94 protein-coding genes, 1 tRNA gene and 3 rRNA genes (2 of these 98 only partly in view) are annotated in these 115,343 nt (G+C 54.8%); 74 read left to right on the forward strand and 24 right to left on the reverse strand.

From position 1 onward, the window contains the following. Together dnaE and GP473_RS03565 are read left to right on the forward strand one after the other, a co-directional pair. Window positions 1-1,707 carry the 3' portion of a DNA polymerase III subunit alpha gene (dnaE, locus tag GP473_RS03560; protein WP_186277150.1) on the forward strand. It extends 1,860 nt beyond the left edge of the window, so only the last 1,707 of its 3,567 coding nucleotides appear in the window; the start codon falls outside the window, past its left edge; the stop codon is at window positions 1,705-1,707. A gap of 3 nt (window positions 1,708-1,710) precedes the next feature. Next, window positions 1,711-2,793, forward strand: a complete 1,083-nt coding sequence (locus tag GP473_RS03565; protein ID WP_246394895.1) for a TIGR00730 family Rossman fold protein — start codon at window positions 1,711-1,713, stop codon at window positions 2,791-2,793. Between the two features lie 127 nt (window positions 2,794-2,920). Here the strand turns inward: GP473_RS03565 and GP473_RS03570 are convergent, their stop codons facing one another. Together GP473_RS03570 and treZ are read right to left on the reverse strand one after the other, a co-directional pair. Then, window positions 2,921-3,574, reverse strand: coding sequence for an LppP/LprE family lipoprotein (locus GP473_RS03570; protein ID WP_185769082.1), 654 nt, complete (start codon window positions 3,572-3,574; stop codon window positions 2,921-2,923). A gap of 155 nt (window positions 3,575-3,729) precedes the next feature. After that, window positions 3,730-5,433 (reverse strand): malto-oligosyltrehalose trehalohydrolase, encoded by a 1,704-nt coding sequence (treZ, locus tag GP473_RS03575; protein ID WP_185769081.1) that lies wholly within the window; start codon window positions 5,431-5,433, stop codon window positions 3,730-3,732. Window positions 5,434-5,463: 30 nt separating this feature from the next. On the opposite strand from treZ, the gene GP473_RS03580 reads away from it, so the two are divergent. Together GP473_RS03580 and GP473_RS03585 are read left to right on the forward strand one after the other, a co-directional pair. Continuing rightward, window positions 5,464-6,123, forward strand: coding sequence for an IMPACT family protein (locus GP473_RS03580; protein ID WP_186277151.1), 660 nt, complete (start codon window positions 5,464-5,466; stop codon window positions 6,121-6,123). 190 nt (window positions 6,124-6,313) lie between these two features. Continuing rightward, window positions 6,314-6,700 (forward strand): RNA-binding S4 domain-containing protein, encoded by a 387-nt coding sequence (locus GP473_RS03585; RefSeq protein WP_185769079.1) that lies wholly within the window; start codon window positions 6,314-6,316, stop codon window positions 6,698-6,700. Here GP473_RS03585 and GP473_RS03590 read toward each other — a convergent pair. The 6 genes from GP473_RS03590 to GP473_RS03615 form a co-directional block, all read right to left on the reverse strand. Beyond that, on the reverse strand, window positions 6,697-7,665 hold the full coding sequence (locus tag GP473_RS03590) for a GTP pyrophosphokinase (protein WP_185769078.1): 969 nt from the start codon (window positions 7,663-7,665) through the stop codon (window positions 6,697-6,699). The two genes, GP473_RS03585 and GP473_RS03590, sit on opposite strands and share 4 nt — an antisense overlap. Before the next feature lie 153 nt (window positions 7,666-7,818). Beyond that, window positions 7,819-10,158, reverse strand: a complete 2,340-nt coding sequence (gene treY / locus GP473_RS03595; protein ID WP_186277152.1) for a malto-oligosyltrehalose synthase — start codon at window positions 10,156-10,158, stop codon at window positions 7,819-7,821. 5 nt (window positions 10,159-10,163) lie between these two features. Next, window positions 10,164-10,604 carry a hypothetical protein gene (locus GP473_RS03600; RefSeq protein WP_186277153.1) on the reverse strand — a complete coding sequence of 147 codons (441 nt, stop codon included), beginning with the start codon at window positions 10,602-10,604 and terminating at the stop codon, window positions 10,164-10,166. 51 nt (window positions 10,605-10,655) lie between these two features. Beyond that, complete coding sequence (locus GP473_RS03605; RefSeq protein WP_186277154.1) at window positions 10,656-11,399, reverse strand: BRCT domain-containing protein; 744 nt, start codon at window positions 11,397-11,399, stop codon at window positions 10,656-10,658. Then, entirely contained in the window at window positions 11,396-13,597 is a 2,202-nt protein-coding gene (glgX, locus tag GP473_RS03610; protein WP_185769075.1) for a glycogen debranching protein GlgX, read from the reverse strand. The genes GP473_RS03605 and glgX overlap by 4 nt, the downstream gene beginning before the upstream one ends. 11 nt (window positions 13,598-13,608) lie before the next feature. Continuing rightward, window positions 13,609-14,115: a TetR/AcrR family transcriptional regulator gene (locus tag GP473_RS03615; protein ID WP_186277155.1), complete on the reverse strand. Its 507-nt coding sequence runs from the start codon at window positions 14,113-14,115 to the stop codon at window positions 13,609-13,611. A gap of 24 nt (window positions 14,116-14,139) precedes the next feature. On the opposite strand from GP473_RS03615, the gene GP473_RS03620 reads away from it, so the two are divergent. The 4 genes from GP473_RS03620 to nadC are packed head-to-tail and all read left to right on the forward strand — an operon-like array spanning window position 14,140 to window position 17,226. Continuing rightward, window positions 14,140-14,736: a hypothetical protein gene (locus GP473_RS03620; protein ID WP_186277156.1), complete on the forward strand. Its 597-nt coding sequence runs from the start codon at window positions 14,140-14,142 to the stop codon at window positions 14,734-14,736. Further along, the gene (locus GP473_RS03625; RefSeq protein WP_185769072.1) at window positions 14,737-15,258 is read left to right on the forward strand and encodes a hypothetical protein; all 522 of its coding nucleotides are present in this window, start codon (window positions 14,737-14,739) and stop codon (window positions 15,256-15,258) included. A 29-nt stretch (window positions 15,259-15,287) separates the two neighbouring features. Next, a complete protein-coding gene (gene nadA, locus GP473_RS03630; protein ID WP_186277157.1) occupies window positions 15,288-16,313 on the forward strand; it encodes a quinolinate synthase NadA in 1,026 nt (341 codons plus the stop codon). Between the two features lie 13 nt (window positions 16,314-16,326). Beyond that, window positions 16,327-17,226 (forward strand): carboxylating nicotinate-nucleotide diphosphorylase, encoded by a 900-nt coding sequence (gene nadC / locus GP473_RS03635; RefSeq protein WP_186277158.1) that lies wholly within the window; start codon window positions 16,327-16,329, stop codon window positions 17,224-17,226. Window positions 17,227-17,276: 50 nt separating this feature from the next. Here nadC and GP473_RS03640 read toward each other — a convergent pair whose 3' ends face one another. Beyond that, window positions 17,277-19,136 (reverse strand): hypothetical protein, encoded by a 1,860-nt coding sequence (locus GP473_RS03640; protein WP_186277159.1) that lies wholly within the window; start codon window positions 19,134-19,136, stop codon window positions 17,277-17,279. A gap of 98 nt (window positions 19,137-19,234) precedes the next feature. Here GP473_RS03640 and hisD point away from each other — a divergent pair, with 98 nt between their 5' ends. The 16 genes from hisD to pyk all read left to right on the forward strand — a co-directional run bounded on the left by hisD (window position 19,235) and on the right by pyk (window position 35,747). Beyond that, a complete protein-coding gene (gene hisD, locus GP473_RS03645; RefSeq protein ID WP_186277160.1) occupies window positions 19,235-20,551 on the forward strand; it encodes a histidinol dehydrogenase in 1,317 nt (438 codons plus the stop codon). Between the two features lie 15 nt (window positions 20,552-20,566). Beyond that, the gene (locus GP473_RS03650) at window positions 20,567-21,664 is read left to right on the forward strand and encodes a histidinol-phosphate transaminase (protein ID WP_185769067.1); all 1,098 of its coding nucleotides are present in this window, start codon (window positions 20,567-20,569) and stop codon (window positions 21,662-21,664) included. A 5-nt stretch (window positions 21,665-21,669) separates the two neighbouring features. Next, window positions 21,670-22,293: an imidazoleglycerol-phosphate dehydratase HisB gene (gene hisB, locus GP473_RS03655; RefSeq protein ID WP_185769066.1), complete on the forward strand. Its 624-nt coding sequence runs from the start codon at window positions 21,670-21,672 to the stop codon at window positions 22,291-22,293. A 295-nt stretch (window positions 22,294-22,588) separates the two neighbouring features. After that, window positions 22,589-24,010 carry an MFS transporter gene (locus GP473_RS03660; protein WP_185769065.1) on the forward strand — a complete coding sequence of 474 codons (1,422 nt, stop codon included), beginning with the start codon at window positions 22,589-22,591 and terminating at the stop codon, window positions 24,008-24,010. A 51-nt stretch (window positions 24,011-24,061) separates the two neighbouring features. After that, window positions 24,062-24,754 (forward strand): imidazole glycerol phosphate synthase subunit HisH, encoded by a 693-nt coding sequence (gene hisH, locus GP473_RS03665; RefSeq protein ID WP_185769064.1) that lies wholly within the window; start codon window positions 24,062-24,064, stop codon window positions 24,752-24,754. Window positions 24,755-24,870: 116 nt separating this feature from the next. Then, on the forward strand, window positions 24,871-25,620 hold the full coding sequence (priA, locus tag GP473_RS03670; RefSeq protein WP_186277161.1) for a bifunctional 1-(5-phosphoribosyl)-5-((5-phosphoribosylamino)methylideneamino)imidazole-4-carboxamide isomerase/phosphoribosylanthranilate isomerase PriA: 750 nt from the start codon (window positions 24,871-24,873) through the stop codon (window positions 25,618-25,620). Then, a complete protein-coding gene (locus GP473_RS03675; protein ID WP_185769062.1) occupies window positions 25,617-26,567 on the forward strand; it encodes an inositol monophosphatase family protein in 951 nt (316 codons plus the stop codon). Before priA ends, GP473_RS03675 begins: the two co-directional genes overlap by 4 nt. Then, entirely contained in the window at window positions 26,564-27,331 is a 768-nt protein-coding gene (gene hisF / locus GP473_RS03680; protein WP_186277162.1) for an imidazole glycerol phosphate synthase subunit HisF, read from the forward strand. The genes GP473_RS03675 and hisF overlap by 4 nt, the downstream gene beginning before the upstream one ends. Beyond that, the gene (gene hisI / locus GP473_RS03685; RefSeq protein WP_246394898.1) at window positions 27,328-27,687 is read left to right on the forward strand and encodes a phosphoribosyl-AMP cyclohydrolase; all 360 of its coding nucleotides are present in this window, start codon (window positions 27,328-27,330) and stop codon (window positions 27,685-27,687) included. The genes hisF and hisI overlap by 4 nt, the downstream gene beginning before the upstream one ends. A 96-nt stretch (window positions 27,688-27,783) precedes the next feature. Beyond that, window positions 27,784-29,310, forward strand: coding sequence for an anthranilate synthase component I (locus GP473_RS03690; protein ID WP_186277163.1), 1,527 nt, complete (start codon window positions 27,784-27,786; stop codon window positions 29,308-29,310). Between the two features lie 6 nt (window positions 29,311-29,316). Beyond that, window positions 29,317-30,117: a TIGR02234 family membrane protein gene (locus tag GP473_RS03695; protein ID WP_186277164.1), complete on the forward strand. Its 801-nt coding sequence runs from the start codon at window positions 29,317-29,319 to the stop codon at window positions 30,115-30,117. 243 nt (window positions 30,118-30,360) lie between these two features. After that, entirely contained in the window at window positions 30,361-31,182 is an 822-nt protein-coding gene (gene trpC, locus GP473_RS03700; RefSeq protein ID WP_185769058.1) for an indole-3-glycerol phosphate synthase TrpC, read from the forward strand. A gap of 74 nt (window positions 31,183-31,256) precedes the next feature. Continuing rightward, window positions 31,257-32,531, forward strand: coding sequence for a tryptophan synthase subunit beta (gene trpB, locus GP473_RS03705; RefSeq protein WP_186277260.1), 1,275 nt, complete (start codon window positions 31,257-31,259; stop codon window positions 32,529-32,531). Then, complete coding sequence (gene trpA / locus GP473_RS03710) at window positions 32,531-33,313, forward strand: tryptophan synthase subunit alpha (RefSeq protein ID WP_185769057.1); 783 nt, start codon at window positions 32,531-32,533, stop codon at window positions 33,311-33,313. Before trpB ends, trpA begins: the two co-directional genes overlap by 1 nt. A gap of 78 nt (window positions 33,314-33,391) precedes the next feature. Continuing rightward, window positions 33,392-34,264 (forward strand): prolipoprotein diacylglyceryl transferase, encoded by an 873-nt coding sequence (gene lgt / locus GP473_RS03715; protein ID WP_186277261.1) that lies wholly within the window; start codon window positions 33,392-33,394, stop codon window positions 34,262-34,264. A gap of 64 nt (window positions 34,265-34,328) precedes the next feature. Next, window positions 34,329-35,747, forward strand: coding sequence for a pyruvate kinase (pyk, locus tag GP473_RS03720; RefSeq protein ID WP_186277165.1), 1,419 nt, complete (start codon window positions 34,329-34,331; stop codon window positions 35,745-35,747). Window positions 35,748-35,831: 84 nt separating this feature from the next. On the opposite strand, the gene GP473_RS03725 is transcribed toward pyk, so the two are convergent. The 3 genes from GP473_RS03725 to GP473_RS03735 all read right to left on the reverse strand — a co-directional run bounded on the left by GP473_RS03725 (window position 35,832) and on the right by GP473_RS03735 (window position 38,918). Next, window positions 35,832-36,128: a hypothetical protein gene (locus tag GP473_RS03725; protein ID WP_185769055.1), complete on the reverse strand. Its 297-nt coding sequence runs from the start codon at window positions 36,126-36,128 to the stop codon at window positions 35,832-35,834. A gap of 14 nt (window positions 36,129-36,142) precedes the next feature. Further along, window positions 36,143-37,441: an amidohydrolase gene (locus tag GP473_RS03730; RefSeq protein WP_186277166.1), complete on the reverse strand. Its 1,299-nt coding sequence runs from the start codon at window positions 37,439-37,441 to the stop codon at window positions 36,143-36,145. 115 nt (window positions 37,442-37,556) lie between these two features. Then, entirely contained in the window at window positions 37,557-38,918 is a 1,362-nt protein-coding gene (locus GP473_RS03735; RefSeq protein WP_186277167.1) for a DUF4921 family protein, read from the reverse strand. A 124-nt stretch (window positions 38,919-39,042) separates the two neighbouring features. Here GP473_RS03735 and GP473_RS03740 point away from each other — a divergent pair, with 124 nt between their 5' ends. Then, window positions 39,043-39,444 (forward strand): hypothetical protein, encoded by a 402-nt coding sequence (locus GP473_RS03740; RefSeq protein WP_186277168.1) that lies wholly within the window; start codon window positions 39,043-39,045, stop codon window positions 39,442-39,444. A 205-nt stretch (window positions 39,445-39,649) separates the two neighbouring features. Here the strand turns inward: GP473_RS03740 and GP473_RS03745 are convergent, their stop codons facing one another. The 3 genes from GP473_RS03745 to GP473_RS03755 form a co-directional block, all read right to left on the reverse strand. Next, window positions 39,650-40,420, reverse strand: coding sequence for an amino acid ABC transporter ATP-binding protein (locus GP473_RS03745; protein WP_281381153.1), 771 nt, complete (start codon window positions 40,418-40,420; stop codon window positions 39,650-39,652). 65 nt (window positions 40,421-40,485) lie between these two features. Beyond that, a complete protein-coding gene (locus tag GP473_RS03750; protein ID WP_185769051.1) occupies window positions 40,486-41,433 on the reverse strand; it encodes an amino acid ABC transporter permease in 948 nt (315 codons plus the stop codon). Window positions 41,434-41,435: 2 nt separating this feature from the next. Then, complete coding sequence (locus tag GP473_RS03755; protein ID WP_390625286.1) at window positions 41,436-42,386, reverse strand: ABC transporter substrate-binding protein; 951 nt, start codon at window positions 42,384-42,386, stop codon at window positions 41,436-41,438. 29 nt (window positions 42,387-42,415) lie between these two features. On the opposite strand from GP473_RS03755, the gene GP473_RS03760 reads away from it, so the two are divergent. Beyond that, window positions 42,416-42,907, forward strand: a complete 492-nt coding sequence (locus GP473_RS03760; RefSeq protein WP_185769049.1) for a methylated-DNA--[protein]-cysteine S-methyltransferase — start codon at window positions 42,416-42,418, stop codon at window positions 42,905-42,907. 28 nt (window positions 42,908-42,935) lie between these two features. Here GP473_RS03760 and GP473_RS03765 read toward each other — a convergent pair whose 3' ends face one another. Continuing rightward, on the reverse strand, window positions 42,936-44,423 hold the full coding sequence (locus GP473_RS03765; RefSeq protein ID WP_186277169.1) for a PepSY-associated TM helix domain-containing protein: 1,488 nt from the start codon (window positions 44,421-44,423) through the stop codon (window positions 42,936-42,938). A 151-nt stretch (window positions 44,424-44,574) separates the two neighbouring features. Between GP473_RS03765 and GP473_RS03770 the strand changes: the two genes are divergently transcribed. After that, window positions 44,575-44,648 (forward strand) — tRNA-Leu (locus tag GP473_RS03770). Window positions 44,649-44,702: 54 nt separating this feature from the next. Here the strand turns inward: GP473_RS03770 and GP473_RS03775 are convergent. Further along, a complete protein-coding gene (locus GP473_RS03775) occupies window positions 44,703-46,313 on the reverse strand; it encodes an inorganic phosphate transporter (protein WP_260619905.1) in 1,611 nt (536 codons plus the stop codon). Between the two features lie 297 nt (window positions 46,314-46,610). On the opposite strand from GP473_RS03775, the gene polA reads away from it, so the two are divergent. Continuing rightward, window positions 46,611-49,232: a DNA polymerase I gene (gene polA / locus GP473_RS03780; RefSeq protein ID WP_186277170.1), complete on the forward strand. Its 2,622-nt coding sequence runs from the start codon at window positions 46,611-46,613 to the stop codon at window positions 49,230-49,232. An 11-nt stretch (window positions 49,233-49,243) separates the two neighbouring features. Here the strand turns inward: polA and GP473_RS03785 are convergent, their stop codons facing one another. Further along, entirely contained in the window at window positions 49,244-50,158 is a 915-nt protein-coding gene (locus GP473_RS03785) for a DUF368 domain-containing protein (RefSeq protein WP_186277171.1), read from the reverse strand. A gap of 244 nt (window positions 50,159-50,402) precedes the next feature. Here GP473_RS03785 and rpsA point away from each other — a divergent pair, with 244 nt between their 5' ends. From rpsA to GP473_RS03800, 3 genes are all read left to right on the forward strand, one after another. Continuing rightward, window positions 50,403-51,869, forward strand: a complete 1,467-nt coding sequence (rpsA, locus tag GP473_RS03790) for a 30S ribosomal protein S1 (protein WP_185769045.1) — start codon at window positions 50,403-50,405, stop codon at window positions 51,867-51,869. 102 nt (window positions 51,870-51,971) lie between these two features. Next, window positions 51,972-53,744 (forward strand): amidohydrolase, encoded by a 1,773-nt coding sequence (locus GP473_RS03795; RefSeq protein WP_222104970.1) that lies wholly within the window; start codon window positions 51,972-51,974, stop codon window positions 53,742-53,744. Beyond that, on the forward strand, window positions 53,741-55,513 hold the full coding sequence (locus GP473_RS03800) for an ABC transporter ATP-binding protein (RefSeq protein ID WP_186277172.1): 1,773 nt from the start codon (window positions 53,741-53,743) through the stop codon (window positions 55,511-55,513). The genes GP473_RS03795 and GP473_RS03800 overlap by 4 nt, the downstream gene beginning before the upstream one ends. A gap of 127 nt (window positions 55,514-55,640) precedes the next feature. Here GP473_RS03800 and GP473_RS03805 read toward each other — a convergent pair whose 3' ends face one another. Further along, window positions 55,641-56,549 carry a MaoC family dehydratase gene (locus GP473_RS03805; protein ID WP_186277173.1) on the reverse strand — a complete coding sequence of 303 codons (909 nt, stop codon included), beginning with the start codon at window positions 56,547-56,549 and terminating at the stop codon, window positions 55,641-55,643. A gap of 117 nt (window positions 56,550-56,666) precedes the next feature. After that, window positions 56,667-58,019 carry a 3-oxoacyl-ACP reductase gene (locus tag GP473_RS03810; protein WP_246394901.1) on the reverse strand — a complete coding sequence of 451 codons (1,353 nt, stop codon included), beginning with the start codon at window positions 58,017-58,019 and terminating at the stop codon, window positions 56,667-56,669. Window positions 58,020-58,310: 291 nt separating this feature from the next. Between GP473_RS03810 and GP473_RS03815 the strand changes: the two genes are divergently transcribed. The 4 genes from GP473_RS03815 to GP473_RS03830 all read left to right on the forward strand — a co-directional run bounded on the left by GP473_RS03815 (window position 58,311) and on the right by GP473_RS03830 (window position 63,176). Next, complete coding sequence (locus GP473_RS03815; RefSeq protein ID WP_185769042.1) at window positions 58,311-59,627, forward strand: acetyl-CoA C-acetyltransferase; 1,317 nt, start codon at window positions 58,311-58,313, stop codon at window positions 59,625-59,627. Window positions 59,628-59,924: 297 nt separating this feature from the next. Further along, window positions 59,925-60,512, forward strand: coding sequence for a dephospho-CoA kinase (gene coaE, locus GP473_RS03820; protein ID WP_185769041.1), 588 nt, complete (start codon window positions 59,925-59,927; stop codon window positions 60,510-60,512). A gap of 43 nt (window positions 60,513-60,555) precedes the next feature. After that, window positions 60,556-62,700, forward strand: coding sequence for an excinuclease ABC subunit UvrB (uvrB, locus tag GP473_RS03825; RefSeq protein ID WP_186277174.1), 2,145 nt, complete (start codon window positions 60,556-60,558; stop codon window positions 62,698-62,700). A gap of 41 nt (window positions 62,701-62,741) precedes the next feature. Continuing rightward, the gene (locus tag GP473_RS03830) at window positions 62,742-63,176 is read left to right on the forward strand and encodes a universal stress protein (RefSeq protein ID WP_185769039.1); all 435 of its coding nucleotides are present in this window, start codon (window positions 62,742-62,744) and stop codon (window positions 63,174-63,176) included. 13 nt (window positions 63,177-63,189) lie between these two features. On the opposite strand, the gene GP473_RS03835 is transcribed toward GP473_RS03830, so the two are convergent. After that, the gene (locus GP473_RS03835) at window positions 63,190-65,646 is read right to left on the reverse strand and encodes a HelD family protein (RefSeq protein ID WP_186277175.1); all 2,457 of its coding nucleotides are present in this window, start codon (window positions 65,644-65,646) and stop codon (window positions 63,190-63,192) included. An 84-nt stretch (window positions 65,647-65,730) separates the two neighbouring features. Next, the gene (locus GP473_RS03840) at window positions 65,731-66,792 is read right to left on the reverse strand and encodes a TDT family transporter (RefSeq protein ID WP_185769037.1); all 1,062 of its coding nucleotides are present in this window, start codon (window positions 66,790-66,792) and stop codon (window positions 65,731-65,733) included. A gap of 66 nt (window positions 66,793-66,858) precedes the next feature. Between GP473_RS03840 and GP473_RS03845 the strand changes: the two genes are divergently transcribed. Further along, a complete protein-coding gene (locus GP473_RS03845) occupies window positions 66,859-67,749 on the forward strand; it encodes a LysR family transcriptional regulator (protein WP_246394903.1) in 891 nt (296 codons plus the stop codon). 188 nt (window positions 67,750-67,937) lie between these two features. Here GP473_RS03845 and GP473_RS03850 read toward each other — a convergent pair whose 3' ends face one another. Next, complete coding sequence (locus GP473_RS03850) at window positions 67,938-68,750, reverse strand: DoxX family protein (RefSeq protein WP_185769035.1); 813 nt, start codon at window positions 68,748-68,750, stop codon at window positions 67,938-67,940. Between the two features lie 143 nt (window positions 68,751-68,893). Further along, on the reverse strand, window positions 68,894-69,604 hold the full coding sequence (locus GP473_RS03855) for an MBL fold metallo-hydrolase (RefSeq protein ID WP_186277177.1): 711 nt from the start codon (window positions 69,602-69,604) through the stop codon (window positions 68,894-68,896). Window positions 69,605-69,814: 210 nt separating this feature from the next. Here GP473_RS03855 and uvrA point away from each other — a divergent pair, with 210 nt between their 5' ends. From uvrA to der, 38 genes are all read left to right on the forward strand, one after another. Next, window positions 69,815-72,670: an excinuclease ABC subunit UvrA gene (gene uvrA / locus GP473_RS03860; RefSeq protein WP_186277178.1), complete on the forward strand. Its 2,856-nt coding sequence runs from the start codon at window positions 69,815-69,817 to the stop codon at window positions 72,668-72,670. A 378-nt stretch (window positions 72,671-73,048) separates the two neighbouring features. Next, window positions 73,049-73,570 carry a translation initiation factor IF-3 gene (gene infC / locus GP473_RS03865; protein WP_185769140.1) on the forward strand — a complete coding sequence of 174 codons (522 nt, stop codon included), beginning with the start codon at window positions 73,049-73,051 and terminating at the stop codon, window positions 73,568-73,570. A gap of 40 nt (window positions 73,571-73,610) precedes the next feature. Continuing rightward, window positions 73,611-73,805, forward strand: a complete 195-nt coding sequence (rpmI, locus tag GP473_RS03870; protein ID WP_185769032.1) for a 50S ribosomal protein L35 — start codon at window positions 73,611-73,613, stop codon at window positions 73,803-73,805. Between the two features lie 72 nt (window positions 73,806-73,877). Continuing rightward, complete coding sequence (gene rplT / locus GP473_RS03875; protein WP_186277179.1) at window positions 73,878-74,261, forward strand: 50S ribosomal protein L20; 384 nt, start codon at window positions 73,878-73,880, stop codon at window positions 74,259-74,261. A 327-nt stretch (window positions 74,262-74,588) separates the two neighbouring features. After that, a complete protein-coding gene (locus tag GP473_RS03880; protein WP_185769030.1) occupies window positions 74,589-75,404 on the forward strand; it encodes a TrmH family RNA methyltransferase in 816 nt (271 codons plus the stop codon). Between the two features lie 70 nt (window positions 75,405-75,474). After that, entirely contained in the window at window positions 75,475-76,524 is a 1,050-nt protein-coding gene (pheS, locus tag GP473_RS03885) for a phenylalanine--tRNA ligase subunit alpha (protein ID WP_185769029.1), read from the forward strand. A gap of 140 nt (window positions 76,525-76,664) precedes the next feature. After that, a complete protein-coding gene (gene pheT / locus GP473_RS03890; protein WP_186277180.1) occupies window positions 76,665-79,223 on the forward strand; it encodes a phenylalanine--tRNA ligase subunit beta in 2,559 nt (852 codons plus the stop codon). 56 nt (window positions 79,224-79,279) lie between these two features. Further along, a complete protein-coding gene (argC, locus tag GP473_RS03895) occupies window positions 79,280-80,296 on the forward strand; it encodes an N-acetyl-gamma-glutamyl-phosphate reductase (RefSeq protein WP_185769027.1) in 1,017 nt (338 codons plus the stop codon). A 7-nt stretch (window positions 80,297-80,303) separates the two neighbouring features. After that, entirely contained in the window at window positions 80,304-81,518 is a 1,215-nt protein-coding gene (gene argJ, locus GP473_RS03900; protein ID WP_186277181.1) for a bifunctional glutamate N-acetyltransferase/amino-acid acetyltransferase ArgJ, read from the forward strand. 100 nt (window positions 81,519-81,618) lie between these two features. Further along, window positions 81,619-82,554, forward strand: a complete 936-nt coding sequence (gene argB / locus GP473_RS03905; protein ID WP_186277263.1) for an acetylglutamate kinase — start codon at window positions 81,619-81,621, stop codon at window positions 82,552-82,554. After that, on the forward strand, window positions 82,535-83,722 hold the full coding sequence (locus GP473_RS03910; RefSeq protein ID WP_185769138.1) for an acetylornithine transaminase: 1,188 nt from the start codon (window positions 82,535-82,537) through the stop codon (window positions 83,720-83,722). Before argB ends, GP473_RS03910 begins: the two co-directional genes overlap by 20 nt. 23 nt (window positions 83,723-83,745) lie before the next feature. Continuing rightward, window positions 83,746-84,660, forward strand: coding sequence for an ornithine carbamoyltransferase (gene argF / locus GP473_RS03915; protein WP_185769025.1), 915 nt, complete (start codon window positions 83,746-83,748; stop codon window positions 84,658-84,660). Beyond that, window positions 84,645-85,109 carry an arginine repressor gene (argR, locus tag GP473_RS03920; protein WP_246394905.1) on the forward strand — a complete coding sequence of 155 codons (465 nt, stop codon included), beginning with the start codon at window positions 84,645-84,647 and terminating at the stop codon, window positions 85,107-85,109. The genes argF and argR overlap by 16 nt, the downstream gene beginning before the upstream one ends. Window positions 85,110-85,215: 106 nt before the next feature. Further along, window positions 85,216-86,409: an argininosuccinate synthase gene (locus GP473_RS03925; RefSeq protein ID WP_185769024.1), complete on the forward strand. Its 1,194-nt coding sequence runs from the start codon at window positions 85,216-85,218 to the stop codon at window positions 86,407-86,409. A 61-nt stretch (window positions 86,410-86,470) separates the two neighbouring features. Beyond that, window positions 86,471-87,931 (forward strand): argininosuccinate lyase, encoded by a 1,461-nt coding sequence (gene argH / locus GP473_RS03930; RefSeq protein ID WP_185769023.1) that lies wholly within the window; start codon window positions 86,471-86,473, stop codon window positions 87,929-87,931. Between the two features lie 185 nt (window positions 87,932-88,116). Further along, on the forward strand, window positions 88,117-88,284 hold the full coding sequence (locus GP473_RS03935) for a Trm112 family protein (RefSeq protein WP_185769022.1): 168 nt from the start codon (window positions 88,117-88,119) through the stop codon (window positions 88,282-88,284). 158 nt (window positions 88,285-88,442) lie between these two features. Next, window positions 88,443-89,714: a tyrosine--tRNA ligase gene (tyrS, locus tag GP473_RS03940; RefSeq protein WP_185769021.1), complete on the forward strand. Its 1,272-nt coding sequence runs from the start codon at window positions 88,443-88,445 to the stop codon at window positions 89,712-89,714. Window positions 89,715-90,319: 605 nt separating this feature from the next. Next, window positions 90,320-91,846: ribosomal RNA gene (locus GP473_RS03945) — 16S ribosomal RNA — on the forward strand. Between the two features lie 301 nt (window positions 91,847-92,147). After that, window positions 92,148-95,227, forward strand: a 23S ribosomal RNA gene (locus tag GP473_RS03950). A gap of 135 nt (window positions 95,228-95,362) precedes the next feature. Beyond that, window positions 95,363-95,480, forward strand: a 5S ribosomal RNA gene (rrf, locus tag GP473_RS03955). The 16S, 23S and 5S rRNA genes sit together here, the layout of an rRNA operon. 228 nt (window positions 95,481-95,708) lie before the next feature. Then, window positions 95,709-96,926: a tetratricopeptide repeat protein gene (locus GP473_RS03960; protein WP_185769692.1), complete on the forward strand. Its 1,218-nt coding sequence runs from the start codon at window positions 95,709-95,711 to the stop codon at window positions 96,924-96,926. An 8-nt stretch (window positions 96,927-96,934) separates the two neighbouring features. Continuing rightward, on the forward strand, window positions 96,935-97,930 hold the full coding sequence (locus tag GP473_RS03965; protein ID WP_185769693.1) for an HAD-IIA family hydrolase: 996 nt from the start codon (window positions 96,935-96,937) through the stop codon (window positions 97,928-97,930). Then, complete coding sequence (locus GP473_RS03970; protein WP_185770825.1) at window positions 97,930-98,130, forward strand: hypothetical protein; 201 nt, start codon at window positions 97,930-97,932, stop codon at window positions 98,128-98,130. The genes GP473_RS03965 and GP473_RS03970 overlap by 1 nt, the downstream gene beginning before the upstream one ends. Before the next feature lie 17 nt (window positions 98,131-98,147). Next, on the forward strand, window positions 98,148-98,981 hold the full coding sequence (locus GP473_RS03975; RefSeq protein WP_185769694.1) for a TlyA family RNA methyltransferase: 834 nt from the start codon (window positions 98,148-98,150) through the stop codon (window positions 98,979-98,981). After that, window positions 98,978-99,889: an NAD kinase gene (locus GP473_RS03980; protein WP_185769695.1), complete on the forward strand. Its 912-nt coding sequence runs from the start codon at window positions 98,978-98,980 to the stop codon at window positions 99,887-99,889. The genes GP473_RS03975 and GP473_RS03980 overlap by 4 nt, the downstream gene beginning before the upstream one ends. A 1-nt stretch (window position 99,890) precedes the next feature. Then, window positions 99,891-101,564, forward strand: a complete 1,674-nt coding sequence (gene recN, locus GP473_RS03985) for a DNA repair protein RecN (protein ID WP_186277182.1) — start codon at window positions 99,891-99,893, stop codon at window positions 101,562-101,564. 140 nt (window positions 101,565-101,704) lie between these two features. Further along, entirely contained in the window at window positions 101,705-102,460 is a 756-nt protein-coding gene (locus tag GP473_RS03990) for a hypothetical protein (protein WP_185769697.1), read from the forward strand. Next, window positions 102,457-104,214, forward strand: coding sequence for a hypothetical protein (locus GP473_RS03995; protein ID WP_186277183.1), 1,758 nt, complete (start codon window positions 102,457-102,459; stop codon window positions 104,212-104,214). Before GP473_RS03990 ends, GP473_RS03995 begins: the two co-directional genes overlap by 4 nt. A gap of 65 nt (window positions 104,215-104,279) precedes the next feature. Continuing rightward, window positions 104,280-105,464, forward strand: a complete 1,185-nt coding sequence (steA, locus tag GP473_RS04000) for a putative cytokinetic ring protein SteA (protein WP_185769699.1) — start codon at window positions 104,280-104,282, stop codon at window positions 105,462-105,464. A gap of 12 nt (window positions 105,465-105,476) precedes the next feature. Beyond that, window positions 105,477-106,385: a copper transporter gene (locus GP473_RS04005; RefSeq protein WP_185769700.1), complete on the forward strand. Its 909-nt coding sequence runs from the start codon at window positions 105,477-105,479 to the stop codon at window positions 106,383-106,385. A gap of 124 nt (window positions 106,386-106,509) precedes the next feature. After that, on the forward strand, window positions 106,510-108,180 hold the full coding sequence (gene pyrG / locus GP473_RS04010; protein WP_185769701.1) for a CTP synthase: 1,671 nt from the start codon (window positions 106,510-106,512) through the stop codon (window positions 108,178-108,180). A 130-nt stretch (window positions 108,181-108,310) separates the two neighbouring features. Continuing rightward, window positions 108,311-108,967: an NUDIX domain-containing protein gene (locus tag GP473_RS04015; RefSeq protein ID WP_185769702.1), complete on the forward strand. Its 657-nt coding sequence runs from the start codon at window positions 108,311-108,313 to the stop codon at window positions 108,965-108,967. 4 nt (window positions 108,968-108,971) lie between these two features. Further along, window positions 108,972-109,931, forward strand: coding sequence for a site-specific tyrosine recombinase XerD (locus GP473_RS04020; protein WP_185769703.1), 960 nt, complete (start codon window positions 108,972-108,974; stop codon window positions 109,929-109,931). Between the two features lie 149 nt (window positions 109,932-110,080). Beyond that, on the forward strand, window positions 110,081-110,968 hold the full coding sequence (locus GP473_RS04025) for a ParA family protein (protein ID WP_281381145.1): 888 nt from the start codon (window positions 110,081-110,083) through the stop codon (window positions 110,966-110,968). Continuing rightward, complete coding sequence (locus tag GP473_RS04030; protein WP_185769704.1) at window positions 110,965-111,807, forward strand: segregation and condensation protein A; 843 nt, start codon at window positions 110,965-110,967, stop codon at window positions 111,805-111,807. The genes GP473_RS04025 and GP473_RS04030 overlap by 4 nt, the downstream gene beginning before the upstream one ends. 93 nt (window positions 111,808-111,900) lie before the next feature. Continuing rightward, entirely contained in the window at window positions 111,901-112,461 is a 561-nt protein-coding gene (scpB, locus tag GP473_RS04035) for an SMC-Scp complex subunit ScpB (RefSeq protein WP_185769705.1), read from the forward strand. A 224-nt stretch (window positions 112,462-112,685) separates the two neighbouring features. After that, window positions 112,686-113,555 carry a pseudouridine synthase gene (locus tag GP473_RS04040; RefSeq protein WP_185769706.1) on the forward strand — a complete coding sequence of 290 codons (870 nt, stop codon included), beginning with the start codon at window positions 112,686-112,688 and terminating at the stop codon, window positions 113,553-113,555. 56 nt (window positions 113,556-113,611) lie between these two features. Beyond that, a protein-coding gene (der, locus tag GP473_RS04045) for a bifunctional cytidylate kinase/GTPase Der (RefSeq protein WP_246394907.1) crosses the window boundary here: on the forward strand, window positions 113,612-115,343 show its 5' portion. Its footprint extends 671 nt past the window's final position; the window shows 1,732 of its 2,403 coding nt (coding positions 1-1,732); its start codon is at window positions 113,612-113,614; its stop codon lies beyond the right edge, outside the window.

The following is a 115,343-nucleotide window of genomic DNA, read 5'->3' on the forward strand; positions in this document are numbered from 1 at the left end:
GGCCTGTCTACCGAAGATGTGCCCACCTATGAACTCCTAGCACGCGGTGAAACCCTCGGCGTGTTCCAGCTGGATTCCGGAGGCATGCAGGAATTGCTTAAACGCATGCAGCCGACCGGGTTTAACGACATCGTGGCCGCTTTGGCTCTCTACCGTCCGGGTCCTATGGGTGTCGGCGCCCACTGGGAGTACGCAGACCGTAAGAATGGACGTAAACCCATCGTCCCGATTCACCCGGAACTGGAGGAGCCGCTCAAAGAGATCCTCGAAGAAACATATGGCCTCATCGTGTATCAAGAGCAGATCATGAAGATCTCTCAAAAAGTTGCCAATTACACCGCTGGCCAAGCGGATGGCTTCCGCAAAGCAATGGGTAAGAAGAAGCCAGAAGTTCTTGAGAAAGAATTCGTGACCTTTGAAAGCGGCATGAAGGCCAACGGTTATTCTGACGCCGCCATTAAACAACTATGGGACACGATTCTTCCGTTCGCTGGTTATGCATTTAACAAGTCGCATGCAGCGGGATATGGTCTTGTGTCCTTCTGGACGGCATACTTGAAAGCCAATTATGCGCCGGAATACATGGCGGCATTGCTGACCAGCGTGTCGGATAAAAAAGATAAGTCTGCGATTTACCTTGCTGACTGCCGTCACCTTGGTATTAAAGTGTTGTCGCCCGATGTTAACGAGTCGCGTTACACTTTCCAGCCAGTGGGTCAAGATATTCGCTTCGGACTTGGAGCCGTGCGCAATGTGGGCGAAGAAGTAGTGGAGTCCATCATCGTTTCCCGCGAGGAAAAGGGGTTGTTTAAGGATTTCTCTGATTATCTTGACAAGATTGATGCCGTTGCGTGTTCGAAACGCGTGACCGAGTCGTTGATTAAAGCAGGGGCCTTTGACTCTCTTGGACACCCGCGTAAGGGTCTGGTACTCGTCCATGAAGATGCCGTCGATTCCGTCATAGCCACCAAGAAAGCAGCTGCTAAGGGGCAATTTGATCTGTTTGCGGGGCTCGACGCTGAAGATACTGGTGATGCTTTCCACATCGCTGTGCCAGACCAGTCATGGGAGAGGAAACATGAATTGGCGCTGGAACGCGACATGCTTGGCCTCTACGTCTCTGGCCATCCGTTAGATGGTTTTGAGGACGCCTTGAATTCTCAAGTAGACACTCCATTGCCTCAGGTGCTTGCCGGGGAATTGCCGGATAATAAAGAAATTAAAATCGGAGGAATTATCTCTTCTGTAGAGCGCCGCGTGGACCGCAACGGCAGTCCTTGGGTGATTGCCACCATGGAAGACCACAACGGAGCTCAGGTGGAATTACTGGTCTTCGCTAAGACCTATCAGATGGTGGCTCCACAGATCGTGGAAGACAACATTGTGTTGGCTAAGGCTCGCATTCGCTATAAAGACGATCGCATGAGTCTCTTTTGCGAAGACCTCAAATCTGCAGAACTGTCCGTGGGGACAGGCACTGGCGTCCCCTTGCGCTTGCATATGCGTGTTGATCAGGCTACACCGGAAAACATGGAGAGGTTGCGTCGAGTATTGACACAGAATAAGGGTGATTCCGACGTATACCTGACGGTCGTCGACGGGGAAGAAGAAGTCCAGTACATGCTGGCGCCGGAAATGCGGGTGAACAAATCGCCGTCGTTGATGGGAGATTTGAAGGCCGCGACATGGGAAGGGATTTTTTCTTAACACATGGATAAAGAGGATGTCACCAAGCAATCGGCCGACGTGGTGGGAACCCGTTCGGGCGGTGCAACAGAAATTACGTTAGGCAATACGATGGGAATGAACTCGGCTGCGGGAACCCCTAATGCGATCGTCGTGAGCGCTGTTGCAATGCGAGATGACCAGGGGCGCCTACTCACCGTACGTAAACGGGGCACAGACAATTTCATTCAGCCAGGAGGAAAGCCGGAGGCTGGAGAAACCGACCATCAGGCCGCCGTGCGTGAAGTCAAAGAGGAGATCGGTCTAGACCTCAATCCAGATAAACTACGGCTGGTGGGGATTTACACACAAGATGCTGCCAACGAGGCCGGTTGCGTCATCGAGGCTCACCTCTTCGAATACACCCAGCCAGTGAACTCTTACGTACAGATCGCGGCTGAAATTGAGGAGATGAGGTGGCTGGACTTCTCTGAAGGACGCACACTCCCGGACGATCTCGCTCCCCTCATCCGCAATGTTGTGTTGCCTATGTACGGTCGTCGCGTGGTGAAAACTATCGCGGTCTACACGGGAGCTCGACTCGGCACCCGACCTGAGTTCATCTCACTGGCGGTATCTCTCGGCAAAGCATTGGCAGACGCAGGCGTCACACTCGTGTATGGCGGTGGCAAAGCAGGCCTCATGGGTGCCGTTGCCGATGCTTGCCTTGACGCCGGTGGCTCAGCCATTGGGGTGATTCCTAGGGACTTAGTCGACCGAGAATTGGCGCACGAGAGCCTGACTCACCTCGAGGTGGTGCACACCATGCACGAGCGAAAGGCGCGCATGGTGGAACTGGCTGATGGTTTCATCGCATTACCTGGCGGTGCGGGAACACTGGACGAGTTGATGGAAGCGTGGACGTGGCAGCAGTTGGGTATCCACTCTAAGCCGATCGCGCTCGTCGACGGCGAATACTGGGCACCGCTGATGGACATGCTCCACCACATGGTCGAGGCTGGTCTGGTGCGTGAGGCAGATCGCGATGCTCTTCTTGTTATCGACGATCCCGTCGAGGTCGTGTCGCGATTTAACTATTGGACTCCGCCGAGACCCAAGTGGCGCTAGAGTTGCCAGACGCTTCTTGCGAGTGTAGAGCGACAGTGGCTGATTGTGCATTATGGCGTGGCCTGGTTGCAATTTTCGACGTGCTCACGGCATCTTGGCGTGAGTGTCGACGGGGCTCATGCAACTCCTAGAGGTAGAGCTGGCTGTTTATCTGTGCCTTCGGATTTAAGGCCGACTTGTCGACTTTTAAGCCATTTCCTATCCAGCTGGCGGTGACGCTCCCCCCATCTTCCCAAGGTGACATGAGAGCTGGGCCAGGAGCTTTCAGTTTGATGGTAAAGGAATCGTTTCCACGGGGTGTGATCTCTGTAACTCGGGCATAGACGTCTGGTGAAGGGTCGTAGATAACCTTCCCTTGGTGGAAAAAGACCACCGTCGACATTGGGCTTTCCCATGCCGCGGTGTCAGATGGGGCGGCGAATACCCCTTCGAGAAGAACAAAGCTCAAATCCGCGCAGGGATCGAATTTATTTTCCTTGATTTTGTAGGTGTATGGAGTTTCGTGTTCCGAAGGGATGGAGCCCGATGGCAAGCCAGAGGTCGCAAGCGTTTCCGTTGTGCACTCAGGCTTCGTGGATGGAGATTGTGTGGTTTTCTCTGTGAGGCTTTCGGCAGGCTCTGCGGAGTGCTTAGAAGTTTGTGAGGCAAGGGAATCCGCTGTCGGTGAGACGCTATGTGCGGAGTCTTCGTGGTTTTCTCCCGTGCAGCCAGTGGTGGAAAACGCAGCCAGGACGAGGGATAGGGAGGAGGCAATAATTCTTCTCTGTAACTTGTGACTCATGCGAGGTTCCTTTTCACGAAACTAAGTGGATTGCTTGTTGCATAAAAATACTTCATAGCATGGCAAGTGACTAGCGGAAGTACTGCGGTGTGTGAGGGGAGATCAGCCCCCCTCACGCCGGCATATGGTTCGCAGCCCCGATCTCTGTATCCGGTTCAGCGTCCTGAGTGGTTTCTTGTTTCGTCGTCACACTCAAAGTCTCGCTCGATATCCACTCGGTAGCCCCATCCTGCTAGACCGCGTGCTGGCTGATCGCTGAGGTTCACTACCACACTCACTACGGATTCTGGTGCTTGATAGGTGAGTTCGATCCACCTGCCGGACACCTCGTAATCGACGTCACCGGCCTCGGTGCGCGGGACTGTAAAAGGTTGCCCGGATAGCTCTTCATCGGAGTGCCAGGCTACGTCGATCAGTTCAGCATCATAGAGCTTATGCTTTTTCCGCAACGCCAGTAATTCTTTATATGCAGTGAGTACGCGCGCATGGCTTCCAGATGTGCGTTCACTCCAATCGAGCTTGGAATCGAGGAAGGTTTTCTCATCTGCCGGGTTCGGTACAATCTGCGGATCCCATCCGGCACGTGCGAACTCACGCATGCGCCCTTCAGCAGTCAGGCGGTTGAGCTCTGAATCCTCGTGATCAACGAAAAACGCGAAGGGGGTAGAGGCGCCCCATTCTTCTCCCTGGAACAACATGACAGTAAAAGGGCTAGTGAGCACCAGCGCGGCCTTCGCAAGTTGTTGTTCTACGGTGAGATTCATGTTCGGACGGTCTCCAGCTGCCCGGTTACCTGTTTGGTCGTGAGTGGTGGTGTATACGACGAACTGGGAATAGTCGGGATCTTCTAATGCTCGACCGTGGGTTCGTCCCCGGAAGGTGGAGAAACGACCATCATGCCAGAACACACGTTGGAATGTGGTGGCGAGAACTTCCACGGTGCCGAAGTCGGAGTAGTAGGCGTGTTTTTCTCCGGAAACCACAGCGTGTATCGCGTGGTGCACGTCATCATTCCACTGAGCCACGCCAAAGCGCTCCGTGAACTTGGGATCGTTCTGGTCGGTCTCTGCGATGAGGTAGCTGGGGGCAGCGACGTCACGCATCTGCTCGATGATGCTCACCGCGCCCACGTCGTCGAGGGCATGGACTGCGTCGAGCCTAAGCCCATCGATGCCGAACTCTTTCGTCCAGATTTTCACCGCGTCTAAGATGTAGGATCGTACTTCGTCGGAAAGCTGACCCTGAATATTGACTACCTCACCCCAGCCCGTGGAGCCGCCGGAGGTATAAGGACCAAAAACTCCTGTGTAGTTTCCATCGGGTCCGAAATGGTTGTAAACCACATCAAGGATTACCGCTAGCCCCGTGTTGTGGGCTGCCTCGACGAAACGCAGGAGGGCATCGGGGCCGCCATATAGTTCAGAGACCGCGTGCCAGCTCACTCCGTCATAGCCCCAATTTCGCTGTCCGCCGAAGGGTTGGATAGGCATCAGCTCAATAGCGGTGACCCCCACGTCCTTGAGATCATTGAAGCGTTCAATGGCGGAATCCAACGTTCCTTCTGGGGTGAAAGTTCCCACATGCATTTCGTAGATGACTTCGCCTTTGAGCGGCCTGCCGAGCGGTTCCGGGGTGCGTTTTGGCTCCCATACCTGGGATAAGCCATGAATACCATCGGGTTGGCGCCGAGAACGGGGGTCGGGGAACACCGGCGAACCGTCCACGCTAAAACCATAGCGAGCCCCTACCGAGCGTTCGCAATCGGCGACAAACCAATCTCCTTCCCGAGTCATTGCACGACGGGTGCCATTGAGGTCCAGCTCTACAGATTCGGCTTTGGGAGCCCACACACTAAACATGCCTCCCACCCTAACTGCGATAATGGGACAATGCCCGCACAGTCAGCAACCAATGTGAGTTATCTGCGTCCCCGCGACAGCGAATGGGTTGATGAATTGGAGGTCAAACGTTCTCAATTCATCGCCATCGCTCGCCGTACAGCCACCGAACTGGAGGCTCGTACTTTTATCGACGATGTGCGCTCACGTTACCCGGATGCGAGGCATCATTGCACAGCGTTCATAGTTCATATGGACAAGGCTCAGCCCATTGAGCGTTCCAGCGACGATGGAGAACCAGCGGGAACTGCCGGACAACCGATGCTCGAGGCGCTGCGCGGATCAGGTCTCCTGGACATTACCGTGGTCGTGGTGCGCTACTTCGGTGGTGTGAAATTAGGCACTGGTGGTCTGGTTCGCGCGTATCACGATGCGACGAAAGGAGTGTTGTCCAAGATCGACGTGGTTTCTCGCCAGCAGTTGGAACTGTTCTCCGTGTCCGTTCCACACGCCGACGCTGGTCGTGTCGAAGCCGAGATTCGAGACGCTGGTGTGGATGTCGTGGATGTGGAATACACGGTGGAAGCAGTGATGACTCTGGCTGTAAAGCCTGGTGTGGATATGGGCGGTGTAATAGCCAAAATCACTTCCGGGCAAGTGACACCCAAAAATGCGGGAACCACGTGGGTTGATATCCCCGTTTGCACGTAGTTCCACAGATAACGCGTATCGCGGATGCTCACCGGCCAGCGTACTAGCACCGCAGTACAGTGGGTCTATGACATTGAGCAATCACATTGGTCATCACATAGCGTATAAACCAGTGTTCCAGTGCACGCGTGAGGCGGAGTGCCATATACAAACCGTAGGCGTGGGCGCATACGCAGGGCGGTGATTGGTCGTGACGAGGGATAGCGGTAGCCGGGCAGTGCGCATTGATGCGTGGGTGTGGGCTGTCCGCCTCTATAAAACCCGTACTGCCGCAGCGGAGGCTGTGCGCGCTGGTCATGTCAAAGTCAACGGAATTGCCGTGAAACCTGCTCAACACGTTGTTGTGGGGGACACGGTGCGAGCCTGGGTGAATCACCGCGAGCACATTGTTGAGGTGGCTAGGCTTCATTCCAAACGCGTGGGGCCGGCTGTTGCCCGCGAGGCTTACATTGACAAATCCCCACCGCCCCCGCCACGGGAGATTGTGGCGTCGATGCCGCGCCGTGAACGCGGGGCAGGCCGGCCGACCAAGAGAGAAAGGCGCCAGATGGATCGACTTATGGGGCGTTCGCCCTAGAACATCTCCAGGGTTTTCTGGCCGATTTTTTGCCAGCGGTTGCCCAGACGACCCGGGCGTGACGAGGCATCGTCTCCTATGTGTACGGTCTTTTTGATGTGCTCGCGGCCGAACGTGAGCAGCAGCATGTCATCCACTACGCGCACTTGTCCCGGTGGATATGGGTAGGCAAAGGCAGCGTGCAGCTTAGCTAAATTTTCCTTGGAGAGCAGCGCGAGGAGTTGATTGTTGGTAGTGATGCCATGAGCCGCCAGCATGTCGACAGCGTAACCGTAGTATGCGACCTTCGACGCCGGGTAGTTCTCACCTAAAATATCCGCGAGAAGCCGGGGGAGAGTTACTTCATCGATAGGGCCAGGGCCGAGTAGGGAGGCATCTGTGGGCTGATCGATGCGGTTGGCTATTAAGTCGAACTGTTGGTCGGCCAGCTCGATAAGTCCGGCTGCGAGAGTGAAGGCACGTTGCACCTCCGGGTTCGTGGACCCTGAGAGATTCTTATAGCGGATATCATGCTCGAACTCTGCCCATGCGTGTTGTAGCACGGTGCGTAGCTGGATTTCCATGAGCATATTATCTAGTTGGGGCACACGGACAATGACATGCTGTGAGGCATAACCGAAGCCACCGCGCCGAGCTGTTTCTGCTGCTTTATCGACTACCGTTTCGACGCTGAAGATGTTTTCTATCACTGTGAGTAGCTGTGGAATATTACTGGAGTGATAGGTAATGACGCGTGCGCCAAGCATATCGTAGGCGGATGCGATGTCAGTGTAGTTCGGATAATCCGGGTTTGTGAGTTTGGCGAGGAAACTCACACGTTCTTTGGTACGGACGACGACCTGGTCGTAGGTGATGCCAGCATCATCGAGAGCATCCTCAATAAGCGCACGGACATCGGCGCATGCGGTCGGGTACCTATCGCGCCATTGATCGTATTGAGCAAGCGCATCCGTGGTGTTAAGCACCTAAGCATCCTTTTCATCGGTGATGAGGTTGTAGTCACGACCATTCGACGTCGGTTGTCGCCTGTGCGGCGTGGGAAAAGGGCATGGCCACGCAGGGTCAGGTTTATGCAGCGTGGGTTGCCCGTGGGTGCCCACGTCAGGGATTAGCTTGTGCTAAGCCAATTTCGTCAGCAGCACCTGCCCTCGTTCGGAAAACAAGTCCGTAGCTTTTACTTCACCCTGCCACATGGAACCACTGGTGAGCTGGTCTTCCCACAGTCCGTCAGGGAGGGTGATGGTCGTATCGCCCCAACCCCCTGCTCGTTCGACGGTGAGCGGGCGACGGGTAACGAGGGTGATCACGCTGTTGCCGCGCATCATACCCAATACTGCTCGGCATAACTCGCCTTGGGCCATGACAGGAAGGTAGGAGGCCTCATCTAGATTGTGGTTGGTGCGCACGCGCAAGGCCTTGGCGATCAGATTGATTCGTTCGTCGTCCTTGTTACGGATGTCACCGCGAGAAACGCGTTCAATGGCATCCATGCGCTGCTCGTAGTCAACTGGGCGACGGTTATCCGGATCCACTAGGGAGTCGGTAAAAAACTCGGTGCCTTGGTAAATGTCCGGGATACCAGGGGACATAAGCTGGATGAGTTTCTTAGAGTTGGCGATGACGGTGCCTCCGGCATCGATAATCTTTACGAGGTCAGTGACGTCGTCGCCGTAGTCATCGATGACGGAGTCCACCCAGCGATGAATAGAGCGTTCGAACTCCTCGTTGTTATCGAACCAGGTTGTGTGCACACCAGCTTCCCTCATGGCTTTTTCAGCGTAATCATGAAGCCGTTCGCGGAGGTTAGCGCTGACCACTCCATCGGTTGGCCACACGCCGATGATGTTTTGCAGGAGGAAGTGGCACGTCATGCCGTCTTCATAAGGGATTTTTTCGCAGAGTTCGGCGAATTCATCAAAAGCCTCGGTCAATTCGCTAATACGGGATCGAACGTCTTCTCCGCGTTTAGTGTCGTGGGTGGTGAGGGTGGTCATAGTGCGTGGCCATAGACGGGCTCGTTCCGCCTGGAGCATGTGGTATTCAGCGGGAGAGACTCCAAAGCGTCCAGGAGCCCCTCCTACTTCCTGCAGGCTCACGAGCCGAGAGCCTCGATAAAATGCTGTATCTTCCACGCCTTTGGCCATAACTGCACCGCAGACCTGGGCGAAACGAGTATTTGCTTCACCGAAGGACAGTAAAGCTGTGGAGATGAGGTCGAGGGCATCGGCGCGTTCTGGGTATTCGATCACCATTGATGCGATGACTGTGCTCGTTACGCGGGACAGCGATTGGTAATCGGCGCGATAAACTGGCATTGCGGCAATGAGACCCACGAGAGTTTCTTCCAACATGTCATCGGAGACATTCTCTCCGGAGGTAGACCAGTTGTCGTTGCGCACGGCGCGAGCCAATCGGTGAACCTCGGCAGCCAGTTCGCTACGGGCTACATCTGCCTTGAGTTCAATCTCGGCGGCTTCGAATGCGGCATTGTCCCATTGTGACCCCGTCCATTTTTCTGCCAGCGCATCGAATTTCTTGACCACAGGACGGTTGACGAAAACACCGTCGAACTCGCGGAGGGCGTCATAGCCTGTGGTACCGTCGACGCGAAGACGCGGGTCGAGGGGCTCGGTTACTCCAAGGATTTTTTCTACAAGCAGCCAACGTTCTTCGCCAATCAGGTTGCGCAGATGCTCTAAGTAACCGAACGGATCGGCTAGACCGTCGGGGTGATCCACGCGCACACCGTCGATAACGTTTGCGGCGATGAGCTGGTTGAGAATACGGTGAGTGTGCTCGAAGACGATGGGGTCTTCCTGCCGAAGTCCGGCCAAGCCATTGATCGAAAAGAAACGGCGGTAGTTAATAGTGCCGTCACGCCAGTACATCAAGCGATAGTGCTGTCTATCGTGAACGTGCTGAGGGGTTCCCTCCTCAGTGCCCGGTGCCAACGGGAACTCGTGTTCATAGTAGCGCAGCACGCCGGCGTCCCTATCGACCTCTAGCGCAGCGGTATCTTCTTCACTTCCCAAGATGGGCAGTCCGAGGCGGCCTCCTGCACCGTTTTCTTCGGACCAGTCGATATCGAAATATTCCGCGAATTCGGAGTCTTGACCGTTCTTCAAGACATCCCACCACCAGCTGTTGAGCCGTGGGGTGTCCACTCCTACGTGGTTCGGAACGATATCCAGGAGCAGCTTAATGCCGACTCTGTGAGCCGCGTCTGCTAGCGAACGCAGCCCTTCGATACCACCAAGTTCTGGGTTGACAGTGGTGGGGTCGATGACGTCGTAGTTGTGAGTGGAATCCGCGGGTGCGGTGAGTACAGGAGACAGGTAGAGATGACTGATTCCCAGCTTTGCAAAGTACTCAATGTGCTTTTCCGCATCAGCAAAAGTGAAAGCTTGGGCGGGGTCAGAACCGGGTCCTCGCAACTGAAGTCGATAAGTGGCAGACATGCCTTCTACTTTAGGGGAAGTGCCATGCAGTAGCCCGCAGACAAGTCCAAAGGCCCGATCCATCCCTCAACGTGTGGTGCGTCCTCAGCGACCCTGGCTCTAATTTTTCCCTCCCTGTAGTACACCGCCGGAAAAGCACCAAAGTGGATCTCCAAGGCTTCGACAAGTAGTTCGCTGAGCCGCGGATGCGTGAGCAGACTGCACGCAGGCAGTTCCTCGTCGACGACCCGTACTTCCAGCCAGGAGCCGTCGCGCCTGCATTCCAGAGCTGCTCCCGTGCGGTCATAAAGCTCTTTGAGCCGATGCCGCATGATTTCTGCGCGTTCATGCCACCGAACGCTGGGGCGACCGGGGCCATCGGGGATAGTGACAGAGAGCCCACTACCCACGGAAACCCGAACGGGATTGCTTAGGATGTTTGCTGGTGCCGTCGTGAGAGTCAACATATTTCATGAGACTCTCTAGATGGCGTATAGGTTCGCGCAAGAGCCAGCTTTTTATAATTTATTTTCGCCGACCATCGCCAAGAATTCATCGAAGGTGATGATTGTCAGATCCTGACCCTTGTCTTTGAGCTCGCGTGCGCGCTTTTCTTTACTGGTCATTGTGGCCCACTGCCCCACGATGAGCATTGTTGTTTTCTTGGTGACGTTCTTGGCTACTGTGCCACCGGCCTGCGCAATCATGTTCCACACGGCGCTCTTATCGTACGGCTCCACATCGCCGGTGACCGTGACATTATGCCCGTAGATTGGGTTGGTGATGTCTGCGTCCTTATTTGCTTCCGGAATCTCATCGGGGGTGGCCACTTTGGACCAGGGGGCGCGGGGCCGTGCAGTCTTTGTGGCTTTCCTTTCCGACGGCATCTCTGCCCTCGTCGAGTCCTCTGCGGAGTTGCCGGAGTGCGGAGCAGTGGCGGAATCGGTGGCTCGTCCTACTGCGGTGCCGCTCGCATTGTCGAGAGGGTACCCTGCTTGGAGGTTGGTCAAGCGGGTATTAATCGCCGCAAATTGTGAGAGCTGCGTCGGGGAGAAATTCAGACGTGTGCGCGTGTGCTCAGTGAGCAGCTCGATATATCCCGGAGACAGCCCATCGGGCTGCTGGAAATACCAGCCGACCAGTTCAGAGGCAGCGATGTTGGCGTCGGGAAGCAGAGAAGAGGCCAGCAAGGATCGGGTGATCTGTACACCTTCTTCGGTGATAGTCACTTCGGCGCCACGAGCTGGGAGAGCAACGGTCACGGGTGCACCACCGTATTCACAGGGCGTTGGAGGATAACCACGCTACGTCCTTCTACCTTCAATGTGTCCTTCGGCGCATAGGTCTGTGCATTCTCCGGTACGCCGGTATCGAGATGGGTGTCTAAGACGACAGTCCAATGACCTTCTTCGCCAGGTTCCACATGCATGACGGATTCTCGAACGGGCATGGTGAATTCGATCGGTTCGTGGTGCGCGTTGAAACACAGCAGGAAAGAATCATCGGTGATGGGTCTACCTTGACGGTCCGGCTCGGCGATCGCATTGCCATTAAGGTGCACCATCAGAGACTTTCCGAAGTGCTGAGACCAATCGGCTTCGGTCATCAGGCGGGCGGAAGGGGTCAGCCACGCAATATCGCGATCAGCCACGTCTTCACCAAGCGGACCACCGGCTAGGAAACGCCGACGGCAGAACACCGGGTGTGCTTTACGCATTGCCAGCAAGTACCGGGTGAACGAGTACAAGTCCTCATCGATGTTGTCCCAGTCCATCCAAGCAATCTCGTTGTCTTGGCAGTAGACATTATTATTTCCCTCTTGGGTGCGGCCAATCTCATCACCGTGGGAGAGCATGGGCGTGCCTTGAGAGAGGATCAGTGTGGTGAGGAAATTACGTCGCTGCTGGCGACGGAGGGAAATAATGGCCTCGTCTTGCGTCGGGCCTTCCACCCCACAGTTCCACGATCGGTTGTGAGACTCGCCATCGCGGTTATCTTCCCCATTTGCCGCATTGTGTTTCTCGTTGTAGCTGACCAGGTCATTGAGGGTAAAACCGTCATGGGCTGTGACGAAGTTAATGGAAGCAGTGGGGCGACGCCCATTGGCAGCGTAGAGATCAGACGAGCCAGTGAGACGCGAGGCGAATTCACCCAAAGTGGAGGGCTCGCCGCGCCAGAAGTCACGGACGGTATCGCGGTATTTCCCATTCCACTCTTTCCACAAAGTAGGGAAGTTGCCTACCTGGTATCCGCCCTCGCCAACATCCCACGGTTCTGCAATGAGTTTGACTTGGCTGACAATCGGATCTTGCTGAACGAGGTCAAAGAATGCGGAGAGGCGATCCACATCATGAAATTCGCGAGCCAAGGTGGATGCGAGATCGAAACGGAACCCGTCGATGTGCATTTCAGTGACCCAGTAGCGCAAGGAGTCCATGATCAGCTGCAACGTCTGGGGGTGGCGCACGTTGAGAGAGTTTCCCGTCCCCGTGTAGTCCATGTAGTGGGAGCGGTCTCCATCGACGAGACGATAGTAGGCTGCGTTATCGATGCCCCGGAAGTTATAGGTCGGGCCCATGTGGTTGCCTTCGGACGTATGGTTATAAACCACGTCGAGAATGACTTCGAGACCAGCGTCGTGGAAATTGTGGACCATCTGCTTGAATTCGGCCACCGTGCCTTCGGCTGAGTTCGACGCAGCATAGTCCCGATGAGGAGCCATGAACCCGAGAGTGTTGTAGCCCCAGTAGTTGCGTAAACCCAGCTCACGTAGACGGTCGTCGTGGACGAATTGGTGGACGGGCATTAGTTCCACGGATGTTACGCCGAGGTCCTTGAGATAATCGATGACGGCGTGGTGACCGAGTCCTGCGTAGGTACCGCGCAAGTGTTCGGGGACGCCAGGGAGGGTGGCGGTCATTCCCTTGACATGCGTTTCATAGATAACCGTTTTGTGGTTCTCAATGTTGGGACGGCGGTCATTGGACCAGTCAAAATATGGGTTGATGACCACTGATCGCATCGTGTGGGGAGCGGAGTCCTCCTCGTTGCGCTGGGAAGGGTTGTTGAGGTCGTAATTAAACAGCGAGGGGTGGCCGTCGAATTCACCGTCGAAGGACTTGCCATAAGGGTCCATGAGTAATTTTGACGGGTCGCATCGGTGACCATTGTCTGGGTCCCAGGGGCCATGTATGCGGTAACCATAACGCTGACCTGGCACGATACCCGGCAGGTAGCAGTGCCAAATATGCATATCCACTTCTTCGAGGGATATGCGGGTTTCCATTCCACGTTGGTCGAAAAGGCATAGTTCTACCTTGTCGGCCACTTCCGAGAAGATGGCAAAGTTGGTGCCGTTGCCATCAAATGTTGCGCCGAGGGGGTACGCCTCTCCGGGCCAGACGAGCAAAGGAGCTCCAGGCGCGCGCAAACCACTCTTATCAGCCAAGCCAAAAGACATAGTTATAAAGTCTACCGATTATCTTCTTGCAGCAACATTGCGACACCGTGGCGAATATCCACACTCACTAGCTCATTTTCATCCTGTTTGCCCAGTGCTAGTGCCACATTTTCCTTAGCTTGGAAATCTAGAGCGGCCCCGAATACGTAGTGGTAGAGAATTTGCCCCTTATGAGGGGCAAGGCAATCCAATTCGGCCACAATATCGCGCTCCACAGTGTGTGAAGCTATCGCGGTCAGAGTGATGTCAGCTCCGTCACGCAGCGTGGTGAGTGCCTCGTAGAGTGCTACGCAGTATTCTTGCGCCTGTACATCGGCACTGTCCGGGGTAGGAACGGCGTTCAACAGCTGCAGGGCAATAGCACCCAATAGATCTTGTTTGCTGGGGTAATGCCAGTACAAGGCGCCTGGAGCGACGTCGAGTGTGCGGGCAAGTCTGCGCATGGTGAGGTCGCCGAGGCCGTAATCGGAAAGGATTTCGGTGGCCTTGTCCAAGATGATCTGGGTGTTGAGCTGCACGCCTTACAGGGTAGTCTGCAAAACATGAAGTATCGCAAGATTCTCATGGCAGCCATGATCATGGCTCCACTCGCATTGAGCGCCTGCGGGTCCGACGAAAAAAGTGCGGACAGTTCTGCTGACAAGAATTCAGCTTCAGCTGTTTCGGCAAGCAACTCTGCGACGGCCACAACTGAGCAACCGCAGTCTTCGACCGAAGCCCAGAAAGGGAATTCTGCGTCGGAGGGGAGCAGCAGCCCCCTGCCGCCTGAAGCCACCGCAGCGCCAGTGCCTAGTCACGAGGGCAGTGATCAGCAGCAGATCGAGTCCCTCGTCAACGGCATGAATGTCGGCGATAACATGTCTGCGCGTTTCCACTATGTGGCCGACAATTACTGCGAGGCTTACCTTGAGCCGCGCGGCGGCGCTGCAGGTTTCCGTGCCCAGGCGGATTCCTTCGTGATCAACGGAAAACCGGTAACTGTCAGTGAGACCGGACAGGAGATCCCTACCGTTAAGGGCGTGACGAATGTCAAGGTCGACGGGGATAAAGCGACGGGCGATATTCAAAGCTCACAGGGGTCGTACCCAATGCAATTCACCCGTGAGGGTGGAGCGTGGAAGATCTGCCCGAGTTCGTAAATGAAAACTCGGGTACGTAGCCGCCTGCAATCCCTTCCACAAGGGGTGGCAGATGCGGCGTTGTTCTTTGTGGTCACCGTGGTCGTATTCACCGTAGCTGGCGCGTTGTGGGGTGCGTTGTATCCCACCACCCAGGTGCGGATTTCTGCTGATGCGGGAGCGGAAATCGTTCCGGAGACTGTGGACGCTGGATTTCAAGCCTATGCCTGGTACATCGTGGGTTCGGTGGTTCTGGGCTTTGCTCTTGCGAGGTGGGCGTACACTACGCTGCGTAGGGGAGTAACCCAGCTGCTGTGGCTGTTTTGTTGGGTTCTTTTTGGCGCGTGGTGGGCGATCCTCATAGGGGCGCGTGTTGTTGAGGCCGTGCATCCTATGGACCGATCGGTTACTCAGCCTGGCGATGTTTTCTACGTGGTTGATTTCATCTCTGCATGGCCGGTGGTATTGGTTGCGCCGACCATCGCTGTACTCTCGTACTGGATCGGTGCAGTCGTAGATGATCCGGATTCCTTTGAAAACTAAAAGCTACTGCTGGGCTATTATTGCCGAGCATGACCGATAGCTCTCTTCTTGAACAGATCCACAAGACTGATGGTGTATGGACGGGTATTACCGCCGACAATCTCTGGGCGGACGAGGTGCGCCGTTTAGCCAGACGACGCAATGCAGTGATCCTCGCCCATAATTACGAGCTACCGGAGATCCAAGATATTGCCGATCATGTGGGCGACTCGTTGGCGCTCTCTCGCATCGCCTCAGAGACTGACGCTGACACCATCGTCTTCTGCGGTGTGCACTTTATGGCAGAAACCGCCAAGATCCTCAGTCCTGAAAAGACAGTGCTCATTCCAGACGCCAATGCAGGCTGTTCCTTGGCGGATTCCCTCACCGCCGAAGAGCTCACAGAATGGAAAGCTGAACATCCGGATGCACTGGTGGTGAGCTATGTCAACACCACCGCAGCTGTAAAAGCTCTCACGGATGTGTGCTGCACTAGTTCCAATGCAGTAGATGTGGTCAATGCCCTGCCTAAGGATAAAGAGATACTTTTTGGGCCGGACCAGTTCCTCGGGGCACATGTGCGTCGCGAAACGGGACGGGACAACATCCATGTCTGGTCCGGCGAGTGTCACGTTCATGCGGGCATCTCTGGGCCGTCGCTCACTGAGCAAGTCCACTCCCACCCAGGGGCGGACCTATTCATTCACCCCGAATGCGGTTGTGCAAACTCCGCGATTTATCTCGCTGGGGAGGGGACAGTTCCCGAGGAACGCGTGCATATGCTTTCCACAGGAGAGATGATTAGCCACGCCAAAACCACCCGGCAATCTACCGTTTTGGTTGCGACGGAAGTGGGGATGCTCCATCAGTTGCGTCGAGCCAACCCAGGCGTGGACTTCAAGGCCGTCAATGATCGCGCTGCGTGCCCATACATGAAAATGATTACTCCAGCGGCACTTCTCAGGTGCTTGGCCCTGGGACAGGACGAGGTGACTGTCGACGAACACACCGCTATTGCCGCCCGGCAGGCCGTAGAGCGAATGATTGCTATTGGCAACCCAGGTAGCGGCGAGTGATTGAGAGCCACCGATGGTAACCTCTTATCCTTTTCCCATTCCCGAAGCTCTGACAAATCCGCGCTTGATTCGCCAACATTTCGCACGTATGGCGCGAGCCGGTCTCGAAGAAGACCTAGGATACGGCCCTGATCTCACGACCCTCTCGACCATCTCGCAAGGAGAAATAGGACGGCGTGTCGTGCGTTCCCGGGATGCGGGTGTGCTTTCTGGGCTCGACGCCGTTACTGTCCTCCTAGAGGTCGCCTCCGAGCCAGAGTGGAATCTCGAGGGCAGGGTGGAGTTTCGCCCCTGTCTCAACAACGGCGATCGTGTAGATCCAGGTACGGCAGTGGCCGTTCTGGAAGGGGACCTACGGGTGATGCTGCAGGTGGAACGGACCATCCTCAATATTTTGTCGCATGCGTGCGGTATTGCCACTCACACCGCGCAATGGGTAGCTCAGATGCCTGAAGGGGTGGCTGTGCGTGATTCCCGCAAGACCCTGCCAGGTTTACGGATGCTGCAAAAACGTGCGGTAATTCACGGTGGCGGGACTCCGCACCGCTGGGCATTGGGTGACCAAGTGATGGTGAAAGACAACCATGTGGGCTCCAGCGAGGGTGGTGTACTGGCGGCGTACGAACTGGTCAAAGACGTACCACACTGGGTCGAAATAGAGGTCGATACCCTTGAGCAGCTTAGGCAACTGTTACAGCAGAAACCCACGCAAATTTTGCTGGATAACTTCACTGTGAAAGACACCTGTACGGCTGTCGACATGCGTGACGAGTTGAGTCCAGAGACCTTGTTGGAATCTTCCGGGGGGATCACGTATGACTCGGCTGCCATGTACGGCGCAACGGGTGTTGATTCGATAGCCGTGGGAGCACTCACCCATAGCGTGCGGGTGCTGGATCTCGGCCTCGATTGATGAATTGTGGGCTTGCTGAGACTTGTCCTCAAAATCTTCCCGCGCGTGAATCACTGAGCACGGCGGAAATCGAGGATATAGCGGTAATGGTTAATCAATTCGTTGATGACTGGGTCGAAGTCTTCATCGACGTTATGTAACCACACGTCGAGGTCGGGAAGGCATGCTGTGGCGCGGTTAATGGCCTTATCAGCGTCATCGGGAAGGCGTAGTGCAATGAGGCCGCCCGCCATGGTTAGCCACGCACTAGCCTCCTTGATCGGATCTGACGCTCTGCGAAATAGCTCAGCTGCGCGACGGGAATGTGCGACGACCTCCCGTTCATTGAGGACGACATGGGTCATTGTGAGATTCCACTCCGCCCGGTTCCACACGAGAGTCTCTTCGTCGGCATGCCTGGATTGGTATTGGTGTGACGCTGCTTTATCCAGTAATTCATACGCCCGTGACATGAGAGAATGAGCTTCCTCGAACTCCATGCTCTCAGCCACAGCGACGGATTGCAGGATGTGGGAGGCGCTAATCAACTCGCCACACTGTTCATAAAGGGCTGCGCGTCGCAGTTGAATAGTCAGGACTTCCTCATCCAAACCGAGTTCCAGACCGGCAAACGTGGCGATGGTGTAACAGGTAATTGTCCGTTGAACGTCAGGAGTGAGCTCAGACCACTCCGCAATGGAGCGAGCATTGTCCCATGCCTCCTGGTGCAAACCAGCCATGAAAGCGGCCTGAGCGAGCATTGCGCGCATATTCAGGAGGGCAGGGCAGATTGGAATGCCTTCAGTCGCATCGAGCATGCGGGAGGCCAAAGACCATGTCTCGCCTTCCTTTCCGAGGCTGGAGAGCATCCGGCACGCCAGTTCTGCCCTTTCGAGTGCCATGACCGGGGCGCCCATAGCGAGTGCGAGTTCTGCGCATTCACCCCAATGGACAGCGACTTGTTCTTCGAGTCGCTGAGCGTCGTGCTGCGGCGTGGCGTCGAAGTGTTCTGATAGTTGTTCTTTCTCCGCAACATCGAGAAGGTCGAGCATGGCAAAGTGGCCGAGCATGAAATGGGCTTCGTATTTTGGCGCTACTGTCTCGGCGACCCGGAGGACGTCGAGAGCGATGTCCCGTGCCCTGTCCTTGCGGCCACAACTCCAGTGTTCCTGTGCGAACCAGAGCATCTCTTCTGTGGAGCTTGCAGGGTTCCGCCCGAAGCGATGAACCATCGAGCGGAAGAAATCCCGAAGAGCGCTGACATCGATTGCTGCGTACGGGGTGTGGCGAGACCCAGAATCACTGGGGGTGTGGTGAGAGACAGAATCCTGGGCTCTGTGCTGAGACTGAGAAGGACCGTGGAGGGGGGATTCTGCTCCCGGTGAGTTCTTTGTGGGGGAGGGGATCCGTGAAGGATCTGCAGCAATGTTTGAAGCTACGGTGTGAGCCGTAGTTGCAGCGGTGGTCAATGCCGTCGCTTGCTGCTTTGACACCGAGCGCCACGTTAACTTTGGGTCTTCGGCAATAGTGAGGGAATCGTTATCTGGCCGCCATTGGCTGAAGCGTTCGGCTATATCGGAGAGAAGTTGTGCTGCCTCCGGCAAGTGATAGACCGCGTGCTCGGATTGATTGAGAGCCTGGTAGGCCAAATGAGCCGCAGCAACCAAGGCGACGTCGTGCTTTCCGTTGCTCTTCGCCCACTCTTCCAATGCCTGTAGAGCCAAGACAGCCTCGTCGCTGAGGCCCAACCAATCGGCGGCTGCAGCGCGGACGCTATAGAATTCCCCTCGATAGTCGGACGGAATTTCGGATTCATCGACCAGCCAGAATTCCCGTGCATAGTTGTTGATTAGCTCCCAACTCAAACGGGTATCTCCGGCGGCTGCGGCAGCTGCGGAATCTCTCAAAAGAGAATCGATGGTTTGCGCCATAGACCTGCTGCACCGTCCTTTCTTCGTTGCTGGGTAGAATCATGATCAAGCCTAGAAGAGCCACGTTAGTGGAAAAGCCTTGAGGAGGACGTACACACATGCTTGCCCGGATTGATTTGCGAGGTCAGACTCCGACAACCTCCGAGCTCCGACATGTTCTCCCACGCGGCGGCACTGACGTTGATTCGGTCATTCCTACGGTAGCGCCGGTTGTTCACGCTGTACGGGAACGTGGTGCCTCTGCGGCGCTGGATTACGGGGAGAAATTTGATGGTGTGGTTCCCCAGTCCGTTCGCGTGCCAAAAGCTCAGTTCGACGCAGCGCTGGACACCCTAGACCCGAGTGTCATAGAAGCGCTCACGGAATCGATTCGCCGCGTTCGTGCGTTTCACTCCACCCAGATTCCGAAGAATCACGATGTGGAACTTGCCCCGGGTGGTTGTGTTTCCGAACGGTGGGTGCCAGTGGAACGTGTGGGACTGTATGTTCCGGGCGGCAAGGCAGTATACCCGTCATCGGTGATTATGAATGTGGTTCCTGCTCAGGAAGCCGGAGTGCAATCTTTGGTCGTCGCTTCTCCTCCGCAGGATAACGGCTGGCCACACCCAACGATTCTGGCGGCTTGTAGCCTGCTGGGTGTCGACGAAGTGTGGGCTGTGGGTGGAGCCCAGGCTGTGGCGCTGTTAGCTTACGGCGACGCAGCAGAAGATCTGGAGCCGGTCGACATGATAACCGGCCCCGGCAATATCTTCGTCACTGCCGCTAAGCGTCTAGTGCGTGGTGTGGTGGGCATCGATTCGGAAGCGGGGCCGACCGAGATTGCAATTGTCGCCGATGAAACCGCCGACGCCGTAGAAGTAGCCTACGATCTCATCAGCCAGGCAGAACACGATCCGATGGCGGCGTCTGTCCTCATCACAACATCCGAGGATCTGGCTGAGGCTGTAGAAAAGGAAGTATCCGAACGCTATCGCGTCACCCTCAATGCCGAGCGGGTTCGAGAAGCACTAGAGGGTGAGCAAAGTGGCGTCGTCCTCGTGGACGATATGCAGACAGCTATTGCAGCGGCCAATGCATACGCCGCTGAACACCTTGAGATCCATACCGACAAAGCGGAAGAAATCGCCACCCAGATCACTAACGCTGGCGCGATCTTCATCGGTCGTTACAGCCCAGTACCGCTCGGTGATTACTCTGCGGGCTCTAACCATGTGCTTCCTACCTCGGGTTCAGCTCGCCATAGTTCCGGTCTATCCACCCACACCTTCCTCAAATCTATCCATGTGGTGAACTACACCAAGGAAGCGCTGAAGGATATATCCCAGACCGTCATCACGCTGGCAGATGCAGAACACCTTCCAGCGCATGGTGAGGCAATCGCCGCCCGTTTTAATGTTGAGAGTGAGAGAGACTAGAGGGGACACGATACTATGGCGAATCTTTCCGATCTGCCCTTGCGTGAGGAATTGCGCGGACAGACTGCTTATGGGGCACCACAACTGAAGGTCATCAACCAGCTCAACACCAATGAAAACCCCTACGCACCGAGTCAAGCGATTATTGATGAAATTGCAGAGAAGGTGTGCGAATTAGGTGCGGAGCTTAACCGTTATCCAGATAGGGACGCTATCGGTCTGCGCACAGAGCTGGCTCGCTATATTTCCCGCCAAACAGGAGTGACCGTTGACGTCGAGAACGTGTGGGCTGCCAACGGTTCTAACGAGGTCCTGCAGCAGTTGCTTCAAGCCTTTGGCGGACCGGGGCGAAAGGCGATGGGTTTTACCCCGAGTTACTCGATGCACCCCATCCTTTCATCGGGCACTCTGACCGAGTTCATCGCTGTAGAGCGCCAGGAATCGGAGGGCTTTGCCATCAACCTGGATAAAGCGCGAGCAGCTATTGCCGAACACCGGCCTGACGTCATTTTCATCACGACGCCGAATAATCCGACAGGAAACCTGACCACGCTCGCCGAGATCCGGGACATCGTGGAGGCCGCGCCGGGCATTGTGATTGTGGATGAGGCATATGCAGAGTTCTGTGACGAACCTTCAGCAGTGACGCTCCTGAAGGACTACCCAACAAAGTTGGTTGTGTCACGGACGATGAGTAAGGCGTTTGACTTTGCTGGGGGGCGTCTAGGCTATTTTGTGGCGGACCCTGCCTTCATCGAAGCTGTGATGCTGGTGCGCCTGCCTTATCACCTATCGACGCTAGCGCAAGCTGCAGCCACCGCGGCACTGCACCACAGCGTGGATACCCTAGCCACCGTGGAGAAGCTATGCCAGGAACGCGATCGTGTACGGACTCGCCTCGCAGAGTTGGGCTACGACGTGATTGAATCCCATTCCAACTTTATTTTTTTTGGACACTTTTCTGATTCTCATCAGGCATGGGAAGGCTTCCTAAAACGCGATGTATTAATTCGTGACGTGGGTGTAGCTGGGTGGCTGCGTGCCAGCGTTGGCCTTCCAGAAGAAAACGATGCATTCTTATCTGCAGCGGAAGAATTAGCACCAAAGGCATGAAGAGTATGACACAGAACAACGACGTCTCAGCAGACCGTATTGGGTCCGTTACACGGGCTACCAGCGAATCCAATATCAGTGTGGACATTAATCTCGACGGCACGGGCAAGACAGATATTGATACTGGCGTGCCATTTTTCGACCACATGCTCACCGCTTTTGGCGCCCATGGCTCGTTTGATCTCACGGTGAGAGCTGTCGGAGACGTTGAAATTGATGCTCATCACACCGTGGAAGATACGGGAATTGTGTTGGGTCAGGCTCTGAGCAAGGCTCTGGGCGATAAAAAAGGCATTCGCCGCTTTGGGGATGCCTTCATTCCCATGGATGAAACCCTCGCCCATGCGGCAGTAGACGTGTCAGGCCGTCCATATTATGTGGGCTCTGGGGAGCCCGACGCCCTGGTTCATACGATTATCGGAGGTCACTACGCCACGGTGATCAACCAGCACTTTTTTGAGACTTTGGCACTCAATGCGCGCATCGCTTTGCATGTACGATGCCTCTACGGACGCGATCCACACCACATTACAGAGGCGGAGTTCAAAGCCGTTGCGCGTGCTTTGCGGCATGCCACCGAGAAGGATCCACGAGTGACGGGGGTTCCTTCTACGAAGGGTGCACTGTAGGCGGCCATTTGGTCGCAGTTATAGTTGCGCTTGAAAATTGCAGCGGCCGCGGATGCGAACGCACACAGTACGGAGGCGGCGTGTAGGCCGTCTCCTTCTCTCTGTGTGTTCTCTACTGCCGGCGCTCACGCGCACTGAGAAGCGCAGGAACACTGGGGATATGAGGAGTCGAGATGTACTCGAGTCCTCATATGAGTATATGAACGCCGGTTTACAGTCGTTGGTATCAGAGAACCGACACACGGATGCAGGTATGTGAACGCCGATATACGAACGAGGAGGTTGGCACCGGAGAATGGCACGGCAACAAGCATTGTCTCTCCAGGAGTTAGACGAGATTGACTCTTTATGGGAAGCTCCCGGCTTGCGCGCCACGTTAGTCAGCGTGTTTTGTGCTTTCGGCGGATGGTCGCTTCTCCTTCCCGTCATTCCATTGGCGGTGATTCAACATGGGGGGTCTGATTCACTCGCGGGGTTGTCGACAGGCGTGTTTATGGCCGCGACTGTGTGCACTCAGGCGTGTACGCCGTGGGCTATCCGCACGCTTGGTTTTCCGCCGATCATGGTGTTCGCCGCTCTGATGCTTGGGCTCCCAGCACTGGTCTATATCCTCGACATGTCCCCAGTTCCCCTGCTGCTCGTAGCGGTGCTACGTGGTATCGGTTTTGGTTCTGTGACGGTCGCCGAGGCCGCTTTGATTGCTGAATTGGTTCCTCCACGGTTGATCGGGCATTCTTCTGCTGCGTTGGGCGTTTCTGTGGGTGTGTCGCAGCTAGTGGGCTTTCCTCTGGGTTTGTGGATGTATTCCACCTGTGGAGAGGGGGTTGTGTTTGCTGTAGCCGCGCTCTACGCGGTTATTGGTGCACTCTGCGGTGCATGGATTCCGTCCCGGCGCCGCGGCGGGCAAATTGGCCTCTCTAGTTCTTCGTCTCCCTCTTCGTCGATCGACGCCACTGCATCGCATTCCCACGGAGATTCAGGTATTAATTCGCGAGACAGTGTTGATGCGCGATCCGGTATCGATGAACAAAACAACGCCGTGACACAAGGCCGTGAGGATGCGAGTGCACAGTCATACACTGCCGCTACCTGGAAACTCGCCGCCGTACCGGGGCTGGCTATTGGAGGAATAGCGACCGGTTTTGCCGCATTTAGTACGTTCCTTGCACCGGCAGCGGAAACAATTGATGTGAATGTAGCTGGGCTGATCTCCGCGGCGGGACTTTCGGTACTCGGAGGTTGTCAGATGGTGGGGCGTGTGCTTGCGGGGCGTTATGCGTCCACCACCGGGGAAGCAGGCAACCTGGCGGTTGTGGGTCTAGTGAGTGGAATTCTGGGTGTTGTGATCGCGGGCGCCATGATTGTGGCTCAACCACACGGAGCTATGTTGTGTACGCTCGCTTTTCTGGCGACATGTGTATTCGGGTTCGGATTTGGGATCGTTCAAAACGAGGCTTTATTGATGCTTTTTGAGCGTTTGCCAAGGAGTAAATCGACCCAAGCTTCTGCGCTGTGGAACATGACTTTCGATACTGGTACAGGTTTAGGCGCGGTTCTGCTTGGCCTGGTGGCCTCCGCGCTGGCGTACCAGGGGGCTTTCTTTAGTGCAGCGCTTATTATTTTTGTAGCGTGCGCTGCTGTCATCGGTGACCGCGTGGTGGGTAAGCGGCGTGTAATGCATGCTCGAAGTGCTGTGCAGAGAATAGATATCTCGTAGTGGTGAGGCTCTCGTTCGCAGATGGAGATAAAGCTATTAGAATTTCTTTCTATGTCAGACATCACTGCTTCCTCCACTGGCGATAGTCTTTCCCAACCTACCGTTGCCCTGCTCGACTACGGCAGCGGCAATGTTCGTTCCGCGCAGCGGGCGCTTGAACGTGCCGGGGCGCAGGTGACGGTCACTCATGATCCAAAGATTGTCCTGGCGGCAGATGGGTTGTTGGTTCCCGGCGTGGGCGCGTTTGCTGCATGCATGGAGGGGCTCAATGCTGTCCATGGGCCGCGGATGATCGGTGAGCGCTTGGCTGGTGGTCGCCCGGTTTTGGGTATCTGCGTGGGTATGCAGATCATGTTCGAATACGGCGTAGAGTTTTCTGATGGCGAGGGCAGTGAGCCTGCGTTAGGCACCGGTGAATGGCCCGGTACTGTGGAGCACCTCGATGCCGATGTTCTTCCGCACATGGGGTGGAACACTGTTGACGTAGCTGAGGGCTCGCGGATGTTTGCCGGGGCAGCAGCAGATGAACGCTACTATTTTGTGCATTCGTATGGTGTGCGCAAGTGGGAGCTGATGACGGATGGGCACACTGAAGCTCCGCTGGTGCACTGGGCCGAACACGGTCGCTCACGTTTTGTTGCGGCTGTGGAAAATGGCCCCTTGTGGGCCACTCAGTTCCATCCGGAGAAGTCCGGCGATGCGGGCGCGCTACTTCTGCGTAACTGGGTAGATAGCCTGCGTTAGACTCAGGTGGGTGAGCGCTCATCCGTGAGGTGAGAGGCACTACCCCTGTGAGAAACAAAAATTTTCTAGACTATAAAACCACAAGCAACGACGCTGAACAGGAACCACTGAGCATTATGTCCATCTCTGCAAACCGACTGGTACTTCTTCCTGCCGTTGATGTCGCCGATGGCCAGGCGGTTCGTCTGGTGCAAGGTGAAGCCGGTACCGAGACCAATTATGGCGCCCCGCTCGATGCCGCTATGGCATGGCAAAACGCAGGAGCAGAGTGGGTGCATTTGGTGGATTTGGATGCAGCCTTTGGGCGCGGAAGTAACTTTGAGATTCTTCGCGACGTCGTCGCTGCATTAGACATCGACGTGGAGCTTTCCGGTGGTATTCGGGATGACGAGTCTCTAGAGCGAGCTTTGTCTACAGGGTGCCGGCGGGTGAACATCGGTACTGCCGCGTTGGAAAACCCGGAGTGGTGTGAACAAATCATCAAGGAGTACGGAGATCGTGTCGCAATAGGGCTTGACACCCGCCAAGTTGATGGAGAATGGCGTTTGCGTGGACGCGGCTGGACGTCTGATGGCGGTGATTTGTGGGAGGTTCTGGAACGTCTCGATGCGCAGGGAGTGTCCCGACTCGTTGTTACAGACGTGTCCCGCGATGGGATGCTCAATGGTCCAAATATCGACCTATTGCGTGATGTCGCGGCTGCGACGGACGCTCCCGTGGTTGCCTCCGGTGGTATTTCCTCTCTCGAGGATATCCGTGCGCTGGCGAACATCGTGGGTGAAGGTGTCGATTCCGCCATCGTCGGCAAGGCTCTCTATGCGGGTAAATTCACGTTGGAAGAAGCTCTGGAGGCTGCCCGACCATGAGCGATGATTTAGATACCCGGGCTTTGCTGGCGATTGCCGAGGCAGCCGTTGATGAAGCCGAATCCACATTCTCCGCGGCTGTGGGAGCGGATCCGGAGGTCATTAAATCACCCGGGGATTTCGCTACCGAAGCCGACCTTTCGGTCGAACGCCAGCTCCGCACGCTATTGACCCAATACACCGGGCTGCCAGTTCATGGTGAGGAATACGGCACTGTTTTGCCGGGGGAGATCCCCGGCGAAAAACCTCAAGAGCGCTACCCGACCGACGACATGGCCGATGGGCTTGACGGTCCGCGCAGGGCAACCGTCCACGACTCCGCGGAGCCGGACACCTACTGGGTGGTTGACCCGATCGACGGAACTGCCAATTACGCCGTGGGGAACCCTTTTGCCTGCATTCTAGTGTCGCTCGTGCACAAGGGGGACACGTTGCTTTCCGTCACTGAAATGCCTCTTCTTGGTCGACGCATTTCTGCCCGCAAGGGCCATGGGTTGCTCGTCGATGGGATGCCTGCCCGGCCTTTGCCACCCTCGGATCCTGGAGTGACTCAAATTAGCTTCGGTTCCATTTTGTCCCAGCGTCGTGGAAACCTGCCGATCAGTTACCGCCAAGACATGCTTAATGAGATTGGCAAATCTTATCCACGCATGCGCGTGACAGGGTCAGTGGGCATTGATCTGGCGTTCACCGCAGCGGGGGTTTTCGGCGGGACTGTGACGTTTAGCCCCAACCTTTGGGACAATGCCGCAGGTATCCTCGCGGTTCAGGAAAACGGCGGAGTAGCCACAGATTTTGCGGGTAATCCCTGGCGGCCTGGTGTATCAGGTTTGGTAGCGGGGGAGCCCGAGGTTCATGCCACGTTGCTGCAGCATATCCAATCTGTGCCGATCGGTACCGCAGCGCGTAATGCACAAGAAATACGTGATCGTGGAGGAATCAAGTGAGCGTCACTACCAGAGTCATCCCTTGTCTCGACGTCAAAGATGGTCGCGTAGTCAAGGGTGTGAACTTCAAGGGGCTGCGCGATGCGGGTGATCCCGTGGAATTAGCGGCTCAATATGACCGCGACGGAGCTGATGAGCTTACTTTCCTCGATGTGTCAGCGTCCAAGGAAGGGCGTGGAACCATGATCGATGTCGTGCGACGCACCGCGGATCAGATTTTCATCCCCCTCACGGTGGGGGGAGGTATCCGCTCTGCTGAGGACGTCGATGCTCTCCTTCGTGCAGGGGCCGATAAGGTGTCTGTCAATTCTTCAGCTATTGCACGTCCGGAATTGCTGCGTGAGCTGTCCGAACGTTTCGGTGCGCAGTGCATCGTACTTTCTGTTGATGCCCGACGCATTCCCGGTGCTCAGCCGGGAAAGTATGAGGTGACTACGCACGGTGGTACCCAGGGCACAGGCATCGACGCTATCGAATGGGCTCGACGTGGCGAAGAACTGGGCGTGGGCGAGATCTTGCTCAACTCCATGGATGCTGATGGCACCAAGGAGGGCTTCGACATCGAGATGCTAGAGGCAGTTCGGGCAGTGGTCACAATTCCCGTGATCGCATCTGGCGGCGCTGGCCGCGCGGAGCATTTTCCACCGGCGGTGCAGGCCGGTGCGGATGCGGTGCTGGCTGCGTCGATTTTCCACTTCGGTGAGGTAACGATTCCCGAAGTGAAACAGACAATGGCTAAAGAAGGCATCGAGGTTCGATTGTGACTGCGACTAACCCGGCCGACTATGAATTGAATCCAGAGATAGCACAGCGCTTGAAAAGAAATGAGCAAGGCTTGGTGCCAGCGGTGGTACAGGATGCTCACACCGGCGCCGTGTTGATGATGGCGTGGATGGATGATCACGCGTTGGCGCACACGCTTGCAGAAAAGAAGGGGACTTACTGGTCACGCTCACGCAATGAGTACTGGATCAAAGGTGAGACTTCTGGCCACACGCAAGCTGTGCAAGAGGTGCGCTTGGATTGCGATGGAGACACCATCCTTGTGGTAGTTGATCAAATAGGTGGAGCGTGCCACACGGGTGACACCACCTGTTTTGACGCAGACAAACTGCTGTAGGGGAATCCCCGTGCACATGCTTCGGAGGAATGCGATTGCAGTCTATAGAGAGGGTAACTCCACCCCGAGCGGCACGAGTGGTGCACAATAGAGTTCATGCCTGATGCTTCTCTGACGTCCCGAGAAAAATTTCGCGCCCTGGCTGCACACCACCGGGTAGTCCCTGTGGTTTGCAAGGTCTTGGCTGACCAAGAAACCGCTCTGAGCGCGTACCGCAAACTTGCTGATGGCCGTCCTGGCACGTTCTTGCTGGAATCTGCGGCACACGGACAGTCATGGGATCGTTGGTCTTTTATCGGTACGGGTGCCCGCTGCGCCCTTACTGCAAAGAACTCTCACGCACGCTGGATTGGCGAGCCGCCGGTGGATATCCCCGAAGGCGTGGATCCGCTGGATGCCGTGCGCAAGACCCTAGAGGTTTTGCACACCGAGAAGATCGAGGGGCTACCGCCGCTGACCAGTGGTTTGGTGGGCTATATGGGCTACGACATGATCCGTTATATCGAGGATCTCCCGGATACCTGTGAAGATGACCTCGATGTGCCCGACATGGTGCAACTGTTGGTTGATGGCATGGCGGCGGTAGACCATCACGAGGGTGTGATCTGGCTCATCGCTACGGTCGTTAACTGGGATAACTCCGGGGAAGGAGTCGATCGCGCATACGACGATGCCGTTGCGCGGATCAACGACATGGTGGAGCGCCTTTCCCAACCGAGCGGGAGCAGTGTTGCAACCTTTTCCACTCCAACTCCTCAGTACCGTCGCCAGCGCACAATGGAGGAACATCTGGAGAAAATTGAGAGGGTTAAGGAGCATATTCGTGCAGGCGATGCGTTCCAGGTAGTGCTTTCCCAGCGCTTCGAGATTGATACCGAGGTAGAGCCTTTAGATATCTACCGGATGTTACGGGTGTCTAATCCGAGCCCGTATATGTATTTGGTCAATATCCCTAACGATGATTTCACTGCTACGGCCTTTCATATCATCGGGTCTTCACCGGAGTCGCTAGTGCAGGTCAAGGATGGGGAAGTAACCACATTTCCGATTGCCGGCTCCAGGCCTCGTGGCGAGTCTTTGGAAGAGGATCTTCTTTTTGAGAAAGAGTTGGTCAATGATGAGAAGGAGAATTCTGAGCATCTGATGCTCGTGGACTTGGGTCGTAATGACCTGGGGCGAGTTTCGGAGCCGGGCACGGTTGAAGTACACGATTTTCGTCATGTAGAGCGTTATAGTGCGATTATGCACCTGGTTTCAGGGGTCAGTGGTAGGTTGGCTGCCGGTAAAACCGCTGTTGATGCTTTCGCTGCTACTTTCCCTGCGGGTACTCTATCTGGAGCACCTAAGCCGAGTGCGTTGAGCATCATTGATAAGTACGAGCAGACTCGCCGCGGTATTTACGGCGGTACCGTGGGCTACTTTGATTTTTCAGGCAATACGGACCAGTCGATCGCCATACGTACGGGTGTGTACAAGGACGCTACTGTTTATGTCCAGGCCGGGGGAGGAATCGTTGCTGATTCGGACCCGCGTGCTGAGGACGTGGAAACCAGAAACAAAGCGGCTGCTGTTCTACGCGCCGTCGCCGCAGCTGAGACATTGCACACTCCGGGAAGGGACTAAAAGATTATGGCCACGTCCAAACGGACAACTTCGGTGTCAAAGGACGCTGCCCCTGGGGCAAAGGACGCGTTACCTGCTGCATCCTCTCGCGTTGCCCAGCGAAATCGACGGATTGCGTTGCTCCTCGTTGTCATGTCTGCTGCCGGACTATGGGGAACGAGCCGCATGACCTATGTCACGGCGCATATTTTTGATGACAAGTCCGGGGACTCAGTGCGCAATCTCATTGGTTCGGTCTGGGACCCAGCTACCACGCCACTGGCTCTCGCAATGCTGGCGTGTCTCGTGCTGTCATTAGCTATGCAGCCGGTAATTCGCCGTGTCCTGGGAGTACTCATTGCTGTTCTTGCGGCGGTGGCAAGCTTTCGGTCAGTGGCTCTCTTTTCTTCCGACGTTGACCTTTCCCGCGTGCACGACTTGTTGGCATCTGGAGCAGCCACTCAGCGTCAGAATGCGCCAGAAACTATCGCCGAATGGGCGCAGGTGACGGAGGCTCAGGTGCACATGGTTCCCGTTGCTTTGGCGATCGTAGCCGCCGCCTTGGGGATCATTGGCGGAATCATTTTGGCGATGCGGCCGGGAGAGAAATCGGAGGGGACGTCCCGTTACGAGACTCCGGAAGCGCGCCGCGAGTCTGTGCATAAGGATCTCGCCGCGAATCCCGATTCTGGCCGTGTATTGTGGGATGCGCTCGATGCAGGTGTGGACCCCACTGATGAAGATGAGGTAGGTGTGGACCCCACTGATGAAGATGAGGTAGGTGTGGATCCCACTGATGAAGACAGTGACTCCGTGAATCGGCGTTGATTCTTCGTCTCCATCGGATGGTGCCTTTTCTAGGAATTAGGTTCGAACTCTTGATGATTGAGAGATTGCTAGCTCTCTAGAAAAGGACAACTCTTGAGAGATGAGGGACCTAGGGGAGAGGTGCCGTCCGCGCCAATAAGGGATGCGATTTCTTCGGAGATTAGTGGGGCATTAGTCTAGAGACGTCAACAACAGTGACGTCGTTTACTGCGCAGATCCGTCCCTGAGAGGCAGGAACTTCACATGACCTCACCAACAGCTACCGTGCTGGATTCCATCATCGCGGGTGTACTGGAGGATCAGGCCGTGCGGGAGGCCAAGATTCCTTTTCCAGAGATCAAGGCTATGTCTCTGGATGCTCCTCCTGCCATTGATGCCTATGCTGCGCTTAATAACAGCAACGTGTCTGTCATTGCTGAGGTGAAGCGCGCTAGCCCTTCGAAAGGTGATTTAGCGGATATCCCTGAACCAGCGGAATTGGCCGCCGCTTATGAAGCGGCCGGAGCTACCGCGATTAGTTGTTTAACCGAGGAGCGTCGGTTTAAGGGATCTCTCGCGGATTTCGATGAGGTGAGGCGCCGGGTCAACATTCCTTTGTTGCGTAAAGATTTTTGCGTCAACCCGTATCACATTCATGAGGCTCGGGCGCATGGCGCTGACATTATTCTGCTGATCGTGGCGGCTCTAGACCAGGCACGTTTGGAGTCGCTGCTGGAACGCACAGAATCTCTGGGGATGACTGCATTGGTCGAGGTGCACACGGAGGAAGAAGCCGAACGAGCTGTCTCCGCCGGTGCCACGGTCATCGGCGTGAATGCCCGCAACCTTAAGACACTCGACGTTGATAAAGGTACGTTTGCGCGCATTGCTCCGGGGCTGCCCAGTGATGTTATCAAGATTGCCGAGTCGGGAGTCCAGGATAAACATGATTTACTCGCCTATGCCGGGGCGGGCGCGGATGCGATTTTGATCGGCGAGGGTCTAGTCACCGCTGGGGATCCAGGTATGAAGTGTAAGGAGCTCGTTACCGCTGGTCAGCACCCGGCCTGTCCCAAAAAGAATTAGCGAGCATTCCACCCCTCTAGCGCGCTGATGGCCCGATGGCGAGTAAAGTGGGGCGGGTGAGTAGCGACGTAGAGATGAACCACACCAAGAACGTCGACGTGAAGGGCGAGGCTCTTCCTACCGTCGGCCAGATCTTGGCTACCCCCACCCATCACGAGCCCGATGAACATGGACACTGGGGGGAATACGGCGGACGGTATATTCCCGAAGCGCTCATGGCGGTGATCGATGAGATTACCGACGCATGGAATAAAGCCAAAGCTGATCCCTCTTACCTAGAAGAGCTCGATGAGTTGCATCGGACGTATACAGGCCGTCCGTCGCCTCTGTATCACGCTCTTCGTTTTTCTGAACAGGTGGGGGCTGATGTGTGGTTCAAACGTGAAGATCTTAATCACACGGGATCTCACAAGATCAACAACGTGCTAGGCCAAGTTCTTTTGGCCAAGCGCATGGGCAAAACCCGTGTGATCGCGGAGACGGGAGCAGGGCAGCACGGTGTAGCAACCGCCACCGCTTGCGCATTGATGGGCATTGAGTGCCGGGTGTACATGGGCGAGGTGGATGCCGTGCGCCAAGCTCTCAACATTGCCCGTATGCGGCTGTTGGGCGCCACTGTCGAGGTGGTGACTATTGGCTCTCGCACATTGAAAGACGCCATTAACGAAGCCATGCGTTTCTGGGTGTCTCATGCTGATGACACGTACTACTGCTTTGGTACGGCAGCTGGGCCGCATCCTTTCCCCCAGATGGTACGCGACCTTCAGCGCATCATCGGTGTGGAGGCTCGGCAACAATTTATTGCTGAGACAGGGGCATTGCCGGATGCCGTCGTGGCGTGTGTTGGCGGAGGATCTAACGCCATCGGTCTCTTCCACCGTTTCATCTCTGATGAATCCGTGCGTCTTGTGGGGGCGGAAGCTGCAGGCGACGGAATAGAAACTGGGCGCCACGCTGCGCCTATTTACATGGGGCGACGTGGTGTCTTCCAGGGGTCCTACGCGGATCTCATGCAGGATGAAGACGGGCAGATCATCGAGTCCCATTCTATTTCCGCGGGGCTTGACTATCCTGGCGTCGGACCAGAACATACCGCCCTACACTCAGAGGGACGTGCCGACTACCTTCCGATCAACGATGCGGAGGCAATGGACGCTTTCAAGTTGCTGTGTGAAACTGAGGGCATCATCCCGGCTATAGAATCCTCCCACGCCGTAGCCGCGGCGGTGAAAATCGCGAAGGAACGGCCTGGAACGAGCATCATCGTTAATCTTTCCGGACGTGGAGACAAGGACGTGGATACAGCCGCCCAATGGTTTGGGATGAAACTCAAGGAGGAAGAGAAATAATGCGTTCCCCAAGTTCCCGCCTCGCGCAGGTATTCCACGCAGCGAAAGCCGAAGGGCGCAGCGCATTCGTGGGTTATCTGCCTGCAGGTTTCCCTACACTCGAAGAGTCCAAACAGCACGTCGCCACCCTAGCTCAGTATGCAGATCTCATTGAGGTGGGCATTCCCTTCACCGATCCGATGATGGACGGTCCTACGATTCAGCATGCCGCGGACGTGGCTTTAGAGAATGGCTTCCGGGTTAAGAACACTTTTGACGTGGTGCGTGCTGTCTCTGAGGCAGGCGGCAAGGCAGTCATTATGAGCTACTGGAACCCAGTACTGCAGTACGGTCCGGAAAGATTTGCCCACGAACTGGCTGAAGCCGGGGGGCTCGGCAGCATCATTCCCGACTTGCTTCCGGAAGAAGCAGAACGTTGGTCGAAGGCATGCTACGACAACGACCTGGATCCGGTGTACCTGGTGGCCCCCTCCACCACCGCAGAGCGCTTAAAGATAACCACGGAGGCGGGTGGCGGATTCGTCTACGCCGCTTCGCACATGGGCATAACGGGGGCGAAAGAGCAGGTGTCGTCGACAGCAGAAGAATTAGTTGCACGGGTGCGTGAGGTGACCGATTTGCCAGTAGCCGTGGGGCTGGGCGTTCGTGATGGTGAGCAGGCTGCATCGATTGCCGCTTATGCAGATGGTGTGATCGTCGGCTCAGTACTGATCCAGGCCGTTGAGTCCGGCACGCTCGAAGAACTCGCTCGAGAACTCGCCGGGGGAGTGCGCGCTCAATAAGTAGCTGTACCCCGTTCGCTCACAGACGGTAAATATGAGTGGACGGGGATTCCTATACCAAGGAGAATCATGACTTCGATGACCCTGGCTGCCATTCCATCGCCTCCGCAGGGGGTATGGCACCTCGGACCACTGCCCATTCGAGCATATGCCCTGTGCATTCTGCTGGGAGTAGTGGTGGCTTATTTCTGGACACGCACACGGTACGCCCAGCGCGGAGGGGATCCGGAAACAGTCATCGATGCACTGTTGGTTGCCGTTCCGGCCGGGATTATTGGTGGGCGTCTCTATCACGTCATCACCGATCATGAACGCTATTTCGGTGCGGGGCGGCACCCCGTCGATGCGTTGAAAATTACTAACGGCGGTTTGGGTATATGGGGCGCAATTATTCTCGGAACGCTCGCCGTTTGGATATTGTTTAGGGTGAAGAAACTCCCCCTGGCTCCGTTTGCCGACGCCGCTGCTCCCGCCATCATCGTCGCTCAAGGAATTGGGCGGCTAGGTAACTGGTTTAATCAGGAACTGTATGGTGGGCCATCTGATTCTCCGTGGGCATTGGAAATCTACCGCCGAGTTAATGAAGCGGGAGCTATAGATACCAACGGCGGGCGCTCCACCGGTGAAGTATTAGCCACCGTACAACCCACCTTTCTCTACGAACTGATGTGGTGTTTATTTATCGCAGCAGTGCTGGTATGGGCTGACAAGAGATTCTCGCTTGATCACGGTCGCGTTTTTATTCTCTATGTAGCGGGCTACACGTTGGGTCGTTTTTTCATCGAGGCTATTCGTGTAGACCCTGCGACTAAAGTCTTCGGAGCTATTCGCATCAACAGCGTGGTATCGGCTGTGATTTTTGTCCTGGCTGTCATCACCTTCATTCTGGTGACCATGATGGTGAGGAAAAAGCGTGCTGCGACGGGGTATTCACCGCACAACGGGGATTAACGGTCCCGGGGAATCCGCCTCCTCGGCGAGCCGAGAACGGGGAGGCTGTTGTATCCTCGATCAGGTGAATAGAAGAACCAAGATTGTCTGCACCCTCGGCCCGGCTGTTGCTTCTCAGGAGAAGATCCAAGAGCTGGTAGAAGCCGGAATGGACGTCGCTCGTCTGAATTTCTCTCACGGCGAGCACAGAGACCACGAGCAGAACTACAACTGGGTCCGTGAGGCCACGGATAAAACCGGACGCGCCGTTGGTGTGCTCGCAGACCTTCAAGGCCCGAAAATCCGCCTTGGCCGTTTCATAGAGGGCGCGACTTTCTGGGCAACCGGAGAAACCGTCCGCATTACGGTGGAGGATGTTCAAGGAACTCACGATCGCGTTTCCACCACTTACAAGGGTTTGGCTCGGGATGCGCGGCCGGGTGATCGTCTCTTGGTGGACGATGGAAAAGTCGCGTTGATTTGTAAAGAAGTAGATGGCAATGACGTTGTCTGCGAAGTTACAGAGGGCGGACCGGTTTCCAACAATAAGGGCGTATCACTGCCCGGAATGAATATTTCTGTGCCTGCCCTGAGCGAAAAGGACCGTGAGGACCTCCGTTTCGCGCTGAAGCTGGGTGTGGACTTTATCGCGTTGTCGTTCGTGCGTTCTCCAGCCGATGTTGAGCTTGTTCATGAGGTTATGGACGAGGTGGGCCGTCGCGTGCCGGTGATAGCCAAGCTTGAAAAACCGGAAGCGATTGATGCTCTGGAGCCGGTTATCTTAGCGTTCGACGCGGTGATGGTCGCCCGTGGCGATCTTGGTGTAGAAGTTCCGCTCGAAGACGTGCCGCTGGTTCAGAAGCGAGCTATTCAGATTGCCCGCGAAAACGCGAAGCCGGTGATCGTCGCAACTCAAATGCTCGACTCGATGATTGAGAACTCGCGCCCGACCAGAGCAGAAGCATCTGACGTGGCTAATGCGGTCCTTGACGGTGCGGATGCTGTGATGCTGTCCGGTGAAACCTCTGTGGGCAAGCACCCGATTACCACGGTGGAAACCATGGCTCGTATCGTCAGCGCCGCTGAGATTGACGGGGATGTGCCACCGCTAACTCACCGTCCGCGTACACGCCGAGGCGTAATTAGCTATGCGGCCAAGGAAATTGGTGAGCGCCTCAATGCGAAATCGCTGGTGGCATTCACCTCTTCGGGCGATACCGCGAAACGTGTGGCACGGTTGAGGTCCCGGTTGCCTTTGCTAGTGTTCACCCCTTCCCAGGCGGTGCGCAGTCAGTTAGCTCTCACCTGGGGAGTGGAAACTTTCTTGGTGGACGATGTCTCTTCCACCGATAAGATGATGAAGTCACTGGACAAAGCATTGTTGGCCATGGACGAATACAACTACGATGACATGATGGTTGTTGTTGCGGGCTCCCCACCGGGCGTGTCGGGCAATACGAACATGATCCAAGTTCATTTATTGGGACAGGAGCATCAGCGCTAAAACCTTGGGCTCGGCCGCCTCCGCGCTCGAACTTTAGGCTCGGAGGCTCCTTCGGTGAATGTCCTTAATGGGATGCCGTGGGCGTTACATCTGTGTGCTGAAGAATAACGGCAGAATTAGGATGAATGCCACAGCGAGAGACGAGGCAATAAGGAATACCACGCTGAGTTTGTTTTCAGAAAAACCGTGGCGATTAGTAATCCAAATGGCGGTGCAGATACCTACGAGGATCATGACCAGGCAAAAGGGCACCCACAGCTTGGTGAAACCCGTGTAGGCAAACAACAGAGCAGCGCCATAGGAGCCGACGTAACCGGCTACCAGTCCGGCTACGGCAGCAAGAGCGCCTTTCACAAATTCGATCGTTGAATCAGGAAACATGAGCGGGGATCCTCCTAGGATTTCCAGAGGTAGCTGAGAACTGCTGCGGTTGCAGCTTCAATGCCACGAGTGACCATGCCGGGTGCTGGTGCAAAGTTACCAGAGTGATTTCCAGGCACGTCTTCCCCCGAGTTCCATAATTCTCGGTCAGTGACGCCTAGCGTCCAGAAAAAGTAAGGTACGCCAAAGCGCCGGGGGATCTCACTGAAATCCTCAGAAGCGGTCCATGGTTCTGCATCGGCGGATTCTTCACCGAAGGTGGCGTCGAAAACCGGCCGTACTTTTCGGAAGACCTCGGGACTGTTGTCGGTGAGCTCGCCGTGAGCAGAATAGACAATTTCTGGCGGGACGGTGCAGCCCGATGCTTCGCACTCACCACGTACGACGCGTTCGATTGCCGCATAGGTGGCATCTCGGACTTCCGTATTGTAAAAACGGCAGTTGAGAACCAGTGTTGCTGTATCAGGGATTGTGTTATTTGTGTGACCGGCGATGAGGGATCCGACAGTGATCACGGCAAACTCACTGGGAGCCACTTCGCGCCCCACGATTCCCTGTAGTCGCACCACGATCATTGCAGCGAGATAGCTCGGATCTAACGATAAATGTGGGGCGGAGCCATGGGCTGATTTCCCTGTGAGGGTAATGGTAATGGTGTCGCAGGCAGCCAGAACAGGGCCTGGAGCGCTGAACACCGTACCAGCTGGACCGGCCACGATGTGCTGGCCAAGACATATATCTGGGGTGGGGATCTTCTGAGAAAGTCCGTCGTTGACCATCGCGGTGGCACCTTCGGTGACTTCCTCAGCGGGTTGGAAGAGGGCTATGAATGTGCCCCGCCATGCGTCGCGCCGTTCGTTCATGATGGCGCAGAGACCGATTAAGGATGACGTATGTGCGTCGTGACCACAGGCGTGCATTACACCGTCTTTCTTGGAGGCCCAGGGCAGGCCTGTGGTTTCTTGAACTGGCAGTGCATCGAAATCCGCGCGCATGAGGATGGTGGGGCCCTCGCCATTACGGAACACTGCTGTGATGCCATGACCACCGATATCGGTAGTCACCTCGCAGTCCATCTGGTCAAGACGCTCCTTTACGTGCGCCGCTGTCTCCACCTCTTCTCGGGATAACTCTGGGTTCTCGTGCATCCACTTATAGAAAGGATCAACCCAATCCAGATCCACGCCATGGTTCTTGACGAATTCGGCGATGGCGTTTGCTTGAGCTTCACTGCGGGGTGGGGTGTGGTCAGTGTATGGTTCGACGCCAGCAATGCCAGCCGCGGATCCTGAAGTAGAGGAAGAGGTAGTCATGGCTCCTCATTGTAGAAAGACGGGCGATACTGCGGAAAGGCGGGGTGACACGATGATGAGGTCGAAGGACGGTTGCGATAACGTGCGCGAGGTACGCCGTGAGATCCGAAGAGCCCTAACGAATGGCGGGATTGTACTTGAGACTATTGGGTTTGAACTCGCACTCATCGCCGAGTTTGATATGCGGTGCTAACTTACCCTCGTCACGGGCCTTAGTGAGCTGCTTCAGGACACGCTGCTGGAGATTTTGCGGCGAGATGGTGTTGATGTAGATCTTCGTCCCACCTTCAAATCCAGCCAGGGTAGATACGCGCCACTTGATGACTATGCGCCACGGCATAGGGACGTCGACGTCCAATGGGCGGTGGAGCCATTCTTCGTTGCAGGATATGTGTGGACCTGCGGCGACGTGACAGGCGTGCACGAGATCTGACATGGCGTTGCGCTCTTCATCGCTCATCAACCACGGTTCCGTGGTGGCAGACTTGGAGAAAATTTCCAGGGTAGGCCAGCGGTGACCGAAGCCAGCAAAGGCAATGGCATGCTCGTTTTCTGCGAAGACGAGGTTATGGCGAGAGGCATAGTCTACGGCCCATTCGTTGTACATGTTGGGGTTCCGACGCACTTGAGCGATCTCGGCCTCGTTTTGTAGGCCGTGCTCGTCGATGGCGACCAATTGCTTGTGGAGGTGCTCAAAACTTGCCCCAGCAGGTTCTAACCAGTTTTGAAAAACCGCCACGTAGCGGGCGTAACGGTTGGAACGGTAGAGCTGATCCATACTGTCTACCGTGAACGCAATAAAGTGGCGGTGGTCTTGCCAACTCAAAGTTCCCGATCCCGCTAGCTGATCCGTTGTGCGCGCTCCGGGAACATAGTGGTTACGGGCGATGATGACATCGTGGCCACCTGCGAAAAGCGATCCGGATTTCTCATGGAGTGTCTGGGAGATATTGTTCTCGCTGAAGAGCGCGTCAATTTCTTCTGGGTTCATGCCCGCAGCGTGGAATTTCGCCCGCAAAATCTTCTCCACGTGTGCGCGGCCTTGTGCCTCCGAAAGATATTCGACCATGTGACGCGCAGCCGCGGGATTCATAGTGTGGCCGTAGTTCAACGCCCAATAGTCATAGGTAAGGATTTCAAAAAGGTTGGCCACGCGTCGGAAGAGGGGGTCGGTGTCGTCTAACTTACTGGCCAGTACACCTCGGAGGATCCGAGCTTCGCCATCTTCGTCGATGATTAACCGGGATTTTTCCGGTGGGGTCTCTAGTTTGCGGTCATTACCGAAGGCAGAGGCAGAGTCGCGGCTGTCTCCGATTGCTCTGACTTCCGGCTTGTGCTCAGCTAATGGCCGGTTTCCACGCCCAGGCACAGTCCACACTTCAGTTCCCGTAAACGGATTTACTTGTTTGATCGTCCCGTCGGGGAGAGTGGTTAGAGGTGGAACAGGAGCGGGCAGGTGCGAAGAAGATCCAATCACAAGCGCTGATTTTATCCTGATTTGGGTTCTCGTAGCAGAAGTACAACAACCAGGGGTAAAGATTGTTATCCAGGGGTGTTCGAACCTATCCCGGGAGGGGAGCTTTCGTGTACAACTGGTGAGCATGCCGACAATCAACTTTCGCCTACTGGCTACGCCGAGTCAGCTGGGCTTCATTGAAGAAGATTTCCGTAATCTCATTGCGGCCATGGGTGACCAGCTGGATGCCGAGCTTCAGCTGACAACTGGCCTCGTCCCTGACCCTGAGTTAGTCACTACGTGGGTGGAACAATATGGGGAGGATATCGGCTCTGATGCTGATTCAGCTCAGGAGGATTCCCCCGAGGGGGCTGAGATCAAAGTGACGGTTCAGCGTTATGACATGGGATCACTATCCGGTTTGACCATGTACTTCGCCAAATTGTTGACGGTGCGGGAAAAAGACCCTGCAGAGCCGCTACTGCGGCAGGTCAAAGATGATCTGGGGGCTCCGCGCGTGCCATGGCACGTGCAGGTTCAACCCTAGGCTCGCTCATTCGCTAATGGTGTGGCGCTGGTGGATGATTCTTAGTTTCAACCGCGGTGCCTATGCACCCCTGCGGTCTAGCTGCGTCGTGGTGATTCAGTAGCGTGAGCCCAGCCCGAACGGAGTGCGCGAACGAGGTGTGGAGCCGTGAAATCCTGCGTACGGCTACATAACGAGGTGTGAAGTCGTGAAATCCTGCGTGTGGCTACATCACGCTAGAGAGGAATTCCCGTAGCCGGTCGTTTTTCGGGTCGGTGATGACCTGGCGGGCAGGGCCGTGCTCGAGCACCACGCCCGCGTCCATGAAAGCTACGTGGTCGGCGACTTCGCGTGCAAAACCCATCTCATGGGTGACCACGAGCATTGTCATCCCGTCCTCGGCGAGTTTGCGCATGACGTTGAGCACATCGCCGACGAGTTCTGGATCGAGTGCAGACGTAGGCTCGTCGAAAAGCATGAGCTTGGGTCGCATGGCGAGAGCCCGAGCGATGGCTACACGCTGTTGCTGGCCACCCGATAGCTGTATGGGGTATGCGTCTTCCTTGCTCGCTAGACCAACCTGGTCGAGTAGTTGGCGTGCATACGCGATCGCCTTGTCCTTTGCTTCTCCCTTGACTTGGATGGGTGCCTCAATGATGTTTTGAAGTACCGTGCGGTGCGTGAACAGATTGAAATGCTGAAACACCATGCCGATGTCGAGGCGTTGCCTAGCAGCCTCTTTTTCGGAGATCTCATAGAGCTTGCCACCTTTTTCCTTGTAGCCGATGAGTTCACCATCAACTTCGATGCGGCCGGAGCTGACCTGCTCAAGATGGTTAACGCAGCGCAGCAAGGTAGACTTTCCGGATCCGGAAGGGCCGATGAGACAGGTCACGGTTCCGGCTGGCACCTCCAGGTTGATGCCTTTAAGGACATCGAGGCGACCATAGTTCTTCCACACGTCCTTAATGGCGATCATTGGAGTAGTGGCACTCATATCATCCTCATCTTCGCGTGGGATATTTTGTGAAGTAGTCATTGTGTTGTCTTCCGATCAACTGCCTAGGACTGAGAACCGTCGGTGAGTTCGCTTCCGACGGTGACGTTGCGTGGTGGTTGCCCTTCCGCATCCGCGAGGGCAGCCAGTTGACGGGTGGTGAGCTGCCGGGACGAACCGCGGGAGTAATAACGCTCAAGGTAGTACTGGGCAATCATCAACATCGAGGTAATAACCAGGTACCAGGTTGCTGCCACGAGAAGCAGTGGAACGGGGAGAAAAATAGAGTTGGAGATGTCAGTGGAACGGCCGTATAGTTCGCCGGCATAGGGGATGGCGATGACGAGGGAGGTGGTCTTCAGCATCGAGATCAATTCATTGCCCGTTGGTGGGATGATGATACGCATGGCTTGGGGGAGCACCGTGCGGCGCATATTTTGCCACCAGGTCATGCCTAGGGCCTTGGAAGCCTCAGATTGTCCTTCGGGTACTGCCTGGATACCGGCACGCACAATCTCGGCCATGTAGGCGGCCTCATTGAGTCCGAGACCCAACACAGCGAGCAAGAACATGTTGGATAGCACATCGTTTAGATCAATTTCCGCAACACCGATGTTCACCATCTGATAGATGGAACTGAGTAGACCCCAGAACACTAATTGCACGTAGACAGGCGTTCCTCGGAAGATCCAGAGGTAGAGCCATGCCACTCCCTGTAGAACCGGGTTGGGGCTCATGCGCAGTACGGCGATGATCGATCCCAGAACCACTCCAAGCAACATGGCGAGAACGGTGAGAGCGAGCGTGTGGAGGGCAGCGATAGCGATACGGGTGTCTAGTAAGTACTGGAAATAAATATCCCAGTGGTACGCATCACGCTTGGCAGCATCGATGAAGAACACGGCGACGAGGAGAACGAGCACGGTGGCGAAAACCCAGCGGCCAGGATGTCGTAGAGGAATGGCTTTGTTTTCGGCAGGGCGTCGCCTTGTTGTTGTTTGTTGTGCGGTCATGCCTATTTCCTTTGAGCAGTACGCGGTTGGCTGGAGTTGTTCGCGGTGGGAACCGTGAATGGTTTGAGATTGAACGTGACCTTGTCGATCGCGCCGTCTTCAAGACCCCAAGGTGTGAGGATTCTGTTGTAGGAGCCGTCGTCAACCAGTTTCTGTAGAGCGGCGGCCAGCGCCGGGCCAAGAGGCGCATTTTTGTTAACTGCCCACCCGAATTGCGCTTTGTCGAAGATTTCCCCCGCTTGCACCAGGCGTCCGTTGGAACGTTCGACGGCGTATGCGATGACGGGGGAGTCTGAGCTGTAGGCTTCAGCTTGTTTGAGGATGGTGGCGTTCGCTGCGGCGTCTGCGGTGGCGTACACCAGCTTGTTAATTGGTTCTTTTCCGGCGGCGACACAATCGTCGGATTTTCCTTGAACTTCGTCAGTATCGGAGTATGTGCCTTTTTGTACCGCGACGGTCATCCCGCACGCATTGTGTGGATCCACGTTGTGCTCGTTACCCGGTTGAGTAGCCCAGGCCGAACCAAAGTTGAAGAAGTCCACGAAGTCGTAGTTTTTCTGCCGTTCCTCGGTATCTGTAAAAGCCGAGGCTCCTGCATCGAGTGTTCCTGCGCTGATGGCGGGAAGAATCAGGTTGAAGTCCATCTGGCGTACGTTAACTTCTAAGCCCAGAACTGCGCCGGCTGCCTTGATGAGGTCTACCTCGTAGCCGATGATGGTGCCGTCGGAATCCTTAAATTCCGCTGGGGCATAGGGGGTATTGGCGCCGACGGTGATGCTGCCGCGTTGCGCAATGTCTTGAGGAACCAGCTTCGCTAATTGCGGATCCTTCTTGGGTAGAATTGCTTCCCACCCGTCGGGATTGCCGAGCTCTTTGTTTGTTACGCAGGCAGTCAGCACCGTAGTCAGAGCCAAGGCAATAACTGCCTTGATGCTGCGATGCGGAATGCTCATTCTCATGAACGGAAAGTATATCGGAGACCATGAATAATACTCATTTCGCCGTTGTTAAGACTCCGTGCGGCGATGTACTTCTCCGCATCAGTGATGAAGCATTGATCGGCTTGTGGTTTCGCGGAATGCCCCATACACCCCAGGTTGATCCTTCGCTTCTCATCGACGCCACCACCCACCCCCTCGTACGCAGCGTCGATATTCAACTCGATGAATATTTCCGCGGAGTCCGCAAGCACTTCGATGTGCCGTTGTCTCTCAGAGGGAGCGATTGGCACAAGGCAGTGTGGCAACGCCTGCGCGACATCCCGTGGGGAGCAACCACGTCTTATGGTGAGATTGCCCGGGACATAGGGTCTCCTCGTGCCTATCGAGCCGTTGGAACAGCGGTGAGGATGAATCCTGTGAGCATCATTGTTCCTTGTCATCGCGTCCTCCCGGCGTCGGGGAAATTGGGGAACTACGCAGGCGGGGCGGAAAATAAAAGGATGCTTTTGCGTCTGGAAGGAATCGAACTCTAAAACTCAGCCTCCCCGAAGGGATAGGCTTTTAGCTTTCTCTAGTGCTCAGGCGCCAAATGAGGCTGATGACCGCAAAAACCACCAGGCTTACGGCAAAGAGCGGCGCCACAATGCAATAGGCGAGTAACACAAGTGGGATGACTACCCGCGCCCATACTGGCAGCTCTGACCACACTATCGGAGCGGGGAGCGAGCCCGCACGGGAGCCACGGCCACGCTTGAACCACATGGTGTAGCCGTAGATCACCAGTGCGAGGATGGCAAGTGCGAGTAATCCCAACGCGATTTGAGTATAGATACCGAAGAGCATGCCCATATGTAGCTGAATGATCCACGCTGATGCCTGAGCGGCAATCGGCCAGGAACTAAATGGGATGCGATCTGTAATTTCACCTGTGTTGCCGTTGACGGAGACCGTATCGTTGTGCAGTTTGTACGGCTGGCGGATTTCGCTGGCGACCCAGGCGCTGTCGTTGTTGGCAGGAGGAGTGAGTTCTAGTGTTCCGGTCAGGTCACCGGCCTGTCGAGCGGATTCAAGAACCGTTTCAGCCTGGGAGTCACTAGAGGTAGCATTCGCGTTTCCACGGTGTGCGGGCAGACTTTGGTCTGGGCCATGTCCCCCGTGTTCAGCATGGGGGTCTGCGGGTTGGGAAGGGGTGGCGTCGCTTGATGCGGACAGAGAGGTGGAGGGTTTCGGAGGCATCCAATCAAGTTGGGAACGCACATTGGTAATATTTGTGCCGGCGACCAGAGACCACGTCAGGCCGGAGAGACAGAGGAAAAGCAAGCCCGGAACTGCTATCACTCCGATGAAGGAGTGTCGTTGGGAGGCGAGACGGCGAGAACCTCGACGGGGTTTCCGGGTATTAGCTTGATTTGAACGGCGACGCCGGTTAATCAGCCACAAGGCTAGTCCACTAACAGCCAGAGGCCCCAACCAAGACGCGGCAGTTTCGGAGTAAATGCGTCCAGGGTCGGCAAGCCATAGTCGGCGGTGACCATTTGACAGCCATGTGCGTAAGGGAAGAGCTGATGAACTGCCGTACTGGATTAGATCTCCTTTGATGGATAGATCACCAGGATCGACAAAAACAGCATGAGTGTAGCTGGACGATTCCAGAGAACTGTCTTTGAAGAGCACGCGGGTGTTGGTTTGAGGTACGTCACCCACCTTCGTATCTTCTGCGACCTGAACACCTTTGATGCTGAGATCCGGATAGACCTTGCGTGCCGCTGCGATCTGATCTCCCAGAGGATGAGCCGCTGTGCCGGAGGTAGCGGTGATCTCGTCCTTGTAGACCAGCTGCTCTAAAGACGGCGCAAAGGCATAAAAGAAACCACTGAAGGCCGCAATAAATATCAACGGGGCAATGAAAATACCTGCGATGAAGTGAATTCGGCTAAAGGCGGAGAACCAGGCGGAATCTGAGCGGCGAGGACGGGTGGATTTCTCGGTTTCCGGCGACGTGTCCCTCGTTGATTTCTGAGAGGGAGAAGATTGATCAGCAGCAGTCATGCAGAAGTAGTCGGTTGTGAAGGTATAACAGTTCCTCCGCCGTTAGGTGATACTTCAGCAAAGGGGTAGTTTCCCGCTGAACGTCCAGAAAGCGCGGGGCTGGTTATTGGTTTTTATTTATGGCTGCTAGTGTGTAATCTGCATTGAGCACGCCCCTGTAGCCCAATTGGCAGAGGCAACGGATTCAAAACCCGTCCAGTGTGAGTTCGAGTCTCACCAGGGGCACAGTGTAAAACACCTCCCTAGCGGCTAAGGAGGTGTTTTACTTTTTGGGGGAACCTAGAAAACCAGACGAAGTATAGATACAGCAACGGCAGCGATGGCAGCAGAAGCTGGCAGTGTGATAATCCACGCAAGCGCGATTGGCTTCATCAGTCCCCAATTGGCAGCTCGGTTGACAAGGCCTACGCCTAGCACAGCACCAATAAGAATATGGGTGGATGAGACCGGAAGACCCATCACTGAAGCCATCATGACCACACCTGCGGCAGCCAGCTCGGCGGCGAATCCGGAGGAGGGATGAATTTTAGTGAGACCGGAACCGACAGTTTGGATCACGTTACGTCCCACAAACCACAAACCCGATACCAAAGCAATACCCATGGCGATGAGAACAGCCATAGGGACGGCAACTTCATCGTGAACTTCACCAGTTTTGAGAACGTCAATCACCGCGACGAAAGGCCCCAACGCATTTGCAATGTCATTAGCACCATGCGAAAACGCAAAAGCTGATGCAGTGAAAACCTGCATCCAGGAGAATAAGACGAAGGTGGATCGGTTGAGCGTTTGGCGTTTGAGGGTGCGGGCGAAAATGAACACGGCCATCCATACCAATGCTCCGACCATGCCCATGATCATGATGTTTTGCAAGCTTGAGAAATCCACACCAGTTTTCTTCAAGCCTTTAAACAGCATCATGGCACAAATGATGATGGCGCCAAGTGCAGCAAGCAGGGGAACCCAGTGCTCCAAGGCGCGATGAGCCTGAACTTCCGAGGCCTCCTTGTTGATCTTGTGGAGCTCGCGGTAATAGTCGGATTCCAACAGCTCCGGATCGTAGTCATCGTCGGTGAAAAGAGCTGCATCGCGCGCCATGGCGTTGGTGTAAGAAATCTGCTGTAGTTCAGTCATCCGAGCGACTTTGGTCTTGTGCTCGTTGCTGAGTTGTGTGCGTCGTTTTTTGATGTTGCGCAGTTTTTCATCTGCTTGCTCGTTGTAGATCAAAATGGATTGAGTGATCCAACGGAACAACAGGTAAGAAGTAAGCCCACCTAAGAGGGGAGATAAGGCCCAGGAGATAGCAATGGTGCCGATACCGCTCCACTGAACCATTTCCAAGCCGCCGGTGCCTGTGAGGAACCCCACGGTCAGCGCGGCGCCCACAATGCCGCCCACGATGGAGTGGGTGGTGGATACGGGCCAGCCCATACGAGTAGCGATGAAGAGCCAAATCGCAGCTCCAAGTAGGGAGGACATCATGATGTACGCGAATTCCATCGGATCCACGCCCTGCATTGCACTGAGATCGACGATGCCCGAACGGACGGTGTCCGTTACTTCGCCACCGGCGAGGACCGCGCCGGAGACCTCGAAGATCGCAGCGATCACTAAGGCCTGTTTCATTGTGAGTGTCTTTGCCCCTACGGAGGTGCCGAAGGAGTTGGCCACATCATTACCGCCGATATTGAAGGCCATGAACATGGCAAAAAGGATGGCGGCGATCCATACAAGGGGGTTGGTGCCTTCAGAGACGTAGTTGTTCCCCCAGAACATGAAGGCGATGAGCGTGACTGCGGTCAGAGCCCCGAAGCCTACGTGCCAGATCCAGTCGCTGTTTGTGGTTTTTGGTGGGAGAAAGTCCGGTTGGGAGCCGGTGTGTATAGACAAGCGATTTCCTCAGAAAAATGAGCCGAGATATGAAACGTCAGGGCTTCTCGGTGTGTGAACAAAAGAATGAACAACGAATGAAAAATACGTTTTTTAGGTAAACGGAAAGTGAACGCCGGGAAGAGGTTGAATGAAGTTTTGTTTTGCTTTCACGACTATGGTGGAGGGGCACGGTAGCTCCACAATTAATGGACGATGCACTAATCGCATTGAGCGAACCCTGCGGTATCCCCGGTGAGCGAACCCTGCGGTATCCTCGGTACGTCCGTGGAGCTTCATCTACTAGACTCGGTGGGCATGACATCCGAAGCCTCCACCAGCGCCGTAAGTACGGACTCGCGCCCGAAGCTCCTATTACTTGATGGGCATTCTCTGGCCTTCCGGGCTTTCTACGCGTTGCCGGCGCAAAATTTTTCCACCACGGGAGGTCAGCACACGAATGCTGTCTACGGCTTCCTCGGCATGTTCTTGGGGCTAATGGAAAAAGAACGGCCTACCCATGTAGCTGCGGCTTTTGATTTGTCGGGACCGACTTTTCGTGAGGAGTCCTTCCCCGCCTATAAGGCTCAGCGTCCATCAACTCCTGAGGAGTTCAAGGGGCAGATTGGTCTGATCCGCAAGGCGCTCGAGGCACTAGGAATTGTGACGCTAGACAAACCGTCTTATGAAGCGGATGACATCATTGCCACTTTGGCCACGCGGGGAGAAAAGGAGGGGATGCATGCATTAATCTGCACCGGTGATCGCGATTCCTTGCAATTGGTCGACGAGAATGTGACGGTTCTCTACACGCTCAAAGGGGTCTCCGAACTGCACCGTTTTACGCCGGAGGCGGTGGAGAAGAAGTATGGGGTGACACCCACGCAGTATCCGGATCTTGCCGCGCTCCGTGGCGATACCTCCGATAACATGCCGGGCGTGCCAGGCGTAGGCCCTAAGACTGCTCAGAAGTGGATCACTCAATATGGCAGCTTGCAGGGAGTCATCGACGCAATGGATGACATTAAAGGCAAGGTGGGAGAAAACCTGCGCGCGAATATCGCTAGCGTGAAACTAGCCCGAGATATCACGGAGATGGTCCGTGATCTGGATGTGGTGGAGAATCTTGACGACCTGAAACCGACTCAGGTGGACGCTAACGACGCGCTGCAGGTCTTCGAGGAGCTACAGTTCGGGGCTACTTTACGTAATCGTGCGTTCCGCACCCTCGGCGTGGAATTTGAGGATACGGCTCAGGTTCCGATTACCGAGGAGAATCTCAAGCCAGGCAAGTTGGCTAGTTGGTTAAAGAAGCGTGCAGATGGTGTGGCTGTTGACGTAGTCGGTGAGCAGCTGGCCATTCTGGATAAGGAAAACGTCGGTGTCGTCGTTGACATGGCGGACGTTGACCCGAAGGATGAGGCGGCATTGTCTGCCTGGTTGTCCGATCCAGAACAGAAAAAGTGGTTCCATGATGCGAAAGCTAGTTATCACCTGCTGAGGGCTCAGGGATGGGAGCTTGCTGGAGTGGAGCATGACACGTCTCTTGCCGCGTATCTCCTGCGCCCTGACGTTCGTACCTACGGGTTGAGCGATGTGCTTCAACGTCACGCGGGACGTGAGCTTTCGTCTCAGGCGACGCCACTAGGACGAGCGCAGGCAGTTGCCGAGTTGGTTCGGGTTCTGAACCCTGAGCTGGAGAGCGCAGGAGCTACCGAATTGTACTTTGATCTGGAGGTTCCGCTTTGTTTGATCCTGGCGCGTATGGAGGACACTGGAATTGCAGTGAATTCAGAGCTTCTGGAGGACTTGAGTTCTGAATATGGTGAGAAGCTAGACAATGAGATCGCAGCTGCGCGCGAGATTGCCCAGAACCCGGATCTTAATTTGTCCAGTCCAAAGCAGCTGCAGAAAGTACTTTTTGAGGACCTAGGTTTACCGAAGACTAAGAAGACTAAGACGGGGTATTCTACCGCGGCTGGCGAGCTGGAAAAATTGGCTGCACAGACTTCTCATCCATTCTTGATTCATCTGATGGCACATCGTGAGTATCAGAAGATGAAGTCCACGGTGGATGGTCTGATTAGTGCTGTACAAGACGATGGTCGTATTCATACGACCTTTAACCAGAAGGGTGCGGCTACGGGGCGCTTGAGCTCCTCGGATCCTAATTTGCAGAACATTCCTGTTCGCACTGATGCTGGCCGTCGTATCCGCTCTGCTTTCGTAGTGGGTGAGGGATGTGAGACATTATTCACTGCGGATTATTCGCAGATCGAGATGCGCGTTATGGCTCATCTTTCGGAGGATGCTGGGCTTATTGAAGCCTATGCATCGGGGGAAGATTTGCACAATTATGTGGGGTCGAAGGTCTTCGACGTTCCGGTCGACGAGGTTACTCCTGAGCGGCGTCGTAAGGTGAAGGCTTTGTCCTATGGCCTGGTGTACGGCTTGTCGGCGTTTGGCCTGTCTCAGCAGCTTAATATTCCCGCTGGTGAAGCGAAGAAGATCATGGAGAACTATTTTGAGCGTTTCGGTGGTGTGAAGCGTTATCTGGACAATGTAGTCGATGTGGCTCGAGAAGATGGCTACACGTCAACTCTCTTTGGGCGACGCAGGTACTTGCCAGAACTTAAGTCCTCCAACCGTGCAGCGCGGGAGAACGCAGAGCGCGCGGCGTTGAATGCTCCCATTCAAGGAACTGCGGCGGACATTATCAAGTTAGCCATGCTCCGCGTTGATGCGGCGATAAAGGCGGAACGTTTGAATTCGCGGGTTCTTCTGCAGGTGCATGATGAACTGGTCGTTGAGGTGGCTCCGGGGGAGTTAGAGAAAGTGAGCACGCTTGTCGCCCGCGAGATGGACTCTGCGGTTGCCTTACAGGTTCCGTTGGATGTTTCGGCGGGGCACGGTGAGAACTGGGATTTAGCGGCTCACTAGTGCTCCCGCTGCTAGCGGCTGGAGCCGGAGGTGCCGGCGGGTTTAGTAGCGAAGTGGCGCTCGGCTAGAACCATTGCGGTGACGAGAGCGGCACCCGCACAGAACATCACAACGCAGAGTCCCACATGGTTGCTCGGGGGGAGAAGGGTGGCGTCATTATCCTGCCATGGCCAGAGTGCGCGAAGAGAGCCGAACATGAGGCCAGCCATGACAAGCAATGTCATGGTACGGGTGTGAATCAGCAGTTTTTCTAGAATGCGGACGAAAAGAATGAGGCCCGTGGCTGCGCCCAAGGCGAACACGGCAAGGTAGCCTATGTCGCGGTTGTCCACGGCGGACATCGTGGCAGAGTACAGACCTACGGAAAGAAGAAAAAAAGATCCGGAGACTCCAGGCAGAACCAAGGCGCAAATCGCAATCGCCGCGGTACAAAATACCATCACCATATTCGGATCTTCTTTTGGAGCGCTGGTTAATCCTGTCAGGAAGAATGTGGCGCATGCGGCAAGGACGAAAGCCGTAGTACCTTTGGCAATTTTCTTGCGGCCATCTGTCCAATCGATCATCAAAAGAGGAACGGAAATGGATACCAACACCATGCCCATGAACAGGGCGCGCGAGACTTCCGGCTGATTACTGACAAAGCTTTCCATGACCCCGGCCATTGTCACCACGCACAGAAACATTCCGGCGAGGAGTGGTCCAAGTAGAAGCCAGTCCAAGGACCTCACACGGTCTACAGCCTCGGACCGTTTCTCCGACGGGCCTTTTACGAGGAGCTTTAGCGAATCGAGAAACCGGTTGGCGGCATAAAGCACACGTTCGTACACACCGGTGACGAGGGCAATGGTGCCGCCGGAGACGCCGGGGACGAGTTCCGCCATACCGATCAAGGCTCCGCGGACAATGTTCAGGATGATGGTCATTAATCCAGACTAAACGATGCGTAGAAAAAAGTTGGGACATGGATGGCGGCATGTTTGCGCAGGCCACAGGCCTCGTGTACGGTCTACAGTGTTGTGTGCCTGGGGATTACTGTCCCTAGGAGGCGTTCTCACGTGTTCTGCGGTGCCGTTTCGGCCGAGAAAGGGCGGGTGAGAGCGAGCTTCGTAAGGCACGCTCTGGTAACTGTCCAATTCTATTTCAATCCGTTTCGGAGACTACTACTACATGTCCACCAACAACGTCCCTCAGGTAGCCATCAACGACATCGGCTCCGCTGAGGATTTCCTCGCTGCTGTCGATGCCACCATCAAGTACTTCAACGATGGTGACATTGTCGAAGGCACCGTCGTCAAGGTCGATCACGACGAGGTCCTTCTGGACATCGGATACAAGACCGAGGGTGTCATCCCTTCCCGTGAGCTGTCCATCAAGCACGACGTAGACCCGAGCGAGGTCGTTGAGGTCGGCGACGAGATCGATGCTTTGGTTCTCACCAAAGAGGACAAGGAAGGTCGCCTCATCCTCTCCAAGAAGCGTGCACAGTACGAGCGCGCTTGGGGTGCCATCGAAGAGCTCAAGGAGAAGGATGAGCCAGTTACCGGCACCGTTATTGAGGTTGTCAAGGGTGGCCTGATCCTCGATATCGGCCTCCGTGGCTTCCTGCCAGCTTCTCTTGTTGAGATGCGTCGTGTGCGTGATCTGCAGCCATACATCGGGCAGGAGATCGAGGCCAAGATTATCGAGCTGGACAAGCACCGCAACAACGTTGTGCTATCTCGCCGTGCATGGCTGGAGCAGACTCAGTCTGAGGTTCGTTCCGAGTTCTTGCACCAGCTGCAGAAGGGCCAGGTTCGCAAGGGAGTGGTGTCTTCCATCGTCAACTTTGGTGCATTCGTCGACTTGGGTGGCGTAGACGGTCTGGTTCACGTCTCGGAGCTGTCGTGGAAGCACATTGATCACCCATCCGAGGTGGTCACCGTCGGCGATGAAGTCACCGTTGAGGTTCTGGATGTTGATCTGGATCGCGAGCGCGTGTCTCTGTCCTTGAAGGCAACGCAGGAAGACCCATGGCGTGTCTTCGCTCGCACCCACGCAATCGGCCAGATTGTTCCGGGCAAGGTCACCAAGTTGGTTCCATTTGGTGCGTTCGTTCGCGTGGACGAGGGCATCGAGGGTCTGGTACACATCTCCGAGTTGGCAGAACGCCACGTCGAGGTACCAGATCAGGTTGTTGCAGTTGGTCAAGATGCCATGGTCAAGGTCATCGACATCGACTTGGAGCGTCGTCGCATTTCCCTGTCCCTCAAGCAGGCTGACGAGGACTACACTGAGGAGTTCGACCCATCCAAGTACGGCATGGCTGATTCCTACGACGAGCAGGGTAACTACATTTTCCCTGAGGGCTTCGATGCCGAAACCAACGAGTGGCTCGAAGGCTACGAGGAGCAGCGCACGGAGTGGGAGAACCGTTACGCCGAGGCGGAGCGTCGTCACCGTCTGCACACCGCTCAGATCGAGCGTAACCGTGCAGCTGCAGCCGAAGCCGCAGCAAACGGTGAGGGAGGCTACTCCTCTGAGTCCAACAGCTCTTCCTCCGCTCAATCTGAGTCCGCGTCCTCCGACGCAGGAACGCTGGCCTCCGATGAGCAGCTCGCTGCACTGCGTGAAAAGCTGGCAGGTAGCGCTGAATAACCCGCCGCCATTCGTTGACGGTCATACTCGACCAGCCCCGGCGGCGTGAAAGCGCTGGCTAAAGCCGGTCGATGAGAGAAAAAGAACGCCCGTATCCTTGACGTGGGAACGGGCGTTCAACTTTGTCGCGGCACTGTGCTACTCATGGATGGCATGAAAATCTTCGCGAACGCTCGTGTCTACACCATGAGTCATTCATCCTCACAAATGCGAACCGGTCAGTATACGGGGGAAACCTTAGCGGAAGCACTCGTTGTTGAAGGGGACAAGATTTCCTTTGTAGGCAGCGTGGCTGAAACTCGTGATTTTGTCCGCTCGCGGTTGAGGGATAATTCTCGAGTCGAAGAGATTGACTGTGGCGGTGGTGTGATCCTACCGGGTTTTGTCGATGCTCATATCCATGCCATGGCCACGGCGGCTTCGCGCTGTGAAGTAGATCTTAGGGATTGTCGCAGCATGAGGGAGGCTGCACATCGCATAGTCGAACATGCCCGCAGACTGCCCGTCGGACAGTGGGTTACTGGGGGACGATGGGACGCGAACGCGTGGAACGATGTGGTGGAACCTCACCGAGCATTGCTTGATGAATTACTGCCGGACCGTCCTGTCGCTGTGTGGTCCGTCGATTTTCACACTTTGTGGCTCAATGCTGCGGCTCTGGACTACGTGGGTATAGATGACGCCACCCCGGATCCACCCGGCGGGTGCATCGTGCGTGACGAACGCGCCGCCATCACTGGAGTCCTCAAGGAAGAGGCTGCGATGCGGGCTGCGCGTAGATTTCCCGTTGTGCCACTTGCCGCGCGCATCGAGCAATTGCGCCAAGCACAACAGGCTTGGCTGGCTGAAGGAATCATTGGTGTTCATGATTTCGATGGGGGTAATTCCCGCGAGGCATGGCGCGGCTTAAACGCTTCCGGCGAGCTCCTCTTGCACGTTGTGAAGTATCTGCGGGTGGAAGAGTGGGAGGACGCTGTCATGAGCGGTTGGAAGACGGGTAACCGGGAAGGAAGCCGCTTTGTTCAGGGCGGGCTCAAGTTGTTTTCCGACGGTGCACTGGGGTCTCAAACGTGTCATATGTCCCACCCTTTCCCACAACCAGCCCGTGATGGCTCCCTGAACTACGGACTGCAGGTCTCTAGTCGAGATACGTTAGCGGATCAGGTATGTCAGGCTTATCAGCGTGGTATTTCGGTAGCCATACATGCCATTGGAGATCAAGCCAATCACAATGTCCTTCACACGTTTTTGCGCACTGAGCCTCAACGGTTGAAAGCAATGCAGCGAACCGGTGTTCCCCTCCGCCCACGCCTCGAACATGCTCAATTCATGCAGTTGGCAGATGTACGCCTTGCTGCGAAACTCGGAGTCATCGCTTCGATGCAACCCCGCCATTGCATTTCGGACATACCATTACTTCCGCTGGTTGAACACAATCCTGGACTGGTTGCCTATCCCTGGAAAGATTTGAGTGAGAAAGGTGTCACTATAGCCTTTGGCTCTGATGCCCCCGTAGAACCGACCAATCCTTTTGCGGCAATCTACGCCGCAATGACCCGTGCGAGCATTGACGGTGATCCTTCGACGAGTTTCCAACCCGATCGCCGAATTTCTGCTTATGACGCCGTGCGTGCCCACACCGTCGGCGCAGCCTACGCGGCAGGGATCGAACAGGATACGGGTGTATTGGCGGCTGGGAAAAATGCGGACTTTATCATCGTGGATACGGATCCTTTTGTCACCGACGAGTGGGGAGGCAATGGGATGTCTGGGACGTATCCTTCGGAAGAATCATTGTTCGCTCATGCCAGTGCGGTACGTGATACGTCGGTGAATATGACGATTGCTGCGGGAAGAGTAGTGTACGCGAGATGACATTGATGACAGATCCTAGCTCGATGACCAGAACGTCCGGGGCTTTTCGCACTCTGTTGGGCATGCTGGCTTTCCACAGAGGCGCGCTTGTCTTGGGGATTGTGTTTGCGTTGGTTAACTCCGTGGGTGCGTTGCTACAGCCAGAGGTCATGAACAGGATTATCGGTGAGGTTGGCCATGGCTCAGTAACGGACCTGGTTCTCGTCTTGTTCGCGATCATGTTGGTAACAGCGGTGGCATCTGCCTGCCAGATTTTCGTTCTCAACCGCACTGCCGAGGCAGCAGTTTTTCAGACTCGAGGACGCCTTATAGCTCGCATGCTGAGATTGCCGATGGCACGTTATGACAGCATGCGTACTGGTGATCTCGTCACGCGATTGGGCTCTGATACCACCTTGATTCGCTCTGCGTTTACCGGAGGCCTTGTCGACGCTATTGCTGGTGTGGTCACCATGCTGGGATCCATCATTTTGATGGCACTGATTGATGTCTTCTTGCTCAGTATGGTGCTGGTGTTGGTGGCAGGAACTGTGGTGATTGTGGTGATCGCATCGAAAAAGATCCAGCGATACACCAAACAGTTGCAGAAATCTGTCGGGCTGTTGGGCGCTGGCATGGATCGCGCTCTTGTTGCTATTCGAACTATTCGGGCTGCCAATGCCCAACAACAGGTGGAAGATGATCTGGTGGCGGAGGCAGAACGCGCATTCGGTAAGGGTAAGCAAACAGCGAAAATTGAGGCTTTTCTCTATCCCGTGAGCGGTTTGGCGTTGCAGGCCAGTTTTCTCATTGTGTTGGGAGTAGGAGGCGCGCGTGTTTCCACTGGAACAATCGCCGTGGGTGATCTTGTCGCCTTTGCTCTCTACTTGTTCATGCTCGCTATGCCTCTCGGGCAGATTTTCGGAGCGGTGACAACGATCCGTTCGGCGATGGGGGCTATCGAGCGGATACAGGAAGTACTAGATACCCCCGAGGAATCCACCGCCGGTGACGAGGCGCAATTGGCCTCGTCCCTTTCCTTCGACGCCATCTCCTTCTCCTATCCATCTGCGAAAGAAATGGAAGGGGAGTCGGTGGAATCCGTGGTTCGTACTGAGGTGCTGCATGATGTGAGTTTTCAGATACCGGCCGGTAAAGTCACAGCTTTTGTTGGTCCATCGGGATCTGGAAAATCCACCACGCTTGCTTTAATGCAGCGGTTCTACGATCCTGACTCTGGCACGATCTACCTAGGAGAGCAGAACATGTCTGGCCTCACACGGGAGTCGGTACGTCGTTCTATCGGTTACGTTGAACAAGAAGCAGCGGTGCTGGCGGGAACAGTGCGTGACAACTTGCTGCTGGCGAGGTACGATGCTACAGACGGCGAATGCTGGGACTGTGTGCGACAGGTGGGATTGGATCAGCACTTTCAGCAGGCAGAAGGTCTAGACACGCTTATTGGTGACCGTGGCATGAGCCTCTCGGGTGGTCAGCGCCAGCGCTTAGCATTGGCTCGCATGCTTTTGATGGATGCCCCGATTTTGCTATTAGACGAACCAACGTCCGCGGTGGATTCTCGCAATGAGCAGCTTATTTTGGATGCAATTGCAGATTCTGCCCGTGGACGGACACTCGTGGTAGTCGCCCACAGGTTGTCCACCGTGATTGACGCGGATCAGATTATTGTTATGGAAGCTGGCAGAGTGGTTGCCGTAGGTACACATGAAGAATTGCTGCAGATCAGCACGCTGTATCGTGATCTAGCACACCGTCAGCTCTTGGATTAGGTTCCCCGGTTCAGTCTCCGTTGAGAAGGCTTTTTGGGTTTCTTTTCGCTGTCTTTCTCATGGGTGAACAACAATAGTCCCTCTCAGCGTAGCCTGAGAGGGACGAGGACGGTGATGTGCAGGAGGCCTAGAGAGCGTCTATGCGTCCGGTAGCATGCAGCGTATCCAATTTTGATGCTTTGCGCAGCTGTAGATCCCAGCTGGTGTTGTCCTTCTTAGCGAAGTAGGCAATGGAAGCTGGGAGGACCACTGGTTTAGCAAAATCCACCTGGAAGCGAGCCGCTGGTGGAATCTGTCCCTCCAGACCACGCAACATGGTGGCTGCAGACCACATGCCGTGTGCAATGGTGGCGGGGAATCCAAAGGCCTTGGCGCCGAGGTTGGAAACGTGGATAGGGTTCTTATCGCCGGAAGCCTCAGCATAAATCTTGATGTCTTCCGGGGTCACGCGGTAGCTGGCAGTCGGTGATACTTCTGGTTTCTCCGCTTTATCGAGAAGGCGCGCATCCGTCGGCTCGACGTTCTTGTAAGGGGAGGAGCTTGAAAGTTTAGCGCCCTTCGCGAGGAATGCAGAGGTTTGTGTCCAAATGTCCTCACCAGCGACGGAAACCGTGGTGATGAAATCGATGAGTACGCCCTTGGTGTGAGGACGCAGGTTCTCCGCATGCACGGAGATGTCCAGCACATCGTCGACTGTTAGGGGACGAGTTTGCTCGATGGTGTTGTTGAGATGAACCAGTCCCACCGCAGTCAAAGGGAAGTCTTTTGAGGTCATCACCTTCATAACGAGAGGGAAAGACAACACGTAGGGATAGGTCAGTGGCAGTTCGTTGCGGAGGCGCAGTCCCGTCGCGCTGTTGTAGGCAGCGAGGTGACGAACATCGATTTTCACGCCTTTGACTTTGTACGCGGTGGTGGGGTTCTCCTTGGCGCTGCGCTTGGTACCCACGCCCGGAATGATGTCCTTGACCGCGTTGCGGTATTCGTCCATCAGCACTGGGATGGAATCGAGTTCCTTGTAGGTCACGGTAGTCATTGTGTGCTGTGTTTCCTTTTCCTTTTTCGACGCCAGCAGACTCTAGTTATGCACGTCATTAATGCGAGCAATTCCCAACACCTAGCTTAGATAGCTGGCGTTGGGAACGCTGGGGAATTAAGCGCCCAACAGACCCTGGCCACAGACACGGATAGTGTTGCCGGTGACGGAGCTGGAGGCTGGAGCTGCGAAGTAAGCGATTGCTTCTGCAACGTCCACGGTCTGACCACCCTGGTGCAGGGAGCTCATCAGACGACCAGCCTGGCGGGTTCCGAATGGGATGGCTGCTGTCATGGCAGTTTCAATGAAGCCCGGCGCAACAGCATTGATGGTGATGTTCTTCTCTGCCAGCTTGGCAGAGAGAGAATCGACGAAACCGATGATTGCGGCCTTGGTCAGGCCGTAGTTGGTCTGACCTCGGTTACCGGCGATACCAGCGATAGAGGAAACGCCGATGACGCGACCGTTTTCTGCCAAACCACCATTAGCGAGCAGGCCCTCGGTGATGCGTACTGGGGCGATGAGGTTGACGGACATGACTGCGTTCCAGCGGCCTTCATCCATGTTGGCGAGCAGCTTATCGCGGGTAATACCAGCGTTGTGAACGATGATGTCCACTGGTCCACCGTGACGTTGCTCGGCGTGTTCCTTGATCTTGTCTGCAGCATCAGCTGCGGTGACATCCAATGGGAGGGCGGTTCCCTTGACCTTATTGGCGGTTTCGGTCAGACCTTCACCTGCTTGAGGGACGTCTACGCAAATGACCTTGGCGCCGTCGCGAGCTAGAACTTCGGCGATGGTAGCGCCGATACCGCGAGCCGCACCGGTTACGACGGCGATCTTTCCTTCGGTGGGCAGATCCCAGTTCGAGGGAAGCTCAGCTCCCTCAGCGCCTACGCGAATAACCTGTGCGTCGACAAAAGCGGACTTTCCAGAGAGGAGGAATCGGATGGTAGATTCCACGCCGGAGAGATCATCGGAGGATACTTCTGGGGCAACGTAGACCAACTGAGCGGTAGCGCCACGCAGCAGCTCCTTGGCCACGGAGCGAGTGAAGCCTTCGAGGCCACGCTGGACGATGCGTTCATCGGCGTCGTCGCACAGCTCCGGGGTGGTGCCGATGACGACGATGCGGCCGGATGGTTTGATCTGGCGCATGATTGGGTGGAAAAAGTCGAAAATTTCCTGGAGGTCTTCGGGACGCTTGATACCGGTCGCATCGAAAACGAATGCTGCGTGCTTACCTTCTCCGGCAGTGTCGGTGACCTGGTAGTCGCCAGAGAGAAGGCTCTTGAGACCATCGGCGATGCGACCACGGCCACCTAGCAGGACGGTGCCGTCGAGGGCAGGCTCGCCCTTCTTGTAACGGCGTAGAGGCTCCTGCTGTGGAATACCGATCTTAGGTGCGATGAACTTACCGGCCGGGGAATCCAAGAACTGCAGGAATGCGTCCTTCTTTGGTGCAGACACGTAAAAACTCCTTGACGTATTTTGCTGCGATATGTGTTGTCTAGCTCTCCACGATAGCGAAGGGGCGAGAAGGTGTCTTGGAGTGGAGAACTCCGTCACTATTTCCCGTCTTTCATTAACGCACATCGCCAAGACAATGTATGTTCTTGTATATAACCCTACGGTGTGATCGAGCTCAAGGTGTGACATCGAAGAAACTTGGCGCACACTTTTGTTCGTGTACAGTCACCGGGAGTGCCCGTGTGCGCATACACCGCTAACAACCACTACTTCCATGGAGAGAATCTGACTATGACTAACGGATCCCCTCGCAAGGTCGCCATCCTGGGCGGCAACCGTATTCCTTTCGCCCGCTCCAACAAGGAGTATGCGGATGCTTCTAACCAGGACATGCTGACTGCTGCGCTGGATGGCCTCGTAGCTCGCTACGGTCTGCAGGGCGAGGAGCTGGGCCTGGTGGCTGCTGGTGCTGTGCTGAAGCATTCCCGCGATTTCAACCTCACTCGTGAAGTCGTCCTGGGTTCTGCTCTTTCTTCCACCACCCCTGCATTCGACTTGCAGATGGCTTGTGGCACAGGCCTAGCTGCCCTTGTTCAGGTGGCTGACGCCATTGCTTTGGGTCGCATCGAAGCTGGCATTGCCGGCGGTGTGGATACCACCTCCGATGCTCCTCTGGCTGTCAACGATGAACTGCGTAAGACCCTGATCAAGGTCACCAACGCTAAGACCACGCAGCAACGATTGAAGTTGCTGGGTTCTATTCGCCCATCCCAGATTGCGCCAGAACAGCCTTCTAACGGTGAGCCCCGCACTGGTCTATCCATGGGTGAGCACGCCGCAATCACAGCTCGCGAAATGGGCATTTCCCGGGAAGATCAGGATCAGCTGGCCGCCGAATCCCATCAGAAGCTGGCCAAAGCTTATGAGGATGGCTTCTTTGAGGATCTTCTCACTCCATACTTGGGTGTTCAGCGTGATACCAACCTGCGTCCAGATTCGACCGTAGAGAAGCTCGCCAAACTTAAGCCAGTATTCGGCAAGCGTGATGCGGAGGCTCATGGCACTACCGCAACCATGACTGCCGGTAACTCCACTCCTCTGACCGATGGAGCCTCCGTAGTTTTGGCCGCATCCGAAGAGTGGGCTGAGGAGCACAACATTCCGGTTCGTGCTTACTTGGTTGATTCTGAGGTCGCTTCTGTGGACTTCATTCATGGCAAGAATGGTTGCACACCGGACGGCCTGCTGATGTCTCCAACTATTGCTGTTAAGCGCATGCTGGAGCGTAATGGCTTGTCTCTGCAGGATTTCGATTTCTATGAAATTCATGAGGCTTTTGCCTCTCAGACCTTGGCCACTTTGAAGGCTTGGGAGTCTGAGGATTACTGCCGTGAGCGCCTGGGATTGGATGCCCCACTGGGCTCCATCGACCGCTCCAAGCTGAATGTGAATGGTTCTTCGCTGGCTGCGGGACACCCATTTGCTGCAACTGGTGGCCGTATTGTTGCTTCTACTGCGAAGTTGCTGGAACAGAAGGGCTCGGGTCGCGCACTGGTGTCTATCTGTGCCGCTGGTGGCCAGGGCATTGTGGCTATCCTAGAGCGTTAATTTTCGTGTGCTGCACCATGTGCAGCACCTCGTGATTGAGCTCTAGGCAGTGAGTGTGGACGTTCGTAACGGGTGTGGACATTTGCAGCGAGTATGGCCGCTTGCAGTGAATGTGAATGTTCGCAGTGGGTGAGAGCGTCCGTGCTAACAGCGGGGTTTCCGGGAAGGGAAGCCCCGTTTTTGTTGCGGCTTTTCCAGATGGCAGGGGCATCCCGCTGATGTGATTTATCTCCTTGTTTTCTCTTCGACGCCACCAATCTCTATCCCCGAGAGGACGAAGGGCATTAATCTAAAGCCATGTTAAAGATCGGTCTGACAGGCGGCATTGGCTCAGGCAAGTCCACGGTGTCGAAAAAACTAGATGAAATGGGCGCGTTTGTCGTGGATGCTGACAAAATCGCCCGGGAAATAGTGGAACCCGGTGAGCCGGCGCTAGCTGAACTCGCAGAAGAATTTGAAGGCATCCTCAATGAGGATGGCACTCTTAACCGGCAGGAACTTGCACGTCAGGCTTTTGCTAGTCGCGAAGCGACGAAGAAATTAAACTCCATCACGCATCCTCGCATTCGTGAGCGCACAGATGAGCTTTTTCATGAGGCTGAGCTAGAGGGAGAGAAGGTTCTTGTCTACGACATGCCATTGCTCATTGAAAATGGTGAGGCGGACCGCGTGGATCATGTTCTGGTAGTGGATGCTCCCGACGACGTTCGGGTGAAACGGTTGACGCAGTACCGCAATCTGGATGAGAAGGATGCACGTGCTCGCATTGATGCGCAAATCGACCGCGAAACACGCCTAGCCGTCGCAGACACTGTTTTAGATAATTCCGGGGATCTCGAGGAGCTGATGGAACAAGTAGAGAGCTTCTGGGATGAGGTTGTTTAAACCCTGATCTGAGGCGGTCGCGGGCGTGGCTACACTGGTAGCCATGGCATTTGCAGCAGAGCGTCCAGAGCTTTCTTATTCCGAGTTTCGACCAGTCGGTGACATTGAACGAGCTGACGGAAAGTTCCAGGTCATCAGCGAGTATGAGCCAGCCGGTGACCAGCCTAAGGCAATTGAGGAGCTGGCGTCGCGAATTGATAAGGGCGAGCGCGACATCGTCCTTTTGGGTGCTACGGGCACAGGTAAATCGGCAACCGCGGCGTGGCTCATTGAAAAGGTTCAACGTCCCACGTTGGTGATGGCACCAAACAAGACCCTCGCAGCGCAGCTGGCCAATGAATTACGTTCTTTACTGCCGAACAATGCTGTTGAGTACTTCGTGTCCTACTACGACTATTACCAACCCGAAGCGTATATCGCGCAGACGGACACGTACATCGAAAAGGACTCGTCTATCAATGAAGATGTGGAACGTCTGCGCCATTCAGCCACGTCGGCGTTGTTGTCTCGCCGTGACGTAGTTGTAGTGAGTTCGGTGTCGTGCATTTATGGTTTGGGCACTCCGCAGTCCTATCTCGACCGTTCAGTGTGGCTGAAGGTCAACGAGGAGGTCGAACGCGACCGTTTTCTGCGCCTACTCGTGGATATTCAATACTCGCGTAATGATGTCTCTTTCACCCGTGGATCATTTCGAGTCAAAGGCGACACAGTGGACATCATTCCGGCATATGAAGAGCTAGCGGTGCGGGTGGAATTTTTCGGTGATGAAATAGATGCGCTGTATTTCATTCATCCCCTCACCGGAGAGATTATCCGTCAGGTTGAAGAGCTGAGGATTTTCCCCGCTACTCACTACGTAGCCGGTCCGGAACGTATGGAGAAAGCTATGCAATCCATCAGGGAGGAACTTGCACAGCGCCTCGAGGAGTTGGAAAATCGCGGCAAGCTCTTGGAGGCTCAACGTCTACGTATGCGCACAGAGTATGACCTCGAGATGATTCAGCAGGTCGGCTTCACCAGCGGTATTGAGAATTACTCCCGCCATATCGACGGGCGGGAAGCAGGAAGTGCACCGGCAACTCTCATCGATTATTTCCCCGAGGATTTCCTTACCATCATTGACGAGTCACACGTGACCGTTCCACAGATCGGCGGCATGTTCGAAGGTGATGCTTCGCGCAAACGCAATCTTGTCGAACACGGTTTCCGGTTGCCGTCTGCATTGGATAACCGCCCATTGACCTGGGAGGAATTCGACGATCGTAAGGGGCAGTGCGTGTATATGTCCGCAACCCCAGGCGATTATGAAATTGCCGCTGCTGGCGGAGAATTTGTTGAACAGGTTATTCGACCCACCGGGCTTGTCGATCCGAAGGTCGAGGTGCGCCCCACCGAGGGGCAGATCGATGATCTCATTGAAGAGATCCGTCAGCGTACCGACAAACAGGAACGAGTGTTGGTCACCACTCTGACTAAACGCATGGCCGAGGATCTTACGGACTACTTAGTGGAGCATGGCGTGAAAGTGCGGTACATGCACTCTGATATCGACACCCTCAAGCGTGTCGAGTTGTTGCGTCAGTTGCGCCTCGGTGAATTTGACGTGCTCGTGGGCATCAACCTGTTACGTGAGGGACTGGATTTGCCTGAGGTTTCCCTCGTGGCGATCCTCGATGCAGACAAGGAGGGATTCCTACGGTCGACCCGCTCACTGATCCAGACTATCGGCCGTGCAGCACGTAATGTCTCTGGCGAGGTCATCATGTATGCGGATAAGGTGACTGAGTCCATGCAGTTCGCTATTGATGAGACCGAGCGCAGGCGCGAGAAGCAGATCGCCTATAACCGCGAACATGGCATCGACCCGCAGCCATTGCGTAAAAAGATTGCCGACATATTGGATCAGGTGGCAGAGTTTAGCGGCGCCGCAGGGGACGAGGCACTGCTGAAAAAGGCTAACGTGCGGGCGGATGAAACACTCGCTGAGATGAGTGGGGGTGTTTCTGGATTCGGTTCGCAAGGAGGACAGAATCTCGCTCGTCCGGAACTCGAACAGCTTATCGCCAGCCTCACCCTGCAAATGAAGGAGGCTGCCCGCGAGTTGAGATTTGAGCTGGCAGGTCGGTTGCGGGACGAAATCGCGGACTTAAAGAAAGAGCTGAAAGGCATGAAAGAAGCCGGGATGTAGTCTGTGTGAGTAAGCCTGGCGCAGACGGTAGGATAGCACCCATGTACAACACGATCGTCGTCGGTACCGATGGTTCTGAGTCTTCCTTTTTAGCCGTCCGTCGCGCAGCGGGGATCGCGGCTGCGTTCGATGCCGAACTAGTTTTGGCTTCCGCCTACTACGGTTCGGATGCTGACGCACTATCGTCATCACGGGGGGATTCTAATGCCGTAGTCGGCGATCAGCGAGCGGATCAGGTTTTGGCCTCCGCCATTACCGTTGCCAAGGAGGAGGGAGCTCAGCAGGTCCGCGCACAGATGCGGGAGGGAGCTCCAGTTGAAGCGCTTATGGGCATTGTCAATGACCTCAAAGCTGATCTTCTTGTCGTGGGCAACCGAGGGATTAATTCTTTAACCGGGCGTTTATTAGGCAGTGTGCCGGCGGATCTCGCACGCCAATCACAGTGCGACACGATGATCGTGCATACCGTGGATTAATCTCCACGTCTGCTTACACCCTCCAGGGGAGTTCGCGGTTATGAACCACCGTTAGGCCTTGAGTAGCCCGCGTGAGAGCCACGTAAACATCGTTGAGTCCCATCGGTGAGGCCTCCACTATGTCCATAGGCTCTACGAGGATGACTTCGTCGAATTCCAGTCCTTTTGCCGAACGTGTGTCTGCCAGTACTACTTCCGCTCCGTGTGGAGTTTCGGCCAGAGTGTTGAGTTGCTGCACTTCTTCTGCGGCGAGGCTATCGGGGGCAAATAGGATCCCGATCATCCCGTGATCCGCCCTTTTTTGTGCGTGCGCCACGGCTTTGAGCAGGTGCGAACGCGCACAATAGGTCACGCCCGTGCCAGAGTCTCTGAGGGCAAGGGGCGCAGGTTGTTCTGGAGCAATGTCTTTGAGTAGTTGCGCTGCAATGTCAGCGATGTCTTTCGGCGTGCGGTAATTGACTGTAAGTTCGTGCATCTGCCAGCGTGAGTCAACAAAGGGCTGGAGAACATCTTCCCAAGAATCCACACCGGCGGGGTTGCCTGTTTGCGCAGGGTCTCCGACAATGGTCATCCACCTGTTCGGGGAACGGCGGAAAATCATCCGCCAAGCCATCGGTGAGAGTTCCTGCGCTTCGTCGACGATGACGTGGCCGAATGCCCAGCGCAGATCCGCGGATGCTCGCTGAGCGGTGCTTCGGATATCTTTTTCCCGTTGCCGATCAGCAAGGGTTTCTGCATCGATGACGTCATAGGCCATGAGTATTTCGGGAGCAAACCCATCGTCTAAATCTTGTGATGCTGATCCTGAGAGGATATCCAGGGCTTCCTGGGCTTCTGCTATCTTTGCCAACCATTGCTTGCGCTCTGTGGCCGCCGCTTCTTCGTCATCAATGATGCCTAGCATCTCGGCTAATTCGTCTAGTAGCGGTGTGTCCGCATCGGTCCAGGTAGGAGGCGTGGTTGACGAATCTTCTTCCGTGGCTTGGTGTCGGGTACGACGCCACCGTAGCCCCTCCCAGGTTTGTTCGTCGTACTCGGCCGCTGCCTCTTCGGGGGAGTCAAATAAGCGGCTCAAGACTTTCTCAGGGATGAGCACCGGCCAGAATTCATCCAGTGCAGATATTATTTCAGGTTCTTCGGCCAGATCATCGCGTAGTTGTGCGCGATCTGATGCAGATAGGAGGTTACTCCCTCCCAGTGGATCAGCCCCAATGGTCTCTGCCATGGCGTCGGCCAGAAGACTGAGTGCATGCTCGATGAAAAGGGGTCGCGCTTGATTGTGGGGCCGACGTGAGCGTCTGGCACGGGTACGAGAGGCACTCACCATGCGAGGGGTAAGCGCTATATCCACGCCATCGACGGTGAAAGTGATTGGCTGAGAAGGTATGGTCTGCCAGGTTTTCACGGCGTCGCTGAGGATGGTTACCATCTCGATGGAGCCTTTTACTTCTCGGGAGAGCAGCGATGACTCAGGAATGGCGGTTATCCCAGGTAAAAGGGTTCCTGGTGTGGCGAGAACCACGCCTGTTTCACCTAGGGAGGGGAGCACCTGTGATATGTACGCTAGGAAGCGATCATTGGGTCCGATGACCAGTACGCCAGACTTTTCGAGCTGATCACGCCAGGTATAGAGAAGAAAAGCTGCTCTGTGCAAAGCGACAGCGGTTTTCCCCGTTCCCGGGGCACCCTGTACCACGGTGACACCACGGTGGGGAGAACGGATAATAGCATCTTGTTCTGCAGCGATCGTTTCCACTATGTCGCGCATGTGGGGACTTCGGGCGCGGTTCACAGCGTCGAGCAAAGCGTCTTCAGTGGCGACGGAGGAAGTTGTATGGCGGGACGCTTCGGGGGAGGAGATGAGGTATTCATCAGAGACATCGGTGACCCGCCGTCCTCGAGTTTTGATATGCCGCCGTGCATGCACTCCATCGGGATGGAGTGTTGTCGCCAGATAAAAAGGTCGAGCCATCGGTGCGCGCCAATCCATGAGAAGGGTACGCATTGTTGCGTCGTTGTCATGCAGTCCGATGCGCCCGATGTAACGGCGGTCGAGGGGCGCTTCTAGGTGTCCCTTTGCGTCTGCAGTGTTGCCATCGGGGCTAGGATCAGCGCTGCTGCCTATGTCGCCAGTGATGGAGGTGGGGCAGATGACGGGATTCTCCGGCTCGTCATCTTCTACATCAATACGCCCAAACATGAGTCCAATTTCAGCTGCGGCGTAGGACTCTAACCGTTGGTTGATATCTCGCGCTTCCCGGTCACGCATCATCAATCCTTGCGGATCGTCGATATCAGCTTCTTTGCGGACGTCTTTGAGACGTCTCTCCAACTGAGAGCGTGCGGTATCCACGCGGTGAAGGAGGCTATCGAGATATTTCTGTTCTTGAAGAATCTCCTCATGGTGGTCCTGCCGGTTGGGGTCATCCGGAGGGCCTGATGGAGTACCTGCTGAGTTGGTGTCAGTCATGTTGTTCAAATAGGGGAAAGGATGCGTGATAGGCTCCGCGCTTCTTTGTGCTTGGATCCCGTCAGTGAAAGAAGCCAGTTTAGCTTATCGTCGCGTCCTAACAAGTGCGATGACCGTACCAACTGCACATAATGTCCATGTTCCGCATAAGACAGCCCACGCAGTAACGGAGACCCCATGGAAAAATGTGAGCCCAGAACCTCGGGATAGTAGCAACGATCCCAAGCTTACGGTTCCCACGGGGAATGTCATTGCCCACCAGCCCGGTGTGTAAGGCATTTTCTCCATCAAACCCCTGGCGGTGGTGACTATTGCCCAGAGAATCAGGGGCACCGCCAGAGTCATCATGACGTAGCCGTAGGCATCGGCGATATGCTGCACCGTTGTCTGAGCTTCAGGGACAAGGAATTGCTTTGCTTGGGAGGCAATAGACTGAGCCGCAGCTGTGGATTGTCCGACCATACCGATGGGGATCCAGCTGCTTGGTCGTGCAGCCAATGGAACCGGTGCGATTCTCCAATGGTGGTGATAGGCGGTTGCGAAGACGATCAGACCCAGGAATAGAGCAAGGAAGAAACAACATACTGTGGCCATGAGCATCCACACCTGGGCGGGGAGAGAACCGGTGTGGGTGACAAGGGCAGTTCCGGTGGTCGCGGAAACCATAGGAGGGACGATCGGAAGACCCCAGGTGAGATTTGGGGCACCGAGGTCACGCCCGATGATTTGTGCACCGAAACCAAAGGCTGTCGCCAAGCCGATCGCTGTGCCAATCGTCCATAACACGGTATCGGTCACCCACACCGCATGGGCGTGTTCGACCCAGCGAGAGGCAAGGACAGTGGCAGTCGCAGACCCCGTGGATAATACGCCCATGGAGACCATCCCCCATGTCACTAATACCGGTGTCTGGCGGAGCGTCTCGAGGAAAATGGAGGGTCGACGCGATACTCGTCCCGCAAAGGCCACGCTGAGACCGATGAGTAGTAGCCAATCGACCGTTAGCAAAAATAATGCGAAGGGAGGACCTGCGACGGCATCGCTCCAATGCATAGAGGTAAGGAGGGCTAGAATTCCGGTGCCCATAACGGATCCATACCACTGTGGGCCGGCTGCCGGTAGCTGAGCGGGAGAAGTCGTGGTCATGCCATCTACTCTGTACTGTCACGGGAATTTTCGGTAGCGGTAAATTCTGTATGGCGGGTATATCCTATGAATATGTCTACCTGGCCGGAACTCACTGCCCTTGAACTCCTCGTTACTGTGGCGGACTACGGCTCCCTCTCGGCTGGAGCGCGTGCCGTAGGAATGGCGCAACCCAATGCCAGTCGTTCAATCGCACGCTTGGAACGGCAACTCGGGGTATTGCTTCTTCACAGAGCGACAACAGGCGCGACGCTCACCGCTGAGGGGCTTTTGGTGGTGGAATGGGCACGGGACGCTGTGGAAGCGGCTTGCAGACTCGCCCTAGGCGTGGCCTCACTGAGAGGAGGGGAGGCAACCCCATTGCAGGTATCCGCGAGTCAAACTGTGGCTGAGCATCTGCTGCCTCGTTGGATCAGTTCTCTACGCCAAGCTGATTCCTCCTTACAGGTGGAAGTGAAAGTCCTGAACTCTTCGCGTGTCGTGGAGGATATACGCGCCGGGCATACTGACATTGGTTTCGTTGAATCTCCTACTATTCCCGGCGACCTGCATAGTGTTACGGTTGCTCACGATGAGTTAATTGTCGTGGTTGCGCCGGGTCATCCGTGGGAAGGCACCACAGTGACGGCATCTCAGCTAGCACAGACAGCCTTGGTCACACGCGAAGCTGGCTCTGGCACCCGGGTGGCGCTTGATGCTGCATTGGGGAGAGCGGCCATTTCAGCCGTCGAGATGCCAACGAACGCCGCCGTACGTGTCGCAGCTCAAACCGGAACGGCACCTGCTGTCCTTAGCCGCTTGGCGGTATCAGAATCGATCGCCAGTGGGGCTCTGAGGGAGGTAACTACAGATTTCTCCATCAGCCGCGAACTCCGTGCGGTGTGGACTGGACCGAGGCGATTAAGAGGAGAAGCCCAGCGTTTTATAGCGGCTATTGTGCAACCGTTCGGGGTATAAGTGCGGATCCTAGCTGACCCACGGAGTGAAATTACGCATCCTGATTGCCCGTGTATGGTTTCAACGAACGGCGTACAGGTAGGCGCGCGAGGATCTGATGGATAACGAACAAACAGCTAATACAGAAATGCATAAAGCGGACCCGGGGGAACGTATTCCCCAGGTCCGCTCAACCCGTCATACCGAAATTAGCGGTACTTCTTGGCCTGCTTCTTGGCTTGTTTGCGGTATTTCTTGGCCTGCTTCCGAGCGTTCTTTTGAGCCACTTCGGCTTGTTTGCGAAGTTCCGTGCTTTGTTCCTTGGCACGTTCACTCAATGCAGCAGCCTGGACAGAGAGATTATCTGCCTGGTTGGATGCGAAAGCTTGAGCCTTCTCGGAGAAATTGGCGGCGGACTCTTTCCACTCGTCGGAATGGTCGTCCACGTACGCGACCAAAGCGTCTTTACCTTGGAGTGCGGATTCCTTGGCCTGAGCAGCGCCCACCTTGGCCTTCTCAAAAAGATCAGATGCCTGAGTCTGAGCGTTCTCTAGCATCTTTTCCTGCTCAGATTTTCCTGGCAGAGCTTTCTGGACGCGCCATTTCAAACCAGGCTTGCCGGCAGTGTCCTCAGCAGTGATTGCGAGGCCGCCGAGCAAAGCCAACTCAGTGATGAGGCCACGCTGCTTAGTTTTCTTTACGTCCTTATCCTGTTCGGACCAGAAAGCATTGCGAGTGATCGCGGTAGGAACCTGAATAGCAGCCAACACCGCTGCACCTAGACGAGGAGCCTTTGAGGTGCCTAGCAATGCAGCGCCGGCGATCTTCGTACCAGCGACGAGGCGTACTGAGGAGACCTCGTCCTTCGGGATGAAAGATGCGACGTTGGGTGGAAGAAGGCGGCGAACGTTTCCGACGATGGCTTGAGCTTCTGCCGTGTGTTCGGTGGTGTTCTTCAACATCTGAGCACCATCGACAGCAAAAACAGAAGCCAGCAGTGGGCGGGCGAGTGAGCGAATCATATTGTTGTTACTCCTTACGAGTTCCTTTTGTTGAGGACTTCTTAAGCCCAGCTGATCAACCAGCCTACATAAAAGTTGGAAGCGTGGTGGCGACTCCTGACATCGCCGATGAAATGGGACGAACGTTGTGGCCGGTTGCCGAATTACCAGCCTCGTTCTCTCCACTGCTCAAGCTTCGGTGCTTCAACTTCGACGCGTGTGGAATCTCCGTGTCCCGGGTGGACGAGGGTATGTCCTGGTAGGGAAAGAATACGCGTGCTGACATCGGAGAGGAGCTGTTCAAAATCCCGTTTATTATTTGTTTTGCCCACACCTCCTGGGAAAAGAGAGTCACCAACGAAAGCTCGCGGAGGCTCAAAGAAGTGTGGGTTCAGGGCGATTACGGCTATTCCGCCGGGGGTATGTCCACGCAGCTCAACAGTGGATAGTTCCATGCCCGAGAAATCTCCAGACAAACGGAGATTTTCCAGCTGACCCTCGTCATTACCGTAGATTTCATCGACGTGCGCGGGGAGAGCTTCGGCATCGTAACGTCCGGCGTGATGGACAGCTCCAGTTATCCGGAGTACTTCTTCAAGAGCTTGTACGTGGTCGAAGTGTTGGTGAGTGGTGAGAACATCTGTGATCCGGACATCAGCTGAATCGGCCACTGACAATAAATGCTCTGCATCATCCGCTGCATCGATTAACAGTGCGTTTTGGTTAGGCGCCACGATAAACCAACAGTTGTTATCCATCTTGCCGACGGTGGTGTGAATGAGAGTACTGCCTTCACCCAGATGGACAGCTTGTATGTTACGTGGTTGTTCTAGGTGCTGAATCTCGTGAACAAATGGAAGAGGACGTTTCGTCATGCACCCCACCGTAGCCTGAAACGAGGCTTTTGTGCCGGCAGTAGTGGCGTAATTGCTCGCGCAATGATGGGTAAGTGACATATCGCGTAAAGTTGAGCGATTGGTAGAACTTCTGCTCTATAAGTGGAACGTCTGCTCAGGACAGCGGATCGTTCCTCATGAAATCTTGCACCCCTTATGAACCCCATGAACCCCTGTTAGGAGAACCCAGTGGCAGATAGGTTGATCGTCCAAGGTGCTCGAGAGCACAACCTCAAGGGCGTGGACATCGACTTGCCTCGCGACACAATGATTGTGTTTACCGGTTTGTCCGGTTCAGGAAAGTCTTCGCTGGCTTTCGACACAATCTTCGCGGAAGGACAGCGCCGGTACGTTGAATCGCTCAGTTCCTATGCGCGCATGTTTTTGGGGCGCATGGACAAACCAGATGTGGATCTTATTGAAGGTCTGAGCCCGGCGGTATCTATTGATCAAAAATCGACGAATCGTAATCCTCGTTCTACCGTGGGAACGGTCACAGAGATTTTTGATTATCTGCGTCTGCTATATGCACGCACTGGTGTTCCGCATTGTCCACAGTGCCACGAGGTGATTCAGCGCCAGACCCCACAGGAGATCGTGGATCAGGTGTTGGCCATGGAGGAAGGCCTCAAATTCCAAGTTCTCGCTCCCGTGGTGCGTACCCGCAAGGGGGAGTTTGTCGATCTCTTTGAAGACTTGGCTTCCCAGGGCTATTCACGCGTCATGGTTGATGGTGAGATTCACCAGCTGTCGAATCCGCCAAAACTGGAGAAACAGGTGAAGCACGACATAGATGTGGTGGTGGATCGCCTCCAGGTGAAACCTTCTCAAAAGCAGCGCCTAACTGACTCGATTGAAACGGCGTTGAAACTCGCTGATGGCATCGTGGTACTGGACATGGTGGGGTTGGACGATGATGATCCCCAGCGTGTGCGCCGTTTCTCGGAGAGGATGGCCTGCCCAAATGGGCATGAGCTGACTCTGGATGAGTTGGAACCGCGGACGTTCTCTTTCAACTCTCCGTATGGTGCATGCCCAGCTTGTGATGGCCTAGGTACCCGCCTCGAGGTTGATGAGAAATTGGTGGTCCCAGATGAAGACGCGCCGTTGATTTCTGCGATTGCCCCGTGGAACTCCAGCCCTAATAGCAAGTACTTCGTTAAGCTGCTGAGCGCTCTGGCGAAAGAGTTGGACATTGATCCCAAAACGCCGTGGAATAAGCTGACGAAGGCTCAACAAAAAGCGGTGATGAATGGGCATTCTGCGCAAATTCGTGTGTCTTACCGCAATCGCTATGGCCGCGCGCGCAATTATTCCGCACCGTTTGAAGGTGTTATGCCGTTTCTCAAGCGCAAGATGGATCAGACGGATTCGGATTGGGCGAAAGATCGGTATCGCAGTTATATGCGTGAGGTTGCTTGTCCGACATGTCAGGGAACTCGCCTCAAACCTGAGGTGTTGGCCGTGACGCTAGCCTCAGGGGACCGTGAGCTCTCCATCGCTGAGGTGGCGGATCTTTCGATAGCTGATGCGAGCGAGTTTCTCGACAATCTGAGCCTCAGCAAGCGTGATGAAATGATTTCCGGCGCTGTGTTGAGGGAGATTCAAACTCGTTTGAAATTCCTCTTAGACGTGGGCCTGAATTATTTGTCCATGTCGAGGTCTGCCGGCACCCTTTCCGGCGGGGAGGCGCAGCGTATTCGTTTGGCGACGCAAATAGGTTCGGGCCTGGCGGGTGTGTTGTATGTCTTGGATGAACCATCCATTGGCCTGCATCAGCGTGATAATGCCCGCCTGATTTCCACTTTGGAGCACCTGCGAGATTTGGGAAATACATTGATCGTGGTTGAGCACGATGAAGATACGATTCGCACCGCTGATTGGCTAGTGGATATCGGTCCCCGGGCGGGAGAGCTTGGTGGGGAGGTGGTGTACCAGGGCGAGCCCGAGGGAATTGTCGAGGAGGAGCGCTCCATTACCGGTCAGTATCTGTCCGGCAAGAGGGTGCTAGCCGTTCCCCAATCACGCCGTGAAATTGACCCTCAGCGCATGTTGACGGTGCACGGCGCTCAGGAAAATAATCTGAAGAACATCGACGTGAATATTCCGCTTGGTGTGCTCTGTTGTGTGTCTGGAGTGTCCGGTTCCGGTAAGTCTTCGCTGATTAATGGAATTCTTGCCCGTTCCCTGGCTAATAACCTTAACCGGGCGCGCCTGGTGCCAGGCCGGCATAAGAAGGTGACTGGTTTAGAGCATTTAGACAAGTTAGTGCAGGTGGATCAAAGTCCCATTGGTCGAACCCCACGTTCTAACCCTGCGACTTACACTGGGGTTTTCGATAAGATCCGTAAGCTCTTTGCGGAAACTACCGAGGCTAAGGTGCGTGGCTACACGGCGGGGCGCTTTTCGTTCAATGTGAAAGGCGGCCGCTGTGAAGCTTGTCACGGGGATGGCACGTTGAAGATTGAGATGAATTTCCTGCCAGATGTGTATGTTCCCTGTGAGGTATGCGAGGGTGCTCGCTATAACCGTGAAACCTTGGAAGTTTTGTATAAAGGGAAGTCCATCGCCGAGGTTTTGGATATGCCGATCGTGGAGGCAGCCGAGTTCTTCAGGCCCGTCACGAGCATCTCGCGGTATTTAGACACCTTGGTGGATGTGGGGCTGGGTTACGTTCGTTTAGGTCAAGCTGCTACCACTTTGTCCGGTGGTGAGGCTCAGCGTGTGAAGTTAGCTGCGGAGCTCCAGAAGCGGTCGAATGGCCGAACGATTTATATCCTCGATGAGCCCACCACAGGTCTGCATTTTGAAGATATCCGCAAGCTGATGTTGGTGATCCAATCTCTGGTGGACAAGGGGAATTCGGTGATTATCATTGAGCACAATCTCGACGTCATTAAGGCCGCGGACTGGATAGTGGACATGGGGCCTGAAGGAGGTTCTGGCGGTGGAACGGTGGTTGCCGCAGGCACTCCTGAAAATGTTGCCATGGTTGAAGACTCACACACCGGGCGGTATCTCAAGGTCATTCTGTCGAATGAGTGAGCCATTACAGTACGAGATGAAAACCGCGTGGAGGATTTGGAGTTAGCCGGAGCCGCTGCTATCATCAAAGCCACTACCGTCTGAGTTCTTTTCGGACGGTCAATTCTCGCGTGACCTTAAGAGGTCATCGCATGAAAGACCGGTACGGATTGACTAGACTGCAAGTGGAGTTCCTTCTCCCACCTGCGACCGCCACCTAGTGGTTGGGCTCGGGTCATGCACACGGCAGCATTTGTGGCGTCGCTCCTGAATTGAGAGTGACATGGAGACCATAAATGCATTTATCTGGTCGTGAGCTGGGGGATATGAGAAACAAAAAGAGGACTTCACGGGCAGAATCGGTATAGAACACTAACCACTGCTGACTGAGGAGTTCACATTAGCGCTGAAGCTCGCATCAACGACCGTATTCGAGTCCCTGAGGTCCGACTCGTCGGTCCTGGCGGCGAACAGGTCGGAATCGTCAAAACTGACGATGCTCGCAAGCTGGCCTATGAAGCAGACCTTGACCTAGTTGAGGTTGCGCCGAACGCCAAGCCGCCTGTAGCCAAAATCATGGACTACGGCAAGTTCAAGTATGAGCAAGCCCAGAAGGCTCGAGAAGCTCGCAAGAACCAGCAGCAGACCGTGGTGAAGGAACAGAAGTTCCGCCCAAAGATCGACGATCACGACTATGAAACCAAGAAGGGTAACGTAGTTCGCTTCCTCGACAAGGGATCCAAGGTCAAGGTCACCATCATGTTCCGTGGACGTGAGCAATCCCGCCCGGAGCTTGGCTTCCGCCTGCTGGAGCGACTAGCCAACGATGTCGAAGAGCACGGCATTGTCGAATCTCGACCAAAGCAGGACGGCCGCAACATGACCATGGTCCTAGGCCCGATCCGCAAGGGCAAGAAGTAGTCCCTCGTAGACACTCCTAATAGCTAGAGGATTTTCACCAATGAAGCAGAAGACCCACAAGGGTGCCGCTAAGCGCATCAAGATCTCCGGTTCCGGCAAACTGCGTCGCGAGCAGGCTAACCGCCGCCACCTGCTGGAGGGCAAGCCTTCCACTCGTACCCGTCGCCTCAAGGGCACCAAGGACGTTTCCCCAGCTGATACCAAGCGCATGAAGCGCCTGCTCGGCAAGGCTTAGTTCCTGCCCCAGCGCCCGAACTTTTTGCACCATCACCTACATCCGTAAAGACTTAGAAAAGGACGTATCACTGTGGCACGTGTCAAGCGCTCTGTGAACGCTAAGAAGAAGCGTCGCGAAGTACTGAATTCCGCCAAGGGCTACCGTGGTCAGCGCTCCCGCCTGTACCGCAAGGCTAAGGAGCAGATGCTCCACTCCAAGACCTACGCGTTCCGCGATCGCCGCGCGCGTAAGGGCGAATTCCGTAAGCTGTGGGTCCAGCGCATCAATGCTGGCGCCCGCGCTAACGGCCTAACTTACAACCGTCTGATCCAGGGTCTGCGCCTTGCTGAAATCGAGGTGGATCGCAAGATCCTTGCTGAGCTCGCCGTCAATGATGCGCCTGCATTCGCTGCGCTGTGCGAGGCTGCTAAGGCTGCCCTACCAGAGGATGTTAACGCTCCAGCTGCTTCCTAAGACGCACGCTTGTGAATCGCGTTAAGCGCCGATACTCTAAGTTGAGTGTCGGCGCTCATGGCGTGTGGGGGATCTTTTGTGTGGGTTTTGTTTGCGACGAAGTGCTCGAATCTGTACCCGAACACTCGGGTCTCTGCACTCTAACTAGCAGAATGCTTATCCCAGTGTTTTTGCTTAATTGGGTACCCGTCCCGGCGTGTGCATAGCTGATTACCCATTTCAGCCCTGACGAACCGATGCGCCCACAACTGGGTGTCCGCCTCCGCGTATCCATAACGCTCGACGCCGCCAACTTCCCATAAAACTGGGGCTGTAGACTGGCCAATTATGAGCGAAAAGGAACTGTTCACCGAGCGGACTCCCAGCGTCGTCAATGCCGCCAAACTGCACAGGGCTTCCGCCCGTAGAAAAGCTGGAGTTTTCATCGTCGAGGGGGAGAATTCGGTGGAGGCTGCTATCGCCACTGGTGCTGCCAGAGATGTGTTCGTTACGGAAAAAGGCGCAAAGAAATTTGAACCGATTATTCGCGCAGCTGGCTATATGAATGTCTACGTGCACTACATCACCGAACGCGCGGCGAAACATTTGAGCGACACATCTCATACCACCGGTTTGTTTGCAGTGTGCACTCCTGTGCTGTGGTCTACCGGAAAAGCCATCAAGGGACGGCCGAACTTGATATCGGTCCCGGTGCTTACAAGCGACCCCGGCAACGCGGGCACTTTGATCCGAGTATCCGATGCTGTGGGTGCGGATGCCGTTATTTTCGCCGGAGAAACGGTCGACCCTCAATCCTGCAAGGCAGTGCGTTCTTCCGCTGGATCCCTGTTCCACATCCCTGTGGCTCGCGATACCAACATCAAAGATGTGCTTGGTCAGTTGCGTGCCAAAGGGTTGCAGATTCTCGCTACCGCAGCGGATGGCGAAGTGAGCCTAGACAGCGCCGCTGAGTTGTTACAGCAGCCCACTGCTTGGCTATTCGGTAACGAGGCGCATGGGTTGGGTGAGGAGCTGTTGGCGGAAGCGGATTGTCGCATACGTATTCCAATCCGCGGTCGTGCCGAATCGCTAAACCTTGCGACGGCAGCCTCGATTTGTCTCTATGAGTCAGCCAAGGCGCAGTCTCTGGCTCACCATTGCTAAGATATTTCCGGTACTTTTATGGGGTTGACCATCCAAGGTATCCCTTTACTACATATTCGCGAGGTGCGTGTTGTCTGATTCCGTTGACTCTACGGTGGATCTGTCCGAAGCTGCTTTGGAAGCTGCAGCCGACGCTGCAATCGCTGCTTTTGAGCGTGCTGCAGACCTAGACGAGCTTGCTATAGCGCGGCGTGAACACCTAGGAGATGACGCACCAATCCCGGCTGCTCGCCGTAGTCTCGGTTCCCTTCCGAAGGATCAGCGTAAGGACGCCGGACGCCGAGTGAATATGGCGCGCGGTCGAGTTGAAAAACGCTTGAGTCAGGTGAAAGATGACCTGGAACGCAAGCGCAATGAAGAAGTTCTCAGGGCAGAGCGCATCGATGTCACCGAACCAACCACCCGAGGTCAGTGTGGCGCTCAACATCCCATCACTATTCTCAATGAGCATATCGCGGACATTTTTATCGGCATGGGCTGGGAAATTGCGGAAGGACCAGAGATTGAAGCAGAGTACTTCAATTTTGATTCCCTGAATTTTATTCCGGATCACCCTGCGCGTACCTTGCAGGATACATTCCACATTGCTCCGGAAGGCTCCAAGCAGGTTCTGCGTACGCATACTTCTCCGGTGCAAATGCGTACCATGTTGTCTCGCGAACTTCCCATCTACATCGCCTGTCCTGGCCGCGTATTCCGGACTGATGAATTGGATGCCACCCACACACCGGTTTTCCATCAGGTTGAAGGCCTAGCCGTGGATAAGGGCTTGACTATGGCTCACCTCAAGGGCACCTTGGATCACCTAGCTAAGACACTTTTCGGTCCAGAGACCAAGACCCGCATCCGTCCGAACTATTTTCCGTTTACGGAACCTTCGGCCGAAGTGGATGTGTGGTTCCCTGACAAGAAGGGAGGGGCAGGCTGGATTGAATGGGGAGGCTGCGGAATGGTCAATCCTAACGTCTTGACTGCTGCTGGTATCGACCCAGAAGAGTATTCCGGTTTCGCCTTCGGCATGGGCATTGAACGCACGCTGCAGTTCCGCAATGGCCTGCCCGATATGCGCGACATGGTGGAGGGGGATGTGCGCTTCACCCTTCCATTCGGAGTGCGGTAGAAGCGCCGCGTAGCCCTGGCTCTTGTTACAGGCTAGGCGTCGTATAGAACAACGTTGTCCAGGGCAACAGCACAACGTCATACAGACCAACACTGTGTAACCTCATATCCCAGCGGAACCTCGAAAGAAAAGAACACACAATGCTCATCTCCCAGTCATGGCTGACCCGTATCCTGCAAACCGCCAACCCAAGCTGGTCCGTCGACGCAGAAGAATTCGACGCAGGCTTCGTTCGGGTCGGTTTCGAGACCGAGGGCTATGAACCAATACCGGAAACCACCGGTCCGCTGGTGCTCGGGCGAGTGGAGAAGATCGAGGAGCTGGAAGGCTTTAAGAAACCAATTCGCTACTGCCAAGTGAATGTTGGTACGGCCAATGGGACCGGGGAGATGCAGAAAATTATCTGCGGCGCGCGAAATTTCGCCGAAGGCGATTACGTAGTCATCTCCTTACCCGGGACCGTGCTTCCCGGTGGTTTTGAGATAGGAGCTCGTAAAACCTACGGAAAGATTTCCGAAGGAATGATCTGCTCCGCGATGGAAGTGGGGATGACCTCGGTACAGAACTCTGGCATCATCACCATCCCTGAGCCCGAGATAGAACGCCTCGGTATGAAGCTCGGGGATGATGCGCGTCCACTACTGGGATTGGACGATACAGTTTTCGATGTCAACATCACGCCGGATCGTGGCTATGCACTCTCGGCGCGAGGCTTGGCACGTGAACTGGCGTCGAGCTTTGACCTGCAATTCCGAGATCCGGCGACTGATCCTGCCGCCGCAGCCCTGGATGACGATCTTCTCGCCGGGCTTCCAGGCACCGACGGCGATGTGCAGAAAATCGAGGTGGACGCGGATACCCAGTGTTCCCTTTTCGCGATGCGCAAAGTGGTGGGGATTGACCCTAAGGCAGAATCACCGCTGTGGCTTCAACGCGAGTTGATGCTTTGCGGGGCTCGCCCTGTCAACGCTGCCACCGATGTGACCAACTACATCATGTTCCTTCTTGGGACACCGATGCATGCATTCGATGCTGAAAAGATATCGGGTGCATTGCATGTTCGCTGTGCGCGTGAAGGGGAGAAGCTCACAACCCTAGACCATGTTGAGCGTGAGTTGCACGCGGAAGATGTGGTCATTGCTGACAATTCGGGTATTCAATCCCTCGCGGGAGTGATGGGTGGTACGACGTCCGAGATTTCCGACGAGACCACCGATGTACTCTTTGAAGCTGCTCACTGGGATCAGATCACCATCGCTCGAACCTGTCGACGCCACAAGTTGAGTTCGGAAGCGTCTCGGCGTTTTGAACGTGGAGTCGATCCAGCAGTTATCACTGAGGCTTTGGACTATGCGGTCTCACTGCTGGTACGCATTGCAGGTGGTCGCGTCGTAGAAGGGCGAACCGTTGTTGGTGAAGTTCCGACGATGCCTACCATCACCATGCATACTTCGCGTCCCGGCAAGGTTGCGGGCATGATTTACCCGGATGGTACGACTATCGGCCGTCTGCGTGAGATTGGCTGCACCGTGCGAGAAACTGGTGATCGCGATGGTAACGGGGCACGGGAGATTGAGGTGACACCTCCAACGTGGCGCCCCGACTTAACTATGCCAGCTGAGCTCGTCGAGGAAGTCCTCCGTCTGCAGGGGCTCGAAGATATCCCCTCGGTGGTTCCTACCGCTCCAGCGGGTCGAGGTCTAACTCCTCGCCAGCGCATGCGTCGCTCGGTGGGTCACGCCCTGGCGTGGGCTGGTTACGCAGAGATTATTCCGACCCCATTTATCGCCAATGATGTGTTCGACGTGTGGGATCTGGATGCAGACGATCCGCGACGCGTGACTGTGAAGGTTCAAAATCCGTTGGAAGCCGACGCCGCATGCATTGGCACTACGCTATTGCCGTCCATGATCGATGCGTTACGCCGTAACGTGACACGTGGTCAGCGAGATGTCGCCTTGTTTGGTATCGCGCAGGTAAGCAAGCCGGAGAGTAGTGAGCAAAGTTCACCGATGCCATCGGTTCAACAGCGCCCCAGTGACCAAGAGCTTAAAGAACTATTAGCTTCTCTGCCTCAGCAGCCATTGCACGTCTCTGTCATTGCTACCGGCAACAGGCAGTTGCAGGGAATCTGGGGTGAAGCCCAGGCTTTCACTGCGCGTGACGCTATTGAGTCCGCTCGTGTTATTGGGCGTGCTGCTGGTGTGGAGTTCACATTCCATAACGCGGAATATCTTCCGTGGCATCCGGGTCGTTGTGCAGAAATCCGGGTTGGGGATACGGTGGTAGGACATGCGGGTGAGTTACATCCTCAGGTATGTGAGCGAGCACATGTTCCGTCTCGAACGGTTGCGTTGGAGATCGATCTGGACGCTCTTCCGTTAGAAGAGACTTTCCCGCGTCCGGTGCTGTCGCCATTCCCCGCTGTGCTGCAGGATGTCGCGGTTGTGGTGGATTCGACAATCCCAGCGTCAGACGTTGAGGACGCATTGCGTGTCGGAGCCGGTGAGCTGCTCGAAGATATCCGTCTTTTTGATATTTACACTTCTGACGCGCTGGGCAATGAAAAGCGTTCTCTTACTTTCTCCTTGCGTTTCCGTGCATGTGATCGGACCCTCACAGAAGAAGAAGCCAGCGAGGCTCGCAAAGCTGCAATTTCAGAGGCGGAAGAGCGAGTGGGCGCCGAACTGCGTGGATAATTCTCACGTTTGTGAATAGTTTGCATTTAGGTGTGAACTAAGGCACTATTGGATACATGCTGAAAATCGCCGTTGCAGGAGCTAGTGGTTATGCCGGGTCGGAAGCACTTCGTCTTCTGTTAGCTCACCCTGGCTATGGAAAAGACTTCGAAATCGGGAGTCTCACTGGAGGTTCCAACGCGGGTAACCGCTTTGGAGACCTCGTTCCCCACCTTCCTCAGTTAGCTGACCGTGTGTTGGAGGATACAACGCGGGACATCCTCGTGCAGAATGACGCAGCGATTCTCGGTCTTCCTCATGGGGTCTCAGCCGCATTAGATCTGCCAGAGAACATGTATGTTGTCGACTGCGGTGCAGATTATCGCTTGAAGAACGAATCAGATTGGGATCGCTACTATGGCTCGGAATATGCGGGTCATCACACATATGGCATTCCTGAACTGCCTGGTAACCGTGATCTGATTAAGAAATCCCGCTATATTGCCGCGCCTGGTTGTTTCCCCACAGGTGCCACCTTGGCTGCAGTACCCGGCATCGCCGCAGGGCTTATTGCCCCACAGATCAGCGTGGTGTCAGTTACCGGTGTTTCTGGAGCAGGGAAAAAACCAGCCGTCAGTCTTCTCGGGGCAGAGACAATGGAAAATGCTCGCGCGTATAACGTAGGCAAGCATCGCCATACTCCTGAGATTCGCCAAAACCTACAGGCGGTTGTCCCAGATAATGAGGATGTGTACGTCACTTTCACACCGGTGTTGGCCCCAATGAAACGTGGGATCCTTACTACCGTGACTGCCCCAGCACGTGGCAGTATCCAAGACATTCGGAAGGCCTATGAGGACTTCTGCGCTGCTGAGCCTTTCTTATTGCTGCTTCCTGAGGGCCAACAACCTGAAACGCAGAGTGTTCGCGGCTCTAATATGACCCACATTCAGGTGGAAGAAGTTGATGGAATGGTCGTGGTGACCAGCGCGATCGATAATCTAACTAAGGGCACCGCTGGTGCCGCTGTTCAGTGTCTCAACCTCATGCTGGGATGGGACGAAACCGCGGGTCTTCCGCAGACGGGAGTCTAAAGTACTCATGACCGAACACGGATCGTCAACGCATCCTGCATCCGAATCCGTCGGAGAACAAGAAACTGGCATTACCGTTCCCGCCGGCTTTTCTGCAGCGGCGGTGAAGGCTGGAATAAAACCATCCGGCAATCCGGATATGGCCCTGATCGTCAATCACGGACCTTTGTACACCGCGGCGGCGAGGTTCACCTCCAACCGTGTCGTGGCTTCTCCGGTGAAGTGGACGCGTTCTCATAACGATGGTCGTTTTCGCGCCGTCGTGGTCAATGCCGGCAATGCAAATGCTTGCAATGGTGCACAGGGAGATGCTGATGCTCAGACTACCGCAGAGAAAGCCGCTGAGATTCTTTCCATCGACGCTCAGGACGTGGCGGTTTGTTCCACGGGCTTGATCGGTGATGTCCTGCCGATGGACAAGATTCTTGGGGGCGTGGAAGAACTGGTCCCGCTACTATCCGAGGAGGTTACAGCAGGGCATGCGGCGGCTGGAGCCATCATGACAACCGATCTGGTCCAGAAAGAATCTGTGTATCGCGGTAAGGGCTGGTCCATCGGTGCAATGGGCAAAGGCGTTGGCATGATGGCGCCGTCCTTGGCGACCATGCTGGTTTTTATCACCACCGACGCAGTAATTGAGGACTCCGAGCAGCTTTCTGATGTCTTGGGCGCAGCCACGAAAGTCACTTTTGATTGCCTTGATGTAGACGGTTCCACTTCAACCAACGATACTGTGCTTCTCATGGCATCGGGTGCTTCCGGAATAACTCCAGATGCTCAAGAATTGAAAGATGCAATTCACCAGGTCTGTCTTGACCTTGCTATGCAGCTACAGGCTGACGCAGAGGGTGTTACCAAACGCGTGTCCATTACCGTGAAAGGAGCAGCTACCGACGAACAAGCCAAAGACGCTGCTCGAGTTGTGGGTCGCGATACCTTGTTTAAGTGCGCCATGTTCGGTTCTGATCCGAATTGGGGGCGCGTATTGGCTGCAGTAGGAATGGCCCCGGTGGAGATGGATCCGGAAAGAATCAGCGTCTCTTTCAATGGCTATCCTGTCTGCATAAATTCTACCGGTGCTCCCGGAGCCCGTGACGTAGATCTCTCTGGTGCCGATGTGGCAGTTGAGATTGACTTGGCAGTGGGGGAGGGACAGGCCACTGTGTGGACGACGGATTTGTCCTACTCCTACGTGAACATCAATTCCGAATACTCCACTTAAGAAAACGCACGCACGAGAACTCATATACACGCGAAAGCACACGCACGATGGCGTCCGGAAGAAAGCAGCAGAAATAATGACGAGTCCTTTACCAGAGTCCATGGATCCGCGGAGATCGACGGAAGGTCTGAGTCCCAGCCAGCGTTCCCATGTGCTTGCGGAAGCACTCCCGTGGCTGCTGCACTACCGCGATAAAATCGTCGTGGTGAAGTATGGCGGCAACGCCATGGTGGACGAGGAACTGAAGCGCGCCTTCGCAGCAGACATGGTCTTTTTGCGTACCGTGGGGGCACGTCCTGTTGTTGTGCACGGCGGCGGACCGCAGATCAATCACATGCTGGAAACAGTAGGTCTGAAAGGGGAGTTCCGTGGTGGTTTCCGCGTGACTACTCCAGAGGTCATGGAATACGTACGCATGGTGCTTTTCGGTAAAGTCGGCCGTGAGCTGGTCGGCTTGATTAATGAGCACGGTCCATTTGCAGTGGGAACCTCTGGCGAAGATGCCGGTTTGTTTACCGCAACGAAGAAGATGGTGAACGTAGACGGACAGCAAGTCGACATCGGCCGCGTTGGGGATATCACAAATGTTAACGCCGATAGCCTTTTTGACCTTATCGATGCTGGTCGTATTCCGGTGATCTCCACAATCGCTCCTGATGAAAAGGGAGACGTTTATAACATCAATGCCGATACGGCCGCGGGCGCTTTAGCCGCAGCTTTGGGAGCGGAACGCCTTGTGGTGTTGACCAACGTGAAGGGTCTCTACACTGATTGGCCGAATAAAGACTCGCTGGTGTCCCGCATCAGTCCAGACAATTTGGAAAAACTCATGCCGTCCCTGGATTCCGGAATGATCCCGAAGATGGAGGCATGCCTCAACTCATTACGCACCGGAGTATCCGCTGCCCACGTGATCGACGGGCGTCAACCACACTCTGTGATCCTGGAGCTCATGACCCCCGGTGGAATTGGAACCATGGTGACTGATGATGAATGGAAAGGGGTTGATCCCAGCGATGCCTGCCTCAGCCAATAAAACGGAATTAACAGCTTCCCCTGATAACTGGCAGACTCATTGGAACTCTGCTCTGATGGGAAATTACGGTACGCCGCAAATTGAACTCGTGAAAGGGAGCGGAGCCGTGGTCGAAGATAGCGAAGGCAATCACTATCTCGATCTGCTTTCGGGCATAGCTGTGAATGCCCTTGGGCATGCACATCCGGCCATCATTGAGGCGGTCACCAAACAGATTTCCACTCTGGGACATACGTCGAATATCTTCGCCCATCCCCAGGTCATCACGTTGGCCGAGAATATTCGTGATTTGTTGGGTGATGAAGCAAAAGATGCCCAAGTTTTCTTTTGCAACTCAGGCGCTGAGGCGAATGAAGCTGCTTTCAAGATTGCCCGCGCAACAGGACGCCCTCGGATTATTTCTGCTGAAAAGGGTTTCCACGGTCGCACCATGGGTTCATTGGCGCTAACTGGACAGCCTGATAAGCGCAGGCCTTTTGAACCCATGCCTGCAGGAGTGGAATACGTTCCTTACGGTGATATCGATGCACTGCGCGCAGTGTGTGACGAGAATGTCGCGGCAGTTTTTATGGAGTCTATTCAGGGTGAAACTGGCGTGATTCCAGCCCCGCGAGGTTTCTTCTCTGACCTGCGTGCGTTATGTGATGATTTAGGGATCCTCATGGTTGTCGATGAAGTTCAGGCTGGTATGGGGCGGACGGGAGAATGGTTCGGATTCCACGTGGACGATGTCTTGCCGGACGTTGTCACTCTGGCCAAGGGGCTTGGAGGCGGCTTGCCGATAGGAGCCACCGTCGCGATGCCCAAGGCACAGTTGCTTGCCAAGGGAATGCATGGCACCACCTTCGGTGGTAATCCCGTCGTATGCGCCGCGGCCAACGCCGTGATCGACACGATCAAAAAAGAAAGTTTATTGGACAATGTCCGCCGCGTCGGGGGCTACATTGCGGAAGAACTTGCAGCTCACCCGCGTGTTAAAGAAGTACGGGGACGTGGTCTCATGCTGGGTGTTGTGCTGGATAAGCCGCTCGAGGTTGATCCTCTCGACTACGGTCTGATCATCAACAAACCATCACCAGATGTTTTACGCCTCGTGCCGCCGTTAAATCTCTCCTTGGAGCAGGCACAAACTGGCGTCGAAAAGATGAAAAACATGTTGGACGCATAGGGAAGAAAAGAGGAGGACACATCATGCTACGGAGGCATTTCCTCGCCGATGACGACGTCACCCCGGCCGAGCAAGCCGAAATCTTGCAGCTAGCGGCTGAATTAAAAGCCAATCGATACGACAATGAATACCGGAACCTACTAGAACGCCGGTCAGTGGCGGTTTTATTTGATAAGACCTCCACACGCACGCGTTTTTCTTTTGATGCTGGGATTAACGAACTAGGCGGCAATCCGATTGTTGTCGACTCCGGCAATTCCCAAATGGGCAAAGGCGAAACATACCAAGATACCGGGGCAGTGCTCTCACGTTTTGTCAGCGCAATTGTGTGGAGAACTGCAGCCCACAGCAATTTGGAAAACATGGCACAAACGGCCACTGTCCCAATCATCAATTCGCTGTCAGATGATTTTCATCCGTGCCAAATCCTTGCCGACTTACAAACCATAGAAGAGAAAAAAGGCAAGCTCACAGGCTTGAATGCTATTTATTTCGGCGATGGGGCGAACAACATGGCACATTCTTACATGCTTGGTTTCGCCACCGCTGGTGTGAATATCACCATTTGCGCGCCGGAAGGTTTTCAGCCAAAGGAGGAGTTCGTTGTGCGGGCTCGTCGCCGAGCTGAAGAAACCGGAGCTACTGTGACAGTCACCGATAAGATCGCCGCCACGGGCATGGATGTGGTCATCACCGATACCTGGCTGTCAATGGGAATGGATCCCAACGAAGACCGCAGCAAACTTAAGGCCTATCAGGTCAATGCCGACGTCATGGCTGAGGCAAACGATGGTGCCATTTTCATGCACTGTTTGCCTGCCTACAGGGGAAGCGAGGTGACCTCTGAGGTTATTGACGGACCGCAATCCGTCGTATTCGACGAGGCAGAAAACAGGCTCCACGCACAGAAGGCACTGATGGTATGGCTTCTGCGATGACCCGCTCTGCCCGCCAGGCAAAAGTTGGGCAGATCATCACAACTCACAAGGTGTCCAGCCAGAGGCAACTCATCGATATGCTCACGGCTGAAGGTGTGGAGATCACTCAGGCGACGCTGTCTCGCGATCTTGTGGACATCGGTGCCCGTAAAGTGCGCACGGACGGCGAGGTGTATTACTCCGTATCCGACGAAGTACGTATTGATGGACCTGATAAGTTACGCCGGGTACTGGCGGAGTTGCTTGTTGCTACCGACTATTCGTCCAACATCGCTGTACTGCGCACCCCACCCGGGGCAGCACAATACCTTGCGTCCATCTTGGATCGTAGTGAGGTAACTCAGTTGGCAGCCACAATCGCCGGTGATGACACGGTATTTGCCCTAGCCCGGGAACCAATGACCGGCTCCGAGCTGGCGGACTACTTCTCGCATTTGGCGCAAGGCTAGACTCGTTATACGGCTAAACAAATAGACGGCTTATCCTCGTAATAAGTCATAAGAGAATTAATAGAACATAAAGAGCGCGAAGCTCGATGGGAAGGAAACTAAAGATATGAAGGATCGCGTAGTTCTCGCGTACTCCGGTGGACTGGATACCACTGTGGCCATCAGTTGGATCGCAAAGGAGCGCAACGCTGAAGTGGTATGCGTCTCCATCGACCTGGGCCAGGGTGGAGAAGACATGGAGACTGTCCGCCAACGTGCACTTGGCGCCGGCGCTGTCGAGTCCATTGTTGTTGATGCGCGCGACGAGTTCGCGAATGAGTACTGCCTCCCAACCATTAAGGCTAACGGCATGTACATGAAGGAGTACCCGTTGGTCTCCGCTATCTCTCGCCCGCTGATCGTCAAGCATTTGTCTGACGCCGCTAAGGAGCACAACGGAACTGCCGTTGCACATGGCTGCACTGGTAAGGGTAACGATCAGGTGCGCTTCGAGGTCGGCTTCGCCAATACCGCTCCGGATCTAGAGATCATCGCTCCAGTACGTGATTACGCGTGGACCCGCGAGAAGGCTATTGCGTTCGCTGAGGAAAATGGCATCCCAATCGAACAGTCTAAGAAATCCCCGTTCTCCATCGACCAGAATGTTTGGGGTCGAGCCGTGGAGACCGGTTATCTGGAAGATTTGTGGAATGCTCCGACCAAGGATGTTTACTCCTACACCGAGGATCCAGCCCTCGGACAGGCTCCAGATGAGGTCATTCTTTCCTTCGAAGCCGGTGTGCCTGTAGCCATTGACGGCCGCAAGGTCACTGTTCTTGAGGCTATCGAGGAGCTCAATCGCCGGGCAGGCGCCCAGGGCATTGGGCGTCTGGATATGGTTGAGGATCGTCTTGTGGGCATCAAGTCCCGTGAGATTTATGAAGCACCCGGAGCCACGGTACTGATCCGGGCGCACGAGGCTCTTGAGGCCGTCACTGTGGAGCGCGAGCTCGCACGCTACAAACGTCTGGTGGATGCCCGTTGGTCGGAGGAAGTGTACGACGGCCTCTGGTTTGCTCCTTTGAAGCGCTCGTTGGATGCGTTTATCGAGTCCACCCAGGAGAACGTTACCGGCGATATCCGCATGGTTCTTCACGCTGGCCACATTGATGTCAATGGCCGTCGTAGCTCCAAGTCTTTGTACGACTTCAACCTTGCTACTTATGACGAAGGTGATTCTTTCGACCAGTCCATGGCCCGTGGTTTCGTAGAACTGCATGGATTGTCCTCGAAGATCGCTGCAAAGCGTGACTTCAGCTAAGAGTCGCCTTTTGAGGCTCCTGCATCACATCATCTGACGAACTTCCAGGGAAAAGAGCATCATGTCACAGCAGGCACAGCACGGCACCAATGAAGGAGCACTGTGGGGAGGTCGTTTTTCCGGCGGCCCTTCGGAAGCCATGGCGGCGTTAAGCAAGTCCACCCATTTTGATTGGGTTCTTGCCCCATATGACGTATTGGCTTCCCAAGCCCATGCACGTGTGTTGCACAGAGCCGGTTTGCTTACTGATGAGGATTTCAGCACGATGCTCGCCGGACTCCAAGCGTTGGGTGAAGATGTGGCTTCGGGGGACTTCGGGCCAGAGGACGCCGATGAGGATGTTCACGGTGCGATGGAGCGTGGACTGATTGATCGGGTAGGTCCCGAGGTTGGCGGGCGTTTGCGCGCGGGACGTTCCCGGAATGACCAGGTGGCGACTTTGTTCCGCATGTGGCTCCGTGATGCGCTGCGGGACGTGGCTGCAGGAGTAGTCGATGTCATTGACGCTTTAATTACTCAGGCCGATCGTTATCCTGACGTCATCATGCCTGGTAAGACGCACTTTCAGGCAGCGCAGCCGGTGTTGTTAGCTCACCAACTGTTGGCGCATGCTCATCCTCTGCAGCGTGATGTGCAGCGTTTCAAGGATCTGGATAGCCGGTTGGCGGTTTCTCCTTATGGTTCGGGTGCGTTGGCTGGTTCCTCTCTAGCCTTGGATCCGGAGGCTATCGCAGAGGAACTTGGTTTTGATTCTGCTGCTGATAATTCGATCGACGCCACGTCATCCCGAGACTTCGCATCTGAAACAGCTTTTGTCCTTGCCCAGACTGCGGTTGATCTTTCCCGCCTCGCCGAAGAGATCATCGCATGGTCAACGCCTGAATTCGGTTACGTGACACTTGCCGACGCATGGTCAACTGGTTCATCGATCATGCCGCAGAAGAAAAACCCTGATGTCGCCGAGTTGATGAGAGGAAAGACTGGACGCTTAATCGGCAATCTTGCCGGCCTGATGGCTACGCTGAAGGCACAACCGTTGGCTTATAACCGAGACTTGCAGGAGGACAAGGAGCCTCTGGTGGACTCCGTGTCGCAACTCAATCTTTTGCTACCTGCAATGGCCGGACTGGTTGAGACTTTGGAATTTCATCCGGAGCGTCTGTTGGAATTGGCTCCAGCTGGTTTTACCCTTGCCACGGATCTCGCAGAATGGATGGTTCGTCAGGGAGTGCCGTTCCGTGTTGCCCATGAGGCTTCAGGCGCGTGTGTTCGCATCGCCGAGCAACGTGGTGTGGATCTGGTTGACCTCACCGATGATGAGCTTGCCAGTGCTCATGCGTCCCTCACCCCAGCGGTGCGTGAGGTTCTTACTGTGGAGGGAGCCGTTGCATCTCGCGTTACCCGTGGGGGCACTGCTGGTGTTCGAGTCGTTGAGCAGAAGGAACGCGTTCGAGCTCAGTCCGCGGAGGATCGTCAGTGGGCTAATACCAGTCCTATTCCGGGCCGGATGGAGCGGAAGTAGTTCCGGTTATCTCTCCGCACTCGGGCCCTGTATCTGCTCTCACTGAAAACATTGCGCTGCATTTCATCGAAACCTCCGCATCAACTCTCACGGAAATATCGCGTCAAAATTCATGAAAGAAAGTTGGACTCTCGTGAGGGGTCGAGAACCGACGTGCTCCTAGCGAGGGGCTAGACTGTGTAAGCATGATTGATTCCCAGCTTCTTGAGATTCTCGTATGCCCACAGGATAAGGGCCCTTTGGAGCAGCATGGTGACTATTTGGTGAATACTCGCTTGGGAAAGGCCTATCCAGTGCAGGATGGAATCCCCGTTTTGCTTATCGATGAGGCTGTGGACTGGCCGCTGGAGTGATGTCCATAATCACTTCTGTCGTCTGATCGCTTTACTTAACAGGTTTTCACTGTCACATTTTCCTTCCTCCTTAGTGCAGATTTGTCCATTACAGTTACAGTTTTGTCCTGCCGTTCACAGATTTATCCCCTCTTCACCTAAAGGACTGAGATTTCATCATGGTTGAACACACAGCCAACATTATTGACGAGTTAGAATGGCGCGGTCTTATAGCCCAGTCAACTGATATCGATGCTTTGCGCCAGCAGATGTCACAGCCAACTACCGCATACGTCGGTTTCGATCCAACGGGACCTTCTTTGCATGCAGGGCATCTCGTTCCTCTGTTGATGCTGAAGCGTCTACAGCTAGCTGGTCATACCCCTATTGTTCTTGCAGGTGGTGCCACAGGAATGATCGGTGATCCGCGTGAAGTAGGAGAACGCTCGATGCACGCCGAATCCACTGTGGCCGATTGGGCTGAGCGGATCTCTGGACAGCTTTCCCGCTTTGTGTCTTTCGAAGGTGAGAATAAAGCGATTCTGGTCAACAACTATGACTGGGTTTCCAAAATGTCAGTGATCGAGTTTTTGCGTGATCTAGGGAAGAACTTCTCCATTAACACCATGATTGGTCGTGAGACAGTTAAACGTCGTCTGGAAACTGACGGAATTTCTTATACAGAGTTTTCCTACATGCTTCTGCAGGCCAACGATTTTGTGCACTTGCGGCGCACGTATAACGCACGGCTCCAAATGGGGGGTTCTGACCAATGGGGAAACATTATTAGTGGCGTCGACCTCAATCGTCGTCTCGACGGGGAACAGGTCCATGCACTGACCGTTCCTCTCGTTACGGATAGCGAGGGGAACAAGTTCGGTAAGTCTACTGGTGGCGGAAAACTTTGGTTAGATCCAGAGATGACCAGTCCATACAGCTGGTACCAGTACTTCATCAATACGAATGATGCAGATGTTATTCGCTATCTCCGCTGGTTCACATTTCTCGACCGCGGAGAGTTAGATCGCCTGAATACTGAGGTAGAGGAGCGCCCGTATAAACGCGAAGCTCAGCGAATTCTAGCTCAGGAAATGACCAGGTTGGTTCATGGGGACGACGCCGTGAGAAAGGTAGAAACCGCTGCTCAAGCACTATTTGGCAAGGCGGAGTTATCAGAGCTAGATGAGCAGACCCTGGCCGCAGCGCTGCAGGAGACAGAAATCGCCGAAGTGTCAGGGCAGGTAAACATTGTGGATCTGTTGGTTGAGGCTGGGTTGGAAAAATCAAAGGGAGCTGCTCGACGCACTGTCACTGAAGGTGGTGCTTACGTCAATAATCAACGGGTAGAAGATATTGAGTGGGTACCAACGGAGGAAGACCTGCTTCATGGCTCGTGGCTGGTTCTTCGTAAAGGTAAGAAACGTTTCGCAGGGGCGAAGGTTGTGTCCTAGACAGAGTTGTGTCCTAGATGTGGGCTTCGGTGAAGTCTTCGAGGTGGCCTTCGAAGACATGAACATAACTCAATAGACGTATTAACGTTTGGTGAAAATGTGGTGTGAGCTGGTGATTTGTCAAGGTGTGGGGTGGTGTGTAAATTAGTTCAGGTCGCAGCGAGCGCTGGTGGTTGTTGTGCTGGTGGTTGTTGTGTGCGATTGTTGTTTGAGAACTCAATAGTGTGATGAACCAAGTTTTTGGATTCCACAGTGCCGCCTGGTGTTTTCTGGGTGGTATCACGGTTTGTGCCATGCGTGGCTGATCCGCTTTTTTGGAAGTGTTCATTGTCTTTGTCATGCAACGGGATGGTGAGTGTGTCGGTTGCGGTTTGTTTGGTGTGCACCCGGTCTGCTGTAGCGAGCAGATTGTTGTTGTGTGGAAACGTGATGTGATGATTCTTTGTTCACCGGTGGTGGTGGGCGAGGGGTTGTTGTCTACTGTGGCTGGTTGTGGGAGACCCCGCCCCGTGGGGTTGGTGATCATGGCCAGGTTTTTGTTTTTTGTCAGTAGTTTTTATTTTTTTGCCAGTTTTTGGCTCTTTGTATTGTAGTGCCGAATGGCTTTTATGGAGAGTTTGATCCTGGCTCAGGACGAACGCTGGCGGCGTGCTTAACACATGCAAGTCGAACGGAAAGGCCTCTAGCTTGCTAGGGGTACTCGAGTGGCGAACGGGTGAGTAACACGTGGGTGATCTGCCCTGCACTTCGGGATAAGCCTGGGAAACTGGGTCTAATACCGGATAGGACTGTTCTTTAGTGTGAATGGTGGAAAGTTTTTTCGGTGTAGGATGAGCCCGCGGCCTATCAGCTTGTTGGTGGGGTAATGGCCTACCAAGGCGACGACGGGTAGCCGGCCTGAGAGGGTGTACGGCCACATTGGGACTGAGACACGGCCCAGACTCCTACGGGAGGCAGCAGTGGGGAATATTGCACAATGGGCGCAAGCCTGATGCAGCGACGCCGCGTGAGGGATGACGGCCTTCGGGTTGTAAACCTCTTTCGCTAGGGAAGAAGCCTGTTGGGTGACGGTACCTGGATAAGAAGCACCGGCTAACTACGTGCCAGCAGCCGCGGTAATACGTAGGGTGCGAGCGTTGTCCGGAATTACTGGGCGTAAAGAGCTCGTAGGTGGTTTGTCGCGTCGCTTGTGAAAACCCGGGGCTTAACTCCGGGCCTGCAGGCGATACGGGCATAACTAGAGTGCTGTAGGGGAGACTGGAATTCCTGGTGTAGCGGTGAAATGCGCAGATATCAGGAGGAACACCGATGGCGAAGGCAGGTCTCTGGGCAGTAACTGACGCTGAGGAGCGAAAGCATGGGTAGCGAACAGGATTAGATACCCTGGTAGTCCATGCCGTAAACGGTGGGCGCTAGGTGTGGGGATTTTTCTACGATTTCCGTGCCGTAGCTAACGCATTAAGCGCCCCGCCTGGGGAGTACGGCCGCAAGGCTAAAACTCAAAGGAATTGACGGGGGCCCGCACAAGCGGCGGAGCATGTGGATTAATTCGATGCAACGCGAAGAACCTTACCTGGGCTTGACATACACCAGATCGCTGCAGAGATGTAGTTTCCCTTGTGGTTGGTGTACAGGTGGTGCATGGTTGTCGTCAGCTCGTGTCGTGAGATGTTGGGTTAAGTCCCGCAACGAGCGCAACCCTTGTCTTGTGTTGCCAGCACGTCGTGGTGGGGACTCGCGAGAGACTGCCGGGGTTAACTCGGAGGAAGGTGGGGATGACGTCAAATCATCATGCCCCTTATGTCCAGGGCTTCACACATGCTACAATGGTCGGTACAGAGGGTCGCGATACCGTGAGGTGGAGCTAATCCCTGAAAGTCGGCCTCAGTTCGGATTGGAGTCTGCAACTCGACTCCATGAAGTCGGAGTCGCTAGTAATCGCAGATCAGCAACGCTGCGGTGAATACGTTCCCGGGCCTTGTACACACCGCCCGTCACGTCATGAAAGTTGGTAACACCCGAAGCCAGTGGCCTAACCTTTGTGGAGGGAGCTGTCGAAGGTGGGACTGGCGATTGGGACGAAGTCGTAACAAGGTAGCCGTACCGGAAGGTGCGGCTGGATCACCTCCTTTCTATGGAGTTTTTATTGTTTTTGTCGGGGTAGTTTGTGCACTGGATGTGTGTGGTGGTGGCTGCTTTGTGTGAGTGGTTGTGGGATTCGTTGGTTTGTCATGTCTGTTGGGTGTCTGGGGCAATGGTTGTGTTGTTCCTGTGAATGTGTGCTGCTGTGTGCGTGTGTGCGTGTGTGGTGGTGCGTGTTGTGTTGTGTGAGAACTGTATAGTGGACGCGAGTATCTTCTTTTTGCATTTGTTTTGTAAGTTCATCGTCGGTGGCTGATGGTCTGTTGTGGCTGTTGGTTGCTGTTGTTGCTTTAGTAATTGTTGTAAGGGCACACGGTGGATGCCTTGGCATAGTGAGCCGATGAAGGACGTGTAAGGCTGCGTTAAGCCTCGGGGAGTTGCCAATAGAGCGTTGATCCGAGGATGTCCGAATGGGGAAACCCGGCCGTGGTTATGTGCGGTCACCTGCCACTGAATTCATAGGTGGTGTGGAGGGAACGCGGGGAAGTGAAACATCTCAGTACCCGTAGGAGAAGAAAATAATAATGATTCTGCTAGTAGTGGCGAACGAACGTGGATTTTTGGCTAAACCATATGCGTGTGATACCTGGCAGGGGTTGCGTGTGTGGGGTTGTGGGGTCTTGATGTGCGGTGCTGCCATGCCGTGCCTTGCGCATGTGTGTTAGCGGAAGTGGTTTGGAATGGCCTGCCGTAGACGGTGAGAGTCCGGTACGTGAAAGCATGTGTGTGTGGGGTTGTTGAGTGTCCCCGAGTAGCAGCGGGCTCGTGGAATCTGCTGTGAATCTGCCGGGACCACCCGGTAAGCCTGAATACTCGACTGTGACCGATAGCGGAGTAGTACCGTGAGGGAATGGTGAAAAGTACCCCGGGAGGGGAGTGAAATAGTACCTGAAACCGTGTGCTTACAATCCGTCAGAGCCTTGTTTGTGGGGTGATGGCGTGCCTTTTGAAGAATGAGCCTGCGAGTCAGCGGCATGTCGCGAGGTTAACCCGTTGTGTGGGGTAGTCGTAGCGAAAGCGAATACTAATTGAGTGTGTTGTGTAGTGGCATGTCCTGGACCCGAAGCGGGGTGATCTACCCATGGCCAGTGTGAAGCAGAGGTAAGACTCTGTGGAGGCGCGAACCCACTTAGGTTGAAAACTGAGGGGATGAGTTGTGGGTAGGGGTGAAAGGCCAATCAAACTCCGTGATAGCTGGTTCTCCCCGAAATGCATTTAGGTGCAGCGTCGTGTGTTTCTTGCCGGAGGTAGAGCTACTGGTTGGTTTAGCGGGACTATCATCTTAGCGACATCAGCCAAACTCCGAATGCCGGTAAGTGAGAGCGCGGCAGTGAGACTGCGGGGGATAAGCTTCGTAGTCGAGAGGGAAACAGCCCAGATCGCCGGTTAAGGCCCCTAAGAGTGTACTAAGTGGAAAAGGATGTGGGATCGCGAAGACAGCCAGGAGGTTGGCTTAGAAGCAGCCATCCTTGAAAGAGTGCGTAATAGCTCACTGGTCGAGTGGTTCTGCGCCGACAATGTAGTGGGGCTCAAGTACACCGCCGAAGCCGCGGCATTCAGTGTTGTGCTGGATGGGTAGGGGAGCGTCGTGTGGCCGTTGAAGGTGCGGGGTGACCTAGTGCTGGAGGCTATGCGAGTGAGAATGCAGGCATGAGTAGCGAATGATGAGTGAGAAACTCATCCGCCGGATGACTAAGGGTTCCTGGGTCAAGCTAATCTTCCCAGGGTGAGTCGGGACCTAAGGCGAGGCCGACAGGCGTAGTCGATGGATAACGGGTTGATATTCCCGTACCCGTGTGTGTGCGACCAATGGTGAATCAGTGATACTAACCACCCAAATGTTTGTGTGCGGCTTTTTTGAAGTTGTGTATGAGCGGCTGCGTGGGACCTGAGCTGGTAGTAGCCAAGCGATGGGGTGACGCAGGAAGGTAGCCAAGCCACTTATTGGATTGTGGTGTAAGCGTGTGGCCCGTGGACAGTGGTAAATCCGGTCCTGTGTGGGTGAGGCGTGATGCGTACCCGTTGTGGGGATGTTGGTGATCCTATGCTGTCGAGAAAAGCCTCTAGTGAGTGCATATTCGGCCCGTACCCGAAACCGACACAGGTGGTCAGGTAGAGAATACTAAGGCGATCGGGTGAACTGTGGTTAAGGAACTCGGCAAAATGCCCCCGTAACTTCGGGAGAAGGGGGACCACTGCTGGTGACAGACTGGTTGAGCTGGTGGTGGTCGCAGAGAGTAGAGGGAAGCGACTGTTTACTAAAAACACAGGTCCGTGCGAAGACGTTGAAGTCGATGTATACGGACTGACGCCTGCCCGGTGCTGGAAGGTTAAGAGGACCTGTTAGATCTTTGTGGTCGAAGCGGAGAATTTAAGCCCCAGTAAACGGCGGTGGTAACTATAACCATCCTAAGGTAGCGAAATTCCTTGTCGGGTAAGTTCCGACCTGCACGAATGGCGTAACGACTTCTCTGCTGTCTCAACCACAGGCCCGGCGAAATTGCAGTACGAGTAAAGATGCTCGTTACGCGCGGCAGGACGAAAAGACCCCGGGACCTTCACTATAGCTTGGTATTGGTGTTTGGTTCGGTTTGTGTAGGATAGGTGGGAGACTGTGAAGTGGCCACGCCAGTGGTTGTGGAGTCGTTGTTGAAATACCACTCTGATCGTATTGAGCATCTCAACCTCGGCCCGTGATCCGGGTTAGGGACAGTGCCTGGTGGGTAGTTTAACTGGGGCGGTTGCCTCCCAAAGAGTAACGGAGGCGCCCAAAGGTTCCCTCAGCCTGGTTGGCAATCAGGTGGTGAGTGTAAGTGCACAAGGGAGCTTGACTGTGAGACTGACAGGTCGAGCAGGGACGAAAGTCGGGACTAGTGATCCGGCACCGGCTTGTGGAAGCGGTGTCGCTCAACGGATAAAAGGTACCCCGGGGATAACAGGCTGATCTTCCCCAAGAGTCCATATCGACGGGATGGTTTGGCACCTCGATGTCGGCTCGTCGCATCCTGGGGCTGGAGTAGGTCCCAAGGGTTGGGCTGTTCGCCCATTAAAGCGGCACGCGAGCTGGGTTTAGAACGTCGTGAGACAGTTCGGTCTCTATCCGCCGTGCGCGTTGAAACTTGAGAAAGGCTGACCCTAGTACGAGAGGACCGGGTTGGACATACCTCTGGTGGGCCAGTTGTCACGCCCGTGGCATGGCTGGTTGGCTACGTATGGGAGGGATAACCGCTGAAAGCATCTAAGCGGGAAGCCTGTTTCGAGATGAGGTTTCGTTTGAGGTTCCCTAGAGATGATGGGGTTGATAGGCCGGATCTGGAAGCGCTGTGAGGTGTGGAGGTGACCGGTACTAATTGGCCGAGATGGTTGTTAAAGCTTGTGTGGTGGGCTTGCTTGTGTGTGGGGATGTTCGCGTTCGTTGTGCAGTGTCTGGGACAGCACCTGCACTGGCTGTGTTGGCTGCCGTTGTGGTGGTTGGTGTGGTTGGGTGTGTGTTCTTTGTTGTGTGTGTCGGTGGTTGTTAGCGGCGGGGTCACGCCCGGTCCCTTTCCGAACCCGGAAGCTAAGCCTGTCTGCGCCGATGGTACTGCACCTGGGAGGGTGTGGGAGAGTAGGTCACCGCCGGCCTAAAAACTTAAATACATGGTGGGTGTGGATGTAAGTAATCTGTATGGTTGCTTACATCTACACCCACCTTTTGTTTGTGCGGGGAATCCGCGGAGTGATTCTTCGCGATGTTGCGTGATGATTCCTGGTGTTGACGCATTACGTGGCGATTACTCTAAGCCACACACTAGGCAACTTTCTGTCTAGAATAAATCGAATAAGTTTAACGGATAACTGAGAGGACTTCGCATGTCTGAGCACTCCGGTAGCGGCCGTCGTAGCCAGAATAAAGGCTTTGGGCAGCGCCGTAACTTCGGATCGAGTCATCGGAGTGACGGAGGAAATCGAGACTTCAAAGGTCGCAGCAACAGCGACCGTTTTCGAACGCGAAGCAAGAAGGAGAATGGGGCTTCCGGTAGCTCTTGGAAGAAAGATGGCGACCATCGCCACCGTCACGGCTCGCGTGACGTCCGAGACAATAACTATCATTACGGTTCTCGTTCTCAGAGGTCCTCGTGGGATGACCGGCATAACAATTTCGATGGCAATGGAGGTAACCCGGCCCGCCGTCGCAATGGTTACGATGATGCAGGTGCTAGCCCATCTCGCAATCGCACGAATTCTGGGTATTCTTCCGGTGACGCTGGGTCTCGGGAGAAGCGGAATAACAAATACGATGCTCGCCGCGGTGATAAGAAAAAGTTCAAACACGCTAACCGCGGGGGCGTCAACCGAGCTCGTCATTCCGGTCCTCAACGCTCAGGCTACCGCGAAGAACGTTTAAACAAACGGCTCAATGAGCCACAAGTTCCCGATCATATCGATCCGCGGGACCTTGACCCTGCTGTGCGGCAAGAGTTGCGAAGCCTTTCCAAGGACAACGCCGATAAAGTCGCTAAGCACCTCATCATGTCAGTTCTTCTTTTGGACGAAGACACAGACAAAGCGTTGGCTCACGCTCGAGCAGCAAAAGACCGTGCCGGTCGTGTTTCGGTTACTCGAGAAACAAACGGTATCGCTGCGTATCATGCTGGGGAATGGAAGGAAGCCATTTCCGAATTACGAGCGGCCCGCCGAATGTCTGGTGGCCCAGGTATGATAGCCGTTTTGGCGGACTGCGAACGCGCACTTGGCCGACCCGAAAAAGCAATAGAGGTGGGGCGTGAATATGACACCTCCACGTTAGATCCTGAGACTCGCATCGAATTAGCAATTGTCTTGTCCGGTGCGCACCACGATCTCAGCAACAATCGTGCTGCCCTCGCTGAGTTGGAAGAGGTGCTCGATATCTCGGATATTCCTGAGATGTCGCGGCTCCGGCTGTACTATGCCTATGCTGATTCTCTAGAAATCGCCGGTCGTCGCGAAGACGCAACCTTATGGTTCGAAAGAGCTGACGAACTTGACCAGGGCGGATTTATGGACACTGAGGAACGGCTGGCTTCGTTGAGGAAAGAAGGCGAGTAACACTCATCATGGCATTGGAAATTCTCGACCACTACGATGCCATTCTTGCTGACCTTGACGGCACCGTTTTTGAGGGCGGACGGCCAGTGGTTGGCGCTGCTGATGGATTAGCCAACCGCCGCGTCATGTACGTCACCAATAATGCATCACGGGCGCCACAGTCGGTGGCTGCACACCTCACCTCCTTAGGATTTAACGCTACAGCTGATCAGGTGCTCACTAGCGCAGAAGCCGCCTGCTCACTGGGACGATCACTCGTAAATAAAGAGAATGCAACTGCATTCGTCATCGGCGCTGATTCTTTTAAAGATGTTGCCCGTGCAGCAGGTTTCACCGTTGTGGATTCAGCCGATGATCATCCGGACGTCGTTTTTCAAGGGCATACCCCCGACAACACTTGGGCGTTGCTTTCAGAAGGAGCATTGGCGATTAGGCGTGGTGCGAAGTATATCGCCTCCAACCTCGATACCACACTCCCTAGCGAGAGAGGATTAATGGTTGGCAATGGTTCCATGGTTGCAGCTGTGGTCTCAGCAACAGGTGTTGAGCCAGTCAGTGCCGGTAAACCGGGCCCGGAGATGTTTAGAGTAGCTGCGAAACGTCTCGGATCCACAAAGCCTCTCGTTGTGGGAGATCGACTGGACACCGATATTGCCGGTGGTATTGCTGCGGGTATGGATACGCTTTGTACTGTGACGGGTGTGTCGGGACATCGTGAATTACTCAGCACCAAATTCCGTCCCACCTACATCGCGGGTAACATGCGTGATCACTTGGGTGGATGGCAAGCACACTATGGCGATTATTCTGGCCAATCTGCGACGATCTATGTTTCCTCGGGTGAGACCAGTGCGGATGTGCAGCTTATGGCTGCTGAGGCTGTGGCGGCGGCTGCACCACTCGTGTGGAGGACGGTGGACGAAGGTGTAGCTATAGAGCACATTCACATCGCTGCTACCAATGGCGACGACGCAGCCCACCGTGCTGTGGGGGCGTGGCGCTAATGAATAATGTCAATCCGGCAATTATCGCGGACGCGCACAGGCGGCGTCGAGAGGAAGAAAATAAAACTCCTGAGCAATGTCACGAGGAATTGGCAACTGCGGTGGACGAGTTACTTTCACGCGATGTACACGTATCCGAAGAGGTAGAACTTCTTGAACAAGCCCATCGTTTAGTCAATGAAGCACTCGGTCACAGCTAAAAGAGGACGTCAATTACATGGCAAAAAGAGGGCCTAAACTTCATCGACTCGACGTCGAGCTTGTTCGACGCAAAATCGCTCGCAGTCGGGAGCACGCTCAAGACATGATCAAGACTGGTCGGGTGAGTGTCAACGGTATGGTTGCTCAAAAACCTGCCACCGGTGTAGATGGCAACGTCTCCATCAAGGTGGTGGCGAGTGATGACGATCGCTGGGCATCCCGCGGTGCGCACAAACTGCTGGGTGCACTAGAAGTTTTTGAACCTCTTGGGCTGAGTCTCGAGGGGAAAACGGTCCTGGACGCTGGTGCCTCCACCGGAGGTTTCACTGATGTGTGTTTGGACAGAAACGCCGCTCGTGTTTATGCCGTAGATGTGGGGTACGGCCAGCTCATCTGGCGACTGCAAAATGATCCACGCGTCGATGTCCACGACCGTACAAATGTCCGCACTCTCACCCCCGATATTCTCGGTGCTCAAGCCGATGTAATGGTGGGCGACTTGTCCTTTATCTCCATCGAATTGGTCTTGCCAGCCCTCGCTGGATGCGTGAGGGAAGGCGGTGACCTGCTACCGATGGTGAAACCACAGTTTGAGGTAGGCAAAGATAGGCTTGGCCATGGAGGCGTGGTGCGAAGTCCGGCGCTGCGCACGGAGGTAACTAAAACCATCTCTGTCGCCGCAATGAAGTATGGTTTATCAACGAAGGGCGTGGTGGCTTCGCCTCTTCCTGGCCCAAGTGGAAATGTTGAATTTTTCCTCTGGCTTGTGAAGGACGGGGGTGCGGCCATGCCAACGATGGATGAATTAGACGCTATGATCGCAACGGCTATTAAGGAGGGCCCACAATGACGGAGAACCGTGAGGTGCTACTGGTCGCACACACCGGTGTCCATGAAAACTTGGGCCTAGCAGCTGAAGCCGCTTCCCGTTTAAAGGAAGGCGGCATCGACGTTCGCGTGATGGCGACAGCCGATCCCGCACCAGTGGCACGCCATGAAATCTTGGGTCGTTTTAAGCGTTTCGGTCACACTCGTGAAGCTGCTACCGGTGTGGAACTGGTTCTAGTCTTGGGGGGTGATGGAACCTTCCTGCGCGCTGCTGACATCGCTCATTCTGCAGATGTTCCCGTACTCGGAGTAAATATGGGTCACATCGGTTTTCTCGCCGAATGGGAGCAAGAGTCATTGCAGGAGGCGATTGACCGGGTCATCGACAAGGATTACCACGTCGAGGATCGCATGACGTTATCTATTACCGTGCGTGACGGTGATGGACGCGTTTTAGGTACAGGTTGGGCTCTTAACGAGTGCTCGGTGGAGAACCTTAACCGTCAAGGTGTGTTAGATACGATCCTGGAGATTGATCAGCGCCCCGTCTCATCCTTTGGCTGTGATGGAGTGCTTGTTTCCACCCCGACCGGGTCGACTGCGTATGCATTCTCTGCGGGCGGACCTGTGTTGTGGCCTGAGCTTGATGCGATTCTTGTGGTTCCGTCTAATGCCCATGCGCTGTTCAGCCGACCACTGGTGGTATCGCCCAATTCTGATGTGGCGGTAGAAACTAACCCCATGACCTCTCCAGCTACCGCCGTAATGGATGGTTTCCGACAGATTCATATGCCTCCTGGAGCACGCGTTGAGATCCGCCGTGGACCGCAACCTGTGCGTTGGGTTCGTTTGGACTCTGCTCCATTCACCGACCGTCTAGTGAGTAAGTTCCGTTTGCCAGTCACTGGCTGGAGGGGTCCGCGCCGCTAGTATGCTGCATGAACTCCATATCCAAAATCTTGGCGTGATTGAAGAAACTACCGCTGAGTTTGATTCTGGTTTGACCGTTGTCACTGGCGAAACGGGCGCGGGCAAGACGATGGTGGTCACCAGTCTGCGCCTGCTTTCAGGTACACGAGCAGACGCTTCCCGGGTACGATCAGGTGCTGACCGAGCTGTGGTGGAAGGAATCTTTTCTTTCGACGCTTCCAGCCAGTCATCCATCGCTCATCTTGTCAATGAAGTCGGTGGATATGTAGACAACGATGAGGTCATCGCTTCCCGTACCGTGACCTCTGCTGGACGATCCAGAGCTCATTTGGCTGGCAAGACTGTTGCGGCCGGTGTACTAAGCGATTTTTCTCGCGATCTGATCACTATTCACGGGCAAAATGACCAGCTGCGACTTCTAGACCCTGTACGACAGCTCGCCATTGTGGATGATTTTGCTGGCACTGGGGACGTGGTGGCGTCGTACCAAGAAAAAAGATCAGCATGGCAGAGGCTGGAGAAAGATTTGCAGCGCAGAGTGAAGGCCCGGCGGGAGCTTGCGCTTGAAACAGAAACGCTGCAACGAGCCATCGAGACGATCGATGAAATTGACCCTCAGCCGGGGGAAGACGAGGAGCTAAAGCTCACAATCACCCGCTTGCAAGATGCCGATGATGTGCGAGCATACATTACACAGGCTCTAGCGGTTATCGATGGTTCCACCGGGGAGGAGAATGTTGGGCAGCAGACCGCGGTGGATCTCGTCACTTATGCTGAAAGTTCCCTACGCAGAGGGGATGAGCAGCTCGAAGCTTTGGCAGATCGTCTTGCCGAGGTTAATACCGTACTCAGCGATATCGCGATGGAGGCAGGACAAGCCCTGGCTGCAGTACCGGATCCGGATGAACTAGAGGGACTGCTGCAGCGACAAGCAGAACTACGGGAATTGCGTAAGTTCGCCGTGGATGTGGACGGAGCGATTGCCTGGCGCGATGAGGCGCGTGAACGTCTGGCCAGCATGGATGTTTCTGGGGAAGCGATTGACAAGCTCAGAGGCGAAGTAGAATCAGCGCACGCTGAAATGATGTCCATTGGTGCAGAATTATCGAAAAAACGTGCAGCAGCGGCTAAAAAGTTTGCAGCAGCGGTAACTAAGGAGATTAAAGGTTTACATATGGCTGCAGAAGTCCGTGTGGAACTAGCACACGGTGAACCAGGGCCGTATGGGTTAGACGATGTTGAATTTCTGTTGGTTCAGGGAGGTCACGCCAATGCATTGGCAGGTAGCGCATCTGGCGGTGAGTTATCGCGTGTAATGCTCGCTCTCGAGGTTATCTTGGCGGGTAAGGGGCGGACGATGGTCTTTGATGAGGTAGATGCCGGTGTGGGGGGTAAGGCTGCTGTAGAGATTGGTCGTAGGCTGGCTCGGCTTGCCGTGGATAACCAAGTGATAGTGGTGACTCACTTACCCCAAGTGGCGGCTTTCGCCGATGCTCACGCGTATGTTGCTAAAGATGCAACAGAGACTTCGGTAACGAGTTCAGTTAAACGTTTAAACGCTGAAGAACGCATAGAAGAACTGAGTCGCATGTTGGCAGGATTGGAATCTGAGACCGGACGGGCTCATGCGGAAGAGCTGCTAGCGATGGCACAGCGGTATAGAACAAGTTTGTAATTTAAAACTTTTTCTTTTTAGGTCTAGCGCTAGCAACGTAAAAGCGACTAGGATACTCCGATAGGTGGGGGATGCCTCGTTGGGGGACCCGCACCTACTAGAGAAGTTTCCACGGATCTGTAGGGGAAGGCAGTTGGGATATGGGGCGCTTCATCCGGCAAACAAGCACAACGTTGAATGTTGTGATTGCTACGGCAATGGTTGGGGGCCTTGTTGCTGGGTGTGGCGTTGGTGAGACCAACATGCCTGCAAAGTCTGAGGGGGAAGTGATCCATACTGAGGGTGGTACAAAGAGCGCTGCTCCAGTGGTCACAAAGGACGGACGGATGCTCAAACCGGAAGGGTATGAAGGGATCTGGTTCGAGACAGAACCTACAGATCCGTGGGAACGACTTGTCTGGCTGTCCCAGGAATTCGTGGGGGATCCGGTATTCCTGGGGCAGCTTGGACCTAACGATGCAGCGGATGCTTTTACTGGCCAACCGGATATTTGCAGTGATGAACTAGTTGCTCGAATGGAGTCTATGGGGCTCGAGAACCGAAAGGGAGTCAACGCGCCTAGACTTTACTCCTGTGATTTTGAATTGAAGTTGAAAGAAAACGATTTTTTTAATGCTTTCTTCTCTATAGAGATGATCAGAATATCGGGCAGGCCAAATTTTGATTCAATTGACTATAATTTCGGACCAAAAACAAGTAACATTGTTCGCAGAGTTCCGGGTGCAAAGGTAGACTTGCACTGTGTTGCGGTGGAGGAAATTGAAGCAAGTGATTCGATTATCCTGATATCGAGTCTTTTACCTGGCGAGAGTAAAGGCTTCAAGGAAGCTTGCCGTCGTTCTTACAATCTGTATTGGACTTTTAAAAATCTGGGGATATTGGAGGGGGCTAAGTGATCGTCTTTGATTTGACTTCTATGCGGTCAATCGGCCAGTTATTGCAGGGCGCAAACTTATCTTTGTTTGATGTGGCCCGTGCGGCAAGAAATTTTGGGGTTTTTACCGGTTTGCCGTCATTATCTAATGCATTTACACAATATCAAAGTATTTTTAGTGGGCAAGTCGGTTCGGTAGAGAACGTTGTCTTGTCTTTGCAGGGTGACATCCAATGGTTACAAGAGATGTTCACGTCGCATATCACGGCTTTTGACCTTCAGGATAGGATTTCAGCTGGATCGTTCGACCGGATGAACTCTGTTGTCGAATTGCCCGATGTGCACGTGGATGTACCTATGCCCCCGAGGTTGTTTAAGCCGATCAGTAATCTTCTTTATGCAACTCCTGTTGCGGTGGTGGAAGCCAGCACTCCATTGGAGCCATTGATAACTATGTTTGAAGGTAATGATGGCGCTCCAATGCAAATGGCAGCCGAATGGTCTATGGTTGCTTCTGAGCTAATGGTATCCATGGAAGCTTTACAGACAGCGGCGTCCACCATTGCCGTCGCTGCTCAGGGTTATTCTTTTGATGCGGCTCGAGAAGCAATTACCGATGTAATTACACTGGGACGTACTGTCGCCACCAATGCCAAACTTATGGCAGATTCCATTGCAAAGTTCCCAGCCGTAAGAATTGCTAACTTGGCTGCATTGCGGAACATTCAAGCAACTACAGCCACGATTCAAAATCCGCTTGAAAAACAAGCGGTTCAACAAGCCGCAGTTGCAAACTTCGTCTCCAGTCAGCTCCAACCATCACTAGAGACTCTCAAACCGCCCGTAGCGAATTTTGGAATGCCGGTAATCGGACATACAGGCAACGGAATCCTCAACCTTTCTACTACATCTACAAGTTCGCAGCACACTGATGTCCATACACCCCACGGAGGGCTGCCGAGCCCAGCTTCGGCCGTTATCAATAACCTAGAAACGGGGACACACAATGCAATCCGGGACACCCCCGATCCCAGCGGTTCTGTCGCGCCAGCTTCAACAGCAGAAACGAAAGTGCCAAACCCGTCTCAGAGTGCTAGTCCAGTCAACGCAACGAATCTCACGAGTAATTCACACATCACAGCGCCAAATAGCCTGTCAGCGGGGAATCACGCCCCCGCTAACCCTGGAGTACTCAGCCAACCACATGCGGGACAGACTCACACATCAGGGCTGGCAACCGTCAGATCGCTGTCCTCGGTTCGAGGTGGCGTCGGCCAAACAAGTACATCTCAAACTGCGGCGGCAAAAGGTCTGGGAAGGCGGCCAGTTATTCCTCTCCTACCCAGCGCAGGTCGGATAGCAAATGGATCCGTTCGCACCGGTCTCGCTTCTCCTCAAAACATTCACCCAATAGTTGGTGGTCGCGTGGGTGAAAATGGTTCGGTTAACGGGCGAATCAATAGCCTTCCTTCCGCAGGGAATAATCGAGGAATAACAGGTAATGGCGGCAAGATAGGTGGCCTGAACACAGGGACCCACAGCTATGAATCCACAGCACAGACCCGACACCCAGCAATGGCGACCGGCGGGACAGGTGGGAGCAGTAATGGAAGAGCCGCTTACAACGCAGGAAACTCAACACGTGCACGTATACGCGACGCCAAAACTCGAGCCGGGATTTTTGGGAGGGGCCAATGGGCTCCAGGAGTTAAAGACTACTTCACTCGTCAATTCCTTGGAGAGAAAAAGCGCACCGTGAAGCAAGTTATTAAGTAGAAACAGCAAGGGTCTGTCGGCGCGCCTAACGCAACAGGAGTCACAGTTGTAACAAAATATTTGGCATGATTTTCTCCCGCTCTGACCTTCCTGGCATCAACGGTGTCACACGTGACCTCACCGGTCCCAAGGGCTATCACAAGGCCAAGCTCCATGAAGGTGACATTGCCGTCGTTGACGCACCGGACATGTCCCGTGCTTTTGCGCAACGCCTCATCGACGCAAAAGTAGCTGCCGTGGTTAATCTGCAGCAATTCACTACAGGCAAGGTGCCAAACTTCGGGCCACAACTCCTGCTGGATCAGGGCACACTACTAGTCGAAAACGCCGATGCCTCCGTAGGTAAAAAGGTGAAGAACGGCAAAAAAGGCCGCATCAACGAGGGCAAACTCTACTACGGAGACCGCTCCATCGGTGGTGGGGAGATCCTCGATATGGACACCGCCTCGGCGCGCTTCGAAGAAGCACGCGAAGCGCTAGGCGACCACATGGAGGCCCTCTCAGGGAACACTGCAGAATTCGTTCGCAGCGAAGCACCATTACTCATCGATGGTCTGGGAATCCCAGACATCGATGTAGACATGGAAGACCGTAAAGTCATGGTCATCTCCGAAGACCCTCACCTCAAAAGCAAACTCAAAGAGTTGCGGTTCTTCTTACGGGAATACAACCCTGTAATCATCGCTGTCGACAAAGTTGTCGACGAACTTATCGATGAAGGCCACCGCCCGGCCGTCATTGTCGGCGACCCAGAACTCATCTCCTCAGCAGGTCTACGTTCAGGCGCAACAGTTGTCCTTCCCGCTGAACCCGACGGGCACGCCAAGGGACTGGAAAGGATTCAAGACCTCGGAGTGGGAGCAATGACCTTCCCCGCCGCATCTGACAACCCAACAGATCTGGCTCTGTTACTGGCCCAATACCACGGTGCATCCATGGTCGTACACCTTGGAGAAGCCATGGATCTGGATCACTTACTAAACGAGGCCTCGTCGGAAAACACGCCTTCTGCCTTGATGTCTCGTCTCCGGGTAGGGCCCAAACTTGTCGATTCTTCCGCAGTTGCCGAACTCTACCGTGTCTCCAAGTCCGGAGGCGGATGGATCTGGGCAATTCTCGGCATCCTCTTGGCACTCGCGGTCATCGTCTTCATTGCTGGGTTCAGTGGCGACGACAGCTTCGTACAGAACCTCATCAACTCCTGGAACAACTTAGCAATCAGTTTCCAAAACCTCTTCAAAGAAAACTAGGAGCTCGAACGCATGAGTAGAGGATCCTCGGGAAAAGTCATCGCCGGCTTAGGGCTCGGCATTGCCCTGGGCACCGCTTTCGGCTTCTACGCCCTAGCCCCAAACGTTGAAGGCGGCCCGGCCGGTAGTAATTACCAGACAGAAAATCAGTTGCAAGCGGAACGCCATGCCCGTCAAGCAGCTGAAGGCAACAACGCTGTTTCCGACGCTGTACTCAGTGAAGTTTCCGGAGACATCGTAAAAAATGAACTAAAGAGCCTCAGCGTCGTTATTTTCACCACGCCCGACGCCAACGCTGATTTCGTCAGAGATATCCAATCTTTGATCAAAGCCGCTGGTGGAAACTTGTCCGGTACAGTCCAGTTAACGGAAAAGGTCCTGAATACCGACAGCGGGGATCAGGTGAAGTCTTTGGCAGCGAATTCCCTACCAACGGGCGTGAAGCTCGATGAAGAAAACCGAACTCCCGGGATGCACGCCGGGCAACTTATCGGTGGTGCCCTCCACACAGGAGATAAGGAAGTTGCTGATTCGGACCGCGCTGTCGCGTTAGGTGCACTGGAGAATGCTGACCTGCTTGCCTATCAAGGAAAGCCACCGGCAGCGGCTGATCTAGCGCTCATCGTGTCAGGTTCCGAGGATAACGATTACGCCACGTCCTTTCTGGCGGACTTTGCCAAAGGACTAGATTCCAAAATGGCTGGGGTAGTGGTTGCAGGTGACTACGAGTCTGCCGAGCAAAACGGTGCAGTGGCTAAAATCCGTGACAACCACGACGCAGCGGGGAACCTCTCTACCGTCGATAATGTTGACACCGAAGCTGGGCGTATCACTGTGATACGTGCATTGCGTGAACAGAAGGATGACAGAGCTGGACATTATGGCTCGGCCTCCAACGCCACAAAAGAGACTGTTGAGTAATACCAAACCTGTGTTATCCTGAAGCTCCGTAGGTAATCCACCTGCGGGGTCTTTTTGTTGCAGAATAAAATAGCTGCGTCATCAGCTGTTCTGGCACGGCCCCGCCCTTCGTTGGGAGAGCATTTTGTCCGGCAACCGTGCAGCGCACAGCACCAAGTTCATTTTCATCACCGGTGGTGTGGCATCTTCTCTAGGCAAGGGGCTTACTGCCGCGAGTCTGGGTCAGTTATTATCCGCCCGTGGTTTACGCGTCACCATGCAGAAATTGGATCCATATCTCAATGTGGATCCCGGAACCATGAATCCATTTGAACACGGTGAGGTATTTGTCACCGAGGATGGGGCAGAAACTGACCTCGACCTCGGTCACTACGAACGTTTCTTGGATCGTAACCTTTCCGCCGCGGGGAACGTCACCACTGGCAAGGTGTACTCCAATGTCATCGCTAAAGAACGTCGCGGGGAATTTCTCGGCAAAACAGTTCAGGTGATTCCGCACATCACCGATGAGATTAAGAACTCGGTTCTTGCGATGGCCCAGCCAGACGACGACGGTGTAGTTCCGGATGTGGTCATCTCTGAGGTTGGCGGCACCGTTGGCGATATTGAATCTCAACCATTTCTTGAAGCCGCACGTCAGGTAAGGCAAGAGATTGGACGTGACAATATTGTGTTCATACACGTCTCTCTGGTTCCTTATCTTGCACCGTCTGGCGAGTTAAAAACCAAGCCCACACAGCATTCCGTTGCAGCGTTGCGCAGCATCGGTATTGTGCCGGATGCTTTAGTGTTGCGTGCAGACCGTGATGTTCCACAGGCCATGAAGGACAAAATTGCTCTCATGTGCGATGTGGATATAGAGGCGGTAGTTGCTTGTCCAGATGCTCCCTCCATCTATGACATCCCCAAGGTTCTGTACTCGCAGCATCTTGATACCTATGTCATACGACGATTGAATCTTCCATTTCGGGATGTTGATTGGTCAACCTGGGGACGGCTGCTGGACTCCGTCCATAACCCAGGTGGTGAGGTGAAAATCGGCATTGTCGGGAAGTACATCGATCTGCCCGATGCGTATTTATCAGTTGCAGAGGCGGTACGTGCCGCTGGTTTCGGACGTAATATTAAGGCCACTGTCACATGGATAGCGTCAGATGACTGCGAAACCAAGGAGGGTGTGAAGAAAGCACTGGAGGGGCTCGATGGCATTGTTGTACCGGGAGGTTTCGGAATTCGCGGCATTGAGGGCAAGATCGGTGCTATCTCTTATGCACGCGAAAACAAACTGCCTCTGTTGGGTATTTGCCTAGGCTTACAGTGCGCTGTGATTGAAGCTGCTCGAGTAGCGGGTTTGGAAGATGCATCGTCTACTGAGTTTGATCCCGATGCTACGACGCCAGTGATTTCCACGATGGAGGAGCAAATGGCTGCTGTTTCCGGTGATGCTGATCTGGGTGGCACCATGCGTCTGGGTTCGTATCCCGCGACGCTTGAGAAAGGTTCGGTTGTCGCTGGTTTATACGGCCGAACTGATATCGCTGAGCGGCATCGCCACCGATATGAAGTCAACAACACGTATCGGGAGCGCATTACAGATGGTTCGGGGCTGCAGTTTTCTGGTACGTCACCTGATGGGCAACTGGTGGAGTTTGTGGAGTATCCACAAGAACAGCATCCATTCTTTGTGGCTACCCAGGCTCACCCGGAGTATAAATCGCGTCCGACTCGTCCTCATCCGTTGTTCCAAGGGCTTATCGACGCAGCGATGAATCACAAGGGTATTGATATTTCCTGAGCTCTGAATTGCTGAGTGGTTCTCACAGCTAACAAGAGGAACAGCAATCGTGGGGAGATCCCCTGAGCTGAGAATCTCAGGAGATCGAAGCTCGAGGAGTTTTGTCTCAGGTCAGACTAAGCTCGACGCTATGACTTCAGGCGAGAATCCGTACACCGTAGAAGACAGTGAACTGTTGTTGGATTGTCCAATCCTGGCTGTTCGGCGGGATACCATCAACACATCAACGGGCCCGGCTAAGCGTGAAATCTTGGAGCATTTCAGTTCGGTAGCTGTGGCGGCACTTCGAGACGGCAAACTATTGATGATTCGTCAATACCGCCATGGGGTGGGGCGTTATTTATGGGAGATTCCCGCTGGCTTGCTCGATATGGCGGGGGAGCACCCATTGCGTGCCGCTCAACGTGAACTTGCTGAGGAGGGAGGTTTCGCTGCTGCTCGCTGGCATCTTCTTGGTGATGTAGTGACATCTCCAGGGTTTGCTGAGGAAATGTGTCGCATATACAAGGCGGAGGAACTTAGTGAAGACCTTTCCACTTTTGATATTCCGGTGCCTGAAGGGGAAGAGGCGGACATTGACAAAGAATGGGTTGAACTTTCCCAAGCCATTGAATGGGTAAAAAATGGGACTGTAGATAACGCCATTGCAGTTGCGGCAATTTTGCATTTGGCGGTGGGGACGGAACGTTGTGTGGATGAAGGGTACAACTATCATTCGTCATTAGCGGAGCGTCGGGCGCCCAAGGCCAATCCCGGTGATGATATGAAGCTGATTGTGGAGTGTTAAACGCGTGGTAGTTCAGTCTCGCCCTCGTAAAGGCACGCAGTATCGCTCGGATCTAGAAGGGACGCAGAGTCATTCCGATAATGAAAGGCTTGTGCAACGCTGGTTGCGCCATCTGAGAACAGAGCGGGATCTTTCGCCGCATACCTTGAGCAATTATCGCCGAGATGTGGAGAAATATACTCAATGGTTAGGAAGTAAGTCGCTGAAGGAGGTGGAGACTTCCGAGATTGAGGATTACCTCATTCATCTTCGCAGAGACAAGAATATGGCCGCGAGTTCCACAGCACGCATGCTTGCAAGTATCAGGGGACTTCACAGTTTCGGTGTTCAGGAGCGCTTACTCGACGCGGACGTGGCGGCAAGCGTCCCTGTACCAGCGCAGGGGGTCAGTATTCCTAAAGCCTTAACTGTCGACGAGGTTGTGCGATTGATCGAGGCTTGCCCGTGTGACGATTCGGCTACTGCTTTGCAGCTGCGGGATCGAACCTTGGTAGAAACCCTATACTCAACGGGCGCTCGTATCAGTGAGCTTTTAGAACTGGATGTCGACGATATAGACGTGAAGAATCAGCTTATTGTGGTTCGCGGCAAAGGAGGAAAAGAGCGAATTGTTCCGCTGGGCTTGCCAGCGATAGACGCTCTTCAACATTACCTTGTACGCGGCAGACCATCCTTGAATAAGAAGGGGAGTCCAGCCTTATTCCTTAACCGGAATGGAGCGCGGATGGGCCGACAAAGTGGTTTCAAAGTAGTGTCTGGAGCAGCTGAGCGCGCAGGTCTAGGGCACGTCTCGCCACACAGTTTGCGGCATAGTTTCGCAACCCACCTTCTTGAAGGTGGGGCTGACGTGCGGGTTGTTCAGGAACTATTGGGGCATGCGAGTGTTGCGACGACGCAGATCTATACGAAGGTGACACCGGAACACCTCCGCGAGATGTGGCAGACCAGCCATCCGCGTGTGTAATAGAGCTAGACCATGTGTTCTCCGTCGATAGCTATATGCCTGGGCGCGAGGGCTGCTAATCTGGAACGTGTAATTTAGCTGCAGCGTCGCTGTCCTAGGTGATGGCACTGTGTGACCTGCTTGTTAGATCTTAAGACAAGGGAAAGGGCTTGACTGTGTCCGGATCAGACGCGTTGTTCGAAAAGCCCGAGCAGAAGATCGGCCTAACGGGTCGTGAACTGCGCGAGCTTCCAGAACCGCAGCCGTTGGACTCCCACGGACCCGCGACGATCATCTCGATGTGCAACCAGAAAGGTGGCGTAGGGAAAACAACGTCAACCATTAATCTGGGAGCATCCCTTGCGGCATTTGGCCGTAAAGTTTTGCTCGTTGATCTCGACCCTCAGGGAGCGCTGTCGGCTGGGCTCGGCATTAGCCACGACGAGCTAGACATCACCGTCTACAACCTCCTTGTAGATGGCTCCACGTCTATTCTCGATGCCCTGCACGCCTCCCCAGTGGAAAATCTCGATGTCGTACCCGCTAATATCGATCTCTCTGCCGCTGAAATCCAGTTAGTGAATGAGGTAGGACGCGAGCAGGCACTTGCCAGGGCACTGCGGCCGGTGATGAAAGACTATGACGTCATCATCATCGATTGTCAGCCGTCCCTCGGATTGCTTACCGTGAACGCCTTGAGCTGTTCAGATTCGGTCATCATCCCTGTCGAGTCTGAGTACTTCTCCCTACGCGGTTTGGCTCTTTTGATGGATACGGTGGACAAAGTTCGGGATCGTTTGAATTTCCGACTCGAAGTTCTCGGCATTTTAGTTACTATGTTTGACCGGCGAACCATTCATTCAAGGGAGGTCATGGAGCGTCTCGTGGAGGCATTCGGGGATAAGGTTTTTGACTCCGTCATCACGCGGACGGTTCGTTTCCCCGAGACCTCTGTAGCCGGCGAACCGATTAATACCTGGGCACCGACATCTTCAGGAGCTATCCAATATGAAAACCTGGCCAAGGAAGTCATCGAACGCATTGCCTCATTACCGTGACACGTAGCCACAAAACCCCCGGAACCCAGCCCCAAGAGGACCCATATCAGCCGGAAATAACGGGTTTTCGCGTCGCTCTGGCTAACTTCGATGGGCCGTTCGATCTGCTTCTCCAACTTATTCACTCGCGCAAAATGGACATCACGGAAGTTGCTCTCGCTACCGTTACCGATGAATTCATTGCGTACACCAAGGGATTATCCAGTTCAGCGGAGGATTTGGATGAAGTCACGGAGTTCCTCGTTGTTGCCTCGACCTTGTTAGATCTCAAAGCGGCACGGCTCGTGCCTCGTGGGGAAGTAGAAGACGAAGAAGATCTTGCGCTGCTAGAACAACGGGATCTCTTGTTTGCGCGGCTGCTTCAATACAAGGCATACAAGGCAGTTGCTGACGTCTTTGCCGAGTGGCAGCGAGCTGCGGCTCGGCGCTATCCAGCAGAATTAACCCTCGAGGAACATCACGCAAATCTCTTACCTCCCGTGAGGGTAGGGCACACTCCGGATAGCTTCGCTGAAATAGCTGCTGCTGTTTTTAGGCCACGCCCCTCTGGGGTGGATACGGGTCATATCCACACCGTGCCAGTCTCCGTGCCGGAGCAAGCAGGCCATATTCTCAGCACCCTAAAAATAGCTGGGAAAAACCACTGGGTGAGTTTTCACAGCCTCATCGCCGATTGCGAGATTTCCATGACCGTGGTCGGGCGGTTCCTTGCGCTGCTTGAGTTGTATAAGGCTCGGGCTATCGGCATCGAACAGCCCGAGCCATTGGAAGAAATGAACATAGCGTGGACTGGACTTGATGTGGATCCGGCCGTTGTAGCCGCCTCAAATTGGAGCTAATTGCGGAATCACCGCTGGCACGTTTTATCTTAGAATGCTCAAGAATAAAGCGTGTTTTTCCAGATGGTTCAAGCAAAATAGGAGAAGACAGACATGAACGAGCCGCTTCCACCCGTGAGCCTACTGCGCAGTCGGGTGGAATCTCTGCTGTTGGTCAGCGATGAACCAATTCTCACTGAGGAGTTGGCTCGTGTCTTGTCATCTGAGGACGAGGTAGTGAGCGACGAGGATGTTCGTGGCGTATTAATCGAGATTGCCGATGAACTCGATATGCGAAATTCAGGTTTTGAACTACGCGAACTACACGATGCGTGGCGTTTATATACGCGCCGCACAAACTCGGACATAGTAGAGGCAAAACTTCTAGATGGGACCCAGCAAAAACTATCGCGTGCGGCTTTAGAAACACTAGCCGTGATCGCATATCGCCAGCCGTGCACGAGAGCACAAGTGGCTGCAGTACGAGGCGTTAATTGCGACGGAGTGATCCGTACACTCACATTGCGCGGATTGATCGCAGAAACAGGTGAAAGTTCTGGTGCGCACCTGTATTCGACGACGGATCTTTTCCTTGAACAATTGGGCATGGACTCGCTTGAGGATTTACCTGAATTAGCTCCGTTATTGCCCGAGGTCGATGACATCGATGACTGATACCCCGGGAAATTCCGGAGGTGTTGGGGCTGACTGCTGTTACATCGAAGGCTGAGAATTACACCCGAGATGTTCAGAACAAGGAAATGACGTCATCCCTGCTAGACTGCCGCTAGAAGCAATCTTCGCCCGAAGCGGTGGGGCATCTCATGCATGGTGGCACGGGGACCCATTCAGCGTGGCAGGGCAGACACCCACATTCCTAGCATTGTAAGGACACACAAATGAACAATCCCGCTCGCCGAGACGGCACACCGGAAAAAGCTCCCAAAGAATCTGATCTCTACATATCCAAAGCTAAGCCGGCCAAACGTCAGCATGTCACGGAGCAACAGAAGAAACAGGCTCTTCAGGGCGGTTCTGAGAAAGTGCGTCTACAAAAGGTCCTTGCCGCAGCTGGTGTGGCGAGCCGGCGGATGAGTGAAAAGCTGATTGCTGCCGGGCGCGTTGAAGTCAATGGCAAGGTCGTCCAACAAATGGGCGTGCGCATCGACCCACATACCGATGTTGTGCGCGTAGACGGTACGCGTATTCAGGTTAATGATGAATTGGCCTATTTCATTCTCAATAAGCCGCGAGGCGTGCACTCGACCATGAAGGATGAATTAGGACGCCCCTGCGTCGGCGAATTGGTGGATATCACCCTGAAACAAGGACAAGGCCTCTTTCACGTTGGTCGCCTCGATGCGGACACTGAAGGGCTATTGCTCCTCACTAATGATGGCGAATTGGCTAACCGTCTCATGCACCCCAAATATCAGATCTCTAAAACTTACATGGCGACTGTATTGGGAGAAGTCGGTCGCGGAGTTGTTCGCGAGCTCAAAAAAGGAGTCGATTTAGAAGACGGCATTGCACGTGCTGACGCCGTGCAGATCGTCGATGTGTGGCAAGGTAAATCCTTGCTGAAGATCGAGCTACATGAGGGGCGCAAACACATCGTGCGCCGTATGTTGAAAGAGCTGGGCTACCCGGTTCAAGCTCTAGTACGCACCAAGATCCATACCGTACAACTTGGTGAACAGAAACCTGGTAGTGTCCGTGCGCTTAACCGTGCAGAGCTCACCAGTCTATATAAGGCCGTGGGGCTGTAGAGCACCCTGATCACGCCGTAATAGGAAGAACATTCATGGAAGGCATGGAGAGGGAGATGAGCGCAAGCAACCTCACGTACTTAAGAACCGTCGATAACCTGGTCGAGGGTGGTTTTATCCTCGCAGTGGACGGGCCATCCGGCACGGGAAAATCTACCGTTTGCCGGCGCGTGGCGCAGGCCGCGGGGGCGAAATACCTAGATACCGGTGCGATGTACCGAGTTGCAACCCTATACGTTTTACAGCAAGGCATCGATCTCGAGAATTTTGATGCCAATGACCACAGTGCAGTTCACGAGATTGTCGAAGCGACGTCCGTACTGCCTTTGCAGGTGAATGAGGATCCGTACGCGACTGAGGTTCTCCTGGATGGGAAGGATGTCTCCGGAGAAATTCGCGGTGCAGAAGTGACTCGACACGTGTCAGCCGTTGCTGCGATTCCGGAAGTACGCGAGAACTTGGTCGCTCTCCAACGATCGATGGCTCTAGCTGCTGGCCGGTGCATAGTTGAAGGGCGTGATATAGGCACTGTCGTTTTGCCGGACGCGCCTTTGAAGATTTTCATGACTGCTTCTGCCGAAATACGGGCTCAACGCCGCTACGACCAAGATCTTGCGGCAGGTCGAACCATAGACTTCGATACTGTTCTCGCCGATGTTGTCCGTCGAGATGAGGCGGATTCGAGTCGAACCGTATCCCCGCTGAAGCCGGCACAGGACGCTATTATCTTGGACACCAGTGACATGAGTATCGACGAGGTCGTGGAAAAGTTCGCTGAGTTGGCGATTGCCTCGGAAGACCATCCCGCCGACCTCCACTTCGACGAAGACTGTGCAGAGGAAGATTTCAGCGGATACTCCGACGTGGACGAGTTAGTGTTCCGTACTATCGATGGTGACATCGTCACTACGGAGGACTTCGCACCCGATACTGCCGGCGAGGACTTCGCACCCGTCTCAGGCCTGTTCGAAGATGATTCCAGGGATGATCCCGGACGCGACGTGCACGACCAGATGGACGAAGGTTCTATTCTCATGGACGCAGAAGACTTCGACCTGCTGGCCAGTGATGATGGCGAGACTGATTGGGACGCGGTAGAGCAGGCTTTCGGCGTGCTCGGGTCCGACGAGGTGGAAAAGGAAGCTCTGTGTACCGTCGCTATTGTTGGTCGTCCTAACGTGGGAAAATCAACCCTGGTTAATCGTTTCATAGGCCGCCGTGAAGCCGTGGTGGAGGATTTCCCAGGTGTAACTCGTGACCGCATTTCCTATTTGGGTGAATGGTCTGGTCGGCGTTTTTGGGTGCAGGATACTGGCGGTTGGGATCCCGATGCTAAGGGCATTCATGGAGCAATCGCTCGCCAGGCTGAAACTGCTATGGCGACGGCTGACGTCATCGTCTTTGTAGTGGATACGAAGGTCGGAATTACCTCCACTGATGAAGTTATTGCGCGCAAGCTGCTCCGTTCCGATGTTCCAGTGATCCTGGTGGCCAATAAGTTTGACTCAGATAACCAATATGCGGATATGGCTGAGTTCTGGTCGCTCGGTTTGGGTGATCCCTACCCGGTCTCCGCTCAGCACGGGCGTGGTGCTGCTGATGTTCTCGATCAGGTTTTGCGAGACTTCCCGGATACGCCGCGAGAAACATCGATCGTCTCTGGGCCACGCCGCGTGGCGTTGGTCGGACGCCCAAATGTGGGCAAATCCTCCCTGCTGAATAAGATCACCGGCGAAGAACGCTCTGTAGTGGATAACGTCGCGGGCACGACGGTCGACCCCGTCGATT

Origin of the sequence: Corynebacterium anserum (assembly GCF_014262665.1) — a bacterium.
In the GTDB taxonomy this organism is placed as follows: Bacteria; Actinomycetota; Actinomycetes; order Mycobacteriales; family Mycobacteriaceae; genus Corynebacterium; species Corynebacterium anserum.

Excerpts from the sequence above, each read along its gene's own strand:
- argJ (WP_186277181.1), top strand. The coding sequence starts at position 80,304 with ATGACCGAACACGGATCGTCAACGCATCCTGCATCCGAATCCGTCGGA.
- tyrS (WP_185769021.1), top strand. The coding sequence starts at position 88,443 with ATGGTTGAACACACAGCCAACATTATTGACGAGTTAGAATGGCGCGGT.
- argB (WP_186277263.1), top strand. The coding sequence starts at position 81,619 with ATGGATCCGCGGAGATCGACGGAAGGTCTGAGTCCCAGCCAGCGTTCC.
- trpC (WP_185769058.1), top strand. The coding sequence starts at position 30,361 with ATGACCTCACCAACAGCTACCGTGCTGGATTCCATCATCGCGGGTGTA.
- argR (WP_246394905.1), top strand. The coding sequence starts at position 84,645 with ATGGCTTCTGCGATGACCCGCTCTGCCCGCCAGGCAAAAGTTGGGCAG.
- treZ (WP_185769081.1), bottom strand. The coding sequence starts at position 5,433 with ATGTTTAGTGTGTGGGCTCCCAAAGCCGAATCTGTAGAGCTGGACCTC.
- GP473_RS03760 (WP_185769049.1), top strand. The coding sequence starts at position 42,416 with ATGAATAATACTCATTTCGCCGTTGTTAAGACTCCGTGCGGCGATGTA.
- GP473_RS03625 (WP_185769072.1), top strand. The coding sequence starts at position 14,737 with ATGAAAACTCGGGTACGTAGCCGCCTGCAATCCCTTCCACAAGGGGTG.
- GP473_RS03910 (WP_185769138.1), top strand. The coding sequence starts at position 82,535 with ATGCCTGCCTCAGCCAATAAAACGGAATTAACAGCTTCCCCTGATAAC.
- GP473_RS03570 (WP_185769082.1), bottom strand. The coding sequence starts at position 3,574 with ATGAGTCACAAGTTACAGAGAAGAATTATTGCCTCCTCCCTATCCCTC.
- rpmI (WP_185769032.1), top strand. The coding sequence starts at position 73,611 with ATGAAGCAGAAGACCCACAAGGGTGCCGCTAAGCGCATCAAGATCTCC.
- trpA (WP_185769057.1), top strand. The coding sequence starts at position 32,531 with ATGCGTTCCCCAAGTTCCCGCCTCGCGCAGGTATTCCACGCAGCGAAA.
- scpB (WP_185769705.1), top strand. The coding sequence starts at position 111,901 with ATGAACGAGCCGCTTCCACCCGTGAGCCTACTGCGCAGTCGGGTGGAA.
- GP473_RS03970 (WP_185770825.1), top strand. The coding sequence starts at position 97,930 with ATGAATAATGTCAATCCGGCAATTATCGCGGACGCGCACAGGCGGCGT.
- GP473_RS03855 (WP_186277177.1), bottom strand. The coding sequence starts at position 69,604 with ATGACGAAACGTCCTCTTCCATTTGTTCACGAGATTCAGCACCTAGAA.
- GP473_RS03835 (WP_186277175.1), bottom strand. The coding sequence starts at position 65,646 with ATGACTGACACCAACTCAGCAGGTACTCCATCAGGCCCTCCGGATGAC.
- GP473_RS03840 (WP_185769037.1), bottom strand. The coding sequence starts at position 66,792 with ATGACCACGACTTCTCCCGCTCAGCTACCGGCAGCCGGCCCACAGTGG.
- argC (WP_185769027.1), top strand. The coding sequence starts at position 79,280 with ATGCTGAAAATCGCCGTTGCAGGAGCTAGTGGTTATGCCGGGTCGGAA.
- GP473_RS03845 (WP_246394903.1), top strand. The coding sequence starts at position 66,859 with ATGAATATGTCTACCTGGCCGGAACTCACTGCCCTTGAACTCCTCGTT.
- GP473_RS03730 (WP_186277166.1), bottom strand. The coding sequence starts at position 37,441 with ATGACTACCTCTTCCTCTACTTCAGGATCCGCGGCTGGCATTGCTGGC.
- glgX (WP_185769075.1), bottom strand. The coding sequence starts at position 13,597 with ATGTCTTTTGGCTTGGCTGATAAGAGTGGTTTGCGCGCGCCTGGAGCT.
- hisH (WP_185769064.1), top strand. The coding sequence starts at position 24,062 with ATGTCAGACATCACTGCTTCCTCCACTGGCGATAGTCTTTCCCAACCT.
- steA (WP_185769699.1), top strand. The coding sequence starts at position 104,280 with ATGATTTTCTCCCGCTCTGACCTTCCTGGCATCAACGGTGTCACACGT.
- GP473_RS03830 (WP_185769039.1), top strand. The coding sequence starts at position 62,742 with ATGTACAACACGATCGTCGTCGGTACCGATGGTTCTGAGTCTTCCTTT.
- GP473_RS03765 (WP_186277169.1), bottom strand. The coding sequence starts at position 44,423 with ATGACTGCTGCTGATCAATCTTCTCCCTCTCAGAAATCAACGAGGGAC.
- GP473_RS04005 (WP_185769700.1), top strand. The coding sequence starts at position 105,477 with ATGAGTAGAGGATCCTCGGGAAAAGTCATCGCCGGCTTAGGGCTCGGC.
- GP473_RS03725 (WP_185769055.1), bottom strand. The coding sequence starts at position 36,128 with ATGTTTCCTGATTCAACGATCGAATTTGTGAAAGGCGCTCTTGCTGCC.
- hisD (WP_186277160.1), top strand. The coding sequence starts at position 19,235 with ATGCTTGCCCGGATTGATTTGCGAGGTCAGACTCCGACAACCTCCGAG.
- GP473_RS03800 (WP_186277172.1), top strand. The coding sequence starts at position 53,741 with ATGACATTGATGACAGATCCTAGCTCGATGACCAGAACGTCCGGGGCT.
- GP473_RS03695 (WP_186277164.1), top strand. The coding sequence starts at position 29,317 with ATGGCCACGTCCAAACGGACAACTTCGGTGTCAAAGGACGCTGCCCCT.
- GP473_RS03990 (WP_185769697.1), top strand. The coding sequence starts at position 101,705 with ATGGGGCGCTTCATCCGGCAAACAAGCACAACGTTGAATGTTGTGATT.
- GP473_RS03925 (WP_185769024.1), top strand. The coding sequence starts at position 85,216 with ATGAAGGATCGCGTAGTTCTCGCGTACTCCGGTGGACTGGATACCACT.
- nadA (WP_186277157.1), top strand. The coding sequence starts at position 15,288 with ATGACCGATAGCTCTCTTCTTGAACAGATCCACAAGACTGATGGTGTA.
- polA (WP_186277170.1), top strand. The coding sequence starts at position 46,611 with ATGACATCCGAAGCCTCCACCAGCGCCGTAAGTACGGACTCGCGCCCG.
- argH (WP_185769023.1), top strand. The coding sequence starts at position 86,471 with ATGTCACAGCAGGCACAGCACGGCACCAATGAAGGAGCACTGTGGGGA.
- trpB (WP_186277260.1), top strand. The coding sequence starts at position 31,257 with ATGAACCACACCAAGAACGTCGACGTGAAGGGCGAGGCTCTTCCTACC.
- GP473_RS03965 (WP_185769693.1), top strand. The coding sequence starts at position 96,935 with ATGGCATTGGAAATTCTCGACCACTACGATGCCATTCTTGCTGACCTT.
- treY (WP_186277152.1), bottom strand. The coding sequence starts at position 10,158 with ATGTCTGCCACTTATCGACTTCAGTTGCGAGGACCCGGTTCTGACCCC.
- GP473_RS03755 (WP_390625286.1), bottom strand. The coding sequence starts at position 42,386 with ATGAGCATTCCGCATCGCAGCATCAAGGCAGTTATTGCCTTGGCTCTG.
- GP473_RS03850 (WP_185769035.1), bottom strand. The coding sequence starts at position 68,750 with ATGATTCGCTCACTCGCCCGCCCACTGCTGGCTTCTGTTTTTGCTGTC.
- GP473_RS03675 (WP_185769062.1), top strand. The coding sequence starts at position 25,617 with ATGAGCGATGATTTAGATACCCGGGCTTTGCTGGCGATTGCCGAGGCA.
- pheT (WP_186277180.1), top strand. The coding sequence starts at position 76,665 with ATGCTCATCTCCCAGTCATGGCTGACCCGTATCCTGCAAACCGCCAAC.
- GP473_RS03620 (WP_186277156.1), top strand. The coding sequence starts at position 14,140 with ATGAAGTATCGCAAGATTCTCATGGCAGCCATGATCATGGCTCCACTC.
- hisB (WP_185769066.1), top strand. The coding sequence starts at position 21,670 with ATGACACAGAACAACGACGTCTCAGCAGACCGTATTGGGTCCGTTACA.
- GP473_RS03690 (WP_186277163.1), top strand. The coding sequence starts at position 27,784 with ATGCCTGATGCTTCTCTGACGTCCCGAGAAAAATTTCGCGCCCTGGCT.
- GP473_RS03750 (WP_185769051.1), bottom strand. The coding sequence starts at position 41,433 with ATGACCGCACAACAAACAACAACAAGGCGACGCCCTGCCGAAAACAAA.
- GP473_RS03935 (WP_185769022.1), top strand. The coding sequence starts at position 88,117 with ATGATTGATTCCCAGCTTCTTGAGATTCTCGTATGCCCACAGGATAAG.
- priA (WP_186277161.1), top strand. The coding sequence starts at position 24,871 with ATGTCCATCTCTGCAAACCGACTGGTACTTCTTCCTGCCGTTGATGTC.
- GP473_RS03975 (WP_185769694.1), top strand. The coding sequence starts at position 98,148 with ATGGCAAAAAGAGGGCCTAAACTTCATCGACTCGACGTCGAGCTTGTT.
- GP473_RS03880 (WP_185769030.1), top strand. The coding sequence starts at position 74,589 with ATGAGCGAAAAGGAACTGTTCACCGAGCGGACTCCCAGCGTCGTCAAT.
- GP473_RS03980 (WP_185769695.1), top strand. The coding sequence starts at position 98,978 with ATGACGGAGAACCGTGAGGTGCTACTGGTCGCACACACCGGTGTCCAT.
- GP473_RS03785 (WP_186277171.1), bottom strand. The coding sequence starts at position 50,158 with ATGACCATCATCCTGAACATTGTCCGCGGAGCCTTGATCGGTATGGCG.
- rpsA (WP_185769045.1), top strand. The coding sequence starts at position 50,403 with ATGTCCACCAACAACGTCCCTCAGGTAGCCATCAACGACATCGGCTCC.
- GP473_RS03600 (WP_186277153.1), bottom strand. The coding sequence starts at position 10,604 with ATGTTGACTCTCACGACGGCACCAGCAAACATCCTAAGCAATCCCGTT.
- GP473_RS04015 (WP_185769702.1), top strand. The coding sequence starts at position 108,311 with ATGACTTCAGGCGAGAATCCGTACACCGTAGAAGACAGTGAACTGTTG.
- GP473_RS03805 (WP_186277173.1), bottom strand. The coding sequence starts at position 56,549 with ATGACTACCGTGACCTACAAGGAACTCGATTCCATCCCAGTGCTGATG.
- coaE (WP_185769041.1), top strand. The coding sequence starts at position 59,925 with ATGTTAAAGATCGGTCTGACAGGCGGCATTGGCTCAGGCAAGTCCACG.
- GP473_RS03650 (WP_185769067.1), top strand. The coding sequence starts at position 20,567 with ATGGCGAATCTTTCCGATCTGCCCTTGCGTGAGGAATTGCGCGGACAG.
- GP473_RS03580 (WP_186277151.1), top strand. The coding sequence starts at position 5,464 with ATGCCCGCACAGTCAGCAACCAATGTGAGTTATCTGCGTCCCCGCGAC.
- lgt (WP_186277261.1), top strand. The coding sequence starts at position 33,392 with ATGACCCTGGCTGCCATTCCATCGCCTCCGCAGGGGGTATGGCACCTC.
- GP473_RS03740 (WP_186277168.1), top strand. The coding sequence starts at position 39,043 with ATGCCGACAATCAACTTTCGCCTACTGGCTACGCCGAGTCAGCTGGGC.
- GP473_RS04040 (WP_185769706.1), top strand. The coding sequence starts at position 112,686 with ATGAACAATCCCGCTCGCCGAGACGGCACACCGGAAAAAGCTCCCAAA.
- uvrB (WP_186277174.1), top strand. The coding sequence starts at position 60,556 with ATGGCATTTGCAGCAGAGCGTCCAGAGCTTTCTTATTCCGAGTTTCGA.
- argF (WP_185769025.1), top strand. The coding sequence starts at position 83,746 with ATGCTACGGAGGCATTTCCTCGCCGATGACGACGTCACCCCGGCCGAG.
- nadC (WP_186277158.1), top strand. The coding sequence starts at position 16,327 with ATGGTAACCTCTTATCCTTTTCCCATTCCCGAAGCTCTGACAAATCCG.
- GP473_RS03960 (WP_185769692.1), top strand. The coding sequence starts at position 95,709 with ATGTCTGAGCACTCCGGTAGCGGCCGTCGTAGCCAGAATAAAGGCTTT.
- GP473_RS03815 (WP_185769042.1), top strand. The coding sequence starts at position 58,311 with ATGACTAACGGATCCCCTCGCAAGGTCGCCATCCTGGGCGGCAACCGT.
- recN (WP_186277182.1), top strand. The coding sequence starts at position 99,891 with ATGCTGCATGAACTCCATATCCAAAATCTTGGCGTGATTGAAGAAACT.
- GP473_RS03660 (WP_185769065.1), top strand. The coding sequence starts at position 22,589 with ATGGCACGGCAACAAGCATTGTCTCTCCAGGAGTTAGACGAGATTGAC.
- GP473_RS03640 (WP_186277159.1), bottom strand. The coding sequence starts at position 19,136 with ATGGCGCAAACCATCGATTCTCTTTTGAGAGATTCCGCAGCTGCCGCA.
- GP473_RS03565 (WP_246394895.1), top strand. The coding sequence starts at position 1,711 with ATGGATAAAGAGGATGTCACCAAGCAATCGGCCGACGTGGTGGGAACC.
- GP473_RS03745 (WP_281381153.1), bottom strand. The coding sequence starts at position 40,420 with ATGAGTGCCACTACTCCAATGATCGCCATTAAGGACGTGTGGAAGAAC.